Origin of the sequence: Paenibacillus haidiansis (assembly GCF_036553665.1) — a bacterium.
Lineage (GTDB): Bacteria > Bacillota > Bacilli > Paenibacillales > Paenibacillaceae > Fontibacillus > Fontibacillus haidiansis.
The window spans coordinates 1-113687 of the sequence record NZ_JAZHPZ010000011.1 but is presented as its reverse complement, the minus strand read 5'-3'; the positions used below and the strand labels follow the sequence as shown (position 1 = coordinate 113687).

Annotated in this window: 111 protein-coding genes, 2 tRNA genes and 1 riboswitch; of the genes, 30 read left to right on the top strand and 83 right to left on the bottom strand. The window is 54.5% G+C overall.

Translation table 11 applies throughout. The features are described from left to right. The first annotated feature begins 115 nt into the window (after positions 1-115). The 6 genes from V3851_RS19355 to V3851_RS19330 all read left to right on the top strand — a co-directional run bounded on the left by V3851_RS19355 (position 116) and on the right by V3851_RS19330 (position 3943). Entirely contained in the window at positions 116-604 is a 489-nt protein-coding gene (locus tag V3851_RS19355; RefSeq protein WP_331848200.1) for a glutathione peroxidase, read from the top strand. A 214-nt stretch (positions 605-818) separates the two neighbouring features. Continuing rightward, a complete protein-coding gene (locus tag V3851_RS19350) occupies positions 819-1550 on the top strand; it encodes an ABC transporter ATP-binding protein (RefSeq protein ID WP_331848199.1) in 732 nt (243 codons plus the stop codon). Beyond that, positions 1547-2590: an ABC transporter permease gene (locus V3851_RS19345; protein ID WP_331848198.1), complete on the top strand. Its 1044-nt coding sequence runs from the start codon at positions 1547-1549 to the stop codon at positions 2588-2590. Before V3851_RS19350 ends, V3851_RS19345 begins: the two co-directional genes overlap by 4 nt. Positions 2591-2658: 68 nt before the next feature. Then, on the top strand, positions 2659-3324 hold the full coding sequence (locus V3851_RS19340; RefSeq protein WP_331848197.1) for a TetR/AcrR family transcriptional regulator: 666 nt from the start codon (positions 2659-2661) through the stop codon (positions 3322-3324). Positions 3325-3418: 94 nt separating this feature from the next. Continuing rightward, complete coding sequence (locus V3851_RS19335; RefSeq protein ID WP_331848196.1) at positions 3419-3796, top strand: PilZ domain-containing protein; 378 nt, start codon at positions 3419-3421, stop codon at positions 3794-3796. A 73-nt stretch (positions 3797-3869) separates the two neighbouring features. Then, positions 3870-3943 (top strand) — tRNA-Gly (locus V3851_RS19330). A gap of 241 nt (positions 3944-4184) precedes the next feature. Here V3851_RS19330 and V3851_RS19325 read toward each other — a convergent pair. The 5 genes from V3851_RS19325 to V3851_RS19305 all read right to left on the bottom strand — a co-directional run bounded on the left by V3851_RS19325 (position 4185) and on the right by V3851_RS19305 (position 6800). After that, positions 4185-5354, bottom strand: a complete 1170-nt coding sequence (locus tag V3851_RS19325; protein WP_331848195.1) for an MFS transporter — start codon at positions 5352-5354, stop codon at positions 4185-4187. Between the two features lie 71 nt (positions 5355-5425). Continuing rightward, a complete protein-coding gene (locus tag V3851_RS19320; protein ID WP_331848194.1) occupies positions 5426-5704 on the bottom strand; it encodes an ArsR/SmtB family transcription factor in 279 nt (92 codons plus the stop codon). A 192-nt stretch (positions 5705-5896) separates the two neighbouring features. Further along, positions 5897-5970, bottom strand: a tRNA-Arg gene (locus tag V3851_RS19315). A 96-nt stretch (positions 5971-6066) separates the two neighbouring features. After that, positions 6067-6459 carry a hypothetical protein gene (locus V3851_RS19310; protein ID WP_331848193.1) on the bottom strand — a complete coding sequence of 131 codons (393 nt, stop codon included), beginning with the start codon at positions 6457-6459 and terminating at the stop codon, positions 6067-6069. Between the two features lie 20 nt (positions 6460-6479). Next, positions 6480-6800, bottom strand: a complete 321-nt coding sequence (locus V3851_RS19305; RefSeq protein WP_331848192.1) for a hypothetical protein — start codon at positions 6798-6800, stop codon at positions 6480-6482. 154 nt (positions 6801-6954) lie between these two features. Between V3851_RS19305 and asnB the strand changes: the two genes are divergently transcribed. Next, positions 6955-8799, top strand: coding sequence for an asparagine synthase (glutamine-hydrolyzing) (asnB, locus tag V3851_RS19300; protein ID WP_331848191.1), 1845 nt, complete (start codon positions 6955-6957; stop codon positions 8797-8799). Positions 8800-9347: 548 nt separating this feature from the next. On the opposite strand, the gene V3851_RS19295 is transcribed toward asnB, so the two are convergent. From V3851_RS19295 to V3851_RS19285, 3 genes are all read right to left on the bottom strand, one after another. Further along, positions 9348-9989 (bottom strand): XTP/dITP diphosphatase, encoded by a 642-nt coding sequence (locus tag V3851_RS19295; protein ID WP_331848190.1) that lies wholly within the window; start codon positions 9987-9989, stop codon positions 9348-9350. Further along, positions 9989-10747, bottom strand: a complete 759-nt coding sequence (gene rph, locus V3851_RS19290; RefSeq protein WP_331848189.1) for a ribonuclease PH — start codon at positions 10745-10747, stop codon at positions 9989-9991. Before rph ends, V3851_RS19295 begins: the two co-directional genes overlap by 1 nt. Before the next feature lie 179 nt (positions 10748-10926). Beyond that, positions 10927-11988: a GerMN domain-containing protein gene (locus V3851_RS19285; RefSeq protein WP_331848251.1), complete on the bottom strand. Its 1062-nt coding sequence runs from the start codon at positions 11986-11988 to the stop codon at positions 10927-10929. 220 nt (positions 11989-12208) lie between these two features. Here V3851_RS19285 and V3851_RS19280 point away from each other — a divergent pair, with 220 nt between their 5' ends. Continuing rightward, positions 12209-12781, top strand: a complete 573-nt coding sequence (locus V3851_RS19280; protein WP_331848188.1) for a phosphatidylglycerophosphatase A family protein — start codon at positions 12209-12211, stop codon at positions 12779-12781. A 76-nt stretch (positions 12782-12857) separates the two neighbouring features. Here the strand turns inward: V3851_RS19280 and V3851_RS19275 are convergent, their stop codons facing one another. Both V3851_RS19275 and V3851_RS19270 read right to left on the bottom strand, forming a co-directional pair. After that, on the bottom strand, positions 12858-13970 hold the full coding sequence (locus tag V3851_RS19275; protein WP_331848187.1) for an AbrB family transcriptional regulator: 1113 nt from the start codon (positions 13968-13970) through the stop codon (positions 12858-12860). Between the two features lie 38 nt (positions 13971-14008). Then, complete coding sequence (locus tag V3851_RS19270; protein WP_331848250.1) at positions 14009-14746, bottom strand: MBL fold metallo-hydrolase; 738 nt, start codon at positions 14744-14746, stop codon at positions 14009-14011. Positions 14747-14903: 157 nt separating this feature from the next. Here V3851_RS19270 and V3851_RS19265 point away from each other — a divergent pair, with 157 nt between their 5' ends. Then, on the top strand, positions 14904-15803 hold the full coding sequence (locus V3851_RS19265; protein WP_331848186.1) for a TetR/AcrR family transcriptional regulator: 900 nt from the start codon (positions 14904-14906) through the stop codon (positions 15801-15803). Positions 15804-15828: 25 nt separating this feature from the next. Here V3851_RS19265 and V3851_RS19260 read toward each other — a convergent pair whose 3' ends face one another. The 11 genes from V3851_RS19260 to V3851_RS19210 all read right to left on the bottom strand — a co-directional run bounded on the left by V3851_RS19260 (position 15829) and on the right by V3851_RS19210 (position 28558). Further along, positions 15829-16818: an MBL fold metallo-hydrolase gene (locus tag V3851_RS19260; protein ID WP_331848185.1), complete on the bottom strand. Its 990-nt coding sequence runs from the start codon at positions 16816-16818 to the stop codon at positions 15829-15831. Further along, positions 16815-17567: a class I SAM-dependent methyltransferase gene (locus V3851_RS19255; RefSeq protein WP_331848184.1), complete on the bottom strand. Its 753-nt coding sequence runs from the start codon at positions 17565-17567 to the stop codon at positions 16815-16817. Before V3851_RS19255 ends, V3851_RS19260 begins: the two co-directional genes overlap by 4 nt. A 93-nt stretch (positions 17568-17660) precedes the next feature. Further along, positions 17661-18485 carry a carbohydrate ABC transporter permease gene (locus tag V3851_RS19250; protein WP_331848183.1) on the bottom strand — a complete coding sequence of 275 codons (825 nt, stop codon included), beginning with the start codon at positions 18483-18485 and terminating at the stop codon, positions 17661-17663. Continuing rightward, the gene (locus tag V3851_RS19245; RefSeq protein ID WP_331848249.1) at positions 18482-19294 is read right to left on the bottom strand and encodes a carbohydrate ABC transporter permease; all 813 of its coding nucleotides are present in this window, start codon (positions 19292-19294) and stop codon (positions 18482-18484) included. Before V3851_RS19245 ends, V3851_RS19250 begins: the two co-directional genes overlap by 4 nt. A 271-nt stretch (positions 19295-19565) precedes the next feature. Continuing rightward, positions 19566-20867, bottom strand: coding sequence for an ABC transporter substrate-binding protein (locus V3851_RS19240; RefSeq protein WP_331848182.1), 1302 nt, complete (start codon positions 20865-20867; stop codon positions 19566-19568). A gap of 182 nt (positions 20868-21049) precedes the next feature. After that, complete coding sequence (locus tag V3851_RS19235) at positions 21050-22852, bottom strand: sensor histidine kinase (RefSeq protein WP_331848181.1); 1803 nt, start codon at positions 22850-22852, stop codon at positions 21050-21052. Then, positions 22849-24426: a response regulator transcription factor gene (locus V3851_RS19230; protein ID WP_331848180.1), complete on the bottom strand. Its 1578-nt coding sequence runs from the start codon at positions 24424-24426 to the stop codon at positions 22849-22851. The genes V3851_RS19235 and V3851_RS19230 overlap by 4 nt, the downstream gene beginning before the upstream one ends. Before the next feature lie 173 nt (positions 24427-24599). Continuing rightward, positions 24600-25460, bottom strand: coding sequence for a MurR/RpiR family transcriptional regulator (locus tag V3851_RS19225; RefSeq protein WP_331848179.1), 861 nt, complete (start codon positions 25458-25460; stop codon positions 24600-24602). A gap of 14 nt (positions 25461-25474) precedes the next feature. Beyond that, complete coding sequence (locus V3851_RS19220) at positions 25475-26425, bottom strand: ROK family protein (RefSeq protein ID WP_331848178.1); 951 nt, start codon at positions 26423-26425, stop codon at positions 25475-25477. Positions 26426-26473: 48 nt separating this feature from the next. Further along, positions 26474-27172: an N-acetylmannosamine-6-phosphate 2-epimerase gene (locus tag V3851_RS19215; protein WP_331848177.1), complete on the bottom strand. Its 699-nt coding sequence runs from the start codon at positions 27170-27172 to the stop codon at positions 26474-26476. 192 nt (positions 27173-27364) lie between these two features. Next, a complete protein-coding gene (locus V3851_RS19210) occupies positions 27365-28558 on the bottom strand; it encodes a peptidylprolyl isomerase (RefSeq protein ID WP_331848176.1) in 1194 nt (397 codons plus the stop codon). Between the two features lie 225 nt (positions 28559-28783). Between V3851_RS19210 and V3851_RS19205 the strand changes: the two genes are divergently transcribed. The 3 genes from V3851_RS19205 (at position 28784) to V3851_RS19195 (ending at position 32498) form a co-directional block, all read left to right on the top strand. Then, positions 28784-30139 carry a dipeptidase gene (locus tag V3851_RS19205; RefSeq protein ID WP_331848175.1) on the top strand — a complete coding sequence of 452 codons (1356 nt, stop codon included), beginning with the start codon at positions 28784-28786 and terminating at the stop codon, positions 30137-30139. A 177-nt stretch (positions 30140-30316) separates the two neighbouring features. Further along, on the top strand, positions 30317-31225 hold the full coding sequence (locus tag V3851_RS19200) for an ArsR/SmtB family transcription factor (protein WP_331848174.1): 909 nt from the start codon (positions 30317-30319) through the stop codon (positions 31223-31225). Positions 31226-31232: 7 nt separating this feature from the next. Further along, entirely contained in the window at positions 31233-32498 is a 1266-nt protein-coding gene (locus V3851_RS19195) for an MFS transporter (protein WP_331848173.1), read from the top strand. An 85-nt stretch (positions 32499-32583) separates the two neighbouring features. Here the strand turns inward: V3851_RS19195 and V3851_RS19190 are convergent, their stop codons facing one another. The 3 genes from V3851_RS19190 to V3851_RS19180 form a co-directional block, all read right to left on the bottom strand. Beyond that, a complete protein-coding gene (locus tag V3851_RS19190; protein WP_009225122.1) occupies positions 32584-32808 on the bottom strand; it encodes a helix-turn-helix domain-containing protein in 225 nt (74 codons plus the stop codon). 116 nt (positions 32809-32924) lie between these two features. Further along, positions 32925-34415, bottom strand: a complete 1491-nt coding sequence (glpK, locus tag V3851_RS19185) for a glycerol kinase GlpK (protein ID WP_331848172.1) — start codon at positions 34413-34415, stop codon at positions 32925-32927. Positions 34416-34515: 100 nt separating this feature from the next. Further along, entirely contained in the window at positions 34516-35019 is a 504-nt protein-coding gene (locus tag V3851_RS19180; RefSeq protein ID WP_331848171.1) for a MarR family winged helix-turn-helix transcriptional regulator, read from the bottom strand. A 178-nt stretch (positions 35020-35197) separates the two neighbouring features. On the opposite strand from V3851_RS19180, the gene V3851_RS19175 reads away from it, so the two are divergent. Genes V3851_RS19175 through nagA form a run of 3 tightly spaced genes read left to right on the top strand, consistent with a single transcriptional unit; the run spans position 35198 to position 37982 of the window. Then, positions 35198-36058 (top strand): MurR/RpiR family transcriptional regulator, encoded by an 861-nt coding sequence (locus tag V3851_RS19175; protein WP_331848170.1) that lies wholly within the window; start codon positions 35198-35200, stop codon positions 36056-36058. A gap of 5 nt (positions 36059-36063) precedes the next feature. Next, positions 36064-36792 carry a glucosamine-6-phosphate deaminase gene (gene nagB / locus V3851_RS19170; protein ID WP_331848169.1) on the top strand — a complete coding sequence of 243 codons (729 nt, stop codon included), beginning with the start codon at positions 36064-36066 and terminating at the stop codon, positions 36790-36792. Further along, on the top strand, positions 36792-37982 hold the full coding sequence (nagA, locus tag V3851_RS19165) for an N-acetylglucosamine-6-phosphate deacetylase (RefSeq protein WP_331848168.1): 1191 nt from the start codon (positions 36792-36794) through the stop codon (positions 37980-37982). Before nagB ends, nagA begins: the two co-directional genes overlap by 1 nt. Before the next feature lie 64 nt (positions 37983-38046). Here the strand turns inward: nagA and V3851_RS19160 are convergent, their stop codons facing one another. Continuing rightward, positions 38047-39198: a YhcN/YlaJ family sporulation lipoprotein gene (locus V3851_RS19160; protein ID WP_331848167.1), complete on the bottom strand. Its 1152-nt coding sequence runs from the start codon at positions 39196-39198 to the stop codon at positions 38047-38049. A gap of 171 nt (positions 39199-39369) precedes the next feature. Here V3851_RS19160 and V3851_RS19155 point away from each other — a divergent pair, with 171 nt between their 5' ends. After that, entirely contained in the window at positions 39370-40302 is a 933-nt protein-coding gene (locus tag V3851_RS19155; protein ID WP_331848166.1) for an NAD-dependent epimerase/dehydratase family protein, read from the top strand. 69 nt (positions 40303-40371) lie between these two features. Here V3851_RS19155 and V3851_RS19150 read toward each other — a convergent pair whose 3' ends face one another. Genes V3851_RS19150 through V3851_RS19140 form a run of 3 tightly spaced genes read right to left on the bottom strand, consistent with a single transcriptional unit; the run spans position 40372 to position 42196 of the window. Then, the gene (locus V3851_RS19150) at positions 40372-40758 is read right to left on the bottom strand and encodes a hypothetical protein (protein ID WP_331848165.1); all 387 of its coding nucleotides are present in this window, start codon (positions 40756-40758) and stop codon (positions 40372-40374) included. A gap of 19 nt (positions 40759-40777) precedes the next feature. Further along, entirely contained in the window at positions 40778-41845 is a 1068-nt protein-coding gene (locus V3851_RS19145) for a glycosyltransferase family 4 protein (protein WP_331848164.1), read from the bottom strand. Between the two features lie 18 nt (positions 41846-41863). Then, positions 41864-42196, bottom strand: coding sequence for a hypothetical protein (locus V3851_RS19140; protein ID WP_331848163.1), 333 nt, complete (start codon positions 42194-42196; stop codon positions 41864-41866). A gap of 189 nt (positions 42197-42385) precedes the next feature. Here V3851_RS19140 and V3851_RS19135 point away from each other — a divergent pair, with 189 nt between their 5' ends. Then, positions 42386-43018, top strand: coding sequence for a DUF1796 family putative cysteine peptidase (locus V3851_RS19135; RefSeq protein ID WP_331848162.1), 633 nt, complete (start codon positions 42386-42388; stop codon positions 43016-43018). 71 nt (positions 43019-43089) lie between these two features. Here the strand turns inward: V3851_RS19135 and V3851_RS19130 are convergent, their stop codons facing one another. The 24 genes from V3851_RS19130 to V3851_RS19015 form a co-directional block, all read right to left on the bottom strand. Then, entirely contained in the window at positions 43090-43284 is a 195-nt protein-coding gene (locus V3851_RS19130) for a hypothetical protein (protein WP_331848161.1), read from the bottom strand. Continuing rightward, a complete protein-coding gene (locus V3851_RS19125; protein ID WP_331848160.1) occupies positions 43281-44516 on the bottom strand; it encodes a glycosyltransferase family 4 protein in 1236 nt (411 codons plus the stop codon). The genes V3851_RS19130 and V3851_RS19125 overlap by 4 nt, the downstream gene beginning before the upstream one ends. Positions 44517-44702: 186 nt before the next feature. Next, positions 44703-45137, bottom strand: a complete 435-nt coding sequence (locus V3851_RS19120) for a hypothetical protein (protein ID WP_331848159.1) — start codon at positions 45135-45137, stop codon at positions 44703-44705. Between the two features lie 138 nt (positions 45138-45275). Continuing rightward, complete coding sequence (locus tag V3851_RS19115; RefSeq protein ID WP_331848158.1) at positions 45276-45728, bottom strand: hypothetical protein; 453 nt, start codon at positions 45726-45728, stop codon at positions 45276-45278. Positions 45729-45889: 161 nt separating this feature from the next. Beyond that, the gene (locus V3851_RS19110; protein ID WP_331848157.1) at positions 45890-46345 is read right to left on the bottom strand and encodes a hypothetical protein; all 456 of its coding nucleotides are present in this window, start codon (positions 46343-46345) and stop codon (positions 45890-45892) included. A gap of 122 nt (positions 46346-46467) precedes the next feature. After that, positions 46468-47190 carry a glycosyltransferase gene (locus V3851_RS19105; protein ID WP_331848156.1) on the bottom strand — a complete coding sequence of 241 codons (723 nt, stop codon included), beginning with the start codon at positions 47188-47190 and terminating at the stop codon, positions 46468-46470. Then, positions 47190-48125, bottom strand: coding sequence for an NAD-dependent epimerase/dehydratase family protein (locus tag V3851_RS19100; protein WP_331848155.1), 936 nt, complete (start codon positions 48123-48125; stop codon positions 47190-47192). The genes V3851_RS19105 and V3851_RS19100 overlap by 1 nt, the downstream gene beginning before the upstream one ends. After that, on the bottom strand, positions 48089-48934 hold the full coding sequence (locus tag V3851_RS19095; RefSeq protein ID WP_331848154.1) for an SDR family oxidoreductase: 846 nt from the start codon (positions 48932-48934) through the stop codon (positions 48089-48091). The genes V3851_RS19100 and V3851_RS19095 overlap by 37 nt, the downstream gene beginning before the upstream one ends. Beyond that, positions 48931-49917, bottom strand: coding sequence for a polysaccharide biosynthesis protein (locus V3851_RS19090; protein ID WP_331848153.1), 987 nt, complete (start codon positions 49915-49917; stop codon positions 48931-48933). Before V3851_RS19090 ends, V3851_RS19095 begins: the two co-directional genes overlap by 4 nt. Continuing rightward, positions 49910-51001: a non-hydrolyzing UDP-N-acetylglucosamine 2-epimerase gene (gene wecB, locus V3851_RS19085; protein ID WP_331848152.1), complete on the bottom strand. Its 1092-nt coding sequence runs from the start codon at positions 50999-51001 to the stop codon at positions 49910-49912. The genes V3851_RS19090 and wecB overlap by 8 nt, the downstream gene beginning before the upstream one ends. Positions 51002-51064: 63 nt before the next feature. Continuing rightward, positions 51065-52477, bottom strand: a complete 1413-nt coding sequence (locus V3851_RS19080) for a glycosyltransferase family 4 protein (protein WP_331848151.1) — start codon at positions 52475-52477, stop codon at positions 51065-51067. A 95-nt stretch (positions 52478-52572) separates the two neighbouring features. Further along, positions 52573-53715, bottom strand: coding sequence for a CgeB family protein (locus V3851_RS19075; protein ID WP_331848150.1), 1143 nt, complete (start codon positions 53713-53715; stop codon positions 52573-52575). Between the two features lie 43 nt (positions 53716-53758). Further along, complete coding sequence (locus V3851_RS19070; RefSeq protein WP_331848149.1) at positions 53759-54844, bottom strand: CgeB family protein; 1086 nt, start codon at positions 54842-54844, stop codon at positions 53759-53761. A 189-nt stretch (positions 54845-55033) separates the two neighbouring features. Next, positions 55034-55414: a hypothetical protein gene (locus tag V3851_RS19065; protein WP_331848148.1), complete on the bottom strand. Its 381-nt coding sequence runs from the start codon at positions 55412-55414 to the stop codon at positions 55034-55036. Continuing rightward, positions 55411-55722 carry a hypothetical protein gene (locus V3851_RS19060; protein WP_331848147.1) on the bottom strand — a complete coding sequence of 104 codons (312 nt, stop codon included), beginning with the start codon at positions 55720-55722 and terminating at the stop codon, positions 55411-55413. Before V3851_RS19060 ends, V3851_RS19065 begins: the two co-directional genes overlap by 4 nt. Continuing rightward, the gene (locus V3851_RS19055; protein WP_331848146.1) at positions 55719-56069 is read right to left on the bottom strand and encodes a restriction endonuclease subunit S; all 351 of its coding nucleotides are present in this window, start codon (positions 56067-56069) and stop codon (positions 55719-55721) included. Before V3851_RS19055 ends, V3851_RS19060 begins: the two co-directional genes overlap by 4 nt. Before the next feature lie 24 nt (positions 56070-56093). Next, the gene (locus V3851_RS19050) at positions 56094-56381 is read right to left on the bottom strand and encodes a nucleoside-diphosphate sugar epimerase (protein ID WP_331848145.1); all 288 of its coding nucleotides are present in this window, start codon (positions 56379-56381) and stop codon (positions 56094-56096) included. A 118-nt stretch (positions 56382-56499) separates the two neighbouring features. Further along, complete coding sequence (locus V3851_RS19045; RefSeq protein WP_331848144.1) at positions 56500-57795, bottom strand: glycosyltransferase family 2 protein; 1296 nt, start codon at positions 57793-57795, stop codon at positions 56500-56502. Further along, complete coding sequence (locus V3851_RS19040; RefSeq protein WP_331848143.1) at positions 57792-58925, bottom strand: GT-D fold domain-containing protein; 1134 nt, start codon at positions 58923-58925, stop codon at positions 57792-57794. Before V3851_RS19040 ends, V3851_RS19045 begins: the two co-directional genes overlap by 4 nt. 24 nt (positions 58926-58949) lie before the next feature. Next, a complete protein-coding gene (locus V3851_RS19035) occupies positions 58950-59681 on the bottom strand; it encodes a sugar phosphate nucleotidyltransferase (RefSeq protein WP_331848142.1) in 732 nt (243 codons plus the stop codon). A gap of 28 nt (positions 59682-59709) precedes the next feature. Next, a complete protein-coding gene (locus V3851_RS19030; RefSeq protein WP_331848141.1) occupies positions 59710-60456 on the bottom strand; it encodes a glycosyltransferase family 2 protein in 747 nt (248 codons plus the stop codon). Continuing rightward, positions 60453-61586, bottom strand: a complete 1134-nt coding sequence (locus tag V3851_RS19025) for a glycosyltransferase family 2 protein (RefSeq protein ID WP_331848140.1) — start codon at positions 61584-61586, stop codon at positions 60453-60455. Before V3851_RS19025 ends, V3851_RS19030 begins: the two co-directional genes overlap by 4 nt. A gap of 4 nt (positions 61587-61590) precedes the next feature. Further along, positions 61591-62415 carry a glycosyltransferase family 2 protein gene (locus tag V3851_RS19020; RefSeq protein ID WP_414859334.1) on the bottom strand — a complete coding sequence of 275 codons (825 nt, stop codon included), beginning with the start codon at positions 62413-62415 and terminating at the stop codon, positions 61591-61593. 171 nt (positions 62416-62586) lie between these two features. Next, a complete protein-coding gene (locus tag V3851_RS19015; RefSeq protein ID WP_331848139.1) occupies positions 62587-63735 on the bottom strand; it encodes a glycosyltransferase family 4 protein in 1149 nt (382 codons plus the stop codon). Between the two features lie 220 nt (positions 63736-63955). Here V3851_RS19015 and V3851_RS19010 point away from each other — a divergent pair, with 220 nt between their 5' ends. Next, positions 63956-65080 carry a YheC/YheD family endospore coat-associated protein gene (locus V3851_RS19010; protein ID WP_331848138.1) on the top strand — a complete coding sequence of 375 codons (1125 nt, stop codon included), beginning with the start codon at positions 63956-63958 and terminating at the stop codon, positions 65078-65080. A gap of 72 nt (positions 65081-65152) precedes the next feature. On the opposite strand, the gene V3851_RS19005 is transcribed toward V3851_RS19010, so the two are convergent. The 5 genes from V3851_RS19005 to V3851_RS18985 all read right to left on the bottom strand — a co-directional run bounded on the left by V3851_RS19005 (position 65153) and on the right by V3851_RS18985 (position 73026). After that, the gene (locus V3851_RS19005) at positions 65153-65965 is read right to left on the bottom strand and encodes an energy-coupling factor transporter transmembrane component T family protein (RefSeq protein WP_331848137.1); all 813 of its coding nucleotides are present in this window, start codon (positions 65963-65965) and stop codon (positions 65153-65155) included. Continuing rightward, positions 65962-67500, bottom strand: a complete 1539-nt coding sequence (locus tag V3851_RS19000; protein WP_331848136.1) for an ABC transporter ATP-binding protein — start codon at positions 67498-67500, stop codon at positions 65962-65964. The genes V3851_RS19005 and V3851_RS19000 overlap by 4 nt, the downstream gene beginning before the upstream one ends. A gap of 3 nt (positions 67501-67503) precedes the next feature. Beyond that, entirely contained in the window at positions 67504-68133 is a 630-nt protein-coding gene (locus V3851_RS18995; RefSeq protein ID WP_331848135.1) for an ECF transporter S component, read from the bottom strand. A 108-nt stretch (positions 68134-68241) separates the two neighbouring features. Beyond that, a riboswitch (TPP riboswitch) is annotated at positions 68242-68353 on the bottom strand. 67 nt (positions 68354-68420) lie between these two features. Further along, a complete protein-coding gene (locus tag V3851_RS18990) occupies positions 68421-70958 on the bottom strand; it encodes a DUF5704 domain-containing protein (protein ID WP_331848134.1) in 2538 nt (845 codons plus the stop codon). Between the two features lie 907 nt (positions 70959-71865). After that, positions 71866-73026, bottom strand: a complete 1161-nt coding sequence (locus V3851_RS18985; protein WP_331848133.1) for an S-layer homology domain-containing protein — start codon at positions 73024-73026, stop codon at positions 71866-71868. Positions 73027-73420: 394 nt separating this feature from the next. Between V3851_RS18985 and asd the strand changes: the two genes are divergently transcribed. Beyond that, entirely contained in the window at positions 73421-74215 is a 795-nt protein-coding gene (asd, locus tag V3851_RS18980; RefSeq protein WP_331848132.1) for an archaetidylserine decarboxylase, read from the top strand. Positions 74216-74231: 16 nt separating this feature from the next. Here the strand turns inward: asd and V3851_RS18975 are convergent, their stop codons facing one another. The 3 genes from V3851_RS18975 to pdxR all read right to left on the bottom strand — a co-directional run bounded on the left by V3851_RS18975 (position 74232) and on the right by pdxR (position 78061). Next, positions 74232-75173 carry a DUF4097 family beta strand repeat-containing protein gene (locus V3851_RS18975; RefSeq protein WP_331848131.1) on the bottom strand — a complete coding sequence of 314 codons (942 nt, stop codon included), beginning with the start codon at positions 75171-75173 and terminating at the stop codon, positions 74232-74234. Between the two features lie 531 nt (positions 75174-75704). Continuing rightward, positions 75705-76490 (bottom strand): AraC family transcriptional regulator, encoded by a 786-nt coding sequence (locus tag V3851_RS18970; protein ID WP_331848130.1) that lies wholly within the window; start codon positions 76488-76490, stop codon positions 75705-75707. A 77-nt stretch (positions 76491-76567) separates the two neighbouring features. Beyond that, the gene (gene pdxR, locus V3851_RS18965) at positions 76568-78061 is read right to left on the bottom strand and encodes a MocR-like pyridoxine biosynthesis transcription factor PdxR (RefSeq protein WP_331848129.1); all 1494 of its coding nucleotides are present in this window, start codon (positions 78059-78061) and stop codon (positions 76568-76570) included. A gap of 150 nt (positions 78062-78211) precedes the next feature. Between pdxR and V3851_RS18960 the strand changes: the two genes are divergently transcribed. From V3851_RS18960 to V3851_RS18950, 3 genes are all read left to right on the top strand, one after another. Continuing rightward, positions 78212-78847 (top strand): pyridoxamine 5'-phosphate oxidase family protein, encoded by a 636-nt coding sequence (locus V3851_RS18960; protein WP_331848128.1) that lies wholly within the window; start codon positions 78212-78214, stop codon positions 78845-78847. Positions 78848-78945: 98 nt separating this feature from the next. Then, positions 78946-80241, top strand: coding sequence for an aminotransferase class I/II-fold pyridoxal phosphate-dependent enzyme (locus V3851_RS18955; protein WP_331848127.1), 1296 nt, complete (start codon positions 78946-78948; stop codon positions 80239-80241). A 103-nt stretch (positions 80242-80344) separates the two neighbouring features. Next, positions 80345-80458, top strand: a complete 114-nt coding sequence (locus tag V3851_RS18950; protein ID WP_212941163.1) for a YjcZ family sporulation protein — start codon at positions 80345-80347, stop codon at positions 80456-80458. Positions 80459-80689: 231 nt separating this feature from the next. Here V3851_RS18950 and V3851_RS18945 read toward each other — a convergent pair whose 3' ends face one another. The 5 genes from V3851_RS18945 to V3851_RS18925 all read right to left on the bottom strand — a co-directional run bounded on the left by V3851_RS18945 (position 80690) and on the right by V3851_RS18925 (position 86214). After that, the gene (locus tag V3851_RS18945; protein ID WP_331848126.1) at positions 80690-81913 is read right to left on the bottom strand and encodes an ABC transporter permease; all 1224 of its coding nucleotides are present in this window, start codon (positions 81911-81913) and stop codon (positions 80690-80692) included. 3 nt (positions 81914-81916) lie between these two features. Continuing rightward, positions 81917-82666: an ABC transporter ATP-binding protein gene (locus V3851_RS18940; RefSeq protein WP_331848125.1), complete on the bottom strand. Its 750-nt coding sequence runs from the start codon at positions 82664-82666 to the stop codon at positions 81917-81919. A 70-nt stretch (positions 82667-82736) separates the two neighbouring features. Continuing rightward, on the bottom strand, positions 82737-84257 hold the full coding sequence (locus V3851_RS18935) for a DEAD/DEAH box helicase (RefSeq protein ID WP_331848124.1): 1521 nt from the start codon (positions 84255-84257) through the stop codon (positions 82737-82739). Between the two features lie 688 nt (positions 84258-84945). Beyond that, positions 84946-85722 (bottom strand): SDR family NAD(P)-dependent oxidoreductase, encoded by a 777-nt coding sequence (locus tag V3851_RS18930; protein ID WP_331848123.1) that lies wholly within the window; start codon positions 85720-85722, stop codon positions 84946-84948. A gap of 33 nt (positions 85723-85755) precedes the next feature. Further along, complete coding sequence (locus V3851_RS18925; protein WP_331848122.1) at positions 85756-86214, bottom strand: chemotaxis protein CheX; 459 nt, start codon at positions 86212-86214, stop codon at positions 85756-85758. Between the two features lie 250 nt (positions 86215-86464). Here V3851_RS18925 and V3851_RS18920 point away from each other — a divergent pair, with 250 nt between their 5' ends. Both V3851_RS18920 and V3851_RS18915 read left to right on the top strand, forming a co-directional pair. Next, positions 86465-87367, top strand: coding sequence for a LysR family transcriptional regulator (locus V3851_RS18920; RefSeq protein ID WP_331848247.1), 903 nt, complete (start codon positions 86465-86467; stop codon positions 87365-87367). Between the two features lie 32 nt (positions 87368-87399). Beyond that, the gene (locus V3851_RS18915) at positions 87400-88209 is read left to right on the top strand and encodes a histidinol-phosphatase (protein WP_331848121.1); all 810 of its coding nucleotides are present in this window, start codon (positions 87400-87402) and stop codon (positions 88207-88209) included. Between the two features lie 137 nt (positions 88210-88346). Here the strand turns inward: V3851_RS18915 and V3851_RS18910 are convergent, their stop codons facing one another. The 4 genes from V3851_RS18910 to V3851_RS18895 all read right to left on the bottom strand — a co-directional run bounded on the left by V3851_RS18910 (position 88347) and on the right by V3851_RS18895 (position 91003). Then, entirely contained in the window at positions 88347-88952 is a 606-nt protein-coding gene (locus tag V3851_RS18910; protein ID WP_331848120.1) for a GNAT family N-acetyltransferase, read from the bottom strand. Positions 88953-89037: 85 nt separating this feature from the next. After that, the gene (locus V3851_RS18905; protein ID WP_331848119.1) at positions 89038-89832 is read right to left on the bottom strand and encodes a DUF1361 domain-containing protein; all 795 of its coding nucleotides are present in this window, start codon (positions 89830-89832) and stop codon (positions 89038-89040) included. 81 nt (positions 89833-89913) lie between these two features. After that, positions 89914-90423, bottom strand: a complete 510-nt coding sequence (locus V3851_RS18900; protein WP_331848246.1) for a GNAT family N-acetyltransferase — start codon at positions 90421-90423, stop codon at positions 89914-89916. Between the two features lie 25 nt (positions 90424-90448). Continuing rightward, a complete protein-coding gene (locus V3851_RS18895) occupies positions 90449-91003 on the bottom strand; it encodes a GNAT family N-acetyltransferase (protein ID WP_331848118.1) in 555 nt (184 codons plus the stop codon). 54 nt (positions 91004-91057) lie between these two features. Between V3851_RS18895 and V3851_RS18890 the strand changes: the two genes are divergently transcribed. Next, the gene (locus V3851_RS18890; protein ID WP_331848117.1) at positions 91058-91366 is read left to right on the top strand and encodes an MGMT family protein; all 309 of its coding nucleotides are present in this window, start codon (positions 91058-91060) and stop codon (positions 91364-91366) included. Between the two features lie 20 nt (positions 91367-91386). On the opposite strand, the gene nagZ is transcribed toward V3851_RS18890, so the two are convergent. Both nagZ and V3851_RS18880 read right to left on the bottom strand, forming a co-directional pair. Further along, the gene (gene nagZ, locus V3851_RS18885) at positions 91387-92682 is read right to left on the bottom strand and encodes a beta-N-acetylhexosaminidase (RefSeq protein WP_331848116.1); all 1296 of its coding nucleotides are present in this window, start codon (positions 92680-92682) and stop codon (positions 91387-91389) included. Positions 92683-92739: 57 nt separating this feature from the next. Continuing rightward, positions 92740-93264 carry a hypothetical protein gene (locus tag V3851_RS18880; RefSeq protein WP_331848115.1) on the bottom strand — a complete coding sequence of 175 codons (525 nt, stop codon included), beginning with the start codon at positions 93262-93264 and terminating at the stop codon, positions 92740-92742. A gap of 198 nt (positions 93265-93462) precedes the next feature. Here V3851_RS18880 and V3851_RS18875 point away from each other — a divergent pair, with 198 nt between their 5' ends. Both V3851_RS18875 and V3851_RS18870 read left to right on the top strand, forming a co-directional pair. Next, positions 93463-94041: a bifunctional transcriptional activator/DNA repair enzyme AdaA gene (locus V3851_RS18875; protein ID WP_331848114.1), complete on the top strand. Its 579-nt coding sequence runs from the start codon at positions 93463-93465 to the stop codon at positions 94039-94041. Position 94042: 1 nt separating this feature from the next. After that, positions 94043-94582 carry a methylated-DNA--[protein]-cysteine S-methyltransferase gene (locus V3851_RS18870; RefSeq protein WP_331848113.1) on the top strand — a complete coding sequence of 180 codons (540 nt, stop codon included), beginning with the start codon at positions 94043-94045 and terminating at the stop codon, positions 94580-94582. Here the strand turns inward: V3851_RS18870 and V3851_RS18865 are convergent. The 3 genes from V3851_RS18865 to V3851_RS18855 all read right to left on the bottom strand — a co-directional run bounded on the left by V3851_RS18865 (position 94555) and on the right by V3851_RS18855 (position 96993). After that, the gene (locus tag V3851_RS18865; RefSeq protein WP_331848112.1) at positions 94555-95172 is read right to left on the bottom strand and encodes a DNA-3-methyladenine glycosylase family protein; all 618 of its coding nucleotides are present in this window, start codon (positions 95170-95172) and stop codon (positions 94555-94557) included. The two genes, V3851_RS18870 and V3851_RS18865, sit on opposite strands and share 28 nt — an antisense overlap. 324 nt (positions 95173-95496) lie before the next feature. Further along, a complete protein-coding gene (locus V3851_RS18860) occupies positions 95497-96219 on the bottom strand; it encodes an NHL repeat-containing protein (protein ID WP_331848111.1) in 723 nt (240 codons plus the stop codon). A gap of 18 nt (positions 96220-96237) precedes the next feature. Further along, a complete protein-coding gene (locus tag V3851_RS18855) occupies positions 96238-96993 on the bottom strand; it encodes a MerR family transcriptional regulator (RefSeq protein WP_331848110.1) in 756 nt (251 codons plus the stop codon). 144 nt (positions 96994-97137) lie between these two features. Here V3851_RS18855 and V3851_RS18850 point away from each other — a divergent pair, with 144 nt between their 5' ends. Further along, entirely contained in the window at positions 97138-98394 is a 1257-nt protein-coding gene (locus V3851_RS18850) for an MFS transporter (RefSeq protein ID WP_331848109.1), read from the top strand. Here the strand turns inward: V3851_RS18850 and V3851_RS18845 are convergent. The 4 genes from V3851_RS18845 to selD form a co-directional block, all read right to left on the bottom strand. Then, positions 98391-98672, bottom strand: a complete 282-nt coding sequence (locus V3851_RS18845) for a hypothetical protein (protein ID WP_331848108.1) — start codon at positions 98670-98672, stop codon at positions 98391-98393. The genes V3851_RS18850 and V3851_RS18845 overlap by 4 nt on opposite strands. A 533-nt stretch (positions 98673-99205) precedes the next feature. Next, positions 99206-101641 (bottom strand): S-layer homology domain-containing protein, encoded by a 2436-nt coding sequence (locus V3851_RS18840; protein ID WP_331848107.1) that lies wholly within the window; start codon positions 101639-101641, stop codon positions 99206-99208. 164 nt (positions 101642-101805) lie between these two features. Next, positions 101806-102867 carry a tRNA 2-selenouridine(34) synthase MnmH gene (gene mnmH / locus V3851_RS18835; RefSeq protein ID WP_331848106.1) on the bottom strand — a complete coding sequence of 354 codons (1062 nt, stop codon included), beginning with the start codon at positions 102865-102867 and terminating at the stop codon, positions 101806-101808. A 20-nt stretch (positions 102868-102887) separates the two neighbouring features. Further along, complete coding sequence (gene selD / locus V3851_RS18830; protein WP_331848105.1) at positions 102888-103937, bottom strand: selenide, water dikinase SelD; 1050 nt, start codon at positions 103935-103937, stop codon at positions 102888-102890. A gap of 178 nt (positions 103938-104115) precedes the next feature. On the opposite strand from selD, the gene V3851_RS18825 reads away from it, so the two are divergent. Further along, positions 104116-105186 (top strand): permease, encoded by a 1071-nt coding sequence (locus V3851_RS18825; protein WP_331848104.1) that lies wholly within the window; start codon positions 104116-104118, stop codon positions 105184-105186. A gap of 51 nt (positions 105187-105237) precedes the next feature. Here V3851_RS18825 and V3851_RS18820 read toward each other — a convergent pair whose 3' ends face one another. The 4 genes from V3851_RS18820 to V3851_RS18805 form a co-directional block, all read right to left on the bottom strand. After that, positions 105238-106269 carry a LacI family DNA-binding transcriptional regulator gene (locus V3851_RS18820; protein ID WP_331848103.1) on the bottom strand — a complete coding sequence of 344 codons (1032 nt, stop codon included), beginning with the start codon at positions 106267-106269 and terminating at the stop codon, positions 105238-105240. 164 nt (positions 106270-106433) lie between these two features. After that, the gene (locus V3851_RS18815) at positions 106434-107267 is read right to left on the bottom strand and encodes a carbohydrate ABC transporter permease (RefSeq protein ID WP_331848102.1); all 834 of its coding nucleotides are present in this window, start codon (positions 107265-107267) and stop codon (positions 106434-106436) included. Next, positions 107267-108127 (bottom strand): carbohydrate ABC transporter permease, encoded by an 861-nt coding sequence (locus tag V3851_RS18810; protein WP_331848245.1) that lies wholly within the window; start codon positions 108125-108127, stop codon positions 107267-107269. Before V3851_RS18810 ends, V3851_RS18815 begins: the two co-directional genes overlap by 1 nt. Positions 108128-108190: 63 nt before the next feature. Next, on the bottom strand, positions 108191-109594 hold the full coding sequence (locus tag V3851_RS18805; RefSeq protein WP_331848101.1) for an ABC transporter substrate-binding protein: 1404 nt from the start codon (positions 109592-109594) through the stop codon (positions 108191-108193). A gap of 429 nt (positions 109595-110023) precedes the next feature. Between V3851_RS18805 and V3851_RS18800 the strand changes: the two genes are divergently transcribed. Continuing rightward, a complete protein-coding gene (locus V3851_RS18800; protein WP_331848100.1) occupies positions 110024-113062 on the top strand; it encodes a S8 family serine peptidase in 3039 nt (1012 codons plus the stop codon). 107 nt (positions 113063-113169) lie between these two features. On the opposite strand, the gene V3851_RS18795 is transcribed toward V3851_RS18800, so the two are convergent. Further along, the gene (locus V3851_RS18795; RefSeq protein ID WP_331845828.1) at positions 113170-113568 is read right to left on the bottom strand and encodes an IS3 family transposase; all 399 of its coding nucleotides are present in this window, start codon (positions 113566-113568) and stop codon (positions 113170-113172) included. Between the last annotated feature and the right edge of the window lie 119 nt (positions 113569-113687).

Genomic DNA, 113687 nt, shown 5'->3' with positions numbered 1-113687 from the left:
AGGGTTACCTATCGATAAATTTATTGCCAAGCAGATCCTTTTCTCCAGTTAAATTGAGTTCTGCCCGAGATATCAGTTAAAATTGTAAATATTGAATTTTAAGGAGGCGGAAGCTATGAACGAGACGATCTATGATTTCAAGGTGATGACGATCAATGGCGAGAACACTACGCTTGCGGATTACAAAGGCCAGGTTCTGCTTATCGTCAATACTGCCAGCGCCTGCGGCCTGACACCGCACTACAAAGGGCTGCAGAGCCTTTACGACACTTACAAGGAACGGGGATTTACCGTACTCGGATTTCCATGCAACCAATTCGCAGGCCAGGAGCCGGGAACCGAGGAAGAAATCAAAACCTTCTGCGAGTTAAACTATCAAGTGACTTTTCCGATGTTCAGCAAAATCGATGTCAAAGGGGAGCATGCCCACCCCCTCTACAAATACCTTGTGGAGAACGTGCCGGAGCCGTACCGGACGGGCGATATTGAATGGAATTTCGTGAAATTTCTCATCGACCGGGAGGGACGTATCGTGAAGCAATATAGCGCCCGCACCGAGCCGGAGCAGCTTGAGCCGGATATCCAACAATTGCTGAACAAATAAGCCAAAAAGGGCCATCTCGGCTATTTTCAGCTTAATCCTGACGCCCAGAAATCGTTGCACCCAAACAGCAGAACGTGTTTATCACGTCGCTTCGGGTTGCGGCGATTTTTGCGTATATTTCCTATCGCGGAGGAGCCGCTATTTACAGGGGAATAAGTGAGGCATATAATGATAGTGAGTACTCACTCATTTTTTTATAAAAGGAGGCAGTTCCATGTCTCGAAATATTTCGGTAATCCAAGCAACCCATGTCAGTAAGCGTTTTGGAAAAAAGACCGTGCTCGAGGATATTTCTTTGGAGGTCCGCCCGGCGGAAACGTTCGGCCTGCTGGGACCGTCCGGCTCCGGCAAAACGACGCTGGTCAAGCTGCTGACCGGCATCGATACCGTCAGCGGCGGCGAGGTTCGCGTGTTCGGCACGGTGATGCCGAAGCTCGGCATGATGCGCAGCATCGGATATATGGCGCAATCCGACGCGCTTTACAATGAGCTCAGCGCATGGGAGAATCTCCAATTTTTCGCCGCTCTTTACGGGTTAAAAGGGGCGCGCCGGAAGATGCGGATTCAGGAGGTCATGGAGATCGTCGATCTTAGCGGTCATTTACACAAGCGCGTGGATCAATATTCGGGTGGCATGAAGCGCCGGCTGTCGCTGGCGATCGCGCTGCTGCACGAGCCGCCGCTGCTCGTCCTCGACGAGCCGACCGTCGGGATCGACCCGTTGCTGCGGCAATCGATCTGGGGCGAGCTTAAAGCGCTGAACGAGAAAGGCACCACGATTCTGATGACGACGCATGTGATGGATGAAGCGGAGAAATGCGACCGTCTCGGCATGATCCGCGGCGGATCGCTGCTGGCCGTCGATACGCCGGAGGCGCTGATCGCGCAAGCGGGCAAGCGCTCACTGGAAGAGTCATTCATCCACTACGGAGGAGGAGAATCATGAAGATCTGGGCGATTATTCTGCGCATTCTCCGGCAATTCCGCCGCGACAAGCGGACGCTGGCCTTGATGCTCATTGCCCCGCTCCTTGTGCTGTGGCTAATGGATCTCGTATTCAGCGGCAAGGCTTACGAACCGAACCTCGGCGTCGTGCAAGTTCCCCAGCCGATGATCGCGAGTCTGGAGCAGCACGGAGGGAAGATTTTTACTTATCCGAATAAAAAGGAAGCGGAAGAAGCCCTCGACAAACGGACGATCGATGCGATCATTGCTCCGGAAAACACGGAAAATGGTATAGGTCTCGCCGTGGAGCTGGAGGGCAGCGAGCCGTCGGTCAATAAAGCCGTGCTGATGCTGCTGCAGCAGGTCGGAGAAGCGTTCCAGCCCGACGCGGCGGCCGGGGGCAAATTTAACATAACCTATCTGCACGGGTCGGCGGATATGGCGAGCATCGATCAGTTCGGTCCGATCCTGATCGGGTTTTTCGTCTTTTTTTTCGTGTTTCTCATCGCCGGCGTATCGTTCCTGCGCGAGCGGACGACCGGCACACTGGAGCGCCTCTTGTCGACTCCTTTGAAACGTTGGGAGCTCGTGGTCGGATATGTTGGCGGCTTCGGCATCTTCACCGTGCTGCAGGCGCTGCTGATTTCCTGGTTCTGCGTTCAGGTGCTGGGCATCCTGATGACCGGCTCGTTTATGTTCGTGCTGCTGCTTACGCTGCTTCTGTCGATGACCGCGCTGACCCTGGGCATCCTGCTGTCCGCCTTTGCGGGCAACGAGCTGCAGATGATTCAATTCATTCCGCTCGTTATCGTGCCGCAATTGTTCCTGTCGGGGCTGTTCCCGCTGGATACGCTTCCCGAGTGGCTGCAGCGGCTCAAAATCATCATGCCGCTGACATACGGCACCGATGCGCTCGGCGACGTCATGATCCGCGGCAAGGGATGGGATGCGATTGCCGGCAACGTATTCGTGCTTATCGGTTTCTCGCTGCTGTTCATGCTTTTGAACGTGCTCGCCTTGCGCAAGCATCGCAAGATTTAAGGATAACCCGTACGTTATGTTAAACTGTTGATATAGTAGAATTACGCCGTGCAGGAGGAATCATTGTTATGCCGCAGCAGGAACCCGTCGATCAATGGATTCAGGAACTGATCAATATGGGCGACGAAAAGATGACTGAAAAACAGCTCAAAATCGTGCAGGCCGCCGTGGAGGTTTTCGCCGAGAAAGGATATGCCTCCTCCTCGACCAGCGAGATCGCCCAAAAGGCTGGAGTGGCCGAGGGGACGATTTTTCGCCATTACAAGACGAAGAAGGACTTGCTGATCTCCATCGTATCACCGATGATGAGCAAGCTGCTCGCCCCTTTTGTGCTGAACGACTTCAAGGAAGTATTGGAGGGCGAGTTTCCGACGTTGGAGGGTTTCCTGTATGCCGTTGCGGTCAACCGGCTCCATTTCGCCCGCAAGCATCTCAAAATCATCAAAATTTTGCTGCAGGAAATTCCTTTTCAACCCGTACTTCAAGAGGAGTTCAAACAGCATATCGCTCGGAGAGTCATCGGCCGGTTTACGGAAATTATCGAGCATTTCAAAGCAAAGGGCGAGGTGATCGACATGCCGACCCCGGTACTGCTGCAGTTTGCCATATCGGCCATGATCGGGCTGTTCATCACTCATTTTATAATTTTGCCCGATCAACCATGGGATGAGGAACAGGAAATCCGCCATACGGTCAACCTCATTCTGCATGGCATGAGCGCTCCGCAATTATGAAAATATTTAAAATTTGGGGCGATCGAATCATGACTTTCGCCCCTTTTTTAGGTATAATTTTTCAAACATCATGATTTAGCCGGAGGTTTCGTTCATGCCGACAAAAAGAAAAGACCCGTTTCGCTATACTCTGAAGCAGCCGCTATCCTGCCGGATCGAAATCAAAACGATTGATCAGAAACCGGTAAGCAGCAAGCCGGCCGAGGCCGAATTGATCGACATCAGCAAATCGGGATGCCGGATTCGGACAAATTTGAATTTGCAGGCGGAAAATTACCGGATCGAAGCGGCCGTTCACGTACAATTAAACGAAAACATGCTGGTATTCCCGGGGGAAATCCTATGGCAGCAACAATTGGCGGATTCCTTCTTTCATTATGGAATGCAATTGGAGCTGAACGCCGAAGAAAAAGAGAACCTGAACGCGGAATTGCGGCTGCTTGCCGGGGCTCAGCGTATCATCGTTATGTAGCCGGCGGGCCGTCGTTTTTAACACGGAGGCTTGAAATTATTTTTGAACGTGCTATAATAAAAATCTAGCCAATGCGGGTGTAGTTCAATGGTAGAATGCCAGCTTCCCAAGCTTGAGGCGAGGGTTCGATTCCCTTCACCCGCTCCATATTACATAATCAACCCTTTGGAATCCCAAAGGGTTTTATTTTTGTCCGAAAAAGAACCGCCGCTTCCGCTGTTCCGAGGTTCGGTGTGTGAAGCTCTCGGGCACGAGAAATACCCTTGAGCCTCCTTCTGAATATTACCATCACCGACCGGACCGACCGCACTAGCGGCGGTCAGCGCCTCATCTAGATCGCACTCTGGAGATATACCTGAAACCGGTGAGGGCAATCCTGAAGAACCGGTTAAGCTGTTTCAATAGCAGCCTTACGGGCCTTGACCTTAAACATGAACAAAACCGCTAACATGGCAATGAATACTCCGGCGACACCAAACCAGGTGATGGAGCTCAAGGAGACATGGGTGACAGCGATCCCGCCAACTCCGGCCCCTGCAGCCATGGAGAGCTGCATGGTGGACTGATTCAGGCTGAGCATAACCCCTGAGGACTCCGGCATCACGGTGACCAGGTTGTACTGCTGAGTCGGACCCGTACTCCAAGCGGCAAAGGACCAAAGAATCAAAAATAGGAATAGCATCGGGATGGACTGGGCGACAAACGGCAGCACAGCCAATGAAAACAAATGCAGCCCCATGCCTCCAATCAGAGTTGCAGCTATGCCCCGCTTGTCGGCACTGTAGCCCCCTACCTTCGATCCAAATAAGCTGGCGATCCCGAAAGCAAGCAGTGCTGCGCTTAACAAACCCTCCGGAATTTTAGCGAATTCGAGCAAATAAGGCGAAATATACGTATAAGCAATCGAATACCCACCGAGCCAGAAGAAGGTGATGGTAAGACCTAGCGCCACTTTAGGATTCTTTAAAAGGGCAAATTGCTTAAGCAGAGGAACCGGTGCATCTCCCTGCACAGGAGGAATGGCTAAAGCAAGAATTAACATTGCCAGAAGTCCGGCTAATCCGATACCAAGGAATACTGCCTTCCAGTCCAAAGCGGATGCTATGATCCGGCCAAGAGGAACGCCGATAATCAGCGAAGCTGTGAATCCCATTGTGACCGTCGCAATCGAGCTCGCCTGTTTGCCCGGAGGGGCGATTTTTGCAGCAATGCTGAGCGCGGTGACGACCACGGTCCCTGCTCCGAGCGCCATAACGATCCGTGCAGCCAAGAAGAGCTCAAAGCTGGACAGAGCAAAGGACAATAGGTTCCCTACAATGAATAGTCCGAGCGCATACAGCATGAGCTTGCGTCTATCCAGCTTTGCTGTAGCGGCCATAATGATAGGTGTGCCGATCGCATAGGCTAAAGAAAATACCGTAATCAGCTGGCCTGCGACGGCAACGCTAACTCCCATCGCAGCGGCAATCTGGTCCAAAATACCGGAAATGATATATTCCGAAGTACCTACCAGAAAGCTGACCAGTGCTAACACATACACTTTCCATACACTTGCCATGAACTAAAACCTCTTTTCCTATAAGTTTTTATATTTCTACAAATATCGAAATTAAAGGCAAAAAAAAGATGTTATTTAAGCAGATAAGAGGCATATTTCTCTGCAACTTCGCGATCCAGGCTGTAGTAAATAAACGTTCCCTCTTTCCGTGAAGTCAGCAGTCCGGACTCTGCCATTTGCTTCAGGTGATGGGAAAGTGTAGATATGGCCACAGACTTCAATTTGTCGCCCAGCACAGAACAGCATTGGTCGCTTTCCTCTTGTAGCAGCAGAGCGATCTTTAACCGGGTTGGTTCTCCAAGTGCCTTATAGACCTTTACGGCTTGCTGCATATCGGCTTGTTCATTCATCTTGGGTGCGCTCCTTCCTGCATGGCTTTAATTTCGATATTTATCGAAATTAATGTAACACAGCCGGATAGAAATGTAAAGGCGCTTTTCCCTATCTTTTAGATAAAGGAGGCTTAAGGAATTTTCCTCTATCAGCTCTTCATAGCTCAGGGAAATGAAAAAAAAGCTCTCCGATGACGGAGAGCTTTGCTACGTCCCAGGAACGATTCGAACGCTCGACCGACGGCTTAGAAGGCCGTTGCTCTATCCAACTGAGCTACTGGGACATATGATATGTAAAAAGGATGCGTTAATTATTATAACGCATCCTTTGTATTTTTCAAAGGGGTTATATTTGACGAAAAATAACCTCTGCCGAAAGGTTACCGGGGTAATTCGCGGCGTAACCGCGCGGCGATCCCTTCATGCGCCAGCAGGCGCTGTTTGAACTCTTCCCTCTGCCGCTCCGGCGCGGGCCAGCCCGAATCGCAGAAATCCTCCTCGGCGACGACCGCGGTGGCTTGATGCATATTGTTGTCGAACCAGTCCGTCTCCAGGTCGGCGTCGCTGCGGATCATGCGGATTATTTCGTAGCCGTCGCCCGCCTCCTCGCCCGTTCCGGCAGCCGTATCCCCGCCCAGCCCCCGGCTGGAGGCAGCGATATAAACAAACAGATCGGGATCGTTCACCGCTCCCGGCCTGACTTGAATCTCCGCGCAGGGAATTCCGTTATATTCAGTCATCCTTCTAAACGTAGCATCTTTTATATAATACATCTTTCGTTAAACGCCCCCTCTTATCCTTGCTCCGTTTCCAAACCCAAGGAACGCCCGAGTTGGCTTCGCGTCTCTTCCGTTCCGAGCCGGTAAATCTCCCGATACAATTGATCGATATTGCTCTGATAGCTCGCATTGACATCACCCTCGGGCGAATCCGGCCATGGCCAAGTATAGGCCAAAAAACCGCTCACTTCTTTTTCATCAATTTGCTCCAACATATGACTTATCGTGTCAGCTTCCTCCGGCGTCGCCCGGATCGTCCACTCGTATCCCGATGCGCCCTGCTCCTCCAGCAAAGAGCGTCCCTGCAGCGAGACATAATACGTTTTCTTTTCCATTCTCCAATCCCTCCTTATCTGGGGAAAGTCCCTCTTTTCATTATAGTTTTCGTTTGGGGACAGACATTTTATGCCCATGCCAGGCATAATTTGTTAATACTTTTCACATGAGCGAAAAGAGCGCGGAAGCCAGCATAGAGAGGAGAAACCCAAGATGTGCGGAATCACCGGATTTATCGAATGGAATCGAGATTTGACGACAGAGCTGGACCTGGTGCTGTCGATGACATCCTGTCTTGAAAAAAGAGGGCCGGACGCCCAGGGAACCTGGATTTCCGGCCCCTGCGCCTTCGGCCACCGCCGCCTGAGCGTCATGGATCCCGAAAACGGGGCCCAGCCGATGATTATCCAGGAGGAGGATGCCACATATACGATTGTATATAACGGAGAGATTTACAATGCGCCTGAATTAAAAGACGAGCTGCGCAGACGAGGCCGCCATTTCCGGACGAATTGCGATACGGAGGTGCTGCTGCAGGCTTATATCGAGTGGGGGCCGGATTGCGTCTACCGGCTGAACGGAATCTTTGCGTTTGCGATATGGGACAGCGACAAACAGCATGTGTTTTTCGCCCGTGACCGGCTCGGCGTTAAACCGCTGTTTTACAGCGAGGTCGGCGGGGGGCTCATCTTCGCCTCGGAGCCGAAATCTATGCTCCAGCACCCCAAACTGGAAGCCACCGTCGGCCCGGAAGGACTGGCGGAAATCTTCGTGATCGGACCGGCGCGTACGCCGGGGCACGGGGTGTATCAAAACATAAACGAGCTGCGGCCCGGCCATGCCGCGATCTTCAGCCGTTCGGGCTTCAGGCCGTACGCCTATTGGCAGCTCGAAGCCGAGCCCCACGGGGACTCGGTCGACGAGACGGCCGCGAATATCCGCAGCCTGCTCCAGGACACGCTGGAACGCCAACTGCTGTCGGACGTTCCAGTCTGCACCCTGCTGTCCGGCGGGCTGGATTCCAGCGCCCTGACGGCGCTGGCCGTCGAATATTACCGCCGGACCGGCCAGGGTCAGGTGCATACGTACTCGGTGGATTACGTTGACAACGATAAATTTTTTCAAGCCCACAGCTTTCAGCCAGGCGCCGATGCGCCCTGGATCAAGCGCATGGTGGAAGAGCTCGGAACCGAGCATCATTGGATCACCTTCGACACGCCCGAGCTGATCGGCGCGCTGCCGGACTCCACCGTCGCCCGCGATCTGCCCGGCATGGCGGATGTCGACGCCTCGCTGCTGCTGTTTTGCCGGGAGATCAAGAAAGGGGCGACCGTGGCCATCTCCGGGGAAGCCGCCGACGAAGTGTTCGGCGGGTACCCATGGTTCCACCGCGATGAGCTGCTCCGCTCCGGCACCTTCCCCTGGTCCGTGGCTACCGGCCTCAGGGCCGGCCTGCTGTCGCCGGAAATCCGCGACTGGATCAAGCCGGAGCAATACGTAGCGGACCGGTACAGCGAAGCGCTCGGCGAGGTGCCGCATCTGGAAGGGGAAACGGAAGAGCAGGCCTTGATGAGAACGATGTCGTACCTGAACATCACCCGGTTCATGCCGACCCTGCTCGACCGGAAGGACCGGATGAGCATGGCCGCCGGACTCGAGGTCCGCGTCCCGTATTGCGACCACCGGCTGGTCCAGTACGTATGGAACATTCCCTGGGAGATCAAAACGACCGGCGGCCGGGAAAAGGGCATCCTGCGTAAAGCATTGGAGGGCGTCCTCCCGGACGATGTCCTGTACCGCAAAAAGAGCCCTTATCCGAAAACCCACAACCCCGCCTACCTGGAGGCGGTAAAGGGGCAAATGCTGGAGATCCTCGACAATCCATCATCGCCGATCCTGCCGCTCATCGACGCGGCCCGGATTCGCGAAATCGCCGCCTCGCCGGAATCATCAACGAATCTGCCCTGGTTCGGCCAGCTCATGTCCGGGCCGCAATTGTTCGCCTATCTGGCCCAGGTCAACCATTGGCTGACCACGTACCGCGTCGCGATCCGGTGACAAGGCCTGGCGTGACGGCCCGGCTACTCACTCTTCGCGCTCCGGAAAATAGCGGCCTTTTGGGCCGCTATTTTGCCCAGAGTGCCTCATTCCGCGGAAATAGCGCCCTTTGGGGCCCTTATTTCCTCAATAGTCGCAAAATAATGGCCCTTTTTTCACGTTCCTCACGAAATAAGGGCCTTTTGGGTCGCTATTTTGCCCAGAATGCCTCATTTCGCGGAAATAGCGTCCTTTTAGGACCTTATTTCCCTAATAGTCGCAAAATGTTGGCCCTTTTTTCGCGCTCCTCACGAAATAAGGGCCTTTTGGGTCGCTATTTTGCTCAGAATGCCTCATTTCGCGGAAATAGCGTCCTTTTAGGACCTTATTTCCTCATAAGTCGCAAAATGACAGGCCCTTTTTTCACGTTCCTCACGAAATAAGGGCCTTTTGGGCCGCTATTTTGCCCAGAATGCCTCATTTCGCGGAAATAGCGCCTGTAACGGCACTTATTTTCTAACAAAAAAACCTTGGCCCTCCCGTTCAATGGGAGGGCCAAGGTTTTTGCTTTAATGACGGGCCGCCGCATTCAGCTTGGCGGACAGTTCCCGCAGCGCCGCGCCGCGGTGGCTGACGGCCTGCTTCTCTTCCAGCGTCAGCTCGGCGAGCGTCTTCTCATACTCCGGCATATAGAACAGCGGATCATACCCGAAGCCGCCGCCTCCGGCCGGCTCTGAGGTGATCCAGCCCTCGACCGTGCCGGTCGCCTCGGTAAACTCGCCCGTGGCCGGGTCGTACAGGGCAAGGTGGCACACGAACCGGGCCGTGCTCAGCAGCGGCTGTTCGGTGTCTTCCCCCTGCTGCTGCTTCTCCAGCTCCGCCAGCAGCTTCCGGTTGTTGTCCTCGTCGGAAGCCCCTTCGCCGGCGTAGCGGGCCGAGTAGACGCCTGGGTCCCCGCCGAGCTTATCGACGCACAGCCCGGAATCGTCCGCAAGCACGGGCTGACCGAGCAGATCTCCGGCGGTCTTGGCCTTTTTGCGGGCGTTCTCGGCGAAGGTCGTCCCGTCCTCCACGATCTCGGGCACCTGCGGATAATCGTACATGCTTTTAACCGGTTTGCCCAACGGCTCCAAGGCATGGGCAAATTCCCGCACCTTGCCCTGGTTCCGGGTGGCGACGATAATTACGGAATTTTCTGCAGCTGCAGCCATTAAATATTCGCCCCCGTTTCCCCGCTGCGGATTTTAAGGGCGATCGGCCCCAACGCTTCGCGCTGCTGCGCGATCATCTCGCGGATTCCTTTTTCCGCAAGGGCCAGCATGCCGTCCAATTCCTGCCGCGAGAACGGCTTTTCTTCCCCGGTCCCTTGAATTTCCACAAATTGTCCCTGTCCCGTCATCACGACATTCATATCGACTTTAGCTTTGGAATCTTCCTCGTAATTCAGGTCGAGCAGCATCTGCTCCCCGACGACCCCGACGCTTACGGAAGCAAGATAATCCGTAATCGGGAAGACCGGCAGGGAATGCTTGACCGCCAGCTTATTCACCGCCATGGCCAGCGCGACGAACGCGCCGGTGATCGACGTGGTCCGCGTGCCTCCGTCCGCTTGCAGCACGTCGCAGTCGATCGTAATCGACCGCTCGCCGAGCGCCTGCAAATCCACGACCGAACGCAGGGCGCGGCCGATCAGACGCTGAATCTCCATCGTTCTGCCGCTCAGCTTGCCGCGGGCGGATTCACGCTGGTTGCGGGTTTGCGTCGCCCGGGGAAGCATGGAATATTCGGCGGTGACCCAGCCTTTTCCCTGCCCCTTCATGAACATCGGAACCTTCTCCTCCACCGTGGCCGTGCAGATCACTTTCGTGTCGCCGACTTCGATATAGACGGAGCCCTCCGCATATTTATTTATGTCCACGGCCAATTTCATCGGCCGCCGCTCATCCGCTTCGCGCCCGTTTATTCTCATATATACTGCCTCCTACGTTTCATGCTGTCTTGATACTTTCCCTATTCTACCAAAGTGTAGGCATAAAAGCACCATTCCATTCCTCCCCGCGCGCCGCGGAGAAGCCCAAAGCACACACAATTTTTGGAATGCTAAAAAAGTAAGGCCTGCTTTGCGCAGGCCCGCCTCATCCGGTCAAGTTACAGCGGAATTTCGTTGATCGTTTCCGGCCGGAGTACCGGCTCGCCGTATTGTTGATTGTCCATGCCGATGACGTCCTTTTGCCCGTTGAGCCAGATCCGCACCTTCTTGTCCCGCGCGTTCTCCGTCACCGTAAGCACGAGGGATTGAAGCATTTGTGCAGGTGGTTTTTCCCCCGGTTCAAACATATCATCCTCCAGCGATACCGTGATTATTCCGTCCTCCGACAATTCCAGCGCCTTCAGCACCGTATTGTCCGTCAGCACTCCCATAAGGCCGTCGCCCCGCTGCGGCCCCTCAATCAGCTCTTTCAGGGCGCCGGTCACCGGATTGTTCTCTGCGGACACAAACCGCGTCACCGGCACGAAATATTGAACTCCATCTGGCGTGGAAGCGGAGAAGAACACCGTCACCGGGCGGGTTTGCGACAAGCTTGCTCCGTCGCCAAGCTCCAGATTGATGCCGAGCGTACGGTTCAGCGGGCGGTCCAGAGGGGTTTTGTTCACCGGCATTTCATTGAGCTTAGCGCCGTCCATCCATAGCTGGACATTTTCGATATCCTGATTTCCGAGCAGCGTCCAGGTTACGGCCTCGAGAATTTTCCGCTCGTCGGCGGCGGCATAACTGCCGAACGATTGGTTGAATTCCACGATCGCCAGCTTCTCATCGCTTTTTACCGTTACGGCCTTAACCTCGGTTCCCTCCGGCAGCACCGCGCTAAATCCCGACGGAACGGCCCCCTGATACGGTCCGCCTTCGACGAGCATCTCCAGCATCCGGTTCAGCTTGCCGGCCTCGTCCCCTTTGGGCAGGTGGAGAGAAACGGGCGCAAGCAAGCCCTGCTCGTTCTTGAGGTAAACGGTCGAAAGCGTGTCCTCCGTTTCAAGGCTTGTCTGGCCCGAGGACTCCAACGACTCCAGCATCTGCGCCTCGACATCGCTCGGGGGCGGATCGATTTGTGCCGAGGGGCTTACCCCGAACAGGCTGCAGCCCGACAGCAACAATGGGATCGCCAGTGCCCCGGCCGCGGCTGTATTGCGTAAATGACGGTTCCATCTCATCACTTAGTTGGCCTCCTAACCATTCTTGAAATTTGTCCAATTTGTCCAAAAGATGACTTTTTGAACAACCTCTATTACTATGTATACGAGCCCTTTTGCGAAAAATAACTATATTTTTGGGCAAGATGGACAGACTCAATCATAGCTGTGTTTCGCTTGGCACATGCGGAATTTGCCGCAACAAATTGCGCTTCAAAATCGTGAGGAGTAGGTGATGGTGATGGAGATGGAACAACGGAAGGCCAAAGCGCCTTACAGCCTGAACAGCAAAAAGGTGGCCGACGCTACCAAAGCATGGCTGGATAAAAGGGGCGTAAAGATCGAAGAAATCGCGGAACTGGTAATGCTGCTCCAGAAAAAATATTACCCTAACCTGAGCATGGAAGAATGCATTCACAACGTTGAGCAGGTGCTAAGCAAACGGGAAGTGCAGAACGCCGTACTGACCGGCATCCAATTGGATATTCTCGCCGAGCAGGGCCTCCTAATCCCCGAGCTGCAGGATATGATCGCCAACGACGAAAGCCTGTACGGGGTTGACGAGATTCTCGCCTTTTCCATCGTCAACGTTTACGGCAGCATCGGCTTCACCAATTACGGCTACGTCGATAAATTGAAGCCGGGGGTTTTGGAGCGGCTGAACGACAAAACGCTCGGCCCGTGCAACACGTTCCTTGACGATATCGTCGGGGCGGTGGCCGCCTCCGCCAGCAGCCGGATCGCCCACCGCAAACAGGCGGAACGAGAGCTGGAGCAAGGCGAAGAAACGCTCGGCAAAGACATCGTACGCTAGGTGTTGCGAAAGGCCGCACCATAAATGAAAAGCAGCCTCGTTCCGGTATGCTGCCGGGAAGAGGCTGCTTGGTTTATCAGGCTGTATGATTCACGGCCTTGTTTTTTTTCAGGATCGATCTGAAAATCGCCTTCAGCGCGGCGGGGGCCACGAAGAAGATGAACAATGTACGGAAGAGCTGATAACAGGTAACGACCGACAAGTCGGCATTCACCTCTTTGGCGATCAGCGCCATCTGGTCCATTCCTCCCGGCGAGAGGCTGAGAAACGAGGTTATCCAAGAGACGGCATGAAGCCGGGTCAGCAAAAAGCTCAGCCCGACGGAACAAGAGATGAGGATCACCCCGCTCAGGATCGCCAGCAAAATCATCTTTAGTTTATGTTTTAAATTTTCGGGCTTTAACAGCAGCCCGATGTAACTGCCCATCATCAGCTGGGATACGTTCAGCACGACCTTAGGCAGCGCCGGCCCGTGGAATCCGGATAAATTCAGCACGATCGTGGCGATCATCGGTCCGAGCAGAAACGCCGTCGGGAATTTGATCTTTTTGCCCAGCAGGGCACTGGCGACGCATACCACCGCGAACAGCCAAATATTCGGGAACAATCCCGGGAAGGTCGCCGCATTACCCGACAAACCGCCGGTTAGCGCCTCGGTCCCCGCGGCGCCGAACAACGGGCTGAACACCAGGAGCGGCACGCAGACGATGATCATGATCAGCCGCGATACTTGCAGGAATACGACCACCGTTAGGTCAATCCCCTCCACTTCCTCCGCCAGGAGTACCATTTGACTCAAGCCGCCGGGGATACTGCCCAGCAGAATCGTCGGAAAAGGAATCCCGGAAAGGAAAGAGATGAGAAAGGCGATTACGGCGGCACAGACCATCAGCAAAAACGTGAACAGTACCATGGTCGGAAACTGGCGGCCGATTTCCGTCAGGGTGGATGCCGTAAACGAGAGCCCCATCGTATAGCCGATAATAATCATGCCCGTATTGCGAATTTGCCCTGGCCAAAAGAACCGGATATTTTTTCCGCACAGTTTGGAACCGATGAGTACGAACACCATCGACCCCAGCATCCAGGGGATCGGCGTTCCGATCAGTTGAAACACGTATCCCCCCAGAACGGCAAAGCCGGCGGTGATCAGCAGCCTTACCCCTTTTGCCTCGGTTCGAATCTTCATGAAATCACTTCTTTTCTTTGGCTTGCGAACCGTTCAAATTAAGCCTCGATAATTTCCTCAATGCGCTTGCTGACATCCCCTCGATAAATACCGCCATGATAGCAAACGACCGTTTCGATCGGATAGGCCTTCAGCTTGCGGAGCGATTGGAGCGCGAGCGGCATATCCGGGGTCATAACCGGGTTCGGCCCTTGCAGCATACCGTCTTGTACGATCATCGCATCGCCGGCGATTAACGTCTTGCTCGGCTCGTGATAGAGACTAATATGACCCGGCGTATGTCCCGGGGTATGAATTACTGTAAGCCCGCCCCCAAACGGAAGCCGCTGCCCATCCGCTAGCACATGCGTGACGTTTTCCGACGAATCCGTGGAAAAGACGGCCTCGAATTGCTTGGCAAGCGGCTCGGGCAAGGCTTGGAGCAGCGCTTCTTTTCTGGCGGGACTAAACTTGATCAGCAGCTTCTTTCCGTCGATATAAGGCTTATCCTCGGCATGGGCGTATACCTTCGGCTTCCCGCCGTTCCCGGAGATGAATTGCGGAAGGCTTCCCACATGGTCGATATCCTGATGAGTAAGAATAACGGCATGGAGCGCGGCGGGATCGATCCCCGCTTGTGCGATTAAATCCATAATCCGCCGATAGCAGCCCGGCATGCCGGTATCCACCAATACGCAACCATGTTCATCGCGGATAACCGTAGGATGAATGGTCATTTGCCCTTCCCCGGCCGGGAGGGTCAATTCCAACACTTCAATATTCTCGGTAATCTTCATTTGCGCCAAAGCCGGATCGGCTTCGGCTCACCTCCTTGGACTGTTTTCTTCCGAAAAAACTCGCAGGTTCATTATATGACTCGCGGGTTTTCTGTGTCAATTCCGCTGTTGACCGGCATTTAAGGGCATGTCAGAATGTGAGAGGGTGGTGTTTCCGATGGAAGAAATCAAAAAACGGCAAATCCTGAAAACGGCCATGGATATTTTTAAGGAAAAAGGGTATTTCGCCGCCTCGATGCAGGAGATCGCGGAAGCCTGCGGCATGGCGAAGGCCAGCATCTATAAAGTGTTTCCGTCGAAGGAGGATTTATTTACCGGGGTATTCGCGGACGTTCACCGGACGATGTTCGAAGAGGCGCGCGAGCTGGACCGGGTGCTACGACTGGAAGGGGAACCGCCGAAGGAAATATTGCGGAGGAAAATTGAGTTTCAGCTTCAATACATGCTGGAGAATTATTTTTTCACGAGCGAATTTAAAGAATTGCCTGTTACGGAAAATGAAAATTTTCAAAACGCATGGAGAAAAAAACGCGCGGACCTTCTGTCGTGGCACCGGGACTGTTTCCGGGAGGCCTACGGCGAAGCCGTCGCGCCTTATCTTTGGGACGTTGTCGCCATCTTCAGGGGCATGTTGAAGGAGTATTTGTCCCATGCCAATCAACATGTAATCGGGCTGCCGATGTCGGAGCTGGCCGGCTTCCTGGCCGGCCGCATCGACGCGGTCGTGAACGAGCTGCTGCAAAGCAAGCCCGACCCCGTACTGAAGGAATCGGGCGTTTATTTTAACGATATCAATCCGGCCGACTTCATGACGAAGCAGGAAAGCCTCAAGGAATTCCTGCATTCTTTCTCGCGGCGGATCGCCGGACTCCAAAGCCCCGAGCCCGTCCGCCGGGAGCTGCTTGAGGTCGTCTCGCTGCTGCAGCAACAGCTGGATGGGGAGGAGAGCCCAAATCCGACGCTGGTGAAGGTTTATGTCTCCTATCTGGATTCGGTCAGTGATCTAAGCCCCTATGTAAGACAGCTTAACCTGATGTTAAGCCAGATGGAGCGTTAAGCTGCTTCCGTCCGCCCGCGGCCCCCTAGGCGAGTATCCGAAAGACGCGGCTCCCGCCCGGCCCGGCGATCTCCGCCGCCCGTTCGCGGCGGACCAGCTCGGTGAGATGGGCCAGCGTCTCCGACATGGCGAAGCGCATCTGGTGAATCCCGAGCTCGTTGCCGAAGAGGGCGGCGCAGACGTCGAAGCCGGAGCGTTCCCGCTCCGAGAGCAGCGCTTCGATCGCGGCCAGCCGCTCTTCATGGTGCGACAGAAGCGCCCTGACGCGCTCCGAAAAATGCGGGAACGGGTTGCGGTGCCCGGGGAACGCCATCGCCACCTCGTACGCTTCCAGCTTGCGGAGCGAATTCAGGAACGAGCGGAGCGGCTCGGGGTCGCTGCCCGGCAGCAGGCTGACATTGGGCGAAATCTGCGGCAGCACGGCGTCCCCGCAGAGCATGAACCCCCGCTCCGCATCGTAAAACGACAGATGCCCCGGCGCATGCCCTGCGGTCTCGATCGCGACCCAGGTCCTGCCGCCCATCTCCACCCGGTCGCCGTCGGCGAGGTAGGTGACCACCGGGGCGGGCGTCACTTCCGGCAGGAAGCTCTCCATGTGCGCCGGGAGCTGCTCAAGCCAGGCGGCGGACAGGCCGTGGCTGCGGTAGAGCGTGTACAGCGCCTCGTTCATAACGCTGTCCTCTCCCCACATCCGCTTCGTTTCCTCATGACTCCGCCGCGACATGTACACCCGCGCTCCGGTAATCGACTGTAAATATCCCGCCAGTCCGTAATGGTCGGGGTGATGATGGGTCAGCACAATCGAAGCGATGTCCCGGGGCGATATGCCCAGCTCGCGCCAAGCCGCATCCCACTCGTCCTCGGACCGCTCGGAGCGCGGGCCGGGATCGACGATCGTGATCCCTTCTTCGCCGCGGAGAATGTAGCTGTTGACCCAGCGCAAGGGCGGTCTCATCGATATCCGGACCCGAACCAGTCCCTCGCGCTCCATGACTTCGATGCCCTCTCTAGTCATAGCGGTCTGTGCCCCACCATGATCATGCGAGGCGAGCTCGCCGGATCATAATCTTCTTCATTATAGTCCCCGTGGATATTGTCCAGTGCCAGGTCCGCCTGCGCCAGCATCCCGGCAAAATCGCCGCTCTCGTAAAGCCGGATACGCTCCAGATAATGTCTGGGCTCGGCCGTTACGCCATCCTCCCCCGAGGCCGGGCTGATCGTGATCCGCTTCTTGACGTATCCTTCCTCGATCGCGCGCTTCTCGACGATCAATTGCCCGCCGTCCATCCGCCGGGAAGCCGGCACCAAATGGACAGCCGTATATTCCGGGTTAAGAAAATCGATGATGAACCGCCCCCCGGGCTTCAGCATCCGGTAAATTTCCCGCAGTACTTTGACATGCTCCTCATCCCGCTCGAAATAGCCGAACGAGCTGAACAGGTTGACGACCGCGTCAAACCCGCCGTCAAGCGGCAGCTTCCGCATGTCCGCCTTCAGCCACCGCACCCGGCCCGCGGGGTCGTTCTTTCTCGCTTCCCCAAGCAGCACCTCGGACAGGTCGACTCCGGTGACCTCATACCCCGCTTCGGCCAGCGCCATCGAATGGCGCCCCATTCCGCAGCACAAATCCAGCACCTTCGCCCCCGGAGGCAGATCCAGCCAGGTCATCATCCGCCGCACTTCCCGCTTCGCGCCTTGAACGTCGCGGTGCTTATACACGAGTAAATAATCTTCGCCGAAGCTCTCTTCATACCATTCCGCCACGATTGATTCCTCCCCGATCCTACCCGATAAGCTTCTATAAGAATCTTAACTTTCATTGTACCTTCTGTAGGCGGGTTAAACAAAGGAAAAATGTCATTTTATGGAGCCCGTCATTCCGGCGACGAATTGCTTCTGCATGATGAAGAAGACAAGCGCGGTCGGCAGCGTCGAGATGACGATCGCGGACATGATCAGCCCGTAATCCGGCGCATAGCCCGAGCCGAGATTGGAAATCAGGAGCGGCACCGTCATATTCTCCGGCGATTGCAGCACGATGAGCGGCCACAAATAATTGTTCCAGCTGTTCAAAAAGGTAATGATCGCCGCGGCGGCATAGGTGGATTTCATCGTCGGCATATAAACGCGGAAGAACAGGCCGAGTTCGGACAGGCCGTCGATGCGGCCGGCTTCCAGTAAATCTTTGGAGAACATCTTGGTGCTTTGCCGGAAAAAGAACATCAGGAACGCCGTCGTGAATGTCGGCAAAATGACCGCGGCCGGCGTATCGACGCCCGCAAATGGCAGTGCGACCGACAATTTCGCAAACATCCGGAACAAAGGCACCATGATGGCCGCAAACGGAATCATCATCGAAGCCAGCAGGATGTTGAACACGATATCCTTGCCGCGGCTGCGGAATATTTCGAAGCCGTAGCCCGCCGCGGAGGCGGCCAGCAGCGACAGCAGCGTGGTCACGACGGAGATTTGCGCGGAATTCCAAAGCGCCTGCCACATGTCCACCGTGCCGAACAGATTGGCTAAATTCTCGAACAAATGAAGGCCCGGCAGAAGCGTGCCTTTCGTGACGTCGACCGACCGGTTTGTGGCGCTTACGACCATCCATAGGAAGGGGAAGATGGAAATCAGGGCGGCGGCCGCAAGAAACAGGTAAATCGATGCGCGTTTCGTTTTCATCATCGCTTATCGCCCCCAATTTTGTTCTGGATCATCGTCAGAAGAACCACCATGATCACGATCGAATAGGACACTGTCGCGGCATACCCGAAGTCGGGCGTATATTCGAAGGACAGGTTGTAGATATACTGGGAAATCGACATCGTCGCGTTGCCCGGCCCGCCCTTGGTAATATTGACCACCTCGTCGAACAACTGCAGCGTGCCGATCGTCGAGGTAATCGTCGTAAACAAAATAATCGGCTTCAGCAGCGGAATCGTCAACTTCCAGAACTGGGTGAACGCGTTCGCCCCGTCAATCCGCGCGGCTTCATATACCGATTTGTCGATATTTTGCAAAGCGGAAAGATAAAAAATCATATTGTATCCGGTAAACCGCCAGGTGATGGCGATAATAATCGTCGCCTTGGCCCAGAACGGATCGGTGATCCATTGAATCGGGGCGCCGACCAAATGAAGCTTGAGCAGAAACTGGTTGACGATGCCGTCGGCCCCGAACATGTACTTGAACACGACGGAGTAGGCGACCAGGGAGGTTACGGTCGGCAGAAAGATCGCGGTGCGGAAGAAGCCCTTGAATCTCAGCCTTTCGTCGTTTAGCAGCACGGCGATGAAGATCGCCAGAATCAGCATGATCGGCACCTGAACGATCAGGTAGATCAGTGTGTTTTTAACGGAAGTCAAAAAATTGGAGTCGCTGAACAGCCGGATATAGTTGTCGAATCCGACGAATTCAAGGTTGTTTCCCCGGCCCGATTGAAAGGACAGGATGAGCGCTTGAACCATCGGATAGAAATAAAAGATACCGATCATCACGACCGGCACGATAATGAACAGCCAGCCCGTCAGTTGATGCCGCCTCCGGTGGCCCAGGCCTTTGTGAGGCCGGGGAGCTACCGCGGCATGAACAGAAGTTTTCACAACACTCCACACCTTTCTGGATGGCAATTTGGCAATTTGGAATTTTTTTCTCAAGACCGGAAAAACCCCTGTCCTTCTCCTCCTTCCGCGAATGAACCGCTTGAGAAAGATGAGGAAGGAGCAGGGGGTTAATCCGTGACGCACCGTGAAGCATAAACCTGGTTTAGTGGATTTGCGTCTCCGCCTGCGATTGCGCGTCGGCCAGCACGCTGTCGACGTCCTTGCCGCCCAGGTAGTCCTGCATCGCCACCACCAGAATATCCTCGATGGCATACGTGTTCATACCGTAATTGACGTTCGGAATTTGCTCGGTCCATGCCGCAAAATCGGAAACGACTTTTTGCCCTTGGAAATAATCGTCCGCCGCGCTGTATGCTTCCCCTTCGGCTGCGGCCTTCAGCGTGGCGATGACGCCGACCTCCGTATTCAGCGTTTGGTACATCTCCACGTCGGAGGCAAACGTCTTGGCCAGGAATTCCGCGGCCGCTTCCTTGCCGTCGATATTGAGCACGTACCACGAGCTGCCGCCCAGGTTGGACGCGTGCACCGAGCCTTCCGTGGCCGGGAGCTTGGGCATCGGGGCCACTGCCCACTTGCCGGATTGCGACGCTTCGGCCTTGATCGAAGGCGTGATCCAGTTGCCGGTCGGCACCGTGGCCACCTCGCCGCTGTTGAACGCGCCCACGAATTGGCTCCAGTCGGAGACGATCTTCACGATGCCGGAATCCATCATCTCTTTATAAAGCTCAAAAGCTTCCTTCAATGCCGCATTCCCGGCAATGGCCGGGGTTTGCCCGTCTTGCTCCGTATACCAGGCCCCCGCGGTCTGGATCATCATCCGGATCTGCCCCAGATCGTTGGGGTCGAGAGTGAGCAGGCTTTTGCCCGTTTTCTCTTTCACCGCTTTGCCGATCTCGATGTATTGCTTCCAATCGATGTCCTGCATATCGTCCAGGCTGTAGCCCGCCTGTTCGAGATAATCCGTTCTTACGTACATCCCCGTGACGCCGGAGTCGAACGGAACCCCGTATTGTTTGCCGTCGATGCTCGTCGGGCCGATTTTGTAATCGGCGAAGTCGACGGCCTTCACGACATCCGACAGATCGTAGAAAGCGTCCGGATACGCCTGCAGGAAGCTCTGGGCGCGATAATCCTCAATCAGGACGATATTCGGCAAGCCTTTTGTCGAACCGGAGTTCAGGCCCGTGTTCAGTTTCTGGACAATATCCGCCTGCGCATTTTCCACGATATTGACGGTTAGATCCGGATTTTCCTTCGCGTACGTTTCTTTCGCGATATTCATCGCCGCGATGTTGAAGGCCGGATCCCAGGCCCATACGGTAATTTCTTTGGTCGAACTTGCGGCGTTTCCGCCGCTCGCTCCGCTCTCTTTTTGGCCCGAGGAACAGGCCGAAGCGGACAGAAGCACGAATCCGGCAAGCAATACGGTTACTAGCTTTTTCAAATCGTAATCCCCCTTCTGTTTCCGAAATCAAAAAAATGGAAGCGCTTTCCGTTACGCCTCCATCTTAGCATCTTGCATTCGTCTTCTTTTGTATTTTATTTGCAGGCATTGGTGCGAATTTTGGATCCTGTCTGGGGGTGAATTACGAGTATTTGAACTTTTATTGGATTTTTGTAAAAATTTTAGCTTTTATTTAGCGGAAGCGCAATCTTCACCTTGGTACCTTCCCCGGGCTTGCTTGTAATCTCGACGCCGTAGTTATCCCCGTACATATACTTGATCCGGTTGTCCACATTCCGTATGCCGATGCCGGAGAACAATTGGCGGTTCCGCCTGGTTGCGGGCAATTCCTCCTGTGTATCCGAACAGTTATCCTTGTATTCCCGCGCATCCATGCCGTCTCCGTTGTCCGCCACTTCGCAGACGAGCCGGTCTTCGCGGACGGCGATCATGATCACGATGCTGCCCTCCGCTTTCTTATGGAACGCATGGAAAAAGGCATTTTCGATAAACGGCTGGATCATGAGCTTGGGCAGGCGGTAATCGAGGCTCTCGGGCTCGACGAAAAAATGGACGCGGATTCTTTCGCCGTAGCGCACATGATTGATAAACACGTAGTGCTTTAAAGTTTCCAACTCCTGTGAGACCGGGATGGTCGAGGCCGGATCGCTGACCGTATTTTGCAGCAGCGAAATCAGGGCGTTGATCGTCTCCGCCGCTTTCTCTTTGTTGCCCTGCTGAACGAGGAATTTGACCGACGCGAGCGTATTATACAGGAAATGCGGATTGATCTGCATCTGGAGCGCCGCCAGCTCCGCATTCCGCTGCTGTTTCTCGGTTTCCATCAGCCGGTTCACGTAATCGTTCAGCTCCTCCAGCATGAAATTGAACGCATTGCCAAGCTCCCTGACCTCATAGCTGCTGGCGGTGACATCGACATAATGGTCGAACCCGCCGAACGGAACCGCCGACATCTGATCCACCAGCACCCGCAGCGATTTGGTCATTTTGCGGGTGATCAAAAATACGGGGATGAGGGAGACCGCCACGATTCCCATGATCGTCAGCGTCACCGCTTTGGCGTTCACCATTTGGCCGATGGCGGCCCGCTTGTCGATCAGATTGACAAGATAGAAATTCAATTCCGGTAAGTATTCGGACAGCAGGATCGCCTCACGGCCCTGAACATAGGAGGATGCCGCCTGATTGTGGTCCCTTCGGGCTAAGGCAGCCTCCCGCAGCAGTTGCGGATCACTCCGGCCGATCAGCCCGTCCCGGTTGCCGGAAATAATCAATCCCTCGTTATTCAACAGCAGCACATCATTGCCTTCGCTGGTGAAGTTGGCGTATAGCGGCTTGAAATTCCGGTCCCGGATCGCCACATACGCCAAGCCGTAAGTTTTGCCGCCGACGCGGTCGAACAGAGCTTTGGAAGCTACGAGTACAGGTTCCTCCTTATTTCCTTCGCGATCCTTGCCCATATAAAGCTGGTACATAATTTGAGCCGGATGCGCCTTCGTCTTCTCCGTAAGCGGATGATTCTTCAGCATGTCCCCGGTCACCGGCCAATACCAGGGATCCGTCGTATAGCTCCGGCCGTTCGCGCCGACGATCATGATCGCGACATCATAGGCGCTTAAGTTGGAACGGATGGACTTCATCCCTTGGGTCATATTGTAAGTCTGTATAGCCAGCGGTACGGCCTCCGTCTCGCCGCTCGACAAATAACTCCGGATGGCTGCATTTTGCGCGATCGCCGTTACGCTGGTGGCGACGGCATTGTTGTAGCCCTCCAAATTCGCCTTGATCTGGCTTAACAGCTTGCCGTTCGTAATGCTGAACGTTTCGACGAACAGCTTCTCCGACATGCGGATGGTGATGGCCAGCGTCAGGAGAGATACCGTGACAATGCTGATCAGCGTTACCAAAAACAGCTTCAGGAAGAGTCCCTGCTTCCTCAGTCTGCTCATCATGCCGCTTATCATGATTCCCCCATCCCCGCCGGGCCCTGTCTCCGGTAGCTGCTCGGCGAAACCCCGGTGAGCTTCTTGAACACTTTGGTAAAATAGCTTTGATCCGCGTAGCCCACCTTTTCGCCGATTTCCGCAATCGCGGCGTCCGTCGTCATCAGCAGCTCCTTAGCTTTCTCCACTCTGACTTTACTGAGATACTCGCTGAATCCTTCATGGTTATGCGCCGTAAAATAACTGGATAAATAAGAGGCGTTGAAATGGAACCGCTTCGCCGCCTCCGACAGTGTAATCGGCTCGGCGTAGTGCTCCTCAATGTACCGCAGCAGCGCCCGCACATTCGGATTCGCCGTTACGTCCGCCTCGCCGATCACCCGCTCCGCTATCATAAGGAACTCTTCCGCAACCGCGACCGCGTCTCTGGCGTAAAGCGCCTCGTCTATTTTCCGGAAATAGCCGTATTTCGCCTCCTCCAGCTTCCCGGCATCGAAATTCAGCTTGCCCAGCGCCGTCGTGACATTGAATATAAAATTGCCGAGCAGCGACTTGAACTCGAAAATATCGCTGCGGTAATCCGCGGAACGAAGATCAATGTACTCGAGAAATCCGTCAAACGCCTTCCGGAATTGCCTGCGCTTCAGCAGCTCCGTCAATTCGGCCATGTCAAACTCCCCATATGCCGCGGGAGGGCCCGGCAAATGACCGTGTTCGATCAGCTTGCGCTCCGGCAAGTAAAAGCTGTACCTGGCCAGCTTCAAATAATTGTCCCGGTACACTTCGCCGAGCTGACCGAAACGGGAGAAGCTTCGGCTGATGACAAAATGCGCATATCCTTCTTTCCCTTGCGGCAGCAGCGACGCCAGCTGCCTCAGCCCCAGGAGAAGATCGTCCCAGTGCTCCGGATCGCCGTTGACCAAATAAAGCGACCGTTCCGGGGAATGCCTCACGGGGATGCAGGCGGCCTTCTCCAAACCAAGGCGGGCAAATTCGCTTTCTATATTTTCCGTAAAACGTTCCCTGTTCCCCTTATCCTTCAAATGATTTAATTCCGCCCCAAACCACATGTACCGCCCGTACGGAAGCTTCGCCGCGAGCAAAGCCGGATCGATCTCCGCTTCATACCCGGCGAGCAGACTTTCAACGGCCCGCTCGAACCGTCCGGCCGCGGCCGCATTGTCTCCGGCTCCCGGCAGCCCGCGTAAACGCGGTATTTTTTCGACGGTTTTGTTGAGTACGTTTAGGAGTGTATCCGCTTCCAATTTCGGCTTCAAAATATAGTCGGCCACGCCGCTTTGAAACGTCGACCGGACATAGTGGAATTCGCTGAAGCTGCTAAGCACGATGACTTCGATTTGCGGATGCTTTTCCTTGACGATTCTGACGAATTCCTCCCCGCCCATGACCGGCATAACGATATCCGTCATAATGATATCCGGGTGAAGCTTCTCCACCAGTTCCAGCGCTTCGCTTCCGCTCGCCGCCTCGCCGATGATGCTATAGCCCTCGCGCTCCCAATCCAGAAGGTGCTTGATTCCTTGTCTGACGAGCATTTCATCATCAACGATAATCACCTTGCACAATGGTCTCATCGCATCGCCCTCCTTGAACCAACGTTTCCCAACTCATCATAGCACTCGGGAATCCGGTTAGACCACCCTAAGTAACGCTTCAAAAGCAAAAGAACATGCCCGGACTTGGCCGTCGCAGCGCCCTCGTCCGATCATGTTCTTACCCGCGGAACATTTTCAAATCCCCTTGTAGCTCAATACAGTTTGTCCGTGATGGCTTTGGCCGTCATTTCCCTGAATTTCAGCGCCTCGTCCTTCATTCTGAACGCGACGCCGGTATGCAAAATGTCGACGATCGCCAATTGGGAAATTTTTGCGGACATCGAGCTGCCTTGCAGCGGGCTTTCCCGAGCCACCATCAGCAGCACGATATCCGCCAGCTTGGTGATCGGGGATATCGCGTTGCTTGTAATGACCAAGATGTCGGCTCCGGCTTGCTTCGCCAAAGCCAAGGTTTCCATCGTATCCTTCGTGCTTCCGGAAACCGAAATTCCGACCGCGACGTCCCCTTGCTTTATGAGTGAAGCCTCCATCGCCTGAAAATGCGGATCTGTTACCGCCTGACTGCGCTTGCCGATCCGGGTGAAGCTGTGCGCGGCCTGAAGGGCCGTCAGCCCGGAGGAGCCGACTCCGAAGAAGTTGATATTTTCCGCGCGGTGAAGCAGAGCGATCGCTTGCTCCAGGCGCTCGGAATTCACCAGCTCCGAGGTTTGCTCCAGCACTCCGACATGCATGGAGATAACTTTGCGGTTCAACGCCGAAGCGTCGTCGTTCTCCGTGATTTCATGCGATATCCGGTCGGAAGGCTTGACCAGATCCTGGGCGAGCGTAAGCTTGAAATCCTGGAATCCGTGAAATTTCAATTTGCGGCATAAGCGCAGCACCGTCGTTTCGCCCACATCCGCCTTTTCCGCCAGCTCCGTAACCGAGTAATAGATGACATCCTGGGCGTTGTCCAGAATGAAACGGGCCACTTTTTGTTCCGTCTTGGTCAAACCGTTCAAATGGCTGCGGATCGATAACAGCGTTTTTCCCATGCCTTGTTCGTTCGGCAATCCGATCTCCTCTTTCAATCCGATTTGATAAAATACCCCGCTACCGCTCCGATGACCCCGCCGTCATTGCCGAGCGCGGCCGGAACGATCGGGATTTCCTCCGCGGCATCTTTATAGACCGGAAGAAGCAGCCCGGCAACGGCTCCCCGCACCCGGTCGAACAGGAAATCTCCCTGCTGCGTAACGGCTCCGCCGATCACGATGCCCTGCGGATTAAACAGATGAATCAAATTCGCCAAACCGATGGCGATATAGTTTGCATATTCGTTGACAAGCGTTAGCGCGGGGCCGTACCCTTCTCTGGCGCTGCCGAAAACTTTGGTCGGCGTGGCCAGCAGCTCCGCTTCTCCCTTGATCTCCCGCGTCATCCTCATCAGCGCCGTCACCGAAGCGTACTGCTCCCAGCATCCGGTCCGGCCGCAGTTGCATGGAATTCCGCCATGTTCGACGACATGGTGTCCGAATTCGCCCGCGAAGCCGTCCCTGCCCCGGTAGGGCTCGCGGTCCAGGATCAAACAGCCGCCGACCCCGGTCCCGAGCGTGACGCAGACAAAATCGCGCCACTCGCGGCCGGCGCCCGCCCAAGCTTCGCCGAATGCCATCGCATTGGCGTCATTGTCAACGGCAACGGGCAGCCCGGTGCGGGACTCCAGGCGGACCGCCAATTCCATGCCGGCCCAGCCCGGCAAATTCGCCGTGGCCCCTATGACGGCCCCCTTCTCCCGGCTGACTTGCCCGGCGGAGCCGACGCCGACGCCGCGGATGCGCCAGTCGTGCTTCATAGCATGCTCCCGCAGGGCCAGCACGATTTCGGACAGGCGGTCCATCAGCGCCTCCCCGCCTCTGTGGGCTTCGGTGGGCAGGCTGAGGCGATGGATGACGGTTCCGTCGCGGGCGACCAGCCCCGCCTTGATATTCGTCCCGCCGAGATCCAGACCGATTGCCGCTTCGCCTTGTGAACTCATATTGGCAACACACTCCCAACCTTAGGTTTGTCTTCCTTAGCGAAGAGATCATTCATCAATAAATTGAGCCATCGCTTCGGTGTATTTTCTGGTGATGGTATCCGGTCTTGTAATCGCGCCTCCGACAACCACGGCAAAGGCCCCTTCCCGCAAACAGCGGACCGCTTGCTCGGGAGTATGAATCCGCCCTTCGCCTAATACCGGAATGGACACGCGGCGGCTAAGCTCGGCGATCAGCTCAAAGTCGGGATCGCTTGACTGCGGACTGTAGGGCGTGTAACCGGACAGTGTTGTGGAAATGAGATCGAAACCGGCCTGCTCGGCGGCGATTCCCTCCTCCGTCGTCGATACGTCCGCCATCAGCAGCACCTCGGGATGGGCCCGTTTGGTTTCCCGAACGATCGTCTGCAAGGGGACGCCGCCCGGACGGTCGCGCAGCGTCGCGTCCATGGCCACGATATCGGCTCCGGCGGCGATGACCTCCTCTACTTCCCTAAGCGTAGGCGTGATGTATACTTCGTATCCGTCGTAATCCTGTTTCCATAGCCCGATTAACGGCAGCTTCGTTACGGCCTTAATCGCTTTGATGTCGGCCGGGGTATTCGCCCGGATCCCGACCGCGTCGCCCGCTTCGGCGCAGATCGCGAATTTGGCCATGTATTCGCCGCCGTAGAACGCTTCGCCTTCAAGCGCCTGGCAGGAAACGATCAGCCCGCCCTGAAATGATGCAATAATGGGATTTTTCATGATGGGATATTATCTCCTTTTTATAATAAAAAAGTGGTTATTTTCTTCAGTATAGCTAGAGGCATCCGATCCGTAAACCCCCATTTCCGGGTTTGCTCCGCGAAAAAGAAAGATTCCCTCGCTCCTAAGCCTTGCGGCCAAACGAAAAAAAGGGAAGCGCTATGGCTTCCCTTTGTGCATTCCTGCGATATCTTATTCGGCGGTATTCGCTCCGCTCTCCGCGTCGGCTGCCGCTCCGGTATCGGCTGCGGCACCGGCTGCCGCATCGGCGTCGTCGGCCGTGTCGGTCAGCTTATTCGTGATATTTGCCTTACTCTTGATGTCCTCCATCCATGTTCCCGACAATTGGGATACTTGCTGGGCGACCAGCCCTTCGCGGATTTCATCCTTCTTCTCTTCCAAGGTGGCGGTATGGGCTTCCTTACGGTCGGTCAGCTTGATGACCTCATATCCGGCGCTCGTCTTCACCGGTTCGCTGATTTCATCCTTGGCCAGTTTGAAGGCCGCTTCCTCGACCGCTTCCTCCATCTCGCCGCGGGCAAAGAAATCGGTGTCTCCGCCGTTCGCTTTCGTCGCTTCATCCAGCGATTTGCTCTTCGCCAGTTCGGCAAAGTCCTTGCCGGCCTTGAGCTCCTTAATGACTTCCTGGGCTTCCGCTTCCGTCGCCACCAGAATAATCGAAGTACGTACCTGCTCCGGCGTATTGAAGGATTCTTTGTTGTCTTCAAATGTTTGTTTGATCTGGTCGTCGGTAACCGTCACTTGCGGTTCGAGCAGCTTGGTCAAGAGCGCGTTCATTTGGATATTTTCACGCAGTTGCGCAAGCGTCATGCCGTTGGCCACCAGCGCCTGATTCAAATTGTCCTCGGAGCCGAAAGACTCGATATATCCTTGGATCTCCTTATCGACGTCGGCTTCCGTAACCTCGACATTGGCCTTCTGAGCTTCCTGGCGAATGAGCTCTTTCGTGATCAGCGTGTCGAGCGCCGCTTCGCCGCTGCCGTATGTGACCAGTTCATTATAGAGCTGATCTTTCGTAATTTCGATGCCGTTGACGCTGGCTACGGCCTCCGCTTTCTTCGCGGCAAATGGAGGATTGATCAGCGCTGCAACCAGCAGTACGGCCAGTACAAGCGATACGATCGGCCACACCAATTTGGCCCCCGGCTTCCGGCTTGCCCCTTCCTCCGCGGAATCCCGGTGATCGGGATCCAAGGATGATACGGAAGCGATGTCTTGATTTTTATCCTCGGCGGTTTGATCGTCAAGGACGGCATCGGTATCCTCAAAAGAGGCCTGTCCGCCGTCAGCCTTGTCCTCGGACGTATCCGGCTGGTCCTGCGGCCCCTTAATTTCTTGTAAATCCTTATTATCTTTGTCTTCCATTTGTCTACATGACTCCCTTCATTTATAAAAAGCTTTCTACTTTATGACTTTAACAGAATTATGTCCGGCTTACCTTAAGGAATTATAAAAAAAGGTGAAATATTTTTAAGTTTATTTTAAGGTGCCTGCTCCGATTCATGACAAAATAACGGGCCGGCCATTCGTGTTATAGGCCAAAAAGGTGTAAAATAATGGGGAGAACATGTTCAGGAGGAACTGACCAAGATGGATTATCAAGCATATTTTCAAAAAAACAGGGATGTGCATCTGCAAGAACTCGGCGAATTGATCCGCATTCCGAGCATTTCCACCTCGTCCGAGCATAAGGGCGACGTTCTGAACGCGGCGAAATGGGTTGCCGATTCCCTGCGGCGCGCAGGAATGGAAAACGTTGAGGTATATCCGACGGAAGGTCACCCCGTCGTTTACGGAGAACATCTTCATGCTCCGGGCAAGCCGACCGTATTGGTTTACGGCCATTATGACGTGCAGCCGGTCGACCCTGTCGAGCTGTGGGATACCCCTCCGTTCGAGCCGACCATCCGGGACGGCAAGCTGTATGCCCGCGGTGCCACGGACGATAAAGGCCAAATGTTCATGCATGTCAAAGCGGTGGAAGCGATTCTGAGTCAGGAAAAAGAACTGCCCGTCAATATCAAATTCTGCATTGAAGGCGAAGAGGAAATTACGAGCCCGAATCTGCCCTCTTTCCTGGAAGCTAACCAGGACAAGCTTGCGGCCGATGTGGTGCTGATCTCCGACACGCAGCTCCTCGAACCCGGCAAGCCGGCGATCTGCGTCGGGCTGCGCGGCCTCTGCTCGCTTGAAGTGACAGTACGGACCGCCAACACCGACCTGCACTCCGGCACGTTCGGCGGCGGCGTTCCCAACGCGCTGCACGCTTTGGTCGCTTTGCTGTCCTCGCTGCATGACGACCAGGGGCGCGTAGCGGTCGAAGGCTTCTACAAAGGCGTTCCCGAGCTGACGGCGGATTTGCGGAAAGAATTTGACAAGCTGCAATTCAATGAGGAGAAGCTGAGAGCCGACCTTGGGCTGGATACGCTCTTCGGGGAGGAAGGCTACAGCTTCATCGAGCGGACCGGCGTTCGCCCGACGCTGGAGCTCAACGGGGTGTACGGGGGCTTCCAAGGCGAAGGCACCAAGACGGTCATTCCGAAGGAAGCCCACGCCAAAATCACCTGCCGGCTGGTCGGAGACCAGGATCCGCAAGATATCCTGGACAAGATTGAGGCCCATCTCAACAGCCGGGTGCAGCCCGGCGCGAAGCTGGACGTGAGACAAACCGAGCGGGCACGCGCCTTTACGATCGATCCGTCCAACCCGCTGTTGCAAAAAGCGGCCGACGCCTACGGACGGGTTTACGGCACCCGTGCGCTGTTTACGAACGACGGCGGCTCCATCCCGATCGTCGCGACCTTGTCCCGCGTCTTGTCGGCACCGGTCGTCATGATGGGCTTCGGCCTGCCGGACGAAAATCTGCACGCCCCGAACGAACACTTCAACCTGGAGAATTTCGACAAAGGGCTCTTGACCATCGTGGAGTATTTGAAATCCCTGTAACAAAACAGTAACAAGCAAACAACCGTCCTGATCGGAATCAGGACGGTTGTTTTATTTTGGATACTGAGGCACTGGAAAAATATCCTTGCCGCTTTTAATTAGTTCGAATATAATATAACAAAAGTTTAGTTCTATAAATATAGAACACAATAAAGCGAAAGGAATTGTATATCCGTGATGAGTTATAAAGTGGAAGTCGATTTCGCCCCGGTTTATGAATGCATCGCCAGCCTGACGGCTTTTGCCAGCAAACAAAACCATCATGCCATGGATGAAGGGAAGCTGTGGGTCCGTGAGGTTCAAGGGCATTTTGCGCCGATCGTGCTGCAAAAAATGCGGAGTTCCATGAAGAAGCTCGAGGACTTCAGCCTTTCCCCGTATGTATGGAACTGCCCCGGCGAGCGTTCCGTGCCGGAGTTTCTGGATTGGCTAGACGGATTGTCAACCGGTCAGTTATACGACATCTCCGCGAGCTGCGGGCAATCCGTCCCTTCCAATCTTCCCGAGCTGCGAAGTCTTGCTTTGGAGGTGCTGCGGGAATGGGACACCCATTATTTCAGCGGCATTAATCCGGACATTATCACAGGATTGGCGCAGGCGGCCGCTTCGTTAAGGGCATCGTTGGACGAGTCAAACGGTATGGACGTCTGCGAGAAAGCTACGGGAGGAATGAGGTTTTATCCGGACGGCGCCCTGAAGCGCATCGTCCTCGTCCCCCAATACCATGCGCGCCCCCTTGTCACTTCCAGCATCTATGATGAAATTATTTTTTCCCATTATCCCTGCGACGCCATCCCTCCGGCACCCGGACATCCCGCGCCGGGCCTGCTCAGACTGACACGCGCCCTGTCGGATGAAACGCGCCTGTGCATTCTGCGCCTGTTATCGCGGAGCCAGATGACTTTTACGGAAATTGTCAAGGAAATCGGGTTGTCCAAAAGTACGATTCATTATCACTTGATCGCTCTCCGGGCGGCGGGGCTGGTTATTATACATTACCGTTCCGTTAAAAATGTGGAATACAGCCTGCGTTTGGAAGCCCTGAACGGTCTCCCGTCCCAAATCGGAGATTTCCTGAAAGGTTGATGCATCGATGAAAAACCGCAGTTATTCGGGCCTGCTGGCTACGATTACGCTGAGCGGCTTTGGCGATACCTTTGGCCTCTTGGCCATGGAATGGATGATTTACGAGCTGACCGGCTCCAAGCTGGCGATGGGTACGCTCGCCCTTTGCTCCGGGATTCCCGAGCTGACGCTGCGGCTGCTCGGTTCGCCGCTTGCTGACCGGTTTCCCCGCGAGCGGTTCATGGCCGCCCTTGCCGCCGTGCGTCTGATCGCCATAGCCCTGCCGCTCGTAGCCGGCCTGACCGGCCATTTGCAGCTATGGCACTTGTTCGCCGCCGCGGTGCTTAGCGGTTCCTGCGCGGCCCTGTTTATGCCGACGGCGATGGCCGTCGTACCGAATGTGGCGGACGGCCGCAAGCTGGTGCGCGCCTTCGCCGTGATCGACGGCGCCAGGAACGCCGCCGCCCTGCTCGGCCCCGCCCTCGCGGGCGCCGTCACGGCGGCCAAGGGAGCGCTGCCCGCGCTCGGGGTTAACGCCGCTTGTTACGCCCTGGCGATCGCCACGCTGATGTACCTGCCCAAAAGCCGCGATCAAACCGGCCGAACGGCCGCATTTTCCATCCGGGCCTATGTCCGGGAAATCGCCGAGGGCTTCTCCTTCTATAGGCACTTTCCCGCGATGCTGGCCATCATGGGAATGGTCTCCGTCTCCAATATGAATTCGATGGCGGTCTGGACGATGATGGTGCCTTATGTACGGGAAGTTTTGCATGGTGACGCGGCGGCCGTGGGCACCATGACGACTTTTTCCGCTTTGGGGACTTTGGCCGGACTCGCGGTCATTTCCTTAATCCGCGAAATCGAGCGGCGCCGCGCGGTGATGCTGTGCAGCCTTGCCGCAATCGGCCTTTTCAACATCATTCCGGGAGTCATTCCGAATTATTATGTTGCCCTGGCCGCCTTTTTTGCCGCCGGTGCGGCCGGACCCTTTTTCGGCTCGCTAAGCTCTTCGCTGCACGGAAAGCTCGTTCCCGCCCATCTTCAGGGCCGGGTCAATTCGATCCGCTTTCTGATCGGAGGCAGCCTGGCGCCCGTCGGGGCATTTGCCGGCGGATTGCTTGCCGAGCTATACGGCGTCCCTGTCTTGTTTGTTTCCGCGGGCCTCCTGACGCTTGTATGTTCCTGTATAGCTCTGCTCATTCCGGGATTAAAGGCGCTCAACGGAAGTTTGGCCGAGCTTGAAGGGAAGCTTCATTTCCGCCCCGCCGCCGACAGCAATGCCTTGGCGGAATAACGGCCGACTAATAAACAAAAAACCTTCTTTCCTCTCCGCCGAAGCGGACGAAGAAAGAAGGTTCACGGTTCGTCCCCTAAAACCGTCAAATTTTCAATTCCCCAAGCTTGATCAGCTCAACAACCGCCTGCGCACGACCTTTGACGTTCAATTTCTGCATTACATTTGAAATATGATTCCGAACGGTTTTCTCGCTGATAAACAGCTGGCCCGCAATGTCGCGCGTCGTTTTATCCTGCACGAGGAGTTCGAAAACTTCCCGCTCACGATGAGTTAACAGAAATTTGCTGTTACGATCGCTGCTCTTCAAATGCGTCACCCCTCCTTGCTCGGGTTTTATGGTTTAACAAGGTTAAGGGATACAGTCAACACATCTTATGAAGAAACAGAGGCGATGGTGCCGTAAGAAGCCAAAATGGGCGGCCCCTATTTAAAGGCCATTGCAGCGCGGACCGCCTTCTTCCAGCCGCCGTAAAGCGCTTCCCGCGTAGGCGCGTCCATGCTTGGCTCAAAGCGGCGGTCGAGGCTCCAGGTACGGCATATTTCGTCCCGGTCGTTCCAATACCCGACGGCCAGTCCGGCCAGGAAAGCGGCCCCCAGCGCCGTCGTCTCGCGCACGACGGGTCGCTCCACCGGAACGTCGAGAATGCCGCTTTGAAACTCCATCAGAAAGCCGTTGGACACCGCTCCTCCGTCCACGCGCATTTTGCCGACGGTAAATCCCGAATCCCGCTCCATCGCGGCGAGAATATCTTTGGTCTGGTACGCCAGAGACTCCAGCGTCGCCCGGATGAAATGCTCCTTTGTCGTCCCGCGCGTCAGCCCGAATACGGCACCGCGTACATCGCTGTCCCAATACGGGCTGCCGAGGCCGACAAAGGCGGGAACGACATACACGCCTTCCGTCGAGGTCACTCGAGAGGCGTAAATCTCGCTGTCCTTCGCCTCGCGGAACATTCTGAGCCCGTCGCGGAGCCACTGGATCGCCGAGCCCGAGATGAAGATGCTGCCTTCGAGCGCATATTCCACCTTACCGCCGATGCCCCAGGCGATGGAGGTGACGAGTCCGTGCTCCGAGGCCACCGGCTTCTCACCCGTGTTCATCAGCATGAAGCAGCCGGTTCCGTAGGTCGTCTTGAGCATGCCCTCCTCGAAGCAGGTTTGGCCGAACAAGGCGGCTTGCTGATCCCCGGCCGCGCCGGCGATCGGAACCTCCTCTCCGAAGAAATGGTAAGGCACCGTTGTGCCGTAAATTTCCGAAGAGGAACGGACTTCCGGGAGCATCGCCTTCGGCACGTCGAGCAGCTTCAGCAGCTCGTCGTCCCATTCCAGCTCATGAATATTAAACATCAGCGTCCGCGAGGCGTTGGAGTAGTCCGTGACATGCAATTTCCCTCCCGACAGCTTCCAAATCAGCCAAGTGTCGATCGTCCCGAAGAGGAGCTCGCCCTTCTCCGCGCGCTCTCTGGCGCCGGGGACGCGATCCAGAATCCATTTCACCTTGGTGCCGGAAAAATACGGATCGATCAACAGCCCCGTCTTCGACCGGAACCGCTCGCCGTTCCCCGAGGCCGTCAATTGTTCGCAAATGTCCGCCGTCTGGCGCGACTGCCAAACAATGGCCGGATAGACGGGGTTGCCCGTCTCTTTGTCCCACACTACCGTCGTTTCGCGCTGGTTGGTAATGCCGATTCCGGCAATCTGCCTCGGTTTGATCCCGGATTCCGACAGGCAGGCGGCGATGACGGCAAGGATGGATCCCCAGATTTCGTTCGGCTGCTGCTCCACCCATCCCGGCTGCGGGAAATATTGCGGGAACTCACGCTGGGCGGAATGAACGACGGCTCCCTTCCGGTTGAAAATAATCGCCCGTGAGCTGGTCGTGCCTTGATCCAGTGCCAACATATACTTTTCCAATCGCGATTCCTCCAATACTCGCTTCTTTAGCTATTCATATGATCCAAAACCAATCTTCCTTCTTCTTAAAAAAAAGCTTGCCACAGCGGCAAGCTCTTTTTTAACTCTCTCTTCGACAGTCACTGTCCCCTTGGGATTGCGAAATATCCGTATCCCTGTGCGCAAATTTCTCGATGATGTTCAGCAAAACCTCTTGCTCATGCGGGGTCAAGTCGGCCAGATAAGACTCGAGGACTTTGCGCGACCGTTTTTCGGCTTTACGCAATACCTCCGCCCCAAGCTCGGTCACGGACAACAGGACCGACCGTCGATCCTGCTCGTCATGCCGCCGTTCCACATAACCGCTCTGCACCAGGCGATCGGTCATGACCGTAATCGCGCTTGGTTTGACCTCAAGCCGTTCCGACAGATACCGCACATTGCAGCATTTTTTCTTGGCGATGATGGTCAGCATATGAAATTGAGGTCCGGTTAAGCCGAGCTCTCGATGATGCATGATTTGGCTTTGCATTTTGCGGGATGTCTTCGACCAATTGCTCAGAAGCCGCTCGATATACCCGTCAAGATTATGATCCACAAACCAGCCCACCTCTAAAAAAATCATAGGATGCTTACCCTAAGTGTAGTATTTACCCGGCGAAAAGACAAGGATTCCGTCCATTTCATGCGAAAATCCCTTGCTTTCCCAGTGAGAAGGGCTTATGATGAAATCGAAATAATTTTCATAATAATCACAAAATATATAGAAATAATTTTCTTATATGATTTGGTAGGTGAATTCAATGCCGACTCCGATTTTGCATGCCGTTTCAAGCAATCTGGAAACACTCCCTCCCCAGGAGCGGCGGCTGGGAAAATATATACTGAATGCCCCCTCCTCCGTCATTCATCAAGGCATCACGGAATTGGCCAATATTTGCGGCATTAGTCCGTCGACGGTGACGCGGTTTTGCAAAACCTTTCATTTTAAGGGCTTTCCCGATTTTAAAATGAAGCTGGCCGGCGAGCTGGCCCATCAAACGCCGCAAAACCAATATCAGGACGTTATCGCGGGCAACGACCTGGAGAAAATCGTCCAGGCTATGGAAGCCAACCATCTCGCCTCGATTACGGACACCACCCGCCTGCTGGATATGAACGAGCTGCGCCGGGCGGTGGAGAGCCTCTGCCAAGCGGGCCGCATTGACCTGTACGGGGTGGCGACTTCTTCGATCATCGCACAGGACTTCTATCAGAAGCTGATCCGGATCGGGAAAAATTGCACGGCCTTCGCCGATTCGCATATGCAAATCACCTCCGCCTCCTCGCTTGGAGCGGGCGATGTGGCATTGGCGATCTCCTACAGCGGCGAAACGCCGGAAACGATCGACGCGCTCCGCTGCGCCAAGGACAGCGGCGCCCTGACGATCTCGCTGACCCAGTACGGCAACAGCAGCCTCGCTTCGCTGGCCGATATAGCTTTATTCTCCTCATCGCTCGAGGAAGGTATGCGCCGGGGGGATATGGCTTCGCGGATCGCGCAGCTGCACGTGGTCGATATTTTGTTTACCGGTATGGTGAGCACGGAATTTGAAGATTTTATCCCCAAGCTGGAAAGTTCGTACCAAAATGTCCAAATATACAGGAAGCACAGGGAGGTTTAACAAGGATGCTTAACATTATCAAGGTAAAAGGGGAGCAGTTGTTTAACGAAACCGGAGCAGGCATTATCGCCAGTCTTCTGCAATCCAATCCCCGGGCGGTGTTGGGGCTGGCCACCGGCAGCACTCCCGTAGGCGTTTATCAAAAGCTGATCGAGCTGTATCGCGAAGGCGTGGTCAGCTTCAAGCAGGCCAGCAGCTACAATCTGGACGAGTATATCGGGCTATCCGCGGACCATCCGCAAAGCTACCGTAAATTCATGAACGAGAAGCTGTTTAATCATATCGACATTCCGCTGGAGAACACCCATGTTCCTTCCGGCACCACGGCCGTTCCGGAGGAAGCCGCCGCCGAATACAACCGGCTGTTGGGAGCCGTCGGCCAAATCGACCTGCAGCTTCTCGGATTGGGTCACAACGGCCATATCGGATTCAACGAGCCGGGCGAGGAGCTTCAGGGGCCGACCCATATCGTGGAGCTCGATGAGCGGACCCGGCAGGCGAACGCGCGCTTCTTCCGCTCGATCGACGAAGTGCCTACCCATGCGATCACGATGGGAATAGGCTCGATTTTGCAAGCCAAACAAATTCTGCTTATGGCCAAAGGCGAAGATAAGGCCGAAATCGTCGCCCGCGCGCTGAAAGGCCCGATCACGACGAAATGTCCGGCCTCCTTCCTGCAAACCCATCCCAATGTCGTGGTTGTGCTTGATCAAGCGGCAGGGGGGTTAGTCTGATGACGGATCGGAGCGATCGCAATTTCCGGATACTTCACGGCGAGGTCGTAACGCCGCGAGGAACGTTCCATGACGGCGCCGTAGCGGTCCGGAACGGGATCATTACCTATGTCGGATCGACCGCAGGACTTCCCGAGGGAACCGGGGAACAAGCCGAAACGATCGCTGCCAAAGGCGGATACGTGTTGCCCGGCTTCATCGATGTGCATGTGCACGGAGGAATGCTGGAGGATTTCTCCGTACCGAGCAAGCAGGCGTTTGACGCGATCACTAAACTGCACTGCAGCCAGGGGACGACCTCGATGCTGGCCACAACGATGACGCTGCCCAAAACGGTTATTGAAGAAGTGCTGGCACAGGTTCACAGTTATAGGAGCGGTGATATGCCTTATGCCAAGCTGGCGGGGGTTCATTTGGAGGGGCCTTTCATTAGCCCGAAATGGCCCGGAGCGCAAAATCCGGCCCATATCGTGCCGCCGAACCGGGACTGGGTGGAAGCGTGGGAAGAACGTTATCCCGGGCTGATCAAGCAGGTTACCTTCGCCCCCGAACGCGAAGGCGCCCACGACCTGATCCGGTATTTGCGCAGCAAGGGTATCGTGGCCGCTGCCGGACATACGGATGCGACTTATGAAGAAATCATGGCCGCCGTCGAGGTCGGTCTGCACCATGCCGTGCACGCCTTTAACGCCATGACCCCGTTCCATCACCGCAAACCGGGAACGGCGGGCGCGGTTCTCAGCTCTCCGGCGATCAGCGCGGAAATCATCGCCGACGGCATTCATGTCCACAAGGCCGGGATTCAATTGCTTGCCGAAGTCAAGAAGAATCATAACCTTCTGCTGATCACGGACGCGATGTCGGCGGCGGGCCTTGGCGACGGAGAATATATGCTTGGCGACCTTCCCGTCGTCGTCAAAGACAATGTCTGCACGCTGAGGGACAGCGAAGGAACGCTGGCCGGCAGCACGCTGACCATGATCCGCGGCTTCCGCCACCTCGTCCGGGAAATCGGGCTCAGCGTGGAGCGGGCATCGGAAGCAGCCAGTCTAAATCCGGCCAAGCTGATTCGAATCGATCATCTCACCGGTTCGGTCGAAACCGGGAAACAGGCGGATTTACTGCTGCTTGACGGCGAGGATCTTGAATTGCATAAAGTTTGGGTAGAAGGCCGTTTGTTCCGGGGATAAACAAAACAAAGCGTGGTTCGAACAAGTTGTTGTCGTCTTGTTCGCCACGCTTTTTTTGTTCAAATCAGCGGGTTACGCCGCCGGAATATCCGCCCGTTCCGACTCCGGTACGGTTAATACCCGTCGTTCCGGTAGTGCCGTTCGTCGTCGGCGCATAGCCGCTCGGGCCGGTCATCGTGCCGTTGCGCGATGGGAATACGCGATCGATCATTCTTTGAAAATCGGCAATATATCCGTGCAGGGTTGCTCCTCCACGCGTTTGGGTAGCATAAGTGCCCACTTGGCTTACGAAATCGGGATTGCCCGATACATATACATTGCGGATATGCGGAGCGGTCTTTTTAACGATATTGGACACCTCGTCCTTCACATGCTGCGGCACATTGTCCGTTACAGTTCCGGCTACGGTTCCGTTCCCAACGCCGTTAAATGTTCCGGTCCCTGTTCGGGTCCCCATAGTGCCGTTGGTTGTACCCAGTCCCCGAATATTACCGGTGCCCGTCACGCCACCCAGTCCCATGCCTCGGTTCGTACCCGTAACGGTCCGGCCCGTCAGCCCGGTTGTTCCATCCAGTCCCATGCCTCGGTTCGTGCCCGTAACCGTATTCCGGCCCGTCAGCCCGGTCGTTCCACCCAGTCCCATGCCTCGGTTCGTTCCCGTAACCGTATTTCGGCCCGTCAGCCCGGTTCCGCCGCGTGCCATATCATACAGGCTGCCGGCCACGCCGGAACGCCCGCCCGCCAGGTTGCCGGCAAGGCCGTTATCCCCGGCGCCGCGGGTGCCGTAATTGGCTCCATAAGGGCCGCCGAAGTTAGTCGTTCCACGACCCGCGCCCATTCCCGTCGACATGCCCGTAACCCGGCCATTCGTACCGGTAGTAGTACCGATATTGTTGCCATGAAGCGTCAAAGCTACATAAGCGTCGCGATCCGTCACCACAACATGAGCGGTTTGCACATCCTTCAAGCCGGCCACCTTGTTGCTGAGCGCAGGGCTATACTTTAAAGTGCGAATTCGTTCGGCTTGGCCGTTGCCGGCGCTGCGGGTAAACATACGATTGCCTTGCGGCAACGAATTTACGTCATAATTCCGGCCATTGTTATTGCGCACATTCTGCGTCCGCACATTATTGTCCGTAGTACAGCCCGTCAGACCGACCAGGCCGGCTACCAGGGCTGCGGATAATGACAAGCTGACGAATTTGGCTCTTCGCATGTAGTCATCCCCTTATTTATTATTGAATTGATGATGAACAGGATTTAGGATGCGCCGTTTCGACTACCGGGATACAGGTAAACTTAACCGATCACGTCTTTTGTCCAATGCCAAAGAACCACAGCCTTCATAGGATACGTATTATGCGTGTTATAAGGGAGGCCATGAGAAGTGAAGACAGCGGTCGTAACCGGCGGGGCCGGATTTATCGGCTCCCATCTTGTCGGCATGTTGATCCGCCGGAACGTGGATGTTCATGTCATCGACAATCTGAGCACGGGCCATAAAGAAAAGGTGCCTCAAGAAGCGGCATTTTATGAGGAGGATATCCGAAGCGACAAAGCACGGGATCTTATTCGGGATATCGGACCCGATGCGGTAATCCATCTGGCCGCCCAGGCCGATGTGGGGCAATCGGTCAACAATCCGTGCTTTGACATGGATGTCAATGTTCGGGGAACGATAAACCTGTTGGAGGCTTGCCGCTTGGCCTCGGTGCGGAAATTTATTTTCGCCTCCACATCCGGAGTTTACGGCGATTTGGATAAAGAAATCCTTACCGAGCTTGACCCGGTTAAACCGATATCCTTTTACGGGTTATCCAAGCTGGCGGCCGAGCACTATATTCGGATGTACGATAAATTTTTCGATATTCCTTATACGATCCTGCGTTTTGCCAATGTGTACGGCCCCGGCCAGAATGCGCACGGAGAGGGCGGGGTCATCGCCATTTTTATGGATCGAATCAGCAAAGGTCTTTCGCTCCCGGTCAATGGGGACGGGATGCAAACCCGGGATTTTGTTTATGTGGAAGACGTGGCTGAGGCGATTGCGGCGGCCGTTCAATTTGGAAATCGGGACACGATTCATGTAAGTACAGGGGTGAAAACTTCAATAAATCAATTGATCCAACTGCTTGGCGATATTCATCCCTATTGGTTTGAAGTCACCCACCGGCCGGCGAGACCGGGGGATATCATGCATAGCTGTCTGTCCAACTTAAAGGCCCGCAATCACTTGCAGTGGAACCCGGTTCATTCGGTACGGTCTGGACTGGAGAAGACGTACTCGGAATGGTTGTCCTCACCTGCTTCAAATGGATAATCGAACAAAAAACAAGCTGACATCGCGCTTCCTGCACGATGCCAGCTTGTTTTTTATAAAGCGTCGTGTTTACTCCACCGGGAAAACGGAGCCCTGCAGCGAATAAGGTCCCGTAATGATTCCTCTGCTTTCGGAAGAACGCACTGTCAAATAATAATGCTGGATTGGAGCAACCCCGACATCCGTTACGGTTTCCATGGAATAGGCTCTTTCAAAGCAGGTTTCCAAATTCCAGTAGATCACCGGCCCGTCCGGTGTGTCCTTGCGGATTCTGAATTCCATTTCTCCCGTATCCCAATGGATCGGCTTTTCCCAACCGACATCCATTCTCAGCACCAGCCGGTCCCCGGGGTTAATGTGCATCATGGTAACCGAGGTAAGTACGATCTCGTCCGCTCTTACCAAAAAAGGAGGAAATGTTCCCGCCGCCGTACCGACCTTGTGGATATATTTCATTTCACTTCCTCTCCCTTCCTCAAATTTGACCAAGCATACCGATAAAGTTACGGCAATAGACATCGGCATTGAATTCCGTTTGGACATGCAGCAGTGCCCCTGCCTGGATATTCCGGCGCAAATCGGCGTTTTCGATCAACTCCACGGCTTCTTTGACGGCATGCTCGATATCCCCCAGCCTGTAATTTTTGCCCGTAATATTGTGTATGACCGAAGAGTAAACCCCGTCGCAATCGCTCGCCAGGACCGGACATCTGCAGCTCATGGCCTCCAACACCGCAAGCGGCGAACCCTCCATTTTGGAGGTGGAGCAGAGAAAGCCGCCGGAATCCCCGATTGCGGAAAAATGCCCCATCATTTCCTTGTTCGGCACATTGGAACGCAAAGTCAGGCGCTTCTTCAACCCTAGTTGATTGATTATTTCCGCAAACTGTCCCCTTTCCGCCGCGTTCGACAGGTTGATATCCTCGAACATCCATAAACGGAGCTTGGGATAAAAATAACTTAAGGCGTGGCCAATGTATAAAAATTCGCGCCAATTTTTATTGTCTTCGATTCTTCCCAACCAGGCGATAATCGGCGAGTCCGGAATATTTCCTCGCTGGGTCCGATAAGTAAAACGAATGGAATCGAAGCAATTGTTAAATTGAAAAAGCGGGATTTCCGGATACAGCTCCTGAAATAAAGAGGCAATATGAGGGGTATTCGGATTCAGCAGGGCGGAGGCATGGGCTTTGACATATGGTTCGGCGATCTTCAATTGTTTGCGGGCCACTTCTTCCGGTCCGTACCCCTGAATTTCCAGAATCATTTTGCCTTGGTACCCCAGATTTCTGAACCGTTCGAAACAAGTATGGTCGGTCGTCACGACCACGAAATCGTAATTTCTTGACCGTAAAATAAGGCTGGTCTCGGCATCGTTCCGCGTCACATAAACCGGAAAGTCTTCAAAGTCCTGCAGGCCCGCACCCCAATCGTAATACAGGCAATCCGCTTGAATTCCGTAGCGGCGCAAGGCAAGGCAGCGCTGACGGTTCAAGGTGTGCACGCCCCCGCTAGGCAGATAAAATACGAATAGGACTTTCACCGTCTTCACCCCGGCGTATTAGTATTCTCGGATCGCATCCTCCTGCGTGAAGATGGCCACATGCTGTCCATCGTTCCAGGCAAATAGCGTCAATCCGGTATGTTCGTAAGTTGGAGCATTCGTCACGATAATCAGATCAAACGGATCATACTGGGTCATAATCCGCGAAGAGGAGAACGTACCGCCTTGTTCCAGATAATAGAGCCCCCGGTAGATCGGACCTTGTGGCGCATAGCCAAGCAGAAGAAATTCAAAGCTTTCCCCATAATTGGTTAGCTCCAACGTAAGAAATTGAATATAACGCGGATCGATCTTGCTGTTTACAGCGGATTTAATACGCAATATGGACATGTCAATCCTCCCGCAGACCTTAGTCTTTTGTGTCATGATATGCTTTTCCCATCCAAAAGTACGGGCGTATTTCAGACGGAACGGCACCCAAATTCATAAAGGAATAAACGTCTATCCAAACAAAAAATTCCTCTCGGCATTTAATAGAACATGCCCCTGCATTCTATGCGTAGAAAGGTAGTGCTTTCCATGCGTCTATTCGATATCCAAAAGCCCTATCATGCGATCTATAGTCTAGGAGATCTTTGCACGGTCTCGATCCAGTTGGAGAGAAACGGGCTCCGCCCTTACGCCGGTCCGCTGGATTGGATGGCTTCCTACAGCCTGCCCGATGTCATTCGGCTGCTTGGCAACCGGTTCGCGGGATTTATGGATTATGACCATTTGGTCGTCGAAAAGCAAGTAAGCGACAAACTATATCTGGTCAAAGAAACCTATTATAACGTTTACTCGAACCATGATTTCTTTACCCATAACAACACATCGCAGCATTTGGCCGCCTACCCTGAAGTCAAAGCCAAATATGACCGACGGGTTCAGCGTTTCCTGGAAAAAGCGCAAACTTCCCCTTCGAATCTATTTATTCGGACCGGCGGAACGTTTGCGGAATTGGAAGCTCTTCGGGGCGTGCTGGCGCAGCTTGTTGCCCATTCTTTTGATATTTTGCTGGTAAATCACACTTCCGTTCAGGGCATTGTCGAAGAAGCTTGTCCGGTGGAGAATTGCTGTTCCATTCAGCTTCCCGACGGCGAAGTTCTGAGAGGGAACGATCATTTATGGGAAAAGGTGCTGAGCGGAATCCGACTGGTGGAGGAAGCTTGAAAAACGGCCTTTTGAACGGCGCAGGGCCTTCCGTCAGGAGAGCCCTGCGTTTTTGTTTCACCGTTTCGCACTTATTTCACATGGCAATCAGTACGGGACAGCACGGGCAAATCCGGCAATTGATAGTCTTTGGGTAATGAAGCAACAATCTTGTTCCATAACGCATAGTCAACAAGCAGCTCGGAATGGGAGACTTGGGTGGCAAAAATCCGGTTATACAAGTCTCCGGGGACTTGGTACGGTTTGGGAAAGCGGTCCTCCATCATTCATACCTCCCGATCGGGTTATATAGCGCGAGATTATATATAGAAAGCAGCCGCGAAATCATCGCGTCCAATGACCAGTGAACACTGCCCCAGGCTTGGGCGTTCCTCCCAAGCTCCTTCCGCGAAACCTCATTCTCAAGCAGAATATTCAATTGTTCCGATAAGACCAGAGGATTGTTGACGGGTGAAATCAGACCGGTTCTTCCGTGTTCCACCATTTCCGGCAGTCCGCCGGCCGACGAGACGCAGACGGCCAGACCGGCGATCTGGGCCTCCATCACCGAGAACGGTTGATTGTCCTGAATGCAGGAATGGACAAAAATATCGGAGTTCAAGAGCAGGGCCGGCACATCCGATCGTTCCCCCAGAAACAGGACATCCTCCTGCAATTGCAGCCCTGCGGCCTGATTCTCCAATTCGGTCCGCTGCTCCCCATCTCCCACGATCCAGCAGACCCAGTCCCGGCGCTTGCATTTCAACAGTCCCAGTGCGGAGATCAAGACATTGATTCCTTTCACTGCGGCCAGCCTGGCCGGAAAAATGATGACTTTCTTACCGGAGGGACGCCGGAGCGAAGTACCCTCGCCGGCCTTTCTCCAGAACTGATCCATATCGAGCCCATACTGAAATGCGGCCACACGGGAGGCGGGAACTCCGAACTCACGGATCAGCATATTTCTCTGGGCATGATTGGCCGTAATCGTCAAATTCCCGGACATGGCGCCGTAATGCTCGATCGACTCGAAATATTTCCAGGCGGGGGAATCCTCGTTTATATTGAGCTGCGGGTTGCTCCGGAAATGATTCCTAAGCTCGGTAGCCACCGAACCGTGAAGATGAGCGATAAGCGGAATATGTGCCGGTTTCACCCGGCTCAGCGCTCTGGCGGAAAAAATATCCTGCGTATGGATCAGGTCATAGCTTTCGAGTCCGAAATAAGCGGCGGATAATTCCATTAAGTAGCGGTCCCGCTCATAAAAATCGATCAGCGGGTCTCCATGCAACAACGGGGCGTGCTCCGCATCCAGCTTGGCGGCCAGCAAAGGCTGGAGCCCCGCCTTTGGCAGTTCCATTCCCCGGTTCCAGATATGGAATCTGCTGTAATCCGGGCTGTTGCCCAGCAGATCGACTTCATGCCCCATCGCCTCTAGGCGCTCCTTGATCTGGGTCATAAATTTCCACACTCCGCCGACATGGGGGATCAGCCAGTAGGTTGCAAGCAGGATCTTCATGCCTTCTCCTTCCTATGCGCTCCGTCTGATCGGCGGAAGCATAACTTGATACAATTCGAACGATATTACAATATATTTGGCGTCAATATCTCAGGACACGTCAAACGCCCTGCGCATAGAAAAACGACGCCGGATGTACCGGCGCCGATTTACTGTAAATGGCATTATACGGATTCAATAGACGGATTAAACGGCGGGTTGGGAATAAGCGGCGGCGATAAGAGCTTCAGGGCCTACCCGGGTCGGAGTAGCCGTAGTGGAACTAGCGGAAACAACGGCTTGATAGATAAGGAAACCATCGGGATTCGGCGGTTGGAAATCGGCTCCTGCAACCGTAAAGGCGAAAGTCCCACCTTCTCCGGATATATTAGGGAACCCTTCAGTAACCGTGTAAATGGGAACCGTCCCCAGCGACGAAATACGGTTGATCGTAATAGTAATATCAGTTGGGGCCGTAGACGTTACGGAAATGGTAACCGTTGCGGAGAACTGGACCTCCAGCTGCGGGCCTGCGGCCGCAGTATTCAATCCCAGAGTGCCAAATACGGCCGGCGTTGTTGTGACCGCAGTCCCTCCCACCGAGTTAACCGCTACTTGGCTGTCAAGAAATTGAGTTGGCATCTAAATCTACCTCCTTTCATAGTATCATATGCACTGCGGAAGTTTCTGAATGGACGAACATTCCTTTATACGAAAAAAGGCAATAGTATAATAACTGCGAAATAGAGGGCAATGCGTGCTGAGCAGAGTTAGTGTTCTTTAGATAACCGGGGCCGGCGTATCGGAATAAGCCGTGACCTGGAAGCTTTCCGGTCCGACCCGGGTCGGAATGACGGCAAGTCCGGCGGGAATGCTGACAAACGCCTCATAGGTGATGGAGTCGGCCGCCGGCGGAACATCGATCCCGCTGATCGTGAACACATCCGTCGTCAACAGCAGCGTCCCTATCGGAAGGGACGTGGTGGCCGTATAAACCGTTGTCGCCACGGCACCGATCGTTCTGACAATCGTAATGGTGACCGGGGCGAGAATTGTGATCGTTGCGGACAAAGTGACTGTTGCGCTGAAATGTACTTGCAGAGTTGTTCCGGCTCCCGAAGTGTCCAAAACGACGGAACCGAACAACGCCGGCGTGGTCGAAGCCGGAATCGAGATCGATCCCGCAGTCGCCGCATTCTGATCTTCCTGGCTGTCTACCAAAAAGTTCGGCATGTTTGATCTACCTCCTTTCTAATTCTATGCTATGCCGCATACTAGATTCGGCTTGGACGAATCCTCGTAAAATATGAAAAAAGGCGGCTGCAAATAGACTTCAAGCTTACCGGTAAAAGACACCGCCAGGACACAAAGTCCCGGCGGTGTACTCCGGTGGATCAAACTTCGTCGGCGAGCGGAGCGTCGGAGTAAGCTACGGCTTGCAAGCTTTCCGGTCCGACCCGGTTCGGGATGACGGCCAGGCCTGCGGGAATGCTGACAAAAGACTGGTAAATGATGAAATCGGCTGCCGGCGGTACATCGATGCCGCTTATCGTAAAGACATCCGTGGTCAACAGAGCTCCCCCAATCGGAAGGCTCTCGGTAGCCGTATAGATCGTTGTCGAGACTCCGTTAATAATTCTGACGACCGTGATGGTGACCGGAACGAGAACGGATACGAGGGAACTCAAGGTGACCGTCGCGCTGAAATGAACATGCAGATTGGGTCCGGCATCGGCCGTATTCAATCCCAGAGTCCCGAACAGCGCCGGCGTTGTCGTCGCCGGAACCGAGAAGATGTTGGCAAAGGATGCGCCCTGGGATACCTGGCTGTCTACCAAAAAGTTTGGCATTGTTCATCCACCTCCTTTCTAATCCTATTCTATGCCGCTTGCTAGAATCGGCATGGACAAATACTCGGATTATATGAAAAGAGGCGTTAGTAGATAGACCGTTCTCTATGAAAGTTTGTGTCTTACATATTGGTTCTCGCTAGAATCTCCAACATGAATCCTCTCCCCCGGCTCTGTGTTTGCTCGTATTCCACTTGAATCTTCTCCTGATGCCGCAGGGTTCCCATCCCTTCATGCCACCGGTATGCGGTCAAAGTAGCGTTCAGAAACGGAAAGTGGGCCCCGCTGCGGATGGCCCGGAACCAGAAGTCCAAATCATGAGTATAGGGAAGGTTTTCGTCAAATAAGCCGACGGTCTGGAACAGCTCCTTCTTGATCATCACGGTGCATCCGTTGACCGGATTCGCGTTCAAAAAGCAGCGATAGAAATCAACCGGGTTCGTCACAACCGAGAGGGGAGCGACATCATATTGCGTAACATTGCCGCCGCTGTCGATATAGTTGAAATTCGTATGGGATATACGGGCATGCTGTTCCATCATAAACGACACTTGACGGTTGATCTTGTCGGGGTAAAACAAGTCGTCGGAGCTGAGCCAGGCGATGTATTCGCCGGCGGCATTTCTGATTCCGTGGTTAAGCGCGGAGGCGGTGCCTCCGTTCGCTTTTCCTAGGTAATTGATATAAGGAAGGTAGGGAGCAAGCCGTTCGGCATGCCGGGTGGACCCGTCGTCGACGACGATGACTTCGATCGGACTGTACGTTTGATTAAGAGCGCTCTGTACCGCCTGATCGATATAGGAACAGTTATAGAAAGGAATAATAATCGAAACTATCGGCCGCATCATATCCCTCCTTTCGCAGTTCGGTAATAACGGATTACGTCTTCAAGCGAAGACTTGAGCGGAATGCGCGGAGCCCATCCTATGCCCGTCAAGAACTCGGGCTTCAGGCAATCGACAACGGAATCGGCGGAGCGATTCTCTCCCCATTCTACGGGCAAATTGCTGCCGGCCAGCTGCAGCATGGTCATAGTTACCTCTTCGAGCGTCTGTTCCTCTCCGGAGCATACCTGGTACACTTCGCCGCAGTTTCCCTTGGCGAGCAGAAAACCGTAAGCGCGGACGGCGTCCCGGACATCAAGGAAGTCGCGCCGTTCGTCGCGGGAGGAGACGCGAAAGGGGGAATCCCCCTCTCCTCTCTCCTCCCGAACGATCCGCCGGCCGAGCAAGGAGCAGAACCCGGTGGAGCGGCCCGGTCCGATCAGGTTGGACGGCTCCGCCAGCATGACATCCTGACCGAATAGTTCTTTCCAGGAAAGCGCGGCGATTTTCTGCAAGCTTTTGCTTAAGCCGTACGGATGATGCGGACGATAAAACGACGCTCCCGGACGAAAAGATAGACGCGATCCTACGATGAGCGCTCGGCAGGCCGGAAAGGCCCGGAGCGCATCCAGCAGGTAAAGCAGCGACAGAACATTGGACTCCATGTATAGGAGCGGATTATCCCACGACTCGGGTACGGAATTTTTGCCCCCCAAGTGCAGCACATAATCCGGAGCGATCTCCTTGACGACGGCCTTAACCTGTTCGGGGGCAAGCAAATCGCAGGAATGGTATTTAGCCCCGGAGACTTCCCGGTCCGAGGAAGCATCCCGGACGACCGCGGCCACACGCATGCCTATGGATGAGAAATACCGGCAGGCGTGCACGCCGGTGAAACCGCCGGCTCCCGTGATGAGGATTACTTTGCCTCGTAATTTTTTCTTTCGTTCATCCATCTCTTTAACTCCTCCAGCATCTCACGATAATTCGGCACTGCATAATGCCAATCGCTGCGGGTAGAGATTAACGTCCGGTCCTGATGGGGCTCCTCGCTGGGAATGACCGTAATATGTTCAAGCCCCCATATTTCCTGCATCATCAGCAGCAGATCATGCTTGCAGACCGCCGGCTCATGGGAGAGATGGATCAGCCCGGACAAGGGCGAATCCATCAGAGTATCTATGGCCTTGGCCAGCTCCAGCGTGGTCACGCCGTTCCACATGACATTTTTATATCCGGAAACTTCACCGCTGCTGTTCATAAACCAGTTCATCAGCCCGATACCGCCACCGCGGATCTCCGGGCCGATGATCGACGTGCGGATGGTTACATGCCCGGGGGCATGTACCTCTCCGAGAGCTTTCGTCACTGCGTAGACGCTCGTGCCGTCCGGCTCGTCGTCCTCGCGGTAACTCCCTTTCGTTCCTTCGAATACGCAGTCCGTGCTGATATGAATCAGCCGCGCCCCGACCGTATCCGCGACGCGCTGCAGCCGATGCGGAAGAAACCCGTTGATATGATAAGCGTTGATTTTGTCCGCCGCCGCAAATTGGTTCAGCACCCCGACCGCATTGATGACGATATCCGGCCGGACGATCTCCACGACCTTTTCGACCAAGAAGCTGTCCGCAGCGTCAAGGAAGAGGCCTTCCGGATCACGGGGGTCCCGGCTCGTATAGAACACATGGTGGCGGCCATGCCGTCTGAAATAATCGACCAGTACATGGCCGGCCATGCCATTCCCCCCCAGGATAAGCAGCTTCATGACAGGAACCCCCCGCGCCGTAAAATGTTGCGGATCTCCTCTTTCGACATCAGATTGTGGGCCGAACTGAAGCTGCTGAACGAGACCGGCGGGCAATGGCGGTAGCGTTCCTTAAGATTCGGAATATTGAGCGTCGGCAAAATGACGAGGTATTGCTCGTCATAAACGACGGTAGTCAAGCTTTCAAAATCGCTCATGAGAATCTCATGGATTTTCTCTCCGGGACGAATTCCGCTCTCGACGATTTTAACGTCCTGGATTCCCGAATCCTCGATCAGCACATCCGCAAGATCGACGATTCGGCAGGTCGGCATCGTCATGACGAAAATTTCCCCGCCCACGCTTTCGACCGAGGCCTTAAACAACAGCGAAATCGCGTCGCGCAAGGTCAGGAAGAAGCGGGTCATGTTGAAATCGGTGATCGTGACCTGATTTTTCTGCCGGATTTGATCCTTGAACAGATGGACCACGCTGCCGTTGGTTCCGAGCACGTTTCCGCCGCGCACCGTCACAAACCGGGTGTCGCTGTGGAGCAGATTCGCATATACAATCAGCTTCTCGCCGATCGCCTTGGTCATCCCGTAGAAATTCGACGGGTTGGCCGCCTTATCCGTAGAGATATAGATAACTTTTTCCACCTTGTTGGCAATGGCCGCTTCGATCACGTTTTGCGTTCCGATCACATTGGTCTTTAAGGCTTCGTACGGTTGATCCTCGCAGACGGGAACATGCTTCAACGCCGCGAGATGGAACACGTAATCCACCCCTTGGCACGCTGCCGTTAAAGCCTCCTTGTCGCGGATATCCCCGATGCAAAATTTCAGCCGGTCATCCTCGAACTGGCGGCTCATCGCGACTTGGGAGGATTCGTTCCGGGAATAGATGATAACCTCCCTCGGCTGTTGCGGCAGTAGTTGCGCGACCAATTCGTGTCCCCAAGAACCGGTTCCGCCGGTTACCAAAATTCGTTTATTTTCAAACATGCCGTTTCCCTCCAAGCAGAAATTTAACGACCTTCTCCGAAACGCGGTCCGCCAGGTAGCCTTCCGGACATTCCCAATCGCGGCTCAGCCCGGTCATCAGAAGGGTCGAATGAAGAATGCTGTCGCTATCGAGCCCGGACACGATATTGCTTCCGCAGTCCACCGTCTCGGGACGCTCGGTCGTCTTGCGCAGCGTCACCGTCGGAACATGCATGATGCAGCATTCTTCCTGTACGGTACCGCTGTCTGTCAAAGCACAGCATGCTTGACGTTCCAGTTGGACAAAATCAAAAAATCCGAACGGTTCATGGAACTCGACGAGCGGATGCATCTTCATTTTCAGATCGGTTGCGATTCTCGACTCTGTCCGAGGATGAATGCTGCAAATCAGCCGGCGCCCGTAGGCCTCCGCCACCTTGTTCAATCCTTTCATAATTTCCCGCAAGTGCTCGGGGCGGTCCACATTTTCCGCCCGGTGCGTCGTCACCAGGAAATATTCGCCGCTCGTCAGGTTCAGACGTTCCAGAATGCCACTCGAAGCGATTTCCGGCTCGTAATGCTTCATCACTTCATAAATCGGATTGCCCGTAAGCACGATATTGCGGCTCGGAATGCCTTCGGCGAGCAGATGACTTTTGCTCTGTGCCGTGTAAGGCATATTAATGGAAGAGACGGCATCGATGATTTTCCGGTTCTTCTCTTCCGGTACATCGAGATCGAAACAGCGGTTTCCGGCCTCCATATGAATGACGGGAATCCCCATCCGCTCCGCCAGAATGGCGCATAGGGCACTGTTGGTATCCCCCAGCAGCAGCACCCGGTCAGGACGCTCCTGCTCCAAGATCGATTCCACTTGGGAAAACATCGCCGCCAGTTGTCCGCCTAACGAAGCCTGGCGATCCTGCAAAACATAGTCGGGCGTCCGAAGCCTCAGCTGCTCAAAAAAGATCCCGCTCAGGCTCGCCGTGAAGTTTTGCCCCGTATGAACCAAAATGTGTTTATCCGCATACCGGTCCAGCAAAGGAATAATCAAGCTTAAGCGAATGATTTCCGGCCTTGTTCCCAGGATTGTCATTACTTTCACGCTGGTTCCCACCCCCTGATGCAAGAATAGTTTCCTTTGCGATTCTTCCAGATTGGAGCCGGGCTACCGCGCCCGTTTACGGGCGCGGCCACTGCCCCGCCGGCTTCTTTTCCGGCCGCTTCGTTTCCTTGCACGAATCGGCCGTCTTTTTCTCCTTAGCGAAGCTCGGCGCTTCAGTTTATGACCAGCCCGCCTTAGGCTTCTCGTTCTTCTATGCCCGCGCGCTCCCCTCGGAAGCGCCGGAGCCGCAGGAATAGCGCCTTCGCTCGCCTCCGGAGGCGAGTACAATGCTTCCTCGATCGGCACGAGGCTTCCCGAAAGCGAAAAGATATAGCCTAAGATGATTAGCAGCCTGTTCTCGTAAGCCTCCGATCCAAAAATCGCTTCCACGCGCTTCTGATTTTCATAACCAATAACTTCCAAAGTATCCGGCGTCTCGATCAGTTCGGAAATTTTGGCCTGCAGCCCCTCTTTATCCCCTGTCGGAACCAGAAAACGCTCATTGCCGGTAAATTGCAATATCTCTCTCAGCCCGCCTGAGGCGTAAGCTACCACCGGCTTGCCGAAGATCATCGCTTCCATGGCCGTCATGCCGAATCCTTCGCTTAACAGGCTCGGAATGACGACAATGTCCATGGCGCAATAGGCGGCTTCGATGTTCTCCTCGTATTCAACGAAAATAAATTGGCTGTTCCGGCCGGAATCAATGAGCTTCCTCTTGAGCGACTGGTAGTAAACCCGGTCCACTTCGCCGCCGATCACTACGAATCGCAAGCCGTGGTTTTGTTTCGCCAGCGTTATGGCCGATTCTATAAAGTGATCGGCACCCTTCTCGGCGATCAGGAAGGACGAGATGTAGCCGATCACCTTCGCATCGGCGCCGATCCCCCATTCCTTGCGCTTGGACTGGCGAAGCTGGGACCAGAGTTCGGGCCGAAATTCCTCGGCTTCCCAAGACGGATAGAGCAGACTGACTTTATTTTCCGCCGGGTGGCCGCGGAAAGGAGTTACGGCCGTTTCGGAAATCCCCACGATCCAGTCGCTGTATCTGTCGATAATTGCCACCGAGCTGGCCGCATAGGGAGTCGGCTGAATAATCTCCGTGACGTGCCACACCACCGGGATTCCGAGGGATTTGGCCGCGAATGCCGGAATGATGTTTACGCTCGTATTGACGAATACATAATCGGGACGTTCCTCAGCCAACATAGCGGCCATTTCGGCCGTAGCCGCATGACTCTTCAGCTTTTGGGCGTCCTTGTTTAAATTTTCATTGGGGGCACACATGGTATAGAGCAGCGGAGCTTCCTTGAGGATCGTGCGTATCCCGCATTTTCGCGCCAATTTGGTCAACTTTCCATCCTGGGGGGCGACGATGATGCACTCAAAATGGCGGGACAGCTTCTTGGCGAGAAAAAACAGCAATTTCTCCGCCCCCGTTATGCTCCGGGTATTGCACACATGCGAAAAAAGCATCAGCTTTTTTCCTTCCGACATCATCGATCACCTCAGAATCGTTTTGGGGAAGCCCCTTCCCTTTGGCCTGCATTTCCGTTTCTTCCGGGCAGAAATCAGCCAAAAATGACGCGGAGCAGCTCGTCAATCCGGTTGCTGTACATATGATCCCGATATGTTCGCTGCAGGGCGCGGAACACGATTTCCTGTCTTTCTTTTTCGTGAGTCAGGTAGAAGTCGATTTTCCCGATCAGTTCCTCCGCGGTCGTAAATGTTTCAATCTCCATCCCCGGCGTGTAGAAGGAAGCCAGGTCGCCGCGGGCATCGACCAGTTGCAGCGTGCCGCTTGCGGCGATTTCGAAGGTCCGCGGATTGGGCGATACGCCGGTAATGCCGGCCGAGTTTTTGTTTGCCGTTTCTTCGAAGGGAGAGCGGTGCAGATTGATTATGATCTTCGTGCTGCCGTATACCTCCGCCGTTTCCGCCGGTCCCATCCATTTGCCAAGATCGATCCGGTCGGTATAGGCCGGATATTCGGGAAGGCGATCCCACCAAATTCCGTTGATAGTGAGCCCCCGGTTCATGAGCTGCCCGATAATCGGTTGAAAAAATTGCACCCGGTTCCAATAAGCCGAGCCGATGAATCCGACGGTTCTGCGCACGGGAGCCTGAGTGACCGTAGGACGGTAATGCTCCGGATACGCCGCAAAGGGCAGATAATGAACATTGGCGCAGCCGAGCGAGCGGTAAAGATCGATGCAGTTCCGCTCCAGCGTAAATACGTAATCATAATGCGGAACCATCGTCATCGTGATATCCGTGTAGTACGGATCGTCCGTCAACCAGACGGCCGTCCGGGTTCCGCCCGCGCGTACGGCGTCGACTTGCTCCAGAGGCAGATCCATCCCGTCCAGTACAAGCAACAGGTCAGGGCGTGTCGAAGCCGCCAGTTCGGCGAGCGGTACTCCCGGTTCACAGATAATGGTTTCCGCGGTCATCTGGCGCAGGGTCGCGATGACCGCCTCGTCAATCGGCGAGTAAGGAAACCCTTTGCCGGATCCCACATACAAAACCCGGACTTGCCGCGCCGGAAATTGGGGTCTTGGGGCCCCGGCGATCACCTTGGACCGGCCGCGCAAGTATCCTTCGTAAAATCCGTCCCTCAACCCTTCCTCCCGGCCTTTCAGCGCTGAAGGATGTCCTCCCGCCCCTCCTCCGTCCGGGGAATAGGCAATCTCCGGTATGCCATTTGTGATCATCTCGTCACTCCTCCAAATCATGTTGGCGTTTTGATCCGCGGCTTCATACGGCGTCAAGGAGACGGCCTACGCGGTCTAGGAAGTTGTGATATTTTCTTGTGGTCCAAAGCGATCTCCAGGCAATAGCCAACCGCTTTTCTTCATGCTGCAGGTAATAATCGATCTTGGCCTGCAACTCCTCGACATTCATAAAGGTCTCAATGTCGTATCCGGGCCGGTAATAAGAAAACAAATCCTGACGGATATCCGTAATTTGCAGAGTGCCGCATCCGCTGATTTCATACGTCCGGGGATTGATCGAAGCGCCAGACACGTTGTGGCTGTTCTTGTTGTCGTATCCGGCCGTGGTCGGCCGGTGGATGTTGATCACGATTTTCGCTCCGTTATAGTAAGACACGGTCTCCTCGACGGGAATCCAACCGTGGCGAATGAACGGAGACAGCTCCTCGTATTTTTGCAGGCGGTCCCAATGACCTCCGGCAATCAATACCTTTTTGTCCTGCAGAAAAGGGGCTAGACGGTCGAATAATTCCGCTCTGTTCCAAAAGGCGTTGCCGATAAAGCAAATGTCGTACCGGTATTCCGGCGGAGTCTTCAATGGGCGGAACAGATTCGGATCCGCGGCCAGCGGCAAATAATGAACCTGGCGGCATCCCGCTTCCCGGTAGAGGGGCACGCACTCCAGCTCGTGGGTAAAGACCGCGTCGTAATACTGGGATAACCGGACGGTGTCCTCCGTGAAATAAGGATCGTCCACGAACCAGACCGCGGTACGAATACCCATTTGCCGGATCTGCACGATCTGATCCCCGTGGTCTTCCGGAAATACATGCAAGGCGTTCATGACGAGCACGAGATCGGGACGAAATTCGGCCGCGGCCTGCAGCATTGTTTCCGGCGAAGCTGTACGGCATTCCGCCGTCAAGGTCCGAAGCGCGTCGGATACGCCGCCGTCGATCGCATCGAATCCTTGAGGTACGTAAAGTACACGGAGCTTGCGCTTTGAAACGGAAGAAGCCGGAATGCGGTCCAGAACAGCTTGGCATCCACCGTAGCGATACCCCTCGTCGTATCCGGCCTTGAAGTCTCCGCCGGATCTCACATCCATCTCACTGTTCAAGGCATTCATCCTATCTTTTTGTGGTTTTCCTAAAGTCCCTATAAATATATGCTCAGCGGACACATGCATCATGGACGACTACCCGGGAGCCTGATAAATTGGCGAATGCCTTAAAGCCGCCGTTGAAAACAAAAAAACTTCCATCCCCTCATGGGATGGAAGTCTCTGAATATTATAGTAGATTCAATCTCTCGGTTATTAAGCGCGCTCTTTGTAGGCCAGCTTATGCCCGTCCTCGAATCCTTTGGCAAATCCGGTATTGAAGCCTTCCTGATATGCATTATTGTAGGCTTGCTCGTAAACGGCCGGATCTTCCGGGATCGGCTCGGGAGCTTCAACCGCCACCGGTTCAGCCGGCTGCTGCGGTTGCGGCGGGTCGGGAATCGGGAGAGGCTCCAATACGGGAACGGGTACCTGTGCCTGACGAAGTCCCGATCTCCGCCGCTGATATCTTTTGCGGGCTCGTTTAGTCCCAAGCCGGCGGCCCCGCCGCAAATACACTTTGCGCTTTCGCGGGCGGACTCTGCCGATCTTTTTGGATTTAAGCCGGCGGCTCCGCCGGGTTTTAGTCAATGTCATCGGTTAAGATCCTCCTGTTCTCCTCGGGCGGCGTCAATTGCCGGATAGCACGACTTCATGATCCAGGGCGATGAAGGAGTTCCGTAATGTACGCGATGAACGGAGATTCCGCACACGGTCCGTGCGATCGCGTCTTGATATTTCGACAGAACGGTAATATTTTCAGCAAGATGACGGGCCGTTGCCCCGGAATGACCGGACACATCGGCCAAACTGTCCAAAATGCGCGCCATTGCCATCTGGCTTTTCGCAATCGATTCAATCAGCTTTAATTTGGCTGTCTCCACGGCTTGCAGTTCGGGAGTCATTTGTCGGAATCCTCCAGGTCAAAGCCTCCGCCGAACATGTCGCCAAAGTCTCCGTCATCACCTCCAGAATCCTCGCTTTCCGGCGGAAGCAGGGTTTTCAGATTGCTGCACAGCCCGTTTTGCAGCTTGGTCAGCCCCTCTACCAGCTCCACCAGTTGTTCATGAACATCCAGCGGCTCGGATAGCTGCTTTTCATGATCGTCAAAGCTTTCCGCATGGATATGGTTCAGGATCCAGTTCCGTCCCTTTTCCGCTTCCACCGCCTTGGCCTCAAGAATCAAGGCGACATTCCACTGGATTTTCACGGCAGCATCCAATATTTCCATATATGCCTGTTCTCTGCTCATGTCCATCTCCCCGCTGTCCCTAGCCTACTCTTCATCCAGGCCTCTCATTTCCTTCACCACATACCCTAAGTTCTCAGCCATAGCCTCCTGAAGGTCAGCGATGGCATTTAGATAAGAAATCACGCTTTTGTTGACGCGGCCCGTATTTGCCAGCAGACCGGACGTCCCCTCGAACGCGGGCTCTTGATCCGGAATGGCATGAACGATCTGGGCCATGCGGACGGCGACCTGCCGCTCGGCATCCATCACCCGCGCCATTTGCTGATGGGAATGGGACATATGAACAATAATTTCTGTAATTTTCTGCTCCATCCTGATTCCTCCAAGCTCATTTAGGATTAACCCGCAAAGAGCGGCAGCCGGCCACGGGTATGATCCTGTTTCCAGCATATGCACCATGGAACTATGCCGTTCCTCACGATACGGCTGTTCATAAATCTTCCGAAAGAATCCGGACGGGCGGCAGGATCGGCAGTCCCTCCGGGAGCTCCGCATGCTCGGCGAGCGCATTTTCATACTCCGGATACGAATAACACCAGGCCCGGCAAGTATATTTTGAAATCAAATATCTGCGCTCGCCCCGATCGGTCAAATACAATTGTCCCGCGGCATCCCGGTATATTGTTTCCACGTCGTCCTTTCGGCGTTTCATCGCGGTCAGCTCCTGCGAGGCCGTGATTTCCGGTCCGGTGGGAAACTGCACCAGATCGACAACCGACAAGCGAACGGCTTCATTTCTAATATCATCGGTTACAAGCTGCCAGGCGACGGGATACTTCATGCCGTAGGCCATTCGATACACCCGGCCGTTGCAGTTTTGAACCCAGCGCTCCGGCGGGAAAAAATCCGCCATCCTGCGCGATCCGGCGGAAGCCCGGAATTGCGACTTCATCCGCTGAAGAGCTTCGTGGGGCGAACCCCATTTGTCGGTAAAAAAGTTCTCATTCCGGCTGTTAGTCTCGAAAAAGCCCTGAGGGCCCAGCCCCTTCATCGTAACGCTTCCGTAATGGTGGACGAACGTATCCCCGGCAATTTTCAGCCGCTTCCCCTGAAAACGCAGCCGGACCATCCAGTCGTCGTCTTCAAAATTTCCGATTTCGTACCCTTCGTCTAAATAACCAGTCTCTTCAAATGTCTTGCGCGAGAACAGCAGACAGAATCCGACCAAACGATCGGTATCCCACCATTTGGAGGGATCCTTCCGGTTATAGGCAGCCGCAAATTCCCGCATTCCCCGAATATCGGCGTACGGCACCTGAATTTGCTGCTCGCCGCCGATGTAATTGGTCACCGGCCCGACGGCAGCGGCGCCGGGACATTCCTTCAAGCAGGCAAGCATTTGGCTTAACCAGCGCTCCGTCACTAATACGTCATTGTTCAAAAGCAAGAGATAATTGCCCTTCGCCATCATCAGGCCGGTGTTCACCGCCCGCGCAAATCCCAAATTTCGCGGGTGAACCGTGAAACGAAGATTCCCCCTTCGCTGGCGCAGCATTTCCGCCGTTCCGTCCTCCGAGCCGTTGTCGACGACGATCACTTCATAGGGGTGCTCGGTATGAGCCTCGATACTATCGAGGCATTCGCGGAGCATCTCCTTCTTGTTAAAGGTCGGAATGATGATGCTAACCCCTTCAAACCGGTTTCCGAAGGTTGTTTTTCCGGCGGTAAATCCTCTGGAATAGCCCGCTTCATAGCCTCTGCGAAAATCGGCGTTCCCCTCTGTCATGTATACACCTCCCCGTGTCCAATCAGCGCGACCTCTCCCGTCACAAGCTTATCGGCCAGATGGCCGAAATCAAACGCTACTTTCCCCAGTTCCGAGGAGATCCGCGGGCAAATGATGACTGCCGCGACCCCGGCGGCAACCAGGGCCAGATCAAAATCGACCGCCCTTACGCGCTCCATAACGGAATCCACATCGGCTATCCCGTTGACCGGAGAAATCACCCCGGCGACGGTGTACCCTCCGCCGGCAAGCCAGCCGGCCAGACTAGGCGCGGCATTACCGATCAGAAGCAGCCGGTTCTCCTTCAACAGCTTATGGAGCAAGCCCGCTTCATTCAACGCGTAGTTGATGGTCGATGTCGTCAAGCGGAGCTTCGATATCTCCATTCCGTAATGCCTTAAAACAGGGAATAGCAATCCCTGAAAAGACGGGTGCCGCGATTCCGGAACGCCTACAAGATCGGCCATGCGCAGGGAAGCGGCCAAAGCTTCCCTGGCCGCCGGATTGGGCAACTGGACGCCGGCATAAGGCAGGAACGGCCCTTTATGCAGAGCCTGATCCCAAGGAAGAAACGTGTCATGGGCCAGTGTCAGCAATTCGCCGTCCCCCACCCGAACCAGCGAAAAGGGTTTCTTTTGCGCGAGCGCATTGGATATCGTTTTGTACACGTCGGCCGGAGTCATCAAAGGAACCAGGGAAGCCGATAGAACCCCCAGGCCGGCGCGGATCACATCGTCCAGCGTCAAATAAGGAAGAAGCGTAAAGCGGGGAATCATTCTTCCCAGCCTTGCTTCACCGCCTTCAAATATGCCTTGACGGTAACCCTCCTCGAAAATCGCCGCTTTCTCCAGCTCCGATATTTGAAACGCGTCCGGCAGACCGGCGGCTCCCGGCAAGCCGGATTCCGCTTCGCTTCCGGTTTCGGTTTCCGTTTCGCTTCTGCTTTCCGCAACCGCTTCGTCATCGGTTTCCGTCACCATTTCATTCTCCGCAGGTGCGGCGCCGCCGGGGTTCTCTCGTCTCCGCCCGGACCGGAGCCGCCTACGCCGTTTTGCCAGGGCCGAATTGGACTTTCGTCCCGGCCGGCGGGAAAATCTTCGTTTTCCTCCCCTTTTCCATCTGGCCGGCATACCGCATATCTCCCCTCTCCCAGCTTAAGGAAGTACGCCTTTCATGTGAATCGCGGCCTCCTGCAGCGATTCGAATGTACCGGCATCCCCCCACCACAATTGCAATACGTCGTACTCCAGCTTACCGTCTGCCGCATACAAGTTGTTGACATCGGTAATCTCCAGTTCCCCCCGCGCCGATCGGGTAATGCCTTGAATCAGTCCGAACACCTCGCTATCGTACATATAAATGCCTGTAACGGAATAATTCGATTTCGGCGATTTCGGTTTTTCTTCGATATAAGCGATCAATTCGGGCCGATCAGAGTGAAACACGGGCACTCCGTATCGTCTCGGATCCTTTACCGGCTTGAGCAGTACCCTTGCGGTTCCGGCCGGCTGCAGCCTGAATTTCTCCGCGTATGGAGTCAGATCGTCAAGGAACAAATTGTCCCCCAGCAGCACGACAAACTTTTCGCCGGGATGGATGAACCCGTCAGCGAGCTCAAGCGCCTCGGCGATCCCGCCGGCCGACTCCTGCACCCGGTAAGTCAACTTGACGCCGAAATTTTCTCCGCTGCCGAGAAAATTGGTATACAATCCCGACGATTGCTTCCCGATTACCATGAGAACTTCGGTGATTCCGGCTTGACGCAGCCGTTCAATGCCATAACAGACCATCGGATGACTCCCGACCGGAAGCAAATGTTTATTGATCAGCCGGGTCAGCGGGTATAGACGTGTACCGGTGCCTCCCGCCAAAATCACACCTTTCATAAGCTCCCCTCCCCAAGTAATAGAGCGACTATATTAACTTCCATGGGTCTACACCCCATTTGGCGATAAAAATGTTTCGGTTGCGATCGATCAGATCGTTCCACCCCTGCGGATGCCGGGCTTTGAAGCTGACGCTTCCCGCATGATATACCAGGGTATCCCCGCAAATCAGCAGCTTGTATCCCTCCCGGCGCGCTCTATAGCAGTAATCGTCATCTTCGAAATGACCCGGTGAGAACCGTTCGTCCAGAACACCGACCCGGGTCATGACTTCCCTTTTGATTAACAGGCACATACCGATCAGGCGCTCGGTTTCCTGCCATTTTACCGGATTGGAACGGTTGAATCGCTCCGCGATCGATACGAAATCTTCGTCGTCCCGGTAAAGAAGATTGATTTGCTGCCCGCCGCTGGCATAATTGGTAACCGGACCGACCATTCCTACCCCGGCTTCGCTCCAAAGCGCGATCAGCAAATTGGAAAGCCAGCGCGGCGTCACCTGCACATCGTTATTGAGCAGCAGCGCCTGATCGCCCGACGCCACCGCAAGCCCCCGGTTGCACGCTTCCGGAAATCCTCTGTTTTCTGGCAGGGCGACGAGAATCAGCTTCTCGCGGATGCAGTAGGAATCCGTTCCGTCCGTAGAGCCGTTATCCACGACAATAATCTCGTAAGGAACATCCGTATGGAGGCGGATCGCCTCAACACAGGAAGCCAGCAGATGGAGGCCGTTATGTGTGGGAATGATGATGCTGGTGAGACCGAAATTGCTCAAGGGGCATTCCTCGCTTTCGCAAGCTCGCTCCGGGACAGTCTGGTGGTTTTGAGCCGCGGGCCCTCCGTTTTCATCACTTCACCCAATGCTTCGATATGATCGCCGATAATAAGTCTGGCTACGGCGTTTCCCGTTCCGGTATTTCCGCTGCGGATCCGATTCCCGCGCAGAACATTAACGGAATAGGGGGCGCATACATTCAAGCCGTGCGCCAAGGCGATCGCTTGAGCCTTCGGCGGAACCGCTAACGCCGGGATACCGGTCACAGTCAGCGCCTTCCTCGACAAAGCATGCGGCACCGCCGTTAAAGAGCTGGCCTTCAAGTCCGGCCGGCCTAACGACAGGTTTAGAAAGGATTTGCAGCGCGTCACCTCGTCCTGGCGGGAGAACGGAGGGAGGAACGGGGAGATGTCGTTCAGCACCATATCGGCTCCGTGATCGACCGAGAGAAGAAACGGGGCCAGTTCTTCGGCCGGCAGCGGTATATCTCCGTCCGTAAAAAGAAGGATGTCCCCCGTAGCGACATTCGCTCCGAGCGCGCGGCCGACATCATGGCCAAGCCTGTCGGGAAAGTTCAGCTTGACGATCCGCCGGTCCTTCGGAACCTTGTCAAAGCTTTGATCGCTGCAGCCATTCAGCACCACGATGATTTCCCGGAAGGGGAGCCTGAGCAGCTCGGACAGAACCTGCGGCAGGGTCCGCTCCTCATTGCTCGCCGAAACGACGGCCGATGCGGCACCACTCAGCGGAAGCGGAATAAAATTGATTATAGGAAGTGCACCGGAGTTGTAGCCCCTGCTATAGGCGTACGAGCGGCCAAGCACATCCGGGACGGAGACTTGCCGCGCCGATTCGGGCGGAAACCAGACGAGATACGTTTCCTGCATATGGCTTCGCGAGCGCTCCGGCGCTTGAAGGCCGGCGGCCGCGTGGCTTCCCGCCTTTGCCGCCTCATATTCGCCAGTATCCTTCGGCTGTTCGACGTTTTGGGGTTGAACTTCGTTTACGGGGGCCCGTTTCGGGAGTAACCGGGAATGGGAAATAACCCGGTTCCGGCCCATTAATCGCCCCCGTTTGTATCGGCGGCTGCGAATGCTCGCCTGCGGCCGCCGTGATTTCAAGCGGTTCATTTCATCACCTTACCTTATCGCGCAATCGTCCCAGATCTTCGTAGCCACCGCGGTCCCCCCGCTGCGCGATCAGCCACTGAGTGGCTTCCAAATGATCTCCGACAACGAGCGATGCCAGCGGATCGCTGCGGCCTTTTTTCCGCCGCGGCGGATTGATCTTGCCGACGGGAACCGTATGAACCGCCTGGATATTCCATCCCCGGACTATCGCCATCGTTTGCGCCAGCGGGGGAATTTCCAAGGCGCCGGGGCCGATATTCTCCAGCACCCGGCGGCTGAGCGCATGCGGAACCGCCGTCAACGAAGCTCCTTGCAGATCGGGACGGGACAGCCAGGCATTCAGCACATGCTTGGCGAGGACGACCGGATGGGCTTCCTGCTTGCCTACCGGTCCGGTGTAGCCGTTCAGCGCCACATCGACGCCGCTGCATACCGCCTCCACAAAAGGTCTCAGCTCTTTGGCCGGGATAACCATATCCGCATCGATAAACAGCAGGACTGTGCCTTTCGCGGCTTGCGCCCCAAGGCGCCGGCCCACATCATGTCCAAGCGGCTCCGCGGCGTAAAGCACCCGCGCTCCCAGCCTGGCGGCGATCTTCGGCGTACCGTCGGCCGAACCGTTCGCCACCACAATCGTCTCGCTGCGCGGATGCACCCGGCCGGCTTCGCGCAGCACGGCCGGAAGCGAAATTCTTTCATTCATAGCTGGAATAATGATGGAAACCAAAGGACTCGGGTGGTTATTGATCCGCTTCACCGCCTTTTTGGGAGCGGTTCGCTTTCTATTGAAACGGGTGCCGGGTTTGCTCTTAGGAATCAAGCCTGCCACCTCCCAAGTTTCCTGAATATACTGAGCATCTACCTCAGTGTATGTCGCTTTTGGGGGGGTTGCAACGGCAAACGTACAGCCCCGTTTCCTTCCGCGGACATAATAAATAGCGCGGCAGCCAACGCTCCGCGCTATACGAAACTTTGTGAAATTCATAGCTTTACAGTCGGCTCAGCCCTCTTTGATCAGGCTGACCCATCTATCCGCGGTATGCTGCCAGCGAAATTTGCCGCGGGCCATATCGAATCCGGCCTGCCCCATCCTTTTTCGCTCTTCTTCATGCTCCAGCAGATACAGCACCCGAGCCGCCAAATTCCGGCCAAGCTCGTCTTCCGACAAAAGAAAACCCGAGTCCCCGTGCTTCACGATCTCGGGGATCCCTCCCGCTTTTGTGGCGATCACGGGAACGGCGGAGGCCATCGCCTCCACATTGACCAGCCCGAACGCTTCCTCGTCACCGGACGGAACGACAACTACATCGGCCAGGTTATACCAATCCGCCACTTTGGGATACGGAACAAACGGGAGAAATACGACCCGTGCCCCGAAAGGCTTCGCCATTTTCTTCAGGCTTTTCGCGTAACGTGTCTCCCGGTCGTTTCCATAGAAGGCGCTCCCGACAATAAGCAGCATCGCAGCGGGTTCCCGCTGCATGATCTTTTCCCACGCCCTTAGCAGATGGTGCACCCCCTTCGAAGGAAGAAGACGGCCGATGAACAGGACGATCTTCCTGTCCTCCCACCCTAAATCCTTAAGCCTTGCCTGCCGCAGCGACTCGCCGTACGGAGTCCATCTCGGCACGAAATCGTCCAGGCTGACCCCGAGCGGATTCACTGTTATTTTCGTTTTCAAGTCCGGAAATCTCCGGAGCAGCTCCTCCTTTAAAAACAGGCTGTTGACGATCAAACCGTCCACCGAATCGAGCATACGAAACAGCCGGGCTTCCGACATGCGGGGCGTACAGGCGATAAATGTGGTGGAGTGCAGGGTAAGAAAGACCCGGGCGAAAGGCAGCCGGGCTTTGAGGCGGTAGGCGAGCAGCGGGCGGTTATGGACATCCACCGTATCCGGCCGCCATGCCCTAAGATGGCGCAAAATCGAGGGAACATACCGCTTCCCCCCGGGCAAGCGGTAACAAGGAATGCCGCCCACCGACCCGACCGCGGGCAGGCGGATGTCCGCAAGCCCGTATATGCGAATATCCAACTGCTTGGCGGCCAGCGGGGACATTTTCTCCACCACCCGTTCCACCGAGCTGCTTCGCCCGGAAGGAATAACGAACGAACCCGGGGTAACAACCGCCACCTTGGGGACTTCCATAAGCTTGGTTCCTCCTTTATGATCCCGGAGTTTCCTAACGCACCATTTGCTTTTATAAATATACGGAATGTTCACGACAATGGTGACGGATGCCCGGAGCCGGCCGCAATCCCTCCGCATTTTCCATAAAACAGGCTACTGACGCAGAACAGTCGTCCACGCTTTCCGCCCCGGACAACATAAAGTGATAGGGAAGCCGTATCGAAGGAGGAAGACGCCTATGGGGCAGGACCATGTCGGTATTTTGCTTAATTCCAGCATGTACAGGGGAATCCCCCGGAGCAAGACCGGTCAGGAGTCGCTGGCCAACTATGAGGAGGCCGCACGGAGATACGGATTGATCCCCTGCTTTCTTCGCCTCGGGGATATCGATTTGAAGCAAAATAAGACCATTGCGTATGTATTTAACGGGCGGGACTACGTCAAGACCGTCATTCCGATCCCGCCTGTAATCCATAACCGTGCATTATACAGCGAGCCGGCCGCCCGCCGAAAAATCCAGGCGCTTCAATCGCAAGGCACGTGCATATTTAATGTGAGCAACCGTTACGGAAAAGACGCGATTCATGGGCTGCTATGGAACGACCCGTACCTCCGCGGCTTCTTGCCCGAGACGCACGCTGCAACCCCCTCGTCCATAAAGCGCATGATGGTCCGCCATTCCGACCTGATCCTCAAACCGATTCGCGGCTCGATCGGGCACGGGGTCATGAGGCTGAGAAAAACCAAAACCCAATGGGAACTCCTGTTATCCCCCGCTAAAGGCCAAAAGAAACCCGATACCATAAAACTGCGGGGCTCTCAGCTGCCCAATTGGCTCTATCGCCTGTTAAAGCAAGTTCCGTATCTGGTCCAAGAGCGTATTCCGCTGGCGGAATACAAGGGGCGCCCCATTGATCTGCGCGTGACCGTCCAACGCGGGGCCGGCGGAATATGGGGGGTTACCGGAATGTTTACGAAGGCGGCTCCGCCGGGGAGCTTTATTTCTAATCTTGCCAAGGGAGCAGACGCATACCCCGCTCCCCAATTGCTGGTCGAAGCACTTCCCCCGGCGCTCGTTCCCGCCGTCATCTCCCAAGTAAAAGGGCTGGCGTTGACCATTGCCAGACGGCTGTCATGCCATCTGCCGCTTCTGGGGGACCTTGGCATGGATATCGGTTTGACGCCAAACGGTCATCCCTACTTTATAGAATGCAACGGGCGGGATCAGCGTTATGGATTCCGGAAAGCAGGCATGGAAAAAACCTGGAAGGATACCTACCAGCAGCCGATGGCCTTCGCCCGCCATTTAATCGATCATCCCGCCTCCGCTTACTTGTTTACTCCCAAACACCTAAGCTTATAAAATGAACAAAAGCTGCCCTTTCCGAAAAGAAAGAGGGCAGCTTTATTTATGACGATGATAAGGAAATATAGCTTAAGAGTTGGCAAGGTACCTAATATCCGAAATATCGAATAGCGGAAAGCGGCTGCTTAATACCGCGGCCAAAGCCACCGCAGCGATGATAATTAAAGCGATCAGAACGTCGAACCGGGAAAAAACCGATGGATAATAATAGGTCCGCCTCCCTTTCAGATCAAAGGCCTTCGCTTCCATCGCAACCGCTATCCGGTGAGCGCGGCGGATGCTTTGCGAAAGCAGCGGTACGGCATACAGCCTGATCGCCGAGAGCCATCCGAACGGGCCTTTCAACCTTCGCATTCCCCTGATACTAAGCGCATTCCGGCGGATCTGATACTCCTCCCAGACCATCGGGAGCAGCCGAATGGAGGCCATAAAGCTGTACGCGAATTTGGGCGGAAGCTTGGCTTTCTGCATCAGCGCGTAGAACAGGGCGACGGATGAGGTCGTCATGACGAACAGCAAGCCTTCCGCCGCAAACGCAACGGATTTGAAACCGATATGCAGCCCGCGGTAGAAGCTTTCTTCCGAAATCGAAATCAGGCCCCATTCCCACCAGGTCGTATCCCCTTTGCCGAACAGGATCATCGTGGACGAGGAAGAGACAAACAGCAGTCCGAAAGACAGTACGATCAACAGCACCTTCCATAAAGCGTATCCGCTTAGCCAAAACAACAGCAGCGTGAATAGCGCCGCCTGATAAAACATAAAATCGATCCGGTGCGTAAATAAGCCGACGAAAAAGAGCAGGACGACATAAACCAGTTTGCACACCGGATTGGCGCGGTGCATCCAGGTCCGGGCGGAAGGCGCTAACACGGAGTTCATACCGTCACCCGCTCCGCATCCTCTTGCCGGCCCTCGGGAATCACCGCTCCGGTTAATGGTTCGGCATGGTATTCACCGGTCCCGTAATCGGTCAATACCCCATTGCGGACTTCCCATCTACGGGTCGCCGCCGTCTCGGCGATCTTCTCTTCATGCGTCACCATGATGATCGCGATTCCTTTGCGCCTCAGTTCCTGGCAGAAGCGGAGAATCGCAAAGGTGTTTACCGCATCCTGCCCGAATGTCGGCTCGTCAAGCAGCAGCACGGGCTTATCCATTACCGCCGCCCCCGCAACGCTTAGCCTGCGCTTTTGTCCAAGCGATAATTGATAGGGATGGCGTTGCCCCAGTCCAGCCAATCCAAACTCGTATAGCGCCTTTTCCGCCCGCCGGCAGGCCTCATCCGCCGGTACGCCGGCTTCGATCATAGAAAAAGCGATCTCTTTGATCACCTCGTTTTCCACAAACTGAAATTCGGGGTTTTGAAAGACGAAGCCGATGCGGTCCGCCGCGAATCTCACCCGTCGTTTTCGGGAGCCGCTTCCGGATATCCTTTGTCCGCACAAGGTGTACTCCCCTTTGGACGGCAGCAGCCCGATCAGGCTCAGCAGCAGCGAGCTTTTGCCCGCCCCGTTCGGGCCGGTGACCGCGACGAAATCCCCGGGAAACAACGCGGCCCGCTCCGCGCGGATCACTTCCTTTCCTTGTCGGAAGCCCTGAAATTCGGACAGTTCGATCAGCGGAGCGGCGTCCGTCCGTCTTCCCGTCATTTCCGGGCGATTCCGTCCCTCCCACACCCCGGGATGCCAGATCCCGTAAGCTTCAATCTCCTTGCGACAACGGGAAAACAGCTCCGCGGGCGCTCCTTGGCCCAACAGTTGTCCGGACGGACCGATCAGGGCAACTCTGTCGACCAATCCCAATTCCAGCAGCTCTTCAATCCGGTGCTCCACGATGATTAGCGTCCGTTGACCGGCGATCTGCCGTACCGCTTGCCATATTTGCCGCCGTCCCTCCGGATCGAGCAGGGCGGACGGCTCGTCAAGCAGCAGAACGTCCGGGTCCAACAGTAAAATGGAGGCCAAAGCCAGCCGCTGCTTCATCCCTTGGGACAAGGAGTCAATCAGAACATGGATTTCATTAAAATCGAGGCCGACCTGCCGGAGTGCCTCACGCATCCGGGGGAGCATCTCTTCCCGCGGAACATTCCGGTTTTCCAGGACAAAAGCCAGTTCCTCATCCACATAAGGCATGCAAAACTGGGTATCCGGATCCTGAAACAGAATGCCCCGGGAGGGGGGGATGATTTGTCCCGAGCATTTCATCGGCACCTCGACAACCCCAGGGATAACGCCGGCCAGTACCTGCAGCAGCGTCGATTTGCCGCACCCGCTCGGCCCGAGCAATAACAGCTTTTCCCCGCGTTCTACCGAAAAAGAAAAATCCTTGAAGATAAAATCGCACTCGCCCGGAAATTTGAGCCGCAAATTTTGAACCGCGGCCGCGGCTTCGCCGGTATAAATTGAGCTTTCCATCGGTCAATCGTCCAGCGCCGCATAATCTTTGGCGGCGACGGGACGGAGCAAATGGGTAACCCCGGTCGCTTCCACCGCTTTCGCCAGCGCGGCGGCCAAATAGCCGGCAATGAGCGCGGAGCTGACGGCGCGCATGACGTATTTCGCGATGAGCAGCCAGGATTCGTAGTCGGCCACATAGCCGTAATAAATATCCGGGATCAAGGAGCCGGCCGCGGCTCCGATTCCCGCCAAAGCGGCCACCGAACCGGAAAATTTGCGATAACGGAACAAAGCGAATACCAGTTCCGCGCCCAATCCTTGCAATACGCTGTATAGCACGAGCTGGATCCCCCACTCGCTCCCGAACAAAATTTCCACATGGGCCGCCGCCACCTCGGCAATGAGGGCGACCCCCGGTTTGCGGATCAGCAGAAACACGAGCGTCGGGGCAATGAACCACATCCCGTAGACGAGTTCATCCGCTTGGGGAAAGAGCGGGGAGAACAGATTATAGACGGAACTCCAGAAATGATAAATTACGCCGAGCACGATGGATACCAGCACGGTTACCAGCAAATCGCTTAGTTTCAGCCCTCTTCTTCGATCATTTAATCCTTTTGCTTGCTTCGGTTGATTGGTAGATTGCTCCATAACGCCTCTCTCCTTTTGACAACTATTTTGGGGACGCAACAAAAAACCGGCTGAACAAGGTCAGCCGGTTACTAGGTCCACGGGAAGCATGCATGAAAAAATCAGGCAAATTCCGGACGAAAGATTCTCTACGCTGGCATTATCCAGTTCAGATTCACGGTCCGCAGCGGAGTATGCTGCCATCTCAGCCTGATTCGCTCAAGCCCCCGTATCCCCATATGCGATTGAATTAAATATACCTAGTTCTTACCAAATAGGCAAGTATAAATTAGAAAAAAGATAATCGTTTAGTGAGTCACCATCGGTCGGAAATCGTCCCGGCTGGAACGGTCCGCTTCATAAAATACGACATCCCCGTCCATCAAGGACAATTTCCGGCCATACGGATCCGTGACCTGACGGGCATATCCCTCCATGTCAACCCACTGGTTTACGAGCGGCGCTTCAATGTACTGCAAATAAGGACTACCCGTATTTCCGTTACGAATCGTTTCAATGTTGAAATTGACGACGATAAATCCATCCTTCAAAAATATATCCGATTTGTCGGACAACCCGTTATGCGTGCGGCCGTATTCGGCCACATTGCTGCCCGCCTTCACCGCGTACAAATCGGCGGGAAGGCTGTACTCCCCGTACCATTTTTGTACCGCAGCGTTGGCCCTTGCAGTGTTAACCCCGCTAGGAATATCGTACTTCGGACCGATTAGGGTACGGATGCGCGCGTTTAACTCCATCAGGCTTAAGCTGCCCACCGGCGTTTTTTGCCGGGTCATTTTTTGTACATAAGTCCGGACGAACTGAGTCCGTCCGATCCCCGCCACCTGATCGAAAGTGTAATCGTGATCGTATTTATACAGCGCGGTATCGGTCAGTTCCTCCAAAGGAACGTTCCGCAGCCGGTCGTTCAAGATGACATAACGCTTTACCTCGTCCCGCGAGGAGCCGATTTTGACATAGCTGCGGTTCCCCGCCTGGTAGTATAAATCGACTTTTGTCCGCGAACCGTCCTTGGCGCTTACAAAATAAAACGACGGCGTGATCCGGATCGAGTCCCCCGGCCCGAACATATTGCCTTTGGTCTTCAGGTCGAACTTGAAATGGTAGCCGGTCTTGAGCACGGCGTTTTTGTACAAGGGATGGCTCCCGGGACGGATCGGCAGCGTAAATAAGGGCGAATTCCCCCGAGGCCTGCCGTCGATGCCGTTTAGTCCCGTCCAGTAGGACGCTCCGGTAGGTTCCGCCGACCCGGTCACAGTGCGGAAAACCGTCTCCCAGTTGTAATCGGCGATATCCGTCACCCGAAAATCGTATACCCGTCCGATGACATCGACCGGAACGGTGTCATAGGCGATATGATGAGAAAGATTCGTGTTCGCATGAGTTTGATTCGTAGCGCCGGAAGGCGCATTTTCCGCAAATGTCCGAAACTCCACATCATAGTATCCTTCATCCACCCACACAGGCAAGTAAAACGTCGTTTCTTCTTCATGCACCGGGATCGTTATCCAGGTATTCGCAAAATAATAGGTTTCCTTGTCTTCGGTGTACACATCGAATGGAAAGCGAACCTGTTTTTCTTTAATATATTTGGCATAGTCCCGATCCCCGTAACCTAAAATATTGCGATGCTGGCCGGACGTTGGCATGAAAATCTGAAAGGACCTGTCAAGGATCAATGCCCGTCGGTTATAATCAGGCTCGGTTTTTTGATTATGCTCTCGATCGTCGGAAGCATCCGCATAGATCACCGTCGGGGTATGGACAGTAACGGTATTCAACCCGTTCACATTAAAGTTCTTGTCGCTTCCGCCGTTAATGTTTCCGGGGATTAGCGAGTAATAGATCTTGCCGGTGGTCGCAGTATCCTTCTTATTCACTTTGGTGCTGCTGATCTTGTAATCGTGCCCATATAAGACATTGCGGCCCATCGTCGCGGGCGAAGGGATAGTACGAGGGAGAGGCGTGGTTTCATTTACCCAACCGTTACTCATAATCGTTTCGCCGTTGAAGACCACATAATCGTTTTTAACCCGGTTCTCGCCAACGCTTGACTCGGCTTCAGATTCAAACTCACTCCTGTAGTTGGGGAGGGAAGGTTCTGATGAACCGCCGGAAACGGTCTCACTCCCCAAGTCCAATGCCTCGCAACGCGCCGGCTCTACATGGTCATTTACATTCGTGCTATTGTCGGAGGTTAAAGTGGGCGGCGTATATCCGGATGGGGTAATGGTTACCTGTTCCCCGGGCAACGCATAGTTGGAAACCTCGGTTTTGGTGACTTTGTAAGCTTCAAGATTGTTGATCTGCCAATAGGAGTAGCTTCTCGTAACTTCGATGTTCTCCCTGACCGTTTTTCTTTTCTCCTTGGGCTCATCCGGAGTTCCGGGATCGTCCGGACCGGTGCTTGGCCTCCCTGGTACGGTCCATTTCAAAATATATTCCTTTGTCACAGGCACGGTATAAGTCACTTCACCGGTCATGTTCCCCCATTCGTGTTGATACAAATAATTTAGGCCAAACACGTTTACATACAGAGATTCCGAGGTCGGAATCCCGTCCAATACGTCAAATTGTTCATTGTCCCGCTCGTCCGCCTGAATTACCCCCGTCGCCAAGGGGTCCATTGCCGCATGCGCAGAGACGCTTGTTTGGCTTGGAGAGCTAACTTTTATAGAGCACGACCCGCTTCCGCCTCCGGGATCGCCGCCGCCCGGCTCCTCGGGCTCGCCAACACCGGTAGAGAACGTAGCCCGAAGCAGCTTGTCTTTATAGATATAAGTGTAAGAATCAAAATCCACAAAAAACTTGGAAAAATACCACACCTGCTTCGCACCCGCGGCTTCAAAATAAATGCGGTTGGTGTCATTATTGAAAGTTTGCGTGAAATTGATGGTGATGCTGGAGATATCATCTACCTGATAGACTTGGCCGCCAATGGTACTGGGGTCTGTGTAGCCACCTATTCCATGAACATCTGGAATTCTAGTGTTGACATCAGGGTCTACTCTAGAAGCCGTTACATCAGTTTTTGAGATTCCCCCATTTTGGATCCATTGTCCATCCAGTGGACTTGATAGATCATTTACAAAAAATCCAGATGTTTGAGGAATAACAGCCTTTAACTGAGTATCCCTAGCTCCAGGATATCTTGGAAGTGCATTACCCTCATAACTTTGGCCAGTATCAGGATTGCTAGATTCAGTAGGGACATTATCGTCCCAACCTCTACTATCATAGATCGAGACATTTTCCCCTCCGGCCCTCCAATGTTTACCATACCAATTATCTGCGTTGTAAATAGATCCTCTAGTCCAGTAATAGACTCCCCCATAGTTAGTATTTCTTTTAGATGTCACCTTTAATCTAGTCCCTGAGAGAGTGTCTTTCCCGGTCCATGTAGCCACACCAGAAGTAAATCCTGTTATAGACCTTATTGGTTCTCCGGTGGTCTTATCAACCCATTCCAATTTAACTATGACTTTACCGATTGGTGCTGTTATAGTTACCTGATTTGTATCAAGTTGAGGCTTATCCGAAAAAATATAACCACCATAAACATAATCGTCAGAATCAGAATTCACCTCATAAGGAATGTCTTGAGTTGTTGTGTCTTCTCCATCAGCCATAACAAAAGGAGCTATAAATCTAGTAGGAAATGAATATTGAAGGAAAATGCTTACGATAATTATGATGGATACTGCTTTAAGCTTATTCACCTCCCCCACTTCCCTACTTGTTTAATACTGAGTCTGAAAGAATACTTTTATAAACTGGAGCACCAGCAGAAATTGTTTCAACATGTACGGTTATATATCCAGATGTACTAAATCCCGTTTTCGGAATCACTAATGCATTGATTACATTATTATCATCCTTGGATACTATAGGTTGCGAATTAATTAACTGATTCTCAGTAGAGTATCCGTTATAAGGGCCAATCGACAAACTAAGAACATTACCCGGATATAATATTGGCTTCTCATTAACTATATAATGTGAATTGAGTAATATCACGTAGGCCTGCAAGTCATCAGTAAAAGCCACTTCTTTTCCATTCGAAATTCTAAAGAGGTTATCCTTATTAGGTAATAGCTTCCGGTTTGGATCATTAGGGTCATTCCAATCGATTGCAATTAGCTCATCTACAACCCCTACAACAGACCCGTCAGGTGAAGAAACAGTTAACTTGGAAAGTTTCCACGAATTGATGCCTCTATTTTTGTTATTATCCGGCCCATTAAAAATTTCTTCCGCAACGGTAAAGATATTCGTCTTGTGCCAGTAGACTTCGGCCGCGGCAACGGCGTACTTATCTACCGGCAGTTGCCCGCCGTTTTTCACAGAGAGAATGCGCTCAATTACCGTAATCGCCTGGGCGCGAGTTGTGACCCCGTCCGGGGAGAGTTGCCCGGTGCCCGTACCGGAAATAATCCCGTTTTTCGTTGCAAGATACATCCATTGCTGTTCTTCAACGTCCCTTATCCCAAGAGCTCTCACCGCGACGATGGACATTTCTTCGCGGGTCATGGGCTTAGTCCAGTCCGTATCCCCAAAGTCGCCATTCGCATAAATGCCTGACGACTCGGCTGCTTCAAGAAACGGAGCGTACCATGAACCGCCTTCCGTGGAGCTGACGGTGATATCCAGGGCCGAAACGAGCATTTTCAGAAACTCTGCTCGAGTTACCTGATGGTTTGGAAGAAAAGTTCCGTCGATATAGCCGTCAACATAGCCTTTTTCAACTGCGGCGTTAATGGCCGCTTCCGCCCAATGCCCGTTAATATCCGTAAACGTAGCGGACGCCCCAAACGCGGGAACCCCTCTTGTATGTAATGCCAGCGAGATCGCCAATACCATAGCGACCGTACAAATTGCCGTTTTCCGAATCATACAATCCCCTCTTTACTCCAAAATTTTCTTATCCGGCATCATTTCCTCGTACTCTTTTCCACTAATTAACAATACTAACTTCGTGAACCACGGCACTTTAACCTCCTTTTACTTATATAATTTGATAAAATCAGGAAATTCAAGCACGCAAAAAACACACCTTCATCCATCGCAGCGCGATCATAAAAGTGTGCTTCACCTGTTCCATTATATACCATATCCAATGGATCAGTAAATGCCAAAAACCCTTCTCATTCTTCCGAAAGCTCGGAACATGATACGGAAACCATCACTTTCAGGTTGATTTCAACCCTTTTCTGTGTCAATATAAGCGGAAGTGGAAACGGAATCATGATCCCGCCGAACAGGGAAATGGGTGTTAGGAGGATGCAACTTGGCCGCGAACTGGATGAAATGGATGACGGAGCTGACTTCCCGCAAATGGATCTCCGGGATCATCGGGCGTTTCTCCCATTCTCAACTGAGCCGGTATGCGATACCTTGGTTCGCCAAATCGTACGGCATCCCGCTGCATGAAGCGGAGATGGAATTGCGTGAGTACAGAACACTAAACCAGTTTTTTACGCGCAAACTAAAAACCGGGGCTCGCCCCATCCATCATGAGCTGGACGGGCTGACGAGCCCGGTCGACGCGCTGATTACCTTTATGGGGAAGATCGAATCCGGTACGATCCTGAACGTCAAAGGCCAGGATTACACGCTGGAAGATTTGCTAAACCGCTCGCCGCGCGCCCAAGCCTATGAGCACGGGTACGCCTTTGTGCTCTACCTTAGTCCGAGCGACTACCACCGGATCCATGCTCCGGTCACCGGCACGAAGCTGGAGAGCGAGCATATCAAGGGCCGAACGTATCCGGTCAATGATTTCGGCATGAGACGGATGAAAAACGTGCTTGGCCGCAACGAGCGGTTGATTACTTATCTGTCGCACAGCCACGGCGAAATAGCCCTAGTGAAAGTAGGCGCGATGAATGTAAGCAGCATCCGTTATACCGATGCGCAAGCTTCAAGCTGGAGCCAAGGCGATGATCTCGCCTATTTCGAATTCGGCTCCACCGTCGTTCTGTTGACCCAGACCGGGACGTTTCAGCCTTCGCCGGAACGGGCCCCAGGGCAAAAAATCAAAATGGGCGAGCCGCTCGGCCGTTTTTGTTCGGCGCCGAAATAGGCTTCGCCCAAGGCTTTTATTTTATCTCGATGGATCCCAAGGAGGCGGACAAGGACACGAGCGGGCCTCCGTCGCCAATTTGGCTTTTGCCCTTCGGCGCTCCGCTGATCGAACCCAGCTCGACCTTCGTCTCCAGATCGCAATTCAGCGAATCGTCCAGCTCCGCTTCAATACTCCCGGTATCCGCCCGGACCTGAAGGCTTCCCGTACTCTCGATGTCCGCGATTTCCAGCTCCACACTCCCCGTGGAAGTACTGATTTCCGACTCCCCTTCAATGCTCGCATTCCTGAGCTCGATCGCCCCGACATCGCTTCGAACCCGGTAGGTACCCTTTAGCCCGTTAAGGACAACATCCCCTACACGACTGGTAATATGAAAAGCGTGGATTTCCGCAGGAACTCCGATGGTATATTCGAGGCTAAAATCCGAAAATCCGTACTGATCCTGTGCCCATTCCCACAGATTAAGATCGGGATCGTCCTTGGCATGCGTAGACACGTACAGTTCTTCTCCGCTTGGGGTAATGGAGATTTGCGCCTGTTCAAAAATAGCCTGCAGTCTCTCCCCGTATTTCTTTTTGTTCGGGCTCCAGATTTTCACTTTTACCGAAAGGTCGCTTCCGGCCGCCGGCTCAACCTTGATTTTCCCGACCGGATTCTCGACCTTCAATTCCGACGCCGCTTCTACGGGTAAGGAAGCCGATATCTCTAAAGATGCCGGGTCCGCTTTTGTAAGCTTAACCTCGCTGTTATCCCACGCCTTTTCCGCTGCCTCTTCCGCCTCTTTCACCGTCTTTTCAACGAATTGTTCGATGTTTTGTTCTATGTTCTGCTCAAGCGTATCCGCCGCCGTTCCCGCCGTATCTTTCTCCTTTTCCCCTACCCATGAACAGCCTGCAAGCAACGCCACCGCAACTACCGCGGCAGCGAGTGCCGCCGGCCTGGACTTTAACTTCATAATTACATCCTCCTATATTGGTACCCGGTTAATGGTAGTCAACTAATTATGTATAAAATCAATTGCGCCCCTATCATAACCTATTGGAAAAAAATCGAACATAGTCCCCGGACCAGATCACTTCTGGACCAAAGTCGGGGGAACTTATAAGGCGATATGCAAAAAGACGGCCAAATCCGGAGGCTTGAGCCCCGGTTTCAACCGTCTTGGCACTCTCATGCTATATGAACGCCCGAATAGGGTCATTCCCACTCCCGGCGTTTGGATTCCATATCGGAAAAGACATACAAATCAACGGAACCATCTTAAAACCAGGCCTCCACCTCCCGGCCGATTCGTCTCAACCGCCGAGAACGGTAGCGAAAAATGCTGCTTCCCGGTACCGGACATTCCCGGCTGCGCATCCGCCGTCTTTTTCCCATGCTGTACACCTCCTCCCGGACTCCGGCAATAAAAGGTTATTACCCATCCGGAATGAAAATGAAACAGCAAGTCAGAAAAAAAGAGAGCAAGTACGTGATACTCTGTATGTCAACGGATTTCGGAAGGACTTTTACCCGTATACTGCTTGAACTGGCGGCTGAAGAAAAAGATATCCCTGTAGCCGAGCGCGTCGGCCACTTCGGTGACATTCATGCCGGCGTGCAGCAGCAAATGCTGGGCCCGGTCGATCCGGGTTTTGATTATATATGTTTGCACGGACATCCCGATAATTTCCTTGAACTTGATCGAGAAATAACGCGGCGACAGCCCCGCCCGGGCGGCCAAATCCTCCACTTTATGCGGCAGGCCCGGATGCTGCAGGCAATAATTCGCCACCTCCTGGATCACTTCGTTCAGCTGGTTGCTCACCTTTTTCTCCCGGGGAAGCTCCCGTTCCTCGCGGAGCAAATAAATGAGCAGTTGTTTTAAAATCAGGCGCGCCTCTTCTTCGCCCCCGTAGGGCTTGACTAAAAACAGGCGGACGTAGCGGGACAGCATGTACTCGAAATCCAGCGTCTCCTCGAGCTTCCGGTAAGGACCCGGTACCTCGGTGACGGGCTCGGCCACGTCAAAATGAATGTAAGTCAGCACCAACGGACGCTGCGGATTGTGCGTGGCGCTCGTATGGTCTCCCTTACGGAACAGAAAGCAGCTTCCCGGCCCGACCGGAATGGGCTGATCGTTCAAGACAACCGTCCCCTCGCCGCTCCATACATAAAATAAATCGTAATTTTGCAGCGGCTTTTCCCGTTTATGCCATTTCCATCCCGGTTCGCAGACGATTTTGGCAAAGGCCGGCTTCAAAATGAACGAGGATGGCGATATATGAAGCATCTCCTAGCCTCCTTCAGAACATATAGAGTATGTCGATAACTTGTCTACTAACTGCGAGTATTATTTCGATTATACTCCTAAATCTGCTTTTCTGAAATATCCTTCCACGCAAGCGCTAGCCGGTATACCCCTTCCAGCAACTGATCATCCTCCAGATGGGAAAAGCTGAAACAGGCCGCGGGCGGCCCCGGGCTGAGCCGGTAAACGGCTCCTTCCCGAAACAGCACGCCGCGGCGTCGGGCCGCCTCGCGGAAAGCCTCGTACTCGCGGGGCGAGCGCAGCCAATTCGCGTACACGAGCAGCCCGGCATCGGCCGGCTTGAGCGAAAACAGCCCGGGAAGTTCCCTAGCCAGCGCCTGCCGGAAAAGCTCATGCTTCGCGCTGTAGATCCGGCGCATCCGGCGCAGGTGCCGCTCATAATCGCCCCGGCGCATGAAGCGGGCCAGCGCCCGCTGCTCGAGCCAGGCCGGCGGCACCGGCTCGTACAGCGCTTTGGCCGCCGCGGCCGGGCCGACCAGGCTGCGCGGCAGCACCGCGTAGCCAAGGCGCAGGGACGCGAACATCGTCTTTGTAAACGAGCCGATATAGACGACGCGCTCGCCTTGGTCCAGCGCCTTCAGCGGCTCCAGCGGCCGGCCGGCCCAGCGGAACTCGGTGTCGTAATCGTCCTCGACGATGACCGCGTTCCGCCTGGCCGCCCAGGCCAGCAGCTCTTGCCGCCGCTGCGGCGAAAGCACCGCCCCGGTCGGATATTGCCGGCCGGGCGTTACGAACAGCACCCGCGCGTCCCAATCGCGCGGGATGATGCCGTCCCCGTCCACCGCCCCGGGGACGACGGCTCCTCCGCAGGCGGCGACCGCCCTGACGATCCCGTGGTAACACGGGTCCTCCAGGACGGCCCGCTCGCCTTCGCCCAGCAGCAGCTGGGCGAGCAGCGCGATCGCCTGCATCGAGCCGCTGAAGAGGCAGATTTGCTCCGCATCTGCCGCAATGCCGCGGCTGCGCCGCAAATGCGCGGCGATGGCGCCGCGCAGCTCCGGGTCGCCGGCGGGCGGCCCCAAGCCTTCCGCGTCCGGCTTGGCCCGCGCGGCCCAGGCCAGCGCGCTTCTCCATGGGCCTAGCGGAAACGCGGACATTGACGGCCCGCTGTCCGTGAACGAGATGACCTTGCCGTCCGGGCCGGACGCCGCAGGTATCTCCCCCGCCTCGGGCCCCTCCAACCCCTCCGGCTGCTGGAATTGCTCCATCACTCTCGCTCCCCACGGCGATAATGAGATCTCCGCACTTGCGGCCGCGGGCTGCGAGCCCCCGGATCCGGACATCACCGAGCCGACGTAGGTGCCGCTCCCCGCGGAGGAATAGACGTAGCCTTCCGCCTGGAGTAGGTCGTAGGCGTGAGCGACGCTTCCCCGGGACAAGCCGTAATCCCGGGCGAGCTCCCGCGAGGAAGGCAGGCGGGTTCCCGCAGGCAGGGTGCCGTCATGGACGGCCGACCGGATCGCATGGTACAGAGCCTGGTATTTATATCGATACTGCCGGCTGTAGGTATGAAACGGGATTGAAAAATTCACAGGACCGGCCCCCCTTTGGACCAATTTCATATAAACTGGACTATTAAAATTAATTTAAAGTGGTTCTTTTTTTATGTCAATTCCCGGACTAGACTTGTTGAATATAAGTAAGCCAAATAAATAAGCAGGATGATGAAGGGGGAAGTTCCGATGCGCCGAAAGGAATTCGCGGTGGAAGACAGTCAAGAGATTGAGGAATTTTTGCGGGAGATGAGCTTCGGCTTTCTCGGCACGGTGGGACCGGACGGATGGAGCCGGGTTACGCCGCTTAATTTCGCGTACGACGGGCAATATTTTTATTTTCACGGCAGCCTGGCTGGGGAAAAGATGAAGCATTTGAAACATGATCCCCGGGTCAGCTTTACGTTGGCGAAGGAATATGCGCTCATTCCGTCCTATTTTACCGATCCCAAGCTGGCTTGTCCGGCATCGGCTTATTTTAAAAGCGTGATGGTCCGGGGAACGGTCGAACATATTCACAGCCCCGAGGAGAAGGCGGCCGCCCTGACGCTGTTTATGGAAAAGCTTCAGCCCGAAGGAGGATATGACCCGATCCGGGCCGATGATCCGCAGTATGCCGGCCACTTGAAGGCCGTCTCCGTGTTTAAGATCGTGCCCGCGGATATGAGCGCCAAATTCAAATTCGGACAAAATATGAAGGAGGCCGATTTTTCGGATGTGGTGAGCGGGCTTGAAGAACGGGACAGGGAGATGGACCGGGAAACCATCGCGTTGATGCAGCGGTTCTGTCCGAGACATAACGGAACTTTCGGGGAGAATATCTGATTTGCCAGTGACGGTTATGGGGCGAGGGTGTTATAATGTTAGGCAGTTTAATCGGAATAAGTCCCCTATTAAAACCGAATTGGAAGGATGAAAACGTGATGAACCCACTCGCGGAGCAGTTAAACGAAAATGTGAAATCCGGCAATATCCACGTGTACGAGATGCTTTCCACCCTAGGCAAAGAGATTTATTTTCCGAAGGAAGGCATTTTGAGCCAATCCGCCGAAGCGACGGCCGGAGCGAAAAAATACAACGCCACGATCGGAATCGCGACCGAAAACGGCGGGCCGATGCATTTGGCGGTTATCCAGGACAATTTGTCGGCCTACAAGCCGCAGGATTTGTATCCTTACGCTCCACCTGCCGGCAAACCCGAGCTGCGTAAAGTATGGCGCGAAAAAATGATCGCGGAAAGCCCGTCCCTGGCGGGCAAAAGCTTCGGTAATCCGATCGCGACCAACGCGCTGACCCACGGCCTCAGCATCGTGGCCGATCTGTTCGTGGATGAAGGCGACGCGGTGATTTACCCGGACAAAAACTGGGAAAATTACGAGCTGACCTTCGGCATCCGCCGCCATGCGGAAATCGTCAACTATCCGTTGTTTACCGAGGATATGAAGTTTAACAGCCAGGGGCTGCGCGAAGCGCTGCTTGCCCAAAAGGACAAGGGGAAAGCGGTCGTCATCCTGAATTTCCCGAACAATCCGACAGGGTACACGCCGGGAGCCAAGGAAGGCGAAGAAATCGTCTCCGCGATCACGGAAGCGGCGGAAGCGGGAATCAATGTCGTGGTGGTCACCGACGACGCCTATTTCGGCTTGTTCTTCGAAGATTCCTTGTCCGAATCGCTGTTCGGCAAACTGGCCGGACGCCATCCGCGTATTATGCCGGTTAAGGTTGACGGCGCGACCAAAGAAGAATACGTGTGGGGCTTCCGGGTCGGATTCATCACTTACGCCGCCGAAGACGCCGGCGTACTGGCCGCGTTGGAGCAGAAAACGACCGGCATTATCCGCGCCACGATTTCGAGCGGTGCCCACCCTTCCCAAACTTTTGTGCTTGAAGCCTTGAAATCTCCGGAATTCGGCGATCAAAAGGCCGATAAATTCAAAGTGATGAAAGGCCGGGCCAACAAGGTCAAGGCGCTGTTGGACAGCGGTAAGTACGGCGACGTTTGGGAGTATTATCCTTTCAATTCCGGCTACTTTATGTGCCTTAAGCTAAAAACGGTGAATGCCGAAGCCCTCCGCCAGCATTTGATCGCCCAATACGGCGTCGGCACGATCGCGCTGGGCGATACCGATCTGCGGGTAGCCTTCTCCTGTATCGCCGAAGATCAGCTGGAAGATCTGTTCGACCTCATTTACCGGGGTGTCCAGGACCTCCAAGGCTAAAAACCATTTTGCCGCATGGTGTATTAGCCCAAGCACCCAAAACGCCTCGCTCATAGAATAATCCCGTAACAACGATTTATTCTGTGGGAAAGGGGCACTGACAATGAGCGGAGTTGAAGAAGTAAGAGGCGGCTACGGCGGTCTGTGGACCAGCACTGGCGTAATTCTGGTTCTCTTTATTCTGTTGGTTATCATCAGCCGTACATTCTTCATTTAAGCAAGCTTATAATCCAAATGAAAAGACCGCCGGAGCAGAGTTTCCCTCTCTCCGGCGGTCTTCTTTTTTGCGTCCGCGTCCACGTCTCCATGATCATCCGGCTAAATTAACTGGAGGAAATCCAGCTAATCCGTCCAGATTGCCCTTTAATGAGAAATTAGCTGTATCAATTACAGTTAATTCCCATAACTCGCCAGTCTCCTCTGGGCCCCTAGGGAGGTTTCCCCTCCCTTACTCCTCTTCTTCCTCCCGCCACTTGCGTGTCCAGGAAGATCTTAGACCAAACGCCAGTACCAGCCCGGCGGCCAAGCTTCCGAACAGGAACAAGGCACTGTTCCCCGGGCCGAAGAGCATTGGGAGCCACACCAGCAAGACGATTCCCAGCAACACGCGGAAAGCGAGAGCGACCGTCTCCCGCTGGCGCGAGCCTGCCGGAATCGGATAGTAGGAATCCGCCGGAGTGTCGCTGTGTACATGACGCAATACGGTAAGTTGCGTACCGGCAAGGAACACAAAAAACAGATAGACGGCGGCGCCCATCCAGGTTTTCCCGTTCCAGCCGACCACGATCATGCCGAGCAGGGTAAGCCGAATTATAATTCCGAGCAGTTCGCTGCGGATAAAAGTCTTCGTGAGCAGAAAGCGGTACGCTCCGGCCCGGTTCCAGGCAATGCGGTTGCCTACCCCGGACAGCCAGCGTCTGCGGACCACCTTCTGTCCTTCCGCCGGAACATCGACAAACCAGCCGAGTATCATCATCACCCTGGCCGCTCCCGATTTCTCGGCGGCGATCAGGTTTTCCCACGGCACGTTATGCTTCATCGGGAAGCGCAGGGCGAGCAGATAATTGATGCCCAGCAGCAGCGTAAACAGCGCGCTTTTCCAAGCCGGCTGCCATAGCCAGGCGGCCAGCAGCAATAATATGAAGCACCAGCGGAGCAGCCGGTAACCCGCTCTGGCCCGCGAGGTGGAAATCCGCAGCTCCTGCCATGCTCCGTAAGCGCTAAGCAGCTTGAGCAAAAGCAGGATGACGAGGAATAGCCAGAACGGATGCCGCACTTCGGCACCGCTGCGTATGTAAAGCGGCCACAGAATAATCAGCAGGATATAAAGCCCGATCAGCTTATAGATAATTCCGCTGCGCTGCGCGGGTCGGAGATACTCCTTCATGCCGGTTTCCTGCGGCAGCAGGAACACGACATCCGCCGGCTGCATATAGGTTCTAAACCCCGAGTAAACCGTCAGCGGGCCGAGCAGCACGAGCATGATCCAAAGGACCGGCAGCCCCGGGGGAATATTTTGCAGAAAAGACGTATACCAGGCGGAAAAAGCGATCAGCAGCAGCAGGAACAGCACCGCTACCCCGCTCTGGAAAACATACGGCAGGAAGGGGAGCACCTTGCTCCAAAAGGACGACTTGCGGCGGCTTCGCAGTTCTCCAAGCTTCATGGCCATGGCCTACTCGCCGCCTTCTTTGACCAGGCTATAGAAGATGTCCTCGAGCGCCGCCCCCGGCATGCCGGCCTGCCGGGCGATTTCGGACAAGGAGCCTTGAGCGATGACCGCCCCGCGATGGAGAACGATAAACCGGTCGCAATAATTCTCGATCGTCGACAATATATGCGAGCTAAGCAGAATGGAAGCCCCGCTTGATTTCATCTCCATCATGAAATCAAGCAGCGAGCGGATGCCGAGCGGGTCGAGTCCGAGAAACGGCTCGTCGATAATATAAAGCGGCGGCCGGGCGACGAAGGCGCTCATGATCATCACCTTCTGCTTCATCCCTTTGGATAAATGAATCGACAGGCTGTCCGCCTTTTCCTCCATGCGGAACAGCTTCAGCAGCCGCTCTTCGCGCTGCGCGTAATCCTCCGTTCCTACACCGTAAGCGCGAGCTGCAAACTCCATATGCTCCCGTACCGTCAGCTCTTCGTACAGCATCGGAGATTCCGGTACGAACGCCAGCGAGGATTGATAGGCTTCGGGATCCTCATCCCTTGTTTTGCCCCGGACGGCCACCCCGCCGCGGTGCGGGGTCATCAATCCGAGGATATGCTTCATCGTCGTGCTTTTGCCGGCCCCGTTCAGACCGATCAAGCCGACCATCTCTCCCGGCATCACCTCGAAATTAATGTCGTGAAGCACCGGGTGCCCTAAGCTGTATCCCCCGGTGAGCTCTTCAATTTGCAATACGGGCGAATGACTCATAACGGCTTCCCCCCAAACTTAATTTACAAATTATACCGCAATCGCATTCGAGCCAAGCACGAAGCATAAGCTACCGCGACTGCTTGTCTTTCAGCCATTTTGGCGCGCCTTTGTTCTTGCGGTCCGTCTCGCGCTCCGCCTTGCGGCCCTGCTTGCGCCCGCCCGGGCCAGGCGCGTCGTTCCGCGCCCCCGGTTTGCCGCTGCCGTTCGCCGCAGGACGGCCCGGAGCGCGGGTGCCGGACAGAGCCCGGCCTTTCCCCGTCCCCCTGGTAGGGGATGGAGCACCGCTTTCGCCGCGCGCCTCTTTCCCCTCTTGACCCGCGGGGGTGCCAAGTCCGCCCCGCTCTCCTGAATCGCCGTATCGGTCCCTTTGTACCGTTGCCTGCGTCTGGTTCTCCCCGCCGCGAACTTGCCTATGGTCTCCGTGATTCCGCCCGGCCGGGCGCGAAGGGGAAGCCTCCGGGTCGATCACTTGGCCGCCGAACAATTCCCGGTGCAAAATGTCGATCCCGAGCTCGCGGGTGAATTTGCGCATGATGAATTGCTCCTTCGGCGCGACGATCGACACGGCCAGCCCTCTGCGTCCCATACGGCCGGTCCGGCCGACCCGGTGCACGTAATGCTCCGCATCGATCGGCGGGTCCAGGTTGACGACGAGCCCGAGCTCCTCGATATCCAGGCCGCGCGCCGCCACGTCGGTCGCCACGAGCACGCGGATTTTGCCCTCGCGGAACTTGCGGAGCGTGACGCTGCGCACGGTTTTATCCGCATCGCCGTACAGCGCGCCGGCGCTTAGGCCGACGTAATTCATCTTCGCCTCCACCTCGGCGATATCGGACGTGTTGTTGATGAACACGATCGTCCGGGCCGGGTTATAGTGCCGGATTATCCGGCGCAAGGTATCGATCTTGTCCCGGTCACTGATAAAATACAGATGCTCCACGCTTTTCGCCGTGCGCTGTTCGGGCTCGATGCCGACCTCCAGCGGATTGCGCATCTCCCGTCCGGCCAGCGCCCGGATTTGCGGGTTGATCGTCGCCGAAAGGAACAGCAATTGCCGCTCCCGCAGCGTTCCGCGCAAAATATGCTCGAGATCGGCCGTGCCGCCGAGCTGAAACATCTGGTCGACCTCGTCGACGACTACGGTACGTACGGTATGCAGCTTCAGCTTGCGCAAAGCCAAAATCTCGCGGATCCGGCCGGGCGTACCGACGACGAGCTGGGGATGCTGCTTCAGGCGCTCTATCTGGCGCTTGATCGCCGCGCCGCCGATCAGGGCCTGTACCCCGATCCCCAGGGACTCCCCGTATTTTTCCGCTTCCCGCAAAATTTGCATCGCCAACTCCTGGGTCGGAGCCAGCACGATGCTTTGAAGCGTTTTCTCGGCGGGATCGATATTTTGCAGCACAGGAAGCAGGTAAGCCAGCGTCTTCCCGGTCCCCGTCTGCGACTGGGCGAGTACATCGCGGCCGGCCAGCGCGGCGGGAATCGTTTCGGCCTGCACCGGGGATGGCTCCGTAATTCCGTAATCAGCCAGCTTGACCGCAAGCGGCTCGGCGATGCCGAGGCTGGCAAAAGTTGTTATCGTCATGTAAGTTCATCCTCATCCTAAAAAATCATTATTTCCATTATATGCGATAATCCCTGCTCAACCAAATCCGAGGGAAAAGGCCGGCGTGCGAGCCCGACTGCTCCCCGAGGCTTCCTTGAGAAATTAACTGGATTTCCTCCAGCTAAATCCGCAGCATGAGCCAAAAAGCGCAAATTAGATGGATAACCTCCAGCTATTTTCACAAAATCGGTCCGAATCCAAGATATTCCCGCAAAATAACGGCATGTTATCCAGTTAATTCTACCAAAGGATCAAAAAATAGAAAATTAGATGTATATTTTCCAGTTAAATGTAGCCGGTTAGTCATAAAACAGTGCAACGCCGACAGTGTAAGATTTGGCAGCGCAAGTTCGGTAGTGCGAGGTCGATAGTGCATGTTAGACAGTGTGAAGCTCGACTGTGTGCAGTTCGGGTGTCTAATCTCCACTGTGTGATTCGACAGCGTTAAACTCGGCTGTGTGATGTTCGAATGTGTTGAAGTTCGACAGCGTGCAGTTCGGCAGTGTGAAGCTCGGCAGTGTGAAGCTCGGCAGCGTGCAGTTCAAGTGTACTACGTTTTACCGGCGGAATCTTGCCTCCGGCCCCTCAAACCACACTCCCGAACATCGGCATTTCTCCCGCCCCACAAAAAAATCGGCTGTTTCCAGCCGATCCATCATCCATGATTCTATTTCTTGTTCAGCATCCGGTAACTGAGACGGTCCGCCACGCGCGGAAACATCTGGTACAGCTTGGCGCCCGCACCCGCGACCCAAGGGAGGTTGATTTCGGTCGTTCCTGTCCGGACCGCCTTCACCATCGCTTTGGCCACCCGTTCCGGCTTCATCATGAACCATTTGACATTGGCCGCATAATGGCCTTCCGGGTCCGCCAGGGTAAAGAACGGCGTATCGATCGGCCCCGGGTTGATCGTGGACACCGTGATCCCGTACTCGCGGACTTCCTGCCGCAGCGCGCTGCTGAAGCCGATCACCGCGTGTTTGGTCGCCGTGTAAGACGTCGATTTGGCCGTGCCGATCTTCCCGGCGATGGAGGCGACATTGACGATCCGGCCGGAGCGGGCTTTCTTCATATGCGGAAGCACGGCCTTGGTGCAGCGGACCATGCCTATGTAATTTACATTCATCATATCGGCGAATTCCTGCACGGACATGTCGTCAATATAAGCGAACCTGCCATATCCCGCATTGTTCACGAGACAATCGATCCGGCCGAATTCGTCGTAGATTTGCCGGAAACCCGCTTCCACCGAGGCGTCGCTTCCGACATCAAGCTCCAGTACGCGGCTCTCGCCCATCATTCCGGAGCGAATCTCCTGCAGCTTATCGACCGACCTGGCGGCCAGAACGACGGTGGCTCCTTGTTCCGACAGCATTTGCGCCGCCAAAGCCCCGATTCCGCTGGATGCTCCCGTAATGACAATCACTTTATCATTGAGCGCCATCGAATTCATCCCTTCAGCTCATTTAACTCTATTCTAGGAGATCATGACCTGAATATCCAGTTCTCCGATGCCGTCCATCAGCAGAGGGATGCACAACGCTTTGCGCGGAGCGACGTTTTCGCTTTGCTCGGTCTTGATGACGCGCGGAGGAGTGATGTCGACGGCATACCCTTGGTTGGAAAGGATCGTGCTGGCATTGCCGCTGATCATGTTGCCCAGCTCGGAAATGGCGCTTTGCCCCATCTCGTCCATCTCCGTCAATACAAAACCGCCCATCATCGCCGATACGATCTGCAGGGCCACGGTTTCTTTCAGCCCGAAAACCACCATTCCGCTAAAAGAGCCCGTCATTCCGATTTGAATCCATATATGATCCTGAACCGGCGCAACCTCTTTGATGCCCAAACTCCCGGTAGAAGGTGAAACTTGTATCACCTGTTCAATGACCGAACAAGCGGATTCCAGAAAAGGATTGATCACTTCAGCTTTCACTATTACGCCCCTTTTCACATAGAAGTAATATTTACCCGATACAAAAGTCCCGCGTTTAGTTGAGATATATTATACTTTATTCCTAAATATAAGTCATTAAAAATCGAAATCTGTACCCTTTCCGCCGGAAAAACTCGATACCTGCGATGCGTTGTCATCTCCGTGTCATTGATTTAGTCAGGAAAAATCCTCTATAATTAATAAAATATTAAATAACCGGAGTCCATGAATGCCAAGAAAGGAGGAGCCCGTGAATATCAGCCAATTGGAAACACTTATTATGATCTCCAAAACCAAAAGCTTCCGCAAAGCGGGAGAGCTGCTTAATTTGACCCAACCCGCCGTTTCCGCCCAAATCAAAAGCCTGGAGGATGAATTCCGAACCGTGCTCGTCGACCGGAACCAGCCCGTAGCGTTAACCGACCGGGGCCAGGTATTTCTTGAGAAGGCGGAGCAGATACTGGATATTGTCGAGGAGCTGAAGCAAAAGCTGTCCGATCTGGAACACACCCCGCAGGGACATATCGTCCTGGGTACAACGACCTCGATCGCGATTCAAATTTTGCCGCGAATATTGTCTTATTTTCAGGACCAGTTTCCACTGATCAAAACCACGATTCAATCGATGCCCTCCAGCCAGATTTACCAAAATGTCGAGCAGGGAATGGTGGATATCGGCATCGGGTATTTGATCGAAAACAATCCGCAAGTACATTCCACCGTGCTCTACTATGATACTTTTGAACTCGTTGTATCTCCGCTTCATCCTTTGGCGGACAAAACCATTCCCACGCTTGACTCTCTGCGCGATGTGCCGCTCATTATGCTGTCACCCGATACGGTCGGGCGGCGGTTCATTGACGACGTATTTAAGGCGCATGATATCGAGCCGCATATCATCATGGAATTGACCAGCAGCGAAGAGGTCAAACGGATGGTGGAAATCAACCTGGGGGCGGCCATTATCTCCAGACAATCCATCCTTCGCGAGCTGCGGCAAGGCTCCCTGAAGGTGGTCGCGATCCCCGAGCTCGAAGTGACGCACCCCGTCGGGGTGATTTACAAATCGAGCCGTTACGTCAATTCCGCCATGCAGCAGTTCCTCGACGATTTGAGAGGCATGCCGGAGAACCGTTTTATCAGCTCCGAGTAAAGTTGTTCCCACCCGCAGAAAGGAGAAACAGCATGAAGTTCGATTTGCATACGCATCATTTTCGCTGCGGCCATGCCGACGGAAATATCCGCGATTACATTGAGGCCGGAATCGCCGCCGGGCTGTCGGTCATCGGCATCAGCGACCATACGCCTTATTTCGGAAGTCCGGAGGAGCAACCTTTTCCCCATATCGCCATGGCCAAATCGGAAATCGGCAATTACGTGGAAGAGGTGCTTCGCCTCAAAGAGGAATACGCGCGCAAAATCGATGTGCTGCTCGGCATCGAATCCGACTATTTCCCCGTTCATGCCGAAGCTTACCGCCAGGTACTGTCCCGCTACCCGTTCGATTACATCATCGGTTCGGTGCACAGTGTCAAAGACGTCAGCATCTTCAACAAAAGACGCTGGAAGGGATTAAGCGAAGCCGAGAGGATCGCCGACAAGGAGGAATACTACGCGTTGATTCGCGAATCGGCACGCAGCGGCATGTTTCAGATTCTTGGCCACATTGATGCCATGAAGGGCAATTACCCCGCTTTTTCCGACATTCCCGCCGCGGAAGCCATCGACGAGACATTGCGGGTCATCGCCGAGAACAAGGTGGCGATCGAAATCAATACCTCGGGCAAAACCAAGCTGTCAGGCGGATGGTATCCTTCCGACTCGATTCTGGAACGCGCGCTCCATTTCGGAGTAAAGGTCACCTTCGGCTCCGACGCCCATACCCCTCGGCGTGTGGCGGACGAATGGGACGATGTGGCCAAGCGCCTTAAAGAAATCGGTTATTCCGAATGGGTTTATTTCAAAAACAAGCAAAAAGTCGCCGTTCCTCTGTAAGAGGGTGTTGCCAACGGCGGCTTTTTTTCCGGACAAAAAAAGAGAACCCGCACGCCACTAAGCCGGGTTCCAAAGGATACAAATATATTCAAAAGGGGGTCATGTATTAAGTGTACCCGCTTACTATTAGGGATTGATCACAGGTATATTTCATTTATGTAACAAATCCTGTCGCTTTCCGTACAAGCTTCATCCCGCTCCAACACGAAATGAAGCAAATCTTTGAACCCGTTCTCCGGTATCCCGTGAGCGTCTTCTTGATGATCGTTCAATGCAAACCCGCATTTGCGCAAAACCTGCTCCGAAGCCGGATTGTCCTTGCTGCATCTCGCTTCGATCCGGTTCAGTCCGAGCGCCTCGAATCCGAAGGCCAACAACGCCCCGGCCGCCTCGGTCGCCAGCCCCCGGTTCCAGTAATCCGGCGACAGCAAGTAACCGAGCCTGGCTTTGCCCGTTTCGGGATTCCAGAATTGCAAGGAACACACCCCGATCAGGCCGCTCTTTTCTTTGCGTTCTACCGCAAAATGAATATCCCGCAGGCTAAAATACGTATCTTCAAAATACCGGAACAGCCGGCTTGGAAACATCAGCGTTCTTTTTTGAAAAGAAGTGTGGCGCCGAACCAAAGGGTCGGTGATGCAGGAGAACAACGCATCCGCATCCTCCGGTCCGATTTTTCTAAGTCTGAGCCGTTCGCTCTCCAGCGTCGGAAACTTTTCCTTCAAGCGATTGCGTAAATCCACCTTGACCGTCTCCTTCCCGGGTTTTCTCTGCCATGCTTTCAAGCCTTGCTCCGTTGACCCATTGGATCCATGACTGCATCAAGACCTACCTCACGGATTCTTTATCACCTCGGGAATCCTGATAATCATTACCCGGAGAAACGGAACCTGTATCGGCTTGCCCGCCCTTTCTCATCGCGCCGAACAAATACAGCAAGACATAGCAAAAGCCGGTGATCAGAAAAATCCACTTACAGAAAACAATCGCATGCTTTATATTTTCAATATTCGTGAAATATAGGGCGATATCCTTTAGCACCTGCCGGGGATGATGCAAAATATCCCAGCTGTTGAACCGGTTAAACCGGCCAAGATAAACCCCGAAGCTGCCGGCAAGCAGAACCGCGGCGGCAAACAGCCAGCCGGTCAGGCGGCCGAATGAACGGCGGACGAGCTCGTGCACCGAAGCCAGTGAAACCGAACTGAGCGCGAGGCCGAGCAAAGCGACGAACAAAACGGTGAACAGATGATCCCAAAACAGCGTATCCTCCCAGAACGAGCCGGCGGACGAAATCGGATAACGGGCAAACGGGTGCAGCAGATCCGTAATCAGATAGGCGGCGTTGGGATAAAAGAAAAGCCAGACCAGACCGGTTGACAGGAGCAGCGCCCCCTTGAGCAGTCTGGTCTTCATTAAACTGATCAGATCCATAATTATCGCTAGACCTGCCGGAATCCAGGCCAGAAACGTATTCCATATGAGGAACAGGTACGGCGGCCTTCCGCCGTCCGGCAGCCGGACTTCCACGACGTATTTCATTGCGATGACGGTTCCTATAAATAAAATTCCGTATAATAACAATTTATCGGGGTAACCCAATGACCGAAGCCGCTTCTGCACTCCTTGTCCTCCCATCTGTACAACCTCACTACTTTATTTATCCATACTTACAGCCTATATACGTATGGATCAAGGAGATTGTTACGCTGGAAGCAGTTTTGACATATACAGCTCGTCGACATAACGGTCATCGAGCCGGATGGAATCCCGTTTGACGCCTTCGATCTCGAATCCGGCCTTTTTGTACAGTGCAATCGCCGCCTCATTGTGCGCCATAACGGTCAGCTCCAGCCGATGCAGTCCGCGCTTCCTCGCCCAGCTCTCCAATTCGCCGAACAGAGCGGTTCCGATGCCTTGTCCGGAATAGGCCTGAAGGATCCCGACTACAAGGTATACCGAATGCCCGTTCCGCTTCAAATCGGAACCGAAAGCGCCCAAATAGCCGACAAGCTTACCCTCGGCCTCGGCGACAAAGATCATCGACACCTCCGAGGCGAGAAGCGAGGCGAGCTTCTGCCGCTGCTCTTCCGGGGTTGTGCGGCGCTCCCCGGGGGCCAGCAGCATAAACTCGGTTTCCCGGTCCAGTCGCAGGCACAGATTCAAATAGCGTTCGGCGTCGTCTTCCTTAATATTTCTGATTCGTGCTCTCATGCTCAAAATTTCATTCTCCCCCTCTTTACTCTATCGCTTCGTTACGAAGCACCATGTGGATATGATCCTCCCAAATGCCGTTGATTTTCAAATACTTCAAGGCCAATCCTTCATGATAAAACCCGGCCTTTTCCGCCACTTTGAGCGAGGCCGCATTCCGCGGCATAATATTCGCTTCGATCCGGTGCAGCCCGAGTGCAGAGAAGGCATACTCCGCCACGGTTCGAACCGCCTCGGTCATAAAGCCTTGGCCCCGCTCCTTCCCGTCGATCCCGTAACCGAGATGGCAGGACAGAAAAACGCCGTAAACGATATTGTTCAGCGTGATGGAACCGATGACCCTTTCCGGGCGATCCCTTCGATAAATCCATAGCTTATATAATCCGCCTTCTTTATACTTTTCATAATCGTTCGCCAATAGCCGCTTCTGATGGGAAAGCGTGTAATACTCCTCGCTTCGCAGCGGCTCCCACGGGGCGAGAAATTCCTTGTTCCGCAGCACATAATCCAGCGTCTCCGGAGCGCCCGTTTCGTCCAGAACCTTCAAAATCAGCCGTTCCGAGTGTAAAATAGGGTTCATAGTTTGCCTCGATTCATTGATTCATATTTTCGTGTTAAGGAGGGCCACATTCATATGCAGCCGTTTACCGCGCAAGTCATAGAAGTGATATCATCCATTCCCGAGGGAAAGGTCATGACCTACGGGCAGGTGGCCAGAGCGGCGGGCAGCCCGCGGGCGGCCCGTCAGGTCGTGCGGATTCTGCATTCCATGAGCGGCAAATACCGCTTGCCCTGGCACAGGGTCATTAACGCCCGGGGAGAGATTGCGGTTACGGATGACGAAGCCTTTTTCCTGCAGAAAATGTACCTGGAGTCGGAAGGCGTGCAGGTAAGCGAGGAGGGCCACGTCGATCTCTCCATTTTCCGGTACGAACCTGCCTGATCCGACCTAAAGGAAGTTATTTAACGGATGCCGTATTGTTTATCGAAGTCTTCGATGCTCGCGTTAATGGCCTTCGCGTCCGGTCCGGGAGCAGGCTCGCCGGATAACACATACTTCTCCTTCAGTTTCAAAACGTCGTAGACGCGCTCATCCAGCACTTCCTTGCTGATGGTCCCCCGTTCCACGGCCTCCGTAATCGCTTTGATCACGGCCAGCTCTTGATTATAGTCATGTCCGACCAGCACGATATTCCCTCCGGCCAAAATGAAATTGACCGCCGCTTCTTCAATATCGTAGTTTTCGGCAATCGCTCCCATCGTCATATCGTCCGAGATGACAATCCCCTCGAACCCGAGCTCCCCGCGCAGCAGATCATGAATCACCGCTTCGGAAAATGACGCCGGGTTGTCGGGGTCAAGCTTCGGCAGCAGCAGATGGGCGATCATTATGACCTCTGCGTTATTGTCGATCGCGGCTTGGAAAGGGATGAGCTCCAGCTTCCTCAGCCGGTCCAGATCGTGATTCACCACCGGCAGTCCAAGATGGGAATCCACCGAGGTGTCTCCGTGTCCGGGAAAATGCTTGACGACCGGAATGACTCCATAGGCGCTAAGCCCGTTCATCGCGGCGGTCCCCATTTCGCTGACGAGCTCCGGCGTTTCCCCGAATGCCCGGTCGCCGATGACCGGATTATCGGGATTGCTGTTCACGTCGAGCACCGGGGCGAAATCGAGGTTCAGGCCGAAGCGGGACAACTGCTCGCCGATAATCTTATAGGCCGCTTCCGCCGCCTCCGGTTTGCCCGTCCCGCCGATTTTGGCCGCCGCCGGCATGTCCTTGAATTCCTCCGGCATCCGTGACACGCGTCCGCCTTCTTCGTCCACGCTGAGGAACAGCGGAACAGGGTTGCTTTCATTGTCCTGTTTCAGCTTGTTGAACAAAGCGAGCGCTTGGGCGCTATCCTTGATGTTGTCCTTGTAAAATATAAACCCGCCGACCCGGTAGGTTTCAATCAGCTCCCGGGTATGCTCATCCGGAACGGTCCCCTCCATGCCGACCAGCACCAGCTGCCCGATCTTTTCCGCCGTCGTCAGCATCTCCAGCTGATCGCGTGCCGGGTCGGACGGTGCCGGGTCAGGTTCCGGGGAAACGTTCTCTCCGGCGGTCCCGTCATTCCCCTGGGGCTGATCCGCGGAATTTGGAGCGGAGTTTCCGCCCGTTTGGTTCGGGGAGGCCGCATTGTTGCCGCCGCATCCGGCGGTGACGAGGGCGAGAATAAGCGCCGCCCCAAACAATTTCCTCCATCTGCGTGCCATGATAATCCCTCCTGTCAGTCTTCAGGCGATGGAAATGATGCCGCTCGCCGTTACGGTTTATTCGTCGGCGGCCACATCCCAGCGATGCCTGTATTGTTCCAGCCGTTGATGAACGAAAGACGGCTCCTTCGTCAGCAGCAGCCGGATTTTGACGATCCACGCCTCAAAGGAGGAGAACGACGCAAAGCTGTTTGCATTTTCCGGCGTCAAATAAAGAAACCACGGAGAAGGATATTTATCCGTTAAATACCTCAGCGCGGTATCTACCGGGGTATATTTTTTCCGTTTACCCTCCCAGCCTTCGATCGAAATGTCGGGATTTCCCGCCCGGCGCTTCCAGTCGTGAAGCATGTCCTCCCGTTTATAGAAGGCGCGGACAGGCTCCTTGGTCATGCGTTTGACGGTTTCCTCATGCAGAGGATACAGAACCAGCCTGCCGAAAGAACGGCGCTCCGCAAGCAAAGCCGCACGTTCCAGCTCTGCTTCGCCCAAATGCTCGAAAGCATCGTAATAGATCAACGTCCCTTTGCGCTTTTCAACCGGAGGTTCATAGCCAAAGGGGACTTGGATGTTGTCTCTCATGCTGTTCTCCTTCTATGAAGTATGGGTACGATAAAATTACCCTTCCTGCCATGGATTTATTCTGTTTCATCTTTTATTTGTCTCCTTCCCATAACCCCGCTCCAGCCTGCTTGTATTTCATTATCTTGCTTTTTCATGCCAAAATGCGTACATGCATATCGGCTTAGGGGTATAATGGCCATGGAGGTGAAGCGGGAGATGACCGATAATTTTGTCACGGACGAACAATGGCGGGCCATTACGGAAAATGATGCATCCTGCGACGGGAAGTTTATTTACGCGGTGAAAACGACGGGGATCTTCTGCCGTCCCTCCTGTAAATCCAGGCCGCCCAAACGGGAGAATGCCGCCGTCTTCGCCGGCCCCGAAGCGGCGCTGGCGGCGGGATACCGCCCCTGCAAACGGTGCAAGCCGGGCGGCTTGCGGCTGCCCGACGAGGAATGGATCGCGGTGGTCACCGAATATATCTCCGCCCACTATAAGGAGAACCTTAATCTCCATTTGCTCGCCGAGCAGAGCCACGGCAGTCCCTACCACCTGCACAGAACATTCAAAAAAGTCACGGGAATGACGCCCGTCCAATATATCCAGGGCGTGAGGATGGAACAGGCCAGGAAAAGCTTACGATCCTCGAGCCTGCCCGTATCCGCCGTTGCCGAAAGCGTCGGTATCCCAAACGTACCCTATTTCATCACACTGTTCAAGCGTATGAACGGAACGACGCCGGCCGAATACAAGGCCGCACATGCATCATCGCAAACCGAAGGAGGCGTTTAATATGAAAAAAAGCACCCCTATCTACTGGATGCAATTGCAATTCGAAGATTGGAGCCTTTATCTCGCGGCGACGGAAAGCGGTCTCTGTTATGTCGGATCGCAAGGGGCGGATTATCAAGAATTGGCGGACTGGGCCGCCCGCCGCTTTCCCGGCAGCCCCTTATTAGAAAACCAAGGAAAGCTTCGCCCGTTCGCAGCGGAGCTGACGGCCTATTTGCGCGGCGAGATCACCTGCTTCTCCTTGCCGCTGGAGCTTGCGGGGACGCCGTTTCAACGGGCGGTATGGAACGCGTTATGCGCCATTCCCTACGGAGAGACGGCCTCTTATTCCGATATTGCGAAGCGGATCGGCAAGCCGGCCGCGGTGCGCGCCGTCGGCACGGCGATCGGCGCCAACCCCGTGCTGCTCGGCGTCCCCTGCCACCGGGTAATCGGCAAGAACGGCGCCCTTACCGGTTATCGCGGCGGCCTTGAGATGAAAACCCGTCTCCTTCAATTGGAACGGGATGCCGCTTATGCAAAGGAAATTTCCCATAAATAAATGGACGCCACCGAGCCGTACGGCGAGTACTTGAGCCGGTATTGATCGAATTCCCGCTTGGTAAGTGCGGGAAGCCCGTACAGCTTCATCATGCCGCGGCGGATCGCAATGTCTCCCCAGCTTACGACATCCGGCCGCTCCAGGCAATTCATCAGCATCATTTCCGCCGTCCACCGTCCGACTCCGGCAAGCCCGGTCAATTTGGCGATAACCTCGTCGTCGGGCAATTCCGCAATCCCGTCCAGCTTGAATTCGCCCGCGGCGATCTGCCGGGCGATATTGTGGATGCAGACAGCTTTTTTCATCGTCATGCCGCAGCTTTGGATGTCGTCGGCCGTCCCCGCCGCCAGCCGGGCCGGCGTAATTTCTCCGTATTTGTCCTGCATGCGGCTCCATATCGTCTTCACGGCTTTGATCGAAATCAATTGGCCGATGATGGCGTGAACCAGCGCGGAGAAGAGGTCGGGAATAATAACGCGCTCCACTCTTCCCAACCTTTTCATCGTTTCTCCCAGGATCGGGTCGGCCTGAATTAAATATTCGGTCTCCTTCCGACCGTAGTCAAAGCATTTTGTATACACGGCGCACATTCATACTACCTCCTTCGTACACCTACTATAGCTTATTCCCTATCGAGATGTACGGATTCGGGATTGAAAGAGCAAGATCGTGCAGCCGTTTTTTCATGTTCAACTCCGCTCCTTCTCCAATACGATCAAATCCCCGTCCCATTCGGGAATGTACAAACATCCGTTATAAGTAATCCAAGCCGCAAATGCAGTTCAGCTTCAGCTTGAACGGGTCCCGTTCCGCGGAATCGTTCCTCCCTTCGCGGTTCAGATGGTCCCCCGCTATGGTGGTGATTCTGTTGCCGCTGCGCTCAATCATCCGTATGACATGATTTTGGGTATCGCCTACAAATATATTTCCCGACTCATCGAGGGAAAGCGACCACAGCCCGTCAAAATGAGCTTCGGGACGGCTCCCGAATGCCGCGCCGAGCGCATCTCCCCATCGCCGGAATATCCGGACTCCCCGTTTCCGGCGATGCGGTCGATTTGCCCGGTGTGAATGTCGATTTTTTTCACGGAAAAGCCCGTACTGTCCAGCACATATATATGTCCGTTCGGACCGCGCCGCAAATCGTAGATCCACCCGAACCGGTCTTCGCCTTCGCCGAAAACTTTGAGAAGCCGGCCGGCGGGATCGAGCTTCCACACCCTGGAGCCGGTTATCTCGTTGATCCACAGGTTTCCATCCCCATCGTATTCGCAGTTTCCGATATCCTGCAGTCCAAGCTTCTCCGCATCAATGAACAGGTCGAGCGCCTCCTTGACCGGATCGAACCGGAACACTTTGCGGGTTCCCCCGGAAACGATCAGCGCCTCGCCCGCGGGAAGCCTGGTGACATAGGAGGGATTCATCATGTCGGCGGGATAATGCTTGCGGCTTTGCTCCGGCTCCTTCGGGCCGAGGGACCATTCGATTTCCTCCCCGTTCCATTTCGCCACCCAATGTTCATGATAATTCGCGAAGTACACATTTCCCTCCGGGTCATGAAATCCAAATTGGGCATATCCCTCCTGCCACAACCCCCCGGTTTCAAAATTTATGATTTTCTTTACGGACCATTTCATGAGCGAGCTCCTCCTTATTTACCCCTCATTCGCCTTTGCCAGCGATTCCGCGGCAGCGCTTAAATAATAAGCGAGACCGGTCTGTTGTCCTTCCAGCATGCCCCGGTGGAAATCGTCCTGCAGGAAAAAACGGGTCTGGGACGCAAAATCCGCGGGGGCTGCCGGATGATCGTGTTTATGCAGAAATTCCAGGTGCTTCAAAATCAGCGCCTTAACGGCTTCATCCTCATGGTTCAGCCCGCTTCTCAGGTTTTCCGCCATTGCGGCCATAAACGCCGCGGCCTCCGCCGCCTGTTCGTTCAGGTCCGCTACGTCGAGCTGTTCGTCTTCGAGCATATCTACCTGATAGGTTTCCCGAAGATATTGATTCTGATCTTGCAGTGCCTCCGTCCATTCCTCTTCCGTGGCGAAGCCATGGAACATCTCCTGCCGGTCCATCGTCTCCCCGTTCTCCAGGCAGGCGATCGATCGGTCGAGTGTACCGAGTATTTGCTCCATTCTTTGTTTTTCACGGGCTATCAGTTTCCTCTGCGCGATTAAAATATCTTTCCGATCCTGATTCCCCTCAAGCATCCGTTTGATTTGCTCCAGGGGAAAATCCAGCTCCCTGTACACGCAAATCTCCTGAAGCCGCTCCAGCTCCTTCGTTCCATACAGGCGGTAGCCCGATTCACTAATCCTGGACGGCTCCAGAAGACCGATTTTGTGATAGTGATGAAGCGTTTTGATGGATACATGGGCCAGCGAGGACACCTCTTTTACCGTAAGCAGCATGTCGCAGCACTCCTTTCGACATCAAGCTTAAACCCTCCCCCAAGGTAAGAGTCAAATTAAAAAAACGGCCGCTTTTGTCTTGACCCTCCCCTTAGGTCGGGGCTTAAGCTGAGGCGGAATCGAAAACGATTAGGAGGTTTAAGTATGTTGTCGTCCAATCCGCTCTTTCTTTTTCGCAGCCGCTATGTCCGCGCCATCTTTGTTTCCAGCCTGTTCTCCCAGCTTGGGATCTGGATTCGCAATTTTGCCGTTCTCTTGTATGTTGTGGCGGAAACGAACGGCGACGCGCTGGCCGTCTCGCTGATTTCCGTCGCCGAGTATGCTCCGATTTTTATATTCTCGTTTATCGGCGGAGTCTTCGCGGACCGCTGGCGCCCCAAAAGGACGATGCTCCTCTGCGAAGTATTAAGCGCGCTATCCATCCTGCCCGTCTTCGGGGCGCTTGAATCGGGATCTGAAGCCTGGGGAGTCGTAGTGCTCAGCGTCTTCGGCTCCTCGATCCTGTCCCAATTTGCCCAGCCTTCAGGGATGAAGTTATTTAAGCTGCATATGTCGGAAGAGGAAGCTCCCCTTTGCATGTCCCTGCTGCAAACCTTGTCTTCCGTATTCATGGTCGCGGGTCCGGTCGTCGGAACCTGGGTCTATCAACAGGTTGGCGTCCGGGCCGCTCTACTGATCGTCAGTGCGGCTTTCCTGTTGTCGGCGGCAGCGTTGGCGCGCATTCCGGCCGATGAGAGGAAGCCCCGAAAGGATGCGCCGCGGGAAGCAGCAGGCCGGCGAAGCTCTATTATGCAGGACATGAAAGACGGCTTCCGCTACGTCATCCGAAGCCGCAGCCTGCTGATGCTGTCCCTCTGCTTCGCGGTTATCGGCCTTGGCGTCGGCCTGATCACTCCGCTCGGCGTCTTTGTCGTCACGGAGAAGCTCGGCCTGCCCGCAGAGGGCCTGAAGTGGCTTAATATTCCGTACGGGCTGGGAGAAATCCTCGGCGGTATCGCCGCTTTCGGTCTGGCGGCCAAAATTCCGCCGCAGCGGCTGTTGATCATCGGCTTGATCTCCAATGCTTTGGGGATCGCACTGGTCGGCATGTCCTCCGCGCTTTGGCTGACGATGGCCGCCCAATTCTTCGTTGCACTGCTTCAGCCCGCAATCTTCATCGGGAACCAGACACTGGTCATGCAGCATACGGAGCCCGCCTACATCGGGCGGGTTACGGGCATCCGGTCACCGCTTATGACTGGCTCCATGCTGCTTATGATGAGCTTGTCCGGTGCGTTGAAACACGCGCTCCAGCTCGAAGCTCTTTACGGCATAGCGGGCTTTTGTTTCCTCGGCGGATTCCTTATGCTGATTCCCTTGCCGCAAAGCGGGAATCACCGGAGCGGAAGGCCGACTCGCTAAGTCATTGCAGATGGCTGTTTATGCCCTCCCCGGGACGGCCATATCCAACCGATAAATATGGTTAAGCCTACGAAGAAAGGATAGCAAACGGCCATAAGCAAGACGACGAATCCGGCGGCATAACTGCCGGCGTCGGCCGGGTGACGCCCGGGAAGCAAGAAGGCGGCGATTCTCAGCAAGGCGATCGTGTAAGGGAACCAGAGCAGCACCGCCCAGAATATCGAAGGCCTTCTTTTCATCCAGACATGAGTCAAGAACATGCCCAGGCAGGCCAGCATACAGGCAACCGCCCAAATCCCGGCCGATATCGCCTTGGCTTTCGCTTCATTATCGAAGCCGATCGTTTCCTGAATCCCGTAAGCATTTCAGGTATTTTTCGGCCGGGATCACGAACACGAGCGCATAAACCGCGCTGATGACGTTCAGTCTCCAGAAATGCTTCATTTTACCGCCTCCAGCCAATGAGAATATTAATCATGCCTCCAGCAAACGTACTGGTCTGAAGATGTACGAGCCTTCATTGGACTTTATCCAATGGAAGCCCTTCGCGCGAACATAGCCGGAAAGCTTCATTGGATCAAATCCAATGAATGGACCGCAAAAAACGTTCCGCCGCGAATTTCAGTCAATCTTGATTGGATTTTATCCAATCACCTCCATGAAGAGGACCTTCGACGCTACCCGTTGGAAATTTTCCAATGTAGAAGGCGCCGTACCATAAAGAGTGGAGCCGCCCCTACTGCACTGCAAACCATGCATAGGGGCGGCTCCAGGCTCCTGCGGCATTCCAAGCAGCTTAGCCGCTAACCGGTCACATGCTGATCGGTTGATCTATTCTGCCTTGCAGCTTGACGAGATTCATGATCACCGCGGCGGCCTCAGCCTTGGTCACATGGCCTTTTGGATTGAACTGGCCGTTTTGGCCTTTTAACAATCCGAGCTTGACGGCAAGAGCCACTTCGCCTTTGCTGCCGATCGACGATTTGTCGCCGAATTGGCTGAGGCTCTGATCCTCGGTCAGGAACGCGGCGAATTTGTCATATTTAACGATCGAGGCCAGCATGACGGCAAGCTGCTCCCTCGTCAGCTCGGCATCCATGTTCAGGGTGCCGCCGCGGTCAATCCAATCCCGTTCGGCGGCAAATTTTACTGCGTCATAATACAGACTTTCCGGCTCTACCCCCGCAATGGATTTTGGCTCCTCCATACCGTAATAACCGCCGTAATCTTTGTAATAGCGGGTCACGGATGCAGCCATCATGGTGAGCCATTCGCCGACCGTGATCTCCGCGTCCGGCTTCACTTGCCCGCTCTCATCCGGAGTTATAACTCCGAACTCGATCAACGCGGACAATTCCTGTTCCGCCCAGTGGCCTTTAATATCCGAAGGCAGCGCATCAGTGGAGCTTGTATTGCTGTTCCCATATACGGTCGACCATTGACCGGATACGGCATTCAGCACTTTGTAATCCTCCCCCGGATCCTTGGTTTTCAGCGTATAGGCGAGCCGGATTTGCTGCTTCACATAAGTATTATCCACATAGTGCCCCCCGGTGCTGCTATACTGCAGCTCCACCGTATATTTATCCAAATAAGCTTGCGCCGCTTCTTCCTTGCTCAATTTGGCGTCGGAAGGTAAAATCGCAATTCCGTCGATCCCTGGATTGCGGCCGACACTGTAATTTTGCAGCCTTCCGTATAGATCAAAAGAAACCGATACTTGCGCATTGCTTAACGGGATGCCGTTGAAGAAACGGACGAATGTATACTTGTATCCCGCCCCGCTTATCGTATAGGGAGTGCTCCCTTCCTGCTCGACCAGCCTGTAATCCCGGCTTGCATTCGGGGTCAGCAGGTTCAAAAATTCATAGGCTTTTTGTTTGGCGGTTTCCGGCGTAAGCTTGACGGCCCCTGCCGGCGGGGCCGGCGTTTCCTGCTGTCCGTCCTGTACGTATTGCTCCAAGGAGAACTCCAGGATTTCTCCGGTCCGCGCATCCACCTCTGCCACAGTTTGCGAAGGGAACACCGCGCTGGTGGAATTGCTTCCATCTCCTTCCCAATATAGCCGCCATACCTTCCGACCCGGGTCCGAATAGTCCGTATTCAATGTAGAATAGCTCAGTTTTCGGCCGTCCGGAAAGTCGACTGTTGCTTGCACCAGCGCTACCGCTTCCTCGGCGGTCATTTCCGCTTGGACGGTCCGGGGCTGGAACCGTTTGGCCGTTGCCGGTACTTCCGTATATACGGGCGGACTCGTCACCACATCCTCTCCCTGATAGCTGAACCGTTTACCGGTATGGGCATCGATCGGATAAGTCGCGGCTTCCGCGGGGCGGTAGCCCAGGATCCAGCGGGTTAATTCGCCGTCTTTATATAAAGGTATATAGTTCAATTCCAGACTCAGCTCATCCGCAAAAATCTTCAAAGCTTCCGATTGGGAAATCGAAGGTACGGCCGACGGATAAACGTAATGCTCCAGCGTTTTGGAGAAGTGTACCGTATTTCCGTTTCCATCGATCGAAACATTGACATAATCCGCCGTAGGAATTCCGCTCTTCATCACTTGGAAGTAGAACCCGTATTGGACCGGTCCGAACAACGATTCCCCAGTCGAGCCGAAATAATTAACGTCCTGCTCTTTCAAATCCTGAAGCGAAATCGAAGGCGCCGCTTCGGATATAAACGCTTTGGCCGCTTCCAGCGCCTGCTCTCTGGTCAGCTTGGGAGGATAATAAGCCTGATCCGCAACATCGGGAAGATTCAAATATGCGTTGATTAAATCCCCGTTCATCGCATCGACCTGGGTCGTAAATCCGTATACGGTGTTATCTTTCTCATACCGCCACTGGATGTCCCAGATCATTTGATTTTCCGGCTGCGGGTAAGTATTGTTTATTCCCAGATCGACGCGTTCGGCGGAGGCGGTATCCTTCAGCACCGGAAATAACTCCTTCACCTTCTCCACAGCCTGCTCTTTGGAAAATTGGGCAAGCGCGGGGTCCGGCGCGACCGCCCCCGGCATCGGAATTTCACCCGCCGCGATCTTTAATTTCGTCTCTTCGGACAGGGAGTCAAGCGGAACGCTAAGCACGCCGGAAGCCTCGCCGGTTCCCGATGAAACGTTGACGGTAACCGAATCCGACTCGGCCCCCGCCCAACCGGAGGGAGCCCATACCGAAACCGCTACCAGACCGGTGCAGGCGACTTGGGTAATCCGCCGAAGTGAGCGTAATTTCTTTTTTTGCATTTTTCATCCCAACCTTTCCATTAAAGCTTCAAGCTCGACATTCTTCCATTCTAAAGTGTTTTTCGCTTCGCATCCATAATTATCCTGTATTTTTCCAAATAAAAAAAAGAGAACCGGCTAGCCCGCTTAAAAAGCCAAGCCTCCGGTTCCCATTCAAAATGTTATTATACGCCGCGTCCCGCTTGTCCCGCCGATTCCCCAGTCTTCGGCAGCAATCGTTCGACGGCCCGTACCGCTTCCTCCACGGAATCGGCGGCAATCGTCATAAACTCCGCCTCCGGATATTGCTCCTCGCTATAGGTATATCGAGGATCGTAATAATAGAGCAGCAGCAGTTCCACCGCCCGGTCGTATTGTCCGTTTCTCAGACAATCTCCAATTTCCACGGCGATCGGCCGATGAATCCGCTCCTCGATACGCTCGAACGCCTTGATACAAGCTCCCGGGTTTTCCCATGGCCGGTAGTCTTCCAGAATCGTCCGCACTCGCGCTTCGACAGGCAGTTCCACCCGGATATGGGTTCCCTTCTCTTTCTTGTCCAATACGAGCTCGGGAATGACGACTTTTCCGATCCGTTTGCTTTCCGCCTCCATAAGGACATAGGGAGTTTCCCGATACCGCAGCAGCTCGTTAAGCAGCAGGGCGTCGAACGTTTTCTGATTGTGGGCGCGCAGCCCGATTTCTCCGAATACCGATCCGCGGTGCCCGGCCATGCCTTCCAGATCGAGCACCGGGTACCCCTGCTCCTGGAGCGCCCGGAGAATGGCGGTCTTGCCGCTGCCCGTATGCCCGTGAATGACATAGGCGGGCGGGGCGAACGGCATGCTTTCCAGCATGCCGACCACCCATTGCCGGTAGGCCCGGTAGCCGCCGGTCAGCCGGCAGGAATGAATATTCATCAGCGAAAGCAGCGTCGCCGTCGTTCGGCTGCGCATCCCGCCGCGCCAGCAGAAAACCACCTTGTTCTCGGGGAGCGCCTGAAACTGCTTCATGAGCGCCGGCAGCTTGGCCGAGATAATTTCAAGGCCGCGCTCCTTGGCGGCATCGACGCTGGTCTGTTTATACAACGTGCCGACCTCCGCCCGCTCCCGATCGTCAAAGAACGGAATGTTGATGCTTCCCGGGATGGTTGCGGACGCATATTCGGAAGGGGAGCGTACATCGATCAGCACCATTTCCCCTTTTTTGTTGTCCTGTAATTCCTCAACGCTTATATCCTGAAACATGATGTTTGAACTCCTTTAATCTATTCGACAACGATCCGGCCGGGATGATCGCCGGTGACTTCCCCGATCAGGCTCGCCTCTACTCCGGCTTGAATCAGCGCAGCAAGCAGCTTATCGGCTTGATCGCCGTCAACCGAAATAAGCAGGCCGCCAGAGGTCACGGCATCGCACAGAATCCAGCGGCCGATCTGATCCAGCTCCGCCGGAAAATCGATATCCGCCTCCACATGCGCGAAATTGTTCTTCGTTCCGCCCGGAACGAAGCCTTGCTCGGCAAGTTCCCGGACGCGCGGCAGCACCGGCACATCGCCATGTTTGATCCGGATGCCCGTGCCGCTTCCTTTGGCCATTTCCAGCGCATGGCCCATCAGGCCGAAGCCGGTCACGTCCGTGCAGGCATGCACGTCGTACGGCTCCATCGTTTCTGCGGCCGCTTTGTTCAAGGTCGCCATTACGCGGGTGACCCGTTCGGTCTCTTCTGGGGTCAGCGCATCCTTCTTGATCGAGGTCGTCATAATGCCGACGCCGATCGGTTTGGTCAGGATCAGCTTGTCGCCCGGCTTCGCCCCGGCGTTCGTTCTTACTTTATCGGGATGCACCAGACCGGTCACCGCGAGCCCGAATTTCGGCTCCTTGTCGTCGATCGAGTGCCCGCCGACCAGCGTGGCGCCGGCCTCCCGGACTTTATCCGCCGCCCCGCGCAAAATGTCCGCGAGCACGCTTTTATCCAATGTGGAAATCGGAAAAGCTACGATATTGAGCACCGTCAGCGGTTTACCGCCCATAGCGTAGATGTCGCTGATCGCATTTGCCGCCGCGATTTGCCCGAATGAATACGGGTCGTCCACGATCGGCGTAAAGAAATCGACCGTCTGCACCAGCGCCAAATCGTCGCTGAGCCGGTACACGCCGGCGTCGTCGCTCGTATCCAGCCCTACAAGCAGGTCGGGATTCGGCTCCGACTTGGGCAAATTTCGGATTACCTGCATCAAATCGGCCGGGCCGATCTTGCAGCCGCAGCCTCCTTTACTCGATAAAGCGGTTAGTTTGACGGAATCCGCCGTTGCCATATATGAATCACATTCCTTCCGTGAAAATATAAAATCGGTAAAACGATGGAACGAGGTATGCTCCACTCTAAATCGTACTCCAACCGGACCAAATCTGGCAAATCGGTTGAGTTCGGCAAGCTTTGAATATGTTATACTATTAATCGTGTGTTTAAATCTCATTATCGGAGGAAGGCCCATGACCGCATCAACCAAAACCAACCCTCTCAACCCGCATCCCTCTGGCAGGGTTAGAACTATAGTATTCGTCGTCTTATTTGTCATCATTGCCATCGCGGGATTAAGTTATGTCAAATGGTGGCCCTATTATGAAAAAGCGTTCAAAGCCGCGACCAGCCATTCCATCGGCTCGTCCATTCTCGGCTCCGAGGTGTCGGCCGCTCCTTCCTGGGGCGCCGCGGTCGATTATGCGATAGCTTATTTCAAATCCGTGTGGAAGGCCGCCGTGCTGGGCATCCTGCTCGGTTCGCTCGTACAGGTGCTGCTGCCCGCCAAATGGCTGTACAAAGCGCTGGGGAAAGCGAACTTCAAAAGCACGCTGCTGGGCGGCGTCGTTTCGCTGCCGGGCATGATGTGCTCCTGCTGCGCCGCCCCGGTCGCCTGCGGCCTGCGGCGCAGAAACGCGTCGGTCGGCGCGAGCCTGGCCTTCTGGATCGGCAACCCGGTGCTGAATCCCGCCACGCTCATCTTCATGACCTTCGTGCTGTCCTGGAAGTTTACCCTGCTCCGCATCGTGTTCGGGCTGATCCTCACCTTCGGCATCAGCTATCTCGCCAACCGTTTCGCGGACAATAAACAGCAGCATTCGGCCATACCCGAACCGGAATTGCCGGCAACCGGCGGCGAAGAGCGAGGCTCCTTCTGGATGCGCTGGCTCAAAAGCCTCGGCGTCATGATTCTGAACGTCGTCCCGGCCTACGTCATTTCCGTGCTGCTGCTCGGCGCCTTCCAGCATACGCTGTTTCCGGTGACGCTGGAGAGCGGCATCGCCGCCATCGTCATCTTCGCCATCGTCGGTACGCTGTTCGTTATCCCGACCGCGGCGGAGATTCCGATCATCCAGTCCTTCACCGCGCTGGGGCTCGGAGCCGGACCGGCGGCCGCGCTGCTGCTCACGCTGCCGACCGTCAGCCTCCCGTCCCTGCTGATGGTCGCCCGCTCCTTCCCGCGGAAAAGCCTGCTGTTCGTGTTCGTTTCCGTGGTGGTGATCGGAATTTTGGGCGGCATTGCCGGAGCGCTTTTCCTCTAAATAAAATGATAAAACCCGGCCCGCAGAACAACTGCGAAGCCGGGTTTTGTACTATTGTTTCCCGGTGGTGGATTCCCGGATCATCAATTCCGCCGGGAATGTCTTATGCGCGTGGGTGATCTTTTTGTTGATCAGGTCAAACAAGATTTTGATCGTTTCTTCCGCGATTTCTTCCACCGGCTGGCGGATCGTCGTAATGGAAGGATTATAGTAGTAAGCGATATCAAGTCCGTCGAAGCCGGCAACGGAATAATCCCCGGGCACCGACTTCCCGCTTTCGAATATCGCCTTGCAGGCGCCGACCGCCAAACTGTCGGAGACGGCGAACAGCGCCGAAAATTCTTCCCCCGATTCGAGCAGTTCCTTGGTAACGACATAGCCGTTTTCCATGGAATAGCTTTCGATATTTTCCTTCATGCTGTACACCAGCTTCTCATTCAGCCCGATCCCGTGATCCGCAAGCGCCTGCTTGTAGCCTTCATATCTCAGCTTGCCGATGCTGACATCATCCATGGAAGCGGTGATGATCGCGATTTTCCGGTGGCCCAGATTGCATAAGTAATCTACCATTTTATAGCTTTCTTTATAGTCGTCGACGGATACGGAGGAATACTCCTGCGGGTCATAATCCGGCGTCATCCCGATCGTGCTGAGGACGAACGGCACCGTGAGCTGATCCAGCTTCTCCTTGGAATGCGAAAAATAACCCCCGAGAAATACGATTCCTTTCAGGCGCTTTTCCTTCTCCAATTCTATCGCGACTTCGATTTCATCCTGATTCTCGTCCACCCGCTGCAGAATGAACGAGTATTTCTTGCGTTGAATCTCTTTTTCGAATACTTGGATCATCCGGTTGAAAAATGGATTCGTAATCCCTTTGATCAGGACGGCGATCGTTTTGGAAGCGGACCGCTTCAAATTTCTGGCACTGTTGTTCGGAACATAGTGGTTTTCCTTGATCACCTGCATAATCATCGCTTTCGTCTCTTCGCTGATATCGGGATGATTATTGATCGCCCGGGAAACCGTAGTCACGCCAACCCCGCACATTCTAGCAATATCAATAATTGTAATTGAAGCCATATCCGATCTTCCCTTACATCGTAATCTCAAGCTTACTACTAGAAAATATAGCAATTAAAGGTCCGGAAAACAAGCGGGGGCGAAGAAGCGGGGGCCCGCGAAGCAGAGTCCGCGGCGGTAAACCCCGTCACCCGCTTCCGTGCGCCCGTAAGGAGGCCTGCGAATTAGCCTTTGACGGCTCCGGCTACGACACCTTCAATAATATATTTTTGGCATAGCAGATAGAAAATGATGATCGGCAGGATCGCCAGGACGAGCATCGCCATCATAGCCCCCATGTCGATGGAGCCGTAACCGCCCTTCAAGTATTGAACGGCGATCGGGATCGTACGATACTCGGTTCCGATGACCAGCAGCGGAAGCAAATAGTCGTTCCAGATCCACATGACATTGAGAATGGCTACGGTAATCGCGATCGGCTTCAAAATCGGCAGAACGACGCGGAAGAACGATTGAACCGGGTTGCAGCCGTCGATCAGGTCGGCTTCCTCGATTTCCAGCGGAATTGATTTGACGAAGCCGCTGAACAGGAACACCGACAGTCCGGCGCCGAAGCCCAAATAGATCAGGATTATGCCGAGCGGATTGTCCAGATGCAGTATGTTGGCCGTTTTCGTCATTGTGAACATAACCATCTGGAACGGAACGATCATCGAAAAGACGAAAATATAATAAAGCAGCCTGGTAAACGTCGACTTCACTCTCGTAATATACCAGGCCGTCATCGCCGTCAGCAGGACGATCACCGCCACGGAACAAACCGTAATAAACAAGGACATGCCGAAGGCGTTGAAGAATCCGGTTTTGGCCACGCCTTCCGTATAGTTTTTGAATCCGATAAACGTTTGGCCGTCGGGAAAATAGAACGGCGTATCGCTGATGAAAAACTTTCCTTTAAAAGAGTTCATCAGCACGATCAGGATCGGTGATAGGAACAGCACCGCAAGAACCAGCAATACAACAAACAGGACAGCATCTCTTCCTCTTGTTTTTTGCATCAGTTCTCAACCTCCCTTCTTCTCGTTGCCGCAAGCTGAATCAGCGCAATCAGGGCCACCAGCACGAAGAAGACGACCGCCTTCGCCTGGCCTACGCCTTCATAACCGACGCTGCCGTAAAATGTATTGTAAATATCCAGCGCCAGCATCGAGGTTTCCTTCGACGGTGCCCCGGCCGTTAGCGCGAGGTTCTGGTCGAACAGCTTGAACGAGTTGGACAAGGTTAAGAACAAGCAGATGGTAATCGAAGGCATGACCAGCGGAATCGTTACATTCCTCAATATACCGAAACGGGTACATCCGTCGATTTTGGCCGCTTCAATCACGTCTTTCGAGACGTTTTGAATGCCGGCGATATAGATGATCATCATATACCCGATTAATTGCCAATTCATCAGAATGATAAGTCCCCAAAAACCGTATTTGGCGCTGACCGTCAAGGTAACCTCAAATTTCATCAGCACCCCGTTGAGAATAAGCTGCCAAATGTAACCGAGCACGATCCCGCCGATCAGGTTCGGCATAAAGAAGATCGTCCGGAACAGATTCGTCCCCTTCTTGCCGCGGGTCAGCATGAGCGCCAGAAGGAACGCAAATACATTGACCGTAATAACGGCCACCACGGTAAATTGAAGCGTGAACCATAACGCATTCAGAAAGTCTTTATTGGAGAAGGCTTTGACATAGTTGCCGAAACCGATCCATTTGGCATCGGTAACCGTAGTAAACTCCGTGAAAGATAAATACACGCCTAATAGAAACGGAATGATGAAGATCACCGTGAACACCAGAATCGTCGGTAACGCAAACAGGGCGAAGTATTTTTTTATCGATTTAGTCAGAAAAATCCCTCCACTCACCGGCAAGTAAATATATGCCGCGGCGGACCTTCACAGTACGCCGCGGCAATAGAGAGTACCCGATTATTTAGCTCTTTCGGCTTTCCAGGTATCCTTGAAGATGGTAACAACCTCATCCCAGGTTTTGTTGCCCTGGGCATATTGCAGCAAGGCATCGCCGAACACGTTCTTGAATTCTTCGCTCGGGAAGGCGGCGAAGGTCCAGGCTACCGAGGTGATGCCGTCTTTTTCCATCCAGTTCGTGACTTCTTTGGCCAGCGGATCGGCCGGCTTCTCGTTATCGTTGAACGTATTGAACGGTGCGATGAAACCGAGGTCATTCGTTACGTAAGCTTTGCCTTTGTCGCTGGAGAACAGCCATTCCAGGAAGGCGATTGAAGCTTGTTGTTTCTCCGGCGAAACTTTGCTGTTGATCGCGAGATAGTTTTCCGTACCGATTGCGAGGCCTTGGCTTTCTTCGCCGGATACGCCCGTGTAAATCGGCAGGAACTTGATGTCTTCGGCTTTTACGACGTTCCCGTCCACTTCGTTGATTTGCGACCAGGCCCAGTTGCCGTTTTGCACCATTGCCGCTTGACCGAGCGCGAATTCGGCCATGGAATCCGTTACCGATTTGCTGCCGAGCAGCCCGCCCTTGGTAACCGAATTATTGATATACAGGTCGAAAATATTTTTGAAGTTTTGGTTGTATTTGAATTCCACTTCGTTCGAAGCCAAACCGGCCAAAACAGTGTTGTCATATTCCGTGTTATCTTTGAATTCATAATAGAGCGGCATGTTTGCCAGGTGCGTTTGCCATCTCCATTGCTCGCCCGCGGCCAGCGACGTGGAGGCGAATACGCCTTTGATCCCGAGTTGGTCTTTCTTCGCGGTCATATCTTCTACAACCGCTTTCAAGGTATCAAAGTTTTTGACTTCTTCCATTGACGATACCGAGACGGCCTTATCCGCCAAGGCAAAATATTTCTTCATAATCGCGTCATTATAAATAATTCCATAACCTTCTACGACATAAGGAATCCCATAAACGCCGCCTTCGCTGGTCACCGCCAGGCTTTGGTCGGATAAATAGCTGTAAAGCTTCGTATCTTTCAGATTAAGCGAGTAATCCTTCCAATTCTGATAACCTACGGGGCCGTTGATTTGGAAAATCGTCGGAGCCTCGGACTTGGCGATTTCGGATTTCAGCGTCGTTTCATAGGTTCCCGCTGCGGCGGTCACCACTTTCACCTTCACGCCGGTTTCCGCTTCGTAATCCTTCGCAATTTTTTCATAAACTTCAGCGATTTCCGGCTTGAAGTTGAGAAAATAAATTTCTTCCGCCTTTGCCGTCGCCGGAGCGTTTCCTCCGCCGTTCGCCCCCGAGTTATCCGTGGCGGCTCCCTCGTTTTTGTTGCCGCAGCCCGCGGCAAGTCCGGCAAACAGCGTCAATGCCAGCGTCAGACCCAACAGCTTTTTGATTTTCATGTGCGTTCCCCCTCAAATTAGTTCTTATGACATAAGAATGAATGCGCTTCCGAAAATATTGATCCAAGCTCCGGTTTCGTTATCGGTAACGATTCCGAAAACCTTGTCGGCATCCTTTTCGGTAACGTTTTCAATCACAACGTCATAGTAGCATACGATTCCATATTCAGGCAATACATTTTAAAAAATATAATGCAACCGCTTTATTTTTTCTTCCTTAATCTTAATGCTGCCCGGTTGATAGGTGGACTAATATTAAGGTATAGGCATAAATAGGAAAATATACCTATTCTATCTCCAAAACTATTTCTTTATAATCCCAATTAATCATAGATATTCCATATGGTTAAGAGTAATATTTAATTATTATCTTTGCTTTGCACCTATGAATCTACCAAAACCAAATATGATCTGATGGAGGAGATGTCGTTGAGAGGTCGAACACTATTTCGCAAACTACCTGTCCTTACTCTGGCCGTTGGTTTAGTTGCAGGTGCCCTGCCCGGCTTTGCCGGCGCCGCGAGCCCCGATCCATTCTCGCCCCCCGGTCGAAGCATCGAGTCATTGGAAAACAGCCTCTTATTGAATGCCGATCGGATTACCGATGCCGTTCAGGCCGCCAGTGCCGATCAGATCGATGAACCGCTCATTTCACCCCGGATTAATACGAAATCAACCCGCAATGTCCGCGTCATCGTCCAATTGGAAGGTGAACCCGCCGCTGTAGGAAAATATGCCGAACAAATCGGCGACACCGACTTGGCGGCAGAAGCCAGCGAAACCTCCGTGAAGCAGGAGCAAAAATCGTTCCTTGCGCAAGCCTCGAAGCAAGGTATCGACCTGAAGGTCAATTACCAGTACAACACGGTGCTGAACGGTTTTGAAGTTACCATCCCTGCGGACCAAATCCCTGAACTCGCCGCGATTCCCGGTATCAAATCCATCCAAGAAAACAGCACCTGGTACCCGGTCCCGATTGAAACTACCTCCATCGACAGCTCTGATATAAACTATGAAATCAACCCGATCCGGCAAATCGGCGCGGACGCGGCCTGGGCCGAAAAATTGACCGGCAAAGGCCTCAAAGTCGGCGTTATCGACACCGGGGTCGACTACTATCATCCCGATATCAAGGACGCTTACAAAGGCGGTTATGACTCCTTCTATCAAGATAACGACCCCTATGAAGAACCGAGCCTGACTCCGGAAGAGGACGAATACGGCACAGGCTTCGCCGGCACCTCGCACGGCACCCATGTCGCCGGGACGATCGTCGGCCGGGCCGCCAATACGGAGAGCGAGATCGTACAAAAAGGCGTCGCCTATGAGGCCGATCTTTACGCCTATAAAGTGCTTGGCCGAAACCCCGACAATCCCGACAAAGCCTCCGGTTCCTCCGCGCAAGTGATCGATGGGATCGAGCGTGCGGTCAAAGACGGCATGGATGTGATCAATCTGTCCCTGGGCTCCGACACGGAGAAGGATGTCAATTCGCCCGATGCCATCGCCATCAATAATGCGGTGTTGTCCGGCGTTGTCGCCGTCATCGCCAACGGGAACGCCGGGCCCGGTTATTATACGCTCGGTTCTCCGGCAACATCGCAGCTGGCGATAGCCGTAGGCGCGGTCGACAGCGACAGCTTGCATTACTCCGGCTCGTTCGAGCCCGAGTTCGTGGACGCTTCCTCCGTGACCACGGCCACTTATGCCACTTACGATTTCAACGTGATGGGCTGGGAAACGTTGAACGACGATTTCACGAACATCTTCGGCACCGATCCGCAGGAAGTCGTGTATGCCGGACTTGGAGGCCCATCCGATTATGATGGACTGGACGTCGACGGCAAAATCGTCCTGGTCTCCCGCGGCAACTACGCCTTCGTGGACAAAGTCGCCGTTGCCAAAGCCAACGGCGCGAAGGCGATCCTGATTTTCAACGGCAGAGCGAACGGCACGGAAGCCGATTTAAGCGAGGATATTCCGTCCGCCTATGACGGACATATCAACGTCAGCCTCGGCGACAGCTTTACGTTTATTCCGGCGCTGGATTTGAAAGGCACCGACGGGCGGGCGCTGGCCAGAGCCCTCTTGGACAACCCCGAATTGAAGCTGCAAATCAGCTTCGATTCCGAGTATGACCGCGAGGAAGTCGACGGCGACCTGCTGGCAAGCTTTAGTTCCTGGGGGCCGAACGCCGACCCGGATCTCAGCATTAAACCGGATATCATGGCTCCGGGCTACAACGTCATCTCCAGCGTTCCGGCTTACGGCAAAGTCAAAGAAGACGCTTCGTACGAGAAGGCCTACGAGCGGAGCAGCGGTACAAGCATGGCCGCGCCGCATATTGCCGGCCTTGCCCTGCTGCTGAAGCAGCAGCATCCGAAATGGACTCCGGCCGATATCCGCGCCGCGCTGGCCAACACGGCCGATGTGCTGAGCGATGAGAACGGCGAGCCTTACGATGTGTACCAGCAAGGCGCCGGACGCGCCAATGTCGCCGAAGCGATCGAAACGCCGGCCCTTCTTCAGGCGGTCGAACCGATTCAAATTCTGAATCCCAATTACAAATTGATCAATGTTACGAACTACAATTCGTCGGCCAGCTTTGGGGTCTTGCCGGCGGGGTCTAAATCGACCAAAACGCTGCAGCTTAAGAACACGTCGAAACGGACGGTGAACTACAAGGCCGAAGTCGAATGGCACGGCGACCACGCCGGCGTCGACGCCCGCCTCAAAAACACCTCGATAAGCGCCAAGGCCGGGAAAACGTCCAAATTCGACTTAACCTTGAATGTGGGCAAAGGAGCGGAAGGCGGCTTCTATGAAGGGCAGGTCAACCTGACCAGCCCGGGCTACCCGGAACTTCACCTGCCGTTTGTCGTTTATGTCGGGGATGAGCTGCCGGTGAACGGCTTCGGCGTTCAGGAATTTCAATTGACCAATTCGACCGTCTATCCGAACCGCAACAAGCAAAATACGACCGACCTGTCTTTCAGACTGACGGCGGAAAATGCCAACTATATCGAAATCGACCTCCTCAATCTGGAAGATGAAACGATCGGGCTCCTCGGCAATTTTATTACCGATACCGCAAGCGACTTCTTTGAACCCGGGGTATTTAATATCGAAGGGATCAGCAATGAATATTATCCTTATGATGAAGACGGCTATCTGATCGTCGACGAAAACGGCGTGCCCGTTACAAGTTATCTGGAGGAAGGCAGCTACAAAATTGTGGTTTATGCCGCCCAGTTGAACGAATACGGCGGAATCGCCCTGGACGAATACGGAAACCCCATTATTTATAGCGGAATCATCTCTTATAAGGTGGACCTGTCCAAGTCGCCGGGTGGCGGCAAGCCCGGTAGCGGGAAGCCGGACCATGGGAAACCGGGGAAACCGGGTAACGGCAAACCGGATAACGGCAAACCCGGCGGCGGGAAGCCGGGAGGCGGCAAAAAGCCGTGATGCCGGACAGCCGGAGTAAACTTTAGCTAAAGAGGCCGCCCGTCAGTAGGTTGCAACTACTGTGAACTGCACCCCGTCAAGTAGACAGTGTAAAAAATAAAAATCATCTATGCGGCCTTGGTCCTGAATTCCATCGGACTGAGGCCGTTTAGTTTTCTCTGTAATCGTTCGTAATTGTAGAAGTGGATATAGTCCTCAATGTCTTTCTTTAACTGTTCAAAAGTTCGGTAGGTATGCAAATAATATTTCTCGCATTTTAGCGTCCCCCAGAAAGACTCCATCGGTCCATTGTCGATGCAACGACCAACTCGAGACATGCTCTGTTTCATGTCGGCGTTATCCAACATCTCTTTAAAGCTTATCGACGTATATTGGTAACCTCTGTCGCTATGAAGCATGGGCGTACTGCCTGACGCAGCTTCCTGCGCCAGCTCCAGAGTTCTTGCATAGAAGCTGTATGCTGAGCGACTCTGCCTGTTGCACGGCTTGTATTTCGAGATAGACATTCTCCTGTCGATGCTGGCTTAGCGTCGCCTCCTTTGGAACTCCTGTAACTTTTTTAAGAAGGCATTCTCCGCTCGCAGCCGCTCAACTTCGTACTCCAACTTCTTCATGGCTAGCTTTT

Excerpts from the sequence above, each read along its gene's own strand:
- V3851_RS19355 (WP_331848200.1), top strand. The coding sequence starts at position 116 with ATGAACGAGACGATCTATGATTTCAAGGTGATGACGATCAATGGCGAG.
- V3851_RS19350 (WP_331848199.1), top strand. The coding sequence starts at position 819 with ATGTCTCGAAATATTTCGGTAATCCAAGCAACCCATGTCAGTAAGCGT.
- V3851_RS19345 (WP_331848198.1), top strand. The coding sequence starts at position 1,547 with ATGAAGATCTGGGCGATTATTCTGCGCATTCTCCGGCAATTCCGCCGC.
- V3851_RS19340 (WP_331848197.1), top strand. The coding sequence starts at position 2,659 with ATGCCGCAGCAGGAACCCGTCGATCAATGGATTCAGGAACTGATCAAT.
- V3851_RS19335 (WP_331848196.1), top strand. The coding sequence starts at position 3,419 with ATGCCGACAAAAAGAAAAGACCCGTTTCGCTATACTCTGAAGCAGCCG.
- V3851_RS19325 (WP_331848195.1), bottom strand. The coding sequence starts at position 5,354 with ATGGCAAGTGTATGGAAAGTGTATGTGTTAGCACTGGTCAGCTTTCTG.
- V3851_RS19320 (WP_331848194.1), bottom strand. The coding sequence starts at position 5,704 with ATGAATGAACAAGCCGATATGCAGCAAGCCGTAAAGGTCTATAAGGCA.
- V3851_RS19310 (WP_331848193.1), bottom strand. The coding sequence starts at position 6,459 with ATGTATTATATAAAAGATGCTACGTTTAGAAGGATGACTGAATATAAC.
- V3851_RS19305 (WP_331848192.1), bottom strand. The coding sequence starts at position 6,800 with ATGGAAAAGAAAACGTATTATGTCTCGCTGCAGGGACGCTCTTTGCTG.
- asnB (WP_331848191.1), top strand. The coding sequence starts at position 6,955 with ATGTGCGGAATCACCGGATTTATCGAATGGAATCGAGATTTGACGACA.
- V3851_RS19295 (WP_331848190.1), bottom strand. The coding sequence starts at position 9,989 with ATGGCTGCAGCTGCAGAAAATTCCGTAATTATCGTCGCCACCCGGAAC.
- rph (WP_331848189.1), bottom strand. The coding sequence starts at position 10,747 with ATGAGAATAAACGGGCGCGAAGCGGATGAGCGGCGGCCGATGAAATTG.
- V3851_RS19285 (WP_331848251.1), bottom strand. The coding sequence starts at position 11,988 with ATGAGATGGAACCGTCATTTACGCAATACAGCCGCGGCCGGGGCACTG.
- V3851_RS19280 (WP_331848188.1), top strand. The coding sequence starts at position 12,209 with ATGGAGATGGAACAACGGAAGGCCAAAGCGCCTTACAGCCTGAACAGC.
- V3851_RS19275 (WP_331848187.1), bottom strand. The coding sequence starts at position 13,970 with ATGAAGATTCGAACCGAGGCAAAAGGGGTAAGGCTGCTGATCACCGCC.
- V3851_RS19270 (WP_331848250.1), bottom strand. The coding sequence starts at position 14,746 with ATGAAGATTACCGAGAATATTGAAGTGTTGGAATTGACCCTCCCGGCC.
- V3851_RS19265 (WP_331848186.1), top strand. The coding sequence starts at position 14,904 with ATGGAAGAAATCAAAAAACGGCAAATCCTGAAAACGGCCATGGATATT.
- V3851_RS19260 (WP_331848185.1), bottom strand. The coding sequence starts at position 16,818 with ATGACTAGAGAGGGCATCGAAGTCATGGAGCGCGAGGGACTGGTTCGG.
- V3851_RS19250 (WP_331848183.1), bottom strand. The coding sequence starts at position 18,485 with ATGATGAAAACGAAACGCGCATCGATTTACCTGTTTCTTGCGGCCGCC.
- V3851_RS19245 (WP_331848249.1), bottom strand. The coding sequence starts at position 19,294 with ATGATCGGTATCTTTTATTTCTATCCGATGGTTCAAGCGCTCATCCTG.
- V3851_RS19235 (WP_331848181.1), bottom strand. The coding sequence starts at position 22,852 with ATGATAAGCGGCATGATGAGCAGACTGAGGAAGCAGGGACTCTTCCTG.
- V3851_RS19230 (WP_331848180.1), bottom strand. The coding sequence starts at position 24,426 with ATGAGACCATTGTGCAAGGTGATTATCGTTGATGATGAAATGCTCGTC.
- V3851_RS19220 (WP_331848178.1), bottom strand. The coding sequence starts at position 26,425 with ATGAGTTCACAAGGCGAAGCGGCAATCGGTCTGGATCTCGGCGGGACG.
- V3851_RS19215 (WP_331848177.1), bottom strand. The coding sequence starts at position 27,172 with ATGAAAAATCCCATTATTGCATCATTTCAGGGCGGGCTGATCGTTTCC.
- V3851_RS19210 (WP_331848176.1), bottom strand. The coding sequence starts at position 28,558 with ATGGAAGACAAAGATAATAAGGATTTACAAGAAATTAAGGGGCCGCAG.
- V3851_RS19205 (WP_331848175.1), top strand. The coding sequence starts at position 28,784 with ATGGATTATCAAGCATATTTTCAAAAAAACAGGGATGTGCATCTGCAA.
- V3851_RS19200 (WP_331848174.1), top strand. The coding sequence starts at position 30,317 with ATGAGTTATAAAGTGGAAGTCGATTTCGCCCCGGTTTATGAATGCATC.
- V3851_RS19195 (WP_331848173.1), top strand. The coding sequence starts at position 31,233 with ATGAAAAACCGCAGTTATTCGGGCCTGCTGGCTACGATTACGCTGAGC.
- V3851_RS19180 (WP_331848171.1), bottom strand. The coding sequence starts at position 35,019 with ATGATTTTTTTAGAGGTGGGCTGGTTTGTGGATCATAATCTTGACGGG.
- V3851_RS19175 (WP_331848170.1), top strand. The coding sequence starts at position 35,198 with ATGCCGACTCCGATTTTGCATGCCGTTTCAAGCAATCTGGAAACACTC.
- nagB (WP_331848169.1), top strand. The coding sequence starts at position 36,064 with ATGCTTAACATTATCAAGGTAAAAGGGGAGCAGTTGTTTAACGAAACC.
- nagA (WP_331848168.1), top strand. The coding sequence starts at position 36,792 with ATGACGGATCGGAGCGATCGCAATTTCCGGATACTTCACGGCGAGGTC.
- V3851_RS19160 (WP_331848167.1), bottom strand. The coding sequence starts at position 39,198 with ATGCGAAGAGCCAAATTCGTCAGCTTGTCATTATCCGCAGCCCTGGTA.
- V3851_RS19150 (WP_331848165.1), bottom strand. The coding sequence starts at position 40,758 with ATGAAATATATCCACAAGGTCGGTACGGCGGCGGGAACATTTCCTCCT.
- V3851_RS19140 (WP_331848163.1), bottom strand. The coding sequence starts at position 42,196 with ATGTCCATATTGCGTATTAAATCCGCTGTAAACAGCAAGATCGATCCG.
- V3851_RS19135 (WP_331848162.1), top strand. The coding sequence starts at position 42,386 with ATGCGTCTATTCGATATCCAAAAGCCCTATCATGCGATCTATAGTCTA.
- V3851_RS19130 (WP_331848161.1), bottom strand. The coding sequence starts at position 43,284 with ATGATGGAGGACCGCTTTCCCAAACCGTACCAAGTCCCCGGAGACTTG.
- V3851_RS19125 (WP_331848160.1), bottom strand. The coding sequence starts at position 44,516 with ATGAAGATCCTGCTTGCAACCTACTGGCTGATCCCCCATGTCGGCGGA.
- V3851_RS19120 (WP_331848159.1), bottom strand. The coding sequence starts at position 45,137 with ATGCCAACTCAATTTCTTGACAGCCAAGTAGCGGTTAACTCGGTGGGA.
- V3851_RS19115 (WP_331848158.1), bottom strand. The coding sequence starts at position 45,728 with ATGCCGAACTTTTTGGTAGACAGCCAGGAAGATCAGAATGCGGCGACT.
- V3851_RS19110 (WP_331848157.1), bottom strand. The coding sequence starts at position 46,345 with ATGCCAAACTTTTTGGTAGACAGCCAGGTATCCCAGGGCGCATCCTTT.
- V3851_RS19105 (WP_331848156.1), bottom strand. The coding sequence starts at position 47,190 with ATGCGGCCGATAGTTTCGATTATTATTCCTTTCTATAACTGTTCCTAT.
- V3851_RS19100 (WP_331848155.1), bottom strand. The coding sequence starts at position 48,125 with ATGGATGAACGAAAGAAAAAATTACGAGGCAAAGTAATCCTCATCACG.
- V3851_RS19095 (WP_331848154.1), bottom strand. The coding sequence starts at position 48,934 with ATGAAGCTGCTTATCCTGGGGGGGAATGGCATGGCCGGCCATGTACTG.
- V3851_RS19090 (WP_331848153.1), bottom strand. The coding sequence starts at position 49,917 with ATGTTTGAAAATAAACGAATTTTGGTAACCGGCGGAACCGGTTCTTGG.
- V3851_RS19080 (WP_331848151.1), bottom strand. The coding sequence starts at position 52,477 with ATGCTTTTTTCGCATGTGTGCAATACCCGGAGCATAACGGGGGCGGAG.
- V3851_RS19075 (WP_331848150.1), bottom strand. The coding sequence starts at position 53,715 with ATGATCACAAATGGCATACCGGAGATTGCCTATTCCCCGGACGGAGGA.
- V3851_RS19070 (WP_331848149.1), bottom strand. The coding sequence starts at position 54,844 with ATGAATGCCTTGAACAGTGAGATGGATGTGAGATCCGGCGGAGACTTC.
- V3851_RS19065 (WP_331848148.1), bottom strand. The coding sequence starts at position 55,414 with ATGACATTGACTAAAACCCGGCGGAGCCGCCGGCTTAAATCCAAAAAG.
- V3851_RS19060 (WP_331848147.1), bottom strand. The coding sequence starts at position 55,722 with ATGACTCCCGAACTGCAAGCCGTGGAGACAGCCAAATTAAAGCTGATT.
- V3851_RS19055 (WP_331848146.1), bottom strand. The coding sequence starts at position 56,069 with ATGAGCAGAGAACAGGCATATATGGAAATATTGGATGCTGCCGTGAAA.
- V3851_RS19050 (WP_331848145.1), bottom strand. The coding sequence starts at position 56,381 with ATGGAGCAGAAAATTACAGAAATTATTGTTCATATGTCCCATTCCCAT.
- V3851_RS19045 (WP_331848144.1), bottom strand. The coding sequence starts at position 57,795 with ATGACAGAGGGGAACGCCGATTTTCGCAGAGGCTATGAAGCGGGCTAT.
- V3851_RS19040 (WP_331848143.1), bottom strand. The coding sequence starts at position 58,925 with ATGCCGGCCAGATGGAAAAGGGGAGGAAAACGAAGATTTTCCCGCCGG.
- V3851_RS19035 (WP_331848142.1), bottom strand. The coding sequence starts at position 59,681 with ATGAAAGGTGTGATTTTGGCGGGAGGCACCGGTACACGTCTATACCCG.
- V3851_RS19025 (WP_331848140.1), bottom strand. The coding sequence starts at position 61,586 with ATGAACCGCTTGAAATCACGGCGGCCGCAGGCGAGCATTCGCAGCCGC.
- V3851_RS19015 (WP_331848139.1), bottom strand. The coding sequence starts at position 63,735 with ATGGAAGTCCCCAAGGTGGCGGTTGTTACCCCGGGTTCGTTCGTTATT.
- V3851_RS19010 (WP_331848138.1), top strand. The coding sequence starts at position 63,956 with ATGGGGCAGGACCATGTCGGTATTTTGCTTAATTCCAGCATGTACAGG.
- V3851_RS19005 (WP_331848137.1), bottom strand. The coding sequence starts at position 65,965 with ATGAACTCCGTGTTAGCGCCTTCCGCCCGGACCTGGATGCACCGCGCC.
- V3851_RS19000 (WP_331848136.1), bottom strand. The coding sequence starts at position 67,500 with ATGGAAAGCTCAATTTATACCGGCGAAGCCGCGGCCGCGGTTCAAAAT.
- V3851_RS18995 (WP_331848135.1), bottom strand. The coding sequence starts at position 68,133 with ATGGAGCAATCTACCAATCAACCGAAGCAAGCAAAAGGATTAAATGAT.
- V3851_RS18985 (WP_331848133.1), bottom strand. The coding sequence starts at position 73,026 with ATGATTCGGAAAACGGCAATTTGTACGGTCGCTATGGTATTGGCGATC.
- V3851_RS18975 (WP_331848131.1), bottom strand. The coding sequence starts at position 75,173 with ATGAAGTTAAAGTCCAGGCCGGCGGCACTCGCTGCCGCGGTAGTTGCG.
- V3851_RS18970 (WP_331848130.1), bottom strand. The coding sequence starts at position 76,490 with ATGCTTCATATATCGCCATCCTCGTTCATTTTGAAGCCGGCCTTTGCC.
- V3851_RS18960 (WP_331848128.1), top strand. The coding sequence starts at position 78,212 with ATGCGCCGAAAGGAATTCGCGGTGGAAGACAGTCAAGAGATTGAGGAA.
- V3851_RS18955 (WP_331848127.1), top strand. The coding sequence starts at position 78,946 with ATGAACCCACTCGCGGAGCAGTTAAACGAAAATGTGAAATCCGGCAAT.
- V3851_RS18950 (WP_212941163.1), top strand. The coding sequence starts at position 80,345 with ATGAGCGGAGTTGAAGAAGTAAGAGGCGGCTACGGCGGTCTGTGGACC.
- V3851_RS18945 (WP_331848126.1), bottom strand. The coding sequence starts at position 81,913 with ATGGCCATGAAGCTTGGAGAACTGCGAAGCCGCCGCAAGTCGTCCTTT.
- V3851_RS18940 (WP_331848125.1), bottom strand. The coding sequence starts at position 82,666 with ATGAGTCATTCGCCCGTATTGCAAATTGAAGAGCTCACCGGGGGATAC.
- V3851_RS18935 (WP_331848124.1), bottom strand. The coding sequence starts at position 84,257 with ATGACGATAACAACTTTTGCCAGCCTCGGCATCGCCGAGCCGCTTGCG.
- V3851_RS18930 (WP_331848123.1), bottom strand. The coding sequence starts at position 85,722 with ATGGCGCTCAATGATAAAGTGATTGTCATTACGGGAGCATCCAGCGGA.
- V3851_RS18915 (WP_331848121.1), top strand. The coding sequence starts at position 87,400 with ATGAAGTTCGATTTGCATACGCATCATTTTCGCTGCGGCCATGCCGAC.
- V3851_RS18900 (WP_331848246.1), bottom strand. The coding sequence starts at position 90,423 with ATGAGAGCACGAATCAGAAATATTAAGGAAGACGACGCCGAACGCTAT.
- V3851_RS18895 (WP_331848118.1), bottom strand. The coding sequence starts at position 91,003 with ATGAACCCTATTTTACACTCGGAACGGCTGATTTTGAAGGTTCTGGAC.
- V3851_RS18890 (WP_331848117.1), top strand. The coding sequence starts at position 91,058 with ATGCAGCCGTTTACCGCGCAAGTCATAGAAGTGATATCATCCATTCCC.
- nagZ (WP_331848116.1), bottom strand. The coding sequence starts at position 92,682 with ATGGCACGCAGATGGAGGAAATTGTTTGGGGCGGCGCTTATTCTCGCC.
- V3851_RS18880 (WP_331848115.1), bottom strand. The coding sequence starts at position 93,264 with ATGAGAGACAACATCCAAGTCCCCTTTGGCTATGAACCTCCGGTTGAA.
- V3851_RS18875 (WP_331848114.1), top strand. The coding sequence starts at position 93,463 with ATGACCGATAATTTTGTCACGGACGAACAATGGCGGGCCATTACGGAA.
- V3851_RS18870 (WP_331848113.1), top strand. The coding sequence starts at position 94,043 with ATGAAAAAAAGCACCCCTATCTACTGGATGCAATTGCAATTCGAAGAT.
- V3851_RS18865 (WP_331848112.1), bottom strand. The coding sequence starts at position 95,172 with ATGTGCGCCGTGTATACAAAATGCTTTGACTACGGTCGGAAGGAGACC.
- V3851_RS18860 (WP_331848111.1), bottom strand. The coding sequence starts at position 96,219 with ATGAAATGGTCCGTAAAGAAAATCATAAATTTTGAAACCGGGGGGTTG.
- V3851_RS18855 (WP_331848110.1), bottom strand. The coding sequence starts at position 96,993 with ATGCTGCTTACGGTAAAAGAGGTGTCCTCGCTGGCCCATGTATCCATC.
- V3851_RS18850 (WP_331848109.1), top strand. The coding sequence starts at position 97,138 with ATGTTGTCGTCCAATCCGCTCTTTCTTTTTCGCAGCCGCTATGTCCGC.
- V3851_RS18845 (WP_331848108.1), bottom strand. The coding sequence starts at position 98,672 with ATGCTGGCCTGCCTGGGCATGTTCTTGACTCATGTCTGGATGAAAAGA.
- V3851_RS18840 (WP_331848107.1), bottom strand. The coding sequence starts at position 101,641 with ATGCAAAAAAAGAAATTACGCTCACTTCGGCGGATTACCCAAGTCGCC.
- mnmH (WP_331848106.1), bottom strand. The coding sequence starts at position 102,867 with ATGTTTCAGGATATAAGCGTTGAGGAATTACAGGACAACAAAAAAGGG.
- selD (WP_331848105.1), bottom strand. The coding sequence starts at position 103,937 with ATGGCAACGGCGGATTCCGTCAAACTAACCGCTTTATCGAGTAAAGGA.
- V3851_RS18825 (WP_331848104.1), top strand. The coding sequence starts at position 104,116 with ATGACCGCATCAACCAAAACCAACCCTCTCAACCCGCATCCCTCTGGC.
- V3851_RS18820 (WP_331848103.1), bottom strand. The coding sequence starts at position 106,269 with ATGGCTTCAATTACAATTATTGATATTGCTAGAATGTGCGGGGTTGGC.
- V3851_RS18815 (WP_331848102.1), bottom strand. The coding sequence starts at position 107,267 with ATGCAAAAAACAAGAGGAAGAGATGCTGTCCTGTTTGTTGTATTGCTG.
- V3851_RS18805 (WP_331848101.1), bottom strand. The coding sequence starts at position 109,594 with ATGAAAATCAAAAAGCTGTTGGGTCTGACGCTGGCATTGACGCTGTTT.
- V3851_RS18795 (WP_331845828.1), bottom strand. The coding sequence starts at position 113,568 with ATGTCTATCTCGAAATACAAGCCGTGCAACAGGCAGAGTCGCTCAGCA.